The 115,343-nt window shown below is 63.5% G+C and carries 101 protein-coding genes, 3 tRNA genes and 3 pseudogenes (2 of these 107 cut by a window edge); 55 read left to right on the top strand and 52 right to left on the bottom strand.

Annotated elements, in window-relative coordinates; translation table 11 throughout:
- Together THIVI_RS11815 and THIVI_RS11810 are read right to left on the bottom strand one after the other, a co-directional pair.
- Nucleotides 1-594, bottom strand: partial view of a general secretion pathway protein GspB gene (locus tag THIVI_RS11815; RefSeq protein ID WP_014778825.1) — the 5' portion only. 303 nt of this gene lie to the left of the window's left edge; 594 of the gene's 897 nt are visible here — the first part of the coding sequence; the start codon lies at nucleotides 592-594; its stop codon lies off the left edge, out of view.
- Nucleotides 591-2,414, bottom strand: a complete 1,824-nt coding sequence (locus THIVI_RS11810; protein ID WP_014778824.1) for an ExeA family protein — start codon at nucleotides 2,412-2,414, stop codon at nucleotides 591-593. Before THIVI_RS11810 ends, THIVI_RS11815 begins: the two co-directional genes overlap by 4 nt.
- A 301-nt stretch (nucleotides 2,415-2,715) precedes the next feature.
- Between THIVI_RS11810 and menB the strand changes: the two genes are divergently transcribed.
- From menB to THIVI_RS11785, 5 genes are all read left to right on the top strand, one after another.
- Entirely contained in the window at nucleotides 2,716-3,576 is an 861-nt protein-coding gene (gene menB / locus THIVI_RS11805; protein WP_052315018.1) for a 1,4-dihydroxy-2-naphthoyl-CoA synthase, read from the top strand.
- Between the two features lie 130 nt (nucleotides 3,577-3,706).
- Complete coding sequence (locus THIVI_RS11800; RefSeq protein WP_014778822.1) at nucleotides 3,707-4,636, top strand: 1,4-dihydroxy-2-naphthoate polyprenyltransferase; 930 nt, start codon at nucleotides 3,707-3,709, stop codon at nucleotides 4,634-4,636.
- Complete coding sequence (gene menC / locus THIVI_RS11795; RefSeq protein ID WP_014778821.1) at nucleotides 4,633-5,691, top strand: o-succinylbenzoate synthase; 1,059 nt, start codon at nucleotides 4,633-4,635, stop codon at nucleotides 5,689-5,691. Before THIVI_RS11800 ends, menC begins: the two co-directional genes overlap by 4 nt.
- Nucleotides 5,688-7,271, top strand: coding sequence for a peptidoglycan D,D-transpeptidase FtsI family protein (locus tag THIVI_RS11790; RefSeq protein WP_014778820.1), 1,584 nt, complete (start codon nucleotides 5,688-5,690; stop codon nucleotides 7,269-7,271). Before menC ends, THIVI_RS11790 begins: the two co-directional genes overlap by 4 nt.
- A gap of 234 nt (nucleotides 7,272-7,505) precedes the next feature.
- Nucleotides 7,506-7,579: transfer RNA gene (locus THIVI_RS11785), tRNA-Cys, on the top strand.
- Nucleotides 7,580-7,795: 216 nt separating this feature from the next.
- Here THIVI_RS11785 and THIVI_RS11780 read toward each other — a convergent pair.
- Nucleotides 7,796-9,658, bottom strand: a complete 1,863-nt coding sequence (locus tag THIVI_RS11780) for a hypothetical protein (RefSeq protein ID WP_014778819.1) — start codon at nucleotides 9,656-9,658, stop codon at nucleotides 7,796-7,798.
- Nucleotides 9,659-9,777: 119 nt separating this feature from the next.
- The gene (locus THIVI_RS11775; RefSeq protein ID WP_014778818.1) at nucleotides 9,778-10,092 is read right to left on the bottom strand and encodes a DUF1840 domain-containing protein; all 315 of its coding nucleotides are present in this window, start codon (nucleotides 10,090-10,092) and stop codon (nucleotides 9,778-9,780) included.
- Nucleotides 10,093-10,379: 287 nt separating this feature from the next.
- On the opposite strand from THIVI_RS11775, the gene THIVI_RS11770 reads away from it, so the two are divergent.
- The 4 genes from THIVI_RS11770 to THIVI_RS11755 are packed head-to-tail and all read left to right on the top strand — an operon-like array spanning nucleotide 10,380 to nucleotide 14,773.
- Entirely contained in the window at nucleotides 10,380-12,053 is a 1,674-nt protein-coding gene (locus THIVI_RS11770) for a glutamine--tRNA ligase/YqeY domain fusion protein (protein ID WP_014778817.1), read from the top strand.
- Nucleotides 12,050-12,631 (top strand): DinB family protein, encoded by a 582-nt coding sequence (locus THIVI_RS11765; protein ID WP_014778816.1) that lies wholly within the window; start codon nucleotides 12,050-12,052, stop codon nucleotides 12,629-12,631. The genes THIVI_RS11770 and THIVI_RS11765 overlap by 4 nt, the downstream gene beginning before the upstream one ends.
- 4 nt (nucleotides 12,632-12,635) lie before the next feature.
- Entirely contained in the window at nucleotides 12,636-13,325 is a 690-nt protein-coding gene (locus tag THIVI_RS11760; protein ID WP_014778815.1) for a uracil-DNA glycosylase family protein, read from the top strand.
- Between the two features lie 26 nt (nucleotides 13,326-13,351).
- Nucleotides 13,352-14,773 carry an NAD(P)H-binding protein gene (locus tag THIVI_RS11755; RefSeq protein WP_014778814.1) on the top strand — a complete coding sequence of 474 codons (1,422 nt, stop codon included), beginning with the start codon at nucleotides 13,352-13,354 and terminating at the stop codon, nucleotides 14,771-14,773.
- A gap of 35 nt (nucleotides 14,774-14,808) precedes the next feature.
- On the opposite strand, the gene THIVI_RS11750 is transcribed toward THIVI_RS11755, so the two are convergent.
- Entirely contained in the window at nucleotides 14,809-15,687 is an 879-nt protein-coding gene (locus tag THIVI_RS11750; RefSeq protein WP_245537259.1) for a BREX system Lon protease-like protein BrxL, read from the bottom strand.
- A 142-nt stretch (nucleotides 15,688-15,829) separates the two neighbouring features.
- Nucleotides 15,830-16,333: pseudogene (locus THIVI_RS11745) on the bottom strand (transposase); the annotation flags it as partial.
- 124 nt (nucleotides 16,334-16,457) lie between these two features.
- On the opposite strand from THIVI_RS11745, the gene istA reads away from it, so the two are divergent.
- A complete protein-coding gene (gene istA, locus THIVI_RS11740; RefSeq protein WP_157174431.1) occupies nucleotides 16,458-17,156 on the top strand; it encodes an IS21 family transposase in 699 nt (232 codons plus the stop codon).
- Between the two features lie 279 nt (nucleotides 17,157-17,435).
- Here the strand turns inward: istA and THIVI_RS11735 are convergent, their stop codons facing one another.
- The gene (locus THIVI_RS11735) at nucleotides 17,436-17,654 is read right to left on the bottom strand and encodes a hypothetical protein (RefSeq protein WP_157174430.1); all 219 of its coding nucleotides are present in this window, start codon (nucleotides 17,652-17,654) and stop codon (nucleotides 17,436-17,438) included.
- A gap of 73 nt (nucleotides 17,655-17,727) precedes the next feature.
- On the opposite strand from THIVI_RS11735, the pseudogene THIVI_RS11730 reads away from it, so the two are divergent.
- Nucleotides 17,728-18,183: pseudogene (locus THIVI_RS11730) on the top strand (ATP-binding protein); the annotation flags it as partial.
- Between the two features lie 101 nt (nucleotides 18,184-18,284).
- Here THIVI_RS11730 and THIVI_RS11725 read toward each other — a convergent pair.
- The 7 genes and pseudogenes from THIVI_RS11725 to THIVI_RS11695 form a co-directional block, all read right to left on the bottom strand.
- Nucleotides 18,285-18,967 (bottom strand): annotated as a pseudogene (locus tag THIVI_RS11725) (transposase); the annotation flags it as partial.
- A 117-nt stretch (nucleotides 18,968-19,084) separates the two neighbouring features.
- Nucleotides 19,085-19,579: a BrxE family protein gene (locus tag THIVI_RS11720; protein WP_041446965.1), complete on the bottom strand. Its 495-nt coding sequence runs from the start codon at nucleotides 19,577-19,579 to the stop codon at nucleotides 19,085-19,087.
- A 243-nt stretch (nucleotides 19,580-19,822) separates the two neighbouring features.
- A tRNA-Val gene (locus THIVI_RS11715) sits at nucleotides 19,823-19,897 on the bottom strand.
- Between the two features lie 251 nt (nucleotides 19,898-20,148).
- Nucleotides 20,149-21,597: a pyruvate kinase gene (pyk, locus tag THIVI_RS11710; protein ID WP_014778809.1), complete on the bottom strand. Its 1,449-nt coding sequence runs from the start codon at nucleotides 21,595-21,597 to the stop codon at nucleotides 20,149-20,151.
- Between the two features lie 255 nt (nucleotides 21,598-21,852).
- Entirely contained in the window at nucleotides 21,853-22,455 is a 603-nt protein-coding gene (locus THIVI_RS11705) for a flavin reductase family protein (RefSeq protein WP_014778808.1), read from the bottom strand.
- A 166-nt stretch (nucleotides 22,456-22,621) separates the two neighbouring features.
- Nucleotides 22,622-23,023 carry a cupin domain-containing protein gene (locus THIVI_RS11700; protein ID WP_014778807.1) on the bottom strand — a complete coding sequence of 134 codons (402 nt, stop codon included), beginning with the start codon at nucleotides 23,021-23,023 and terminating at the stop codon, nucleotides 22,622-22,624.
- Between the two features lie 11 nt (nucleotides 23,024-23,034).
- On the bottom strand, nucleotides 23,035-23,751 hold the full coding sequence (locus THIVI_RS11695; protein ID WP_014778806.1) for a transposase: 717 nt from the start codon (nucleotides 23,749-23,751) through the stop codon (nucleotides 23,035-23,037).
- An 87-nt stretch (nucleotides 23,752-23,838) separates the two neighbouring features.
- Between THIVI_RS11695 and hrpB the strand changes: the two genes are divergently transcribed.
- Nucleotides 23,839-26,379 (top strand): ATP-dependent helicase HrpB, encoded by a 2,541-nt coding sequence (hrpB, locus tag THIVI_RS11690; RefSeq protein WP_014778805.1) that lies wholly within the window; start codon nucleotides 23,839-23,841, stop codon nucleotides 26,377-26,379.
- 111 nt (nucleotides 26,380-26,490) lie between these two features.
- Here hrpB and THIVI_RS11685 read toward each other — a convergent pair whose 3' ends face one another.
- The 3 genes from THIVI_RS11685 to ppsR (THIVI_RS11675) all read right to left on the bottom strand — a co-directional run bounded on the left by THIVI_RS11685 (nucleotide 26,491) and on the right by ppsR (THIVI_RS11675) (nucleotide 30,336).
- Entirely contained in the window at nucleotides 26,491-27,732 is a 1,242-nt protein-coding gene (locus THIVI_RS11685; RefSeq protein ID WP_014778804.1) for a geranylgeranyl diphosphate reductase, read from the bottom strand.
- A gap of 53 nt (nucleotides 27,733-27,785) precedes the next feature.
- Nucleotides 27,786-28,697 (bottom strand): chlorophyll synthase ChlG, encoded by a 912-nt coding sequence (chlG, locus tag THIVI_RS11680; RefSeq protein ID WP_014778803.1) that lies wholly within the window; start codon nucleotides 28,695-28,697, stop codon nucleotides 27,786-27,788.
- A 181-nt stretch (nucleotides 28,698-28,878) separates the two neighbouring features.
- On the bottom strand, nucleotides 28,879-30,336 hold the full coding sequence (gene ppsR, locus THIVI_RS11675) for a transcriptional regulator PpsR (RefSeq protein ID WP_014778802.1): 1,458 nt from the start codon (nucleotides 30,334-30,336) through the stop codon (nucleotides 28,879-28,881).
- Between the two features lie 376 nt (nucleotides 30,337-30,712).
- Between ppsR (THIVI_RS11675) and bchF the strand changes: the two genes are divergently transcribed.
- From bchF to THIVI_RS11605, 14 genes are all read left to right on the top strand, one after another.
- The gene (gene bchF, locus THIVI_RS11670) at nucleotides 30,713-31,234 is read left to right on the top strand and encodes a 2-vinyl bacteriochlorophyllide hydratase (RefSeq protein WP_014778801.1); all 522 of its coding nucleotides are present in this window, start codon (nucleotides 30,713-30,715) and stop codon (nucleotides 31,232-31,234) included.
- Nucleotides 31,231-32,520, top strand: coding sequence for a ferredoxin:protochlorophyllide reductase (ATP-dependent) subunit N (locus tag THIVI_RS11665; RefSeq protein ID WP_014778800.1), 1,290 nt, complete (start codon nucleotides 31,231-31,233; stop codon nucleotides 32,518-32,520). Before bchF ends, THIVI_RS11665 begins: the two co-directional genes overlap by 4 nt.
- A gap of 4 nt (nucleotides 32,521-32,524) precedes the next feature.
- Nucleotides 32,525-34,114, top strand: a complete 1,590-nt coding sequence (bchB, locus tag THIVI_RS11660) for a ferredoxin:protochlorophyllide reductase (ATP-dependent) subunit B (protein ID WP_014778799.1) — start codon at nucleotides 32,525-32,527, stop codon at nucleotides 34,112-34,114.
- Nucleotides 34,089-37,820, top strand: coding sequence for a magnesium chelatase subunit H (locus THIVI_RS11655; RefSeq protein WP_014778798.1), 3,732 nt, complete (start codon nucleotides 34,089-34,091; stop codon nucleotides 37,818-37,820). The genes bchB and THIVI_RS11655 overlap by 26 nt, the downstream gene beginning before the upstream one ends.
- A 2-nt stretch (nucleotides 37,821-37,822) precedes the next feature.
- A complete protein-coding gene (gene bchL, locus THIVI_RS11650; RefSeq protein WP_052315016.1) occupies nucleotides 37,823-38,725 on the top strand; it encodes a ferredoxin:protochlorophyllide reductase (ATP-dependent) iron-sulfur ATP-binding protein in 903 nt (300 codons plus the stop codon).
- Nucleotides 38,725-39,426 carry a magnesium protoporphyrin IX methyltransferase gene (gene bchM / locus THIVI_RS11645; RefSeq protein WP_014778796.1) on the top strand — a complete coding sequence of 234 codons (702 nt, stop codon included), beginning with the start codon at nucleotides 38,725-38,727 and terminating at the stop codon, nucleotides 39,424-39,426. Before bchL ends, bchM begins: the two co-directional genes overlap by 1 nt.
- A gap of 134 nt (nucleotides 39,427-39,560) precedes the next feature.
- Entirely contained in the window at nucleotides 39,561-40,343 is a 783-nt protein-coding gene (gene puhA / locus THIVI_RS11640) for a photosynthetic reaction center subunit H (RefSeq protein ID WP_014778795.1), read from the top strand.
- Complete coding sequence (gene puhB / locus THIVI_RS11635; RefSeq protein WP_014778794.1) at nucleotides 40,340-41,005, top strand: photosynthetic complex putative assembly protein PuhB; 666 nt, start codon at nucleotides 40,340-40,342, stop codon at nucleotides 41,003-41,005. The genes puhA and puhB overlap by 4 nt, the downstream gene beginning before the upstream one ends.
- A gap of 24 nt (nucleotides 41,006-41,029) precedes the next feature.
- Nucleotides 41,030-41,479, top strand: coding sequence for a photosynthetic complex assembly protein PuhC (puhC, locus tag THIVI_RS11630; RefSeq protein WP_245537257.1), 450 nt, complete (start codon nucleotides 41,030-41,032; stop codon nucleotides 41,477-41,479).
- Nucleotides 41,480-41,616: 137 nt separating this feature from the next.
- Complete coding sequence (puhE, locus tag THIVI_RS11625) at nucleotides 41,617-42,537, top strand: putative photosynthetic complex assembly protein PuhE (RefSeq protein WP_014778792.1); 921 nt, start codon at nucleotides 41,617-41,619, stop codon at nucleotides 42,535-42,537.
- A gap of 377 nt (nucleotides 42,538-42,914) precedes the next feature.
- Nucleotides 42,915-44,588, top strand: a complete 1,674-nt coding sequence (bchE, locus tag THIVI_RS11620; protein WP_014778791.1) for a magnesium-protoporphyrin IX monomethyl ester anaerobic oxidative cyclase — start codon at nucleotides 42,915-42,917, stop codon at nucleotides 44,586-44,588.
- A 13-nt stretch (nucleotides 44,589-44,601) separates the two neighbouring features.
- A complete protein-coding gene (gene hemN, locus THIVI_RS11615) occupies nucleotides 44,602-45,963 on the top strand; it encodes an oxygen-independent coproporphyrinogen III oxidase (RefSeq protein ID WP_014778790.1) in 1,362 nt (453 codons plus the stop codon).
- Nucleotides 45,960-46,556 carry a bacteriochlorophyll 4-vinyl reductase gene (bchJ, locus tag THIVI_RS11610; RefSeq protein ID WP_041447541.1) on the top strand — a complete coding sequence of 199 codons (597 nt, stop codon included), beginning with the start codon at nucleotides 45,960-45,962 and terminating at the stop codon, nucleotides 46,554-46,556. Before hemN ends, bchJ begins: the two co-directional genes overlap by 4 nt.
- An 89-nt stretch (nucleotides 46,557-46,645) precedes the next feature.
- Nucleotides 46,646-48,031, top strand: coding sequence for an AMP-binding protein (locus THIVI_RS11605; protein WP_014778788.1), 1,386 nt, complete (start codon nucleotides 46,646-46,648; stop codon nucleotides 48,029-48,031).
- 178 nt (nucleotides 48,032-48,209) lie between these two features.
- On the opposite strand, the gene THIVI_RS11600 is transcribed toward THIVI_RS11605, so the two are convergent.
- The 14 genes from THIVI_RS11600 to THIVI_RS11540 form a co-directional block, all read right to left on the bottom strand.
- Nucleotides 48,210-49,022: a DUF4412 domain-containing protein gene (locus tag THIVI_RS11600; RefSeq protein WP_014778787.1), complete on the bottom strand. Its 813-nt coding sequence runs from the start codon at nucleotides 49,020-49,022 to the stop codon at nucleotides 48,210-48,212.
- A gap of 35 nt (nucleotides 49,023-49,057) precedes the next feature.
- The gene (locus THIVI_RS11595) at nucleotides 49,058-50,410 is read right to left on the bottom strand and encodes a phenylacetate--CoA ligase family protein (protein ID WP_041447540.1); all 1,353 of its coding nucleotides are present in this window, start codon (nucleotides 50,408-50,410) and stop codon (nucleotides 49,058-49,060) included.
- Nucleotides 50,411-50,516: 106 nt separating this feature from the next.
- Nucleotides 50,517-50,957, bottom strand: coding sequence for an ACT domain-containing protein (locus THIVI_RS11590; RefSeq protein ID WP_014778785.1), 441 nt, complete (start codon nucleotides 50,955-50,957; stop codon nucleotides 50,517-50,519).
- Between the two features lie 96 nt (nucleotides 50,958-51,053).
- Nucleotides 51,054-52,394, bottom strand: a complete 1,341-nt coding sequence (locus THIVI_RS11585; RefSeq protein WP_014778784.1) for a phenylacetate--CoA ligase family protein — start codon at nucleotides 52,392-52,394, stop codon at nucleotides 51,054-51,056.
- Between the two features lie 78 nt (nucleotides 52,395-52,472).
- Nucleotides 52,473-53,387: a hypothetical protein gene (locus THIVI_RS11580; RefSeq protein ID WP_014778783.1), complete on the bottom strand. Its 915-nt coding sequence runs from the start codon at nucleotides 53,385-53,387 to the stop codon at nucleotides 52,473-52,475.
- A gap of 10 nt (nucleotides 53,388-53,397) precedes the next feature.
- Entirely contained in the window at nucleotides 53,398-53,889 is a 492-nt protein-coding gene (locus tag THIVI_RS11575; RefSeq protein WP_014778782.1) for a 2-oxoacid:acceptor oxidoreductase family protein, read from the bottom strand.
- Nucleotides 53,886-55,517: a thiamine pyrophosphate-dependent enzyme gene (locus THIVI_RS11570; protein WP_014778781.1), complete on the bottom strand. Its 1,632-nt coding sequence runs from the start codon at nucleotides 55,515-55,517 to the stop codon at nucleotides 53,886-53,888. The genes THIVI_RS11575 and THIVI_RS11570 overlap by 4 nt, the downstream gene beginning before the upstream one ends.
- A gap of 110 nt (nucleotides 55,518-55,627) precedes the next feature.
- Entirely contained in the window at nucleotides 55,628-56,533 is a 906-nt protein-coding gene (gene xerC / locus THIVI_RS11565; protein ID WP_014778780.1) for a tyrosine recombinase XerC, read from the bottom strand.
- A 42-nt stretch (nucleotides 56,534-56,575) separates the two neighbouring features.
- The gene (locus THIVI_RS11560; RefSeq protein WP_014778779.1) at nucleotides 56,576-57,274 is read right to left on the bottom strand and encodes a DUF484 family protein; all 699 of its coding nucleotides are present in this window, start codon (nucleotides 57,272-57,274) and stop codon (nucleotides 56,576-56,578) included.
- 10 nt (nucleotides 57,275-57,284) lie between these two features.
- Entirely contained in the window at nucleotides 57,285-58,115 is an 831-nt protein-coding gene (gene dapF / locus THIVI_RS11555) for a diaminopimelate epimerase (RefSeq protein WP_014778778.1), read from the bottom strand.
- Nucleotides 58,112-58,831, bottom strand: coding sequence for a class I SAM-dependent methyltransferase (locus THIVI_RS11550; protein ID WP_014778777.1), 720 nt, complete (start codon nucleotides 58,829-58,831; stop codon nucleotides 58,112-58,114). Before THIVI_RS11550 ends, dapF begins: the two co-directional genes overlap by 4 nt.
- On the bottom strand, nucleotides 58,828-60,075 hold the full coding sequence (lysA, locus tag THIVI_RS11545; RefSeq protein ID WP_014778776.1) for a diaminopimelate decarboxylase: 1,248 nt from the start codon (nucleotides 60,073-60,075) through the stop codon (nucleotides 58,828-58,830). The genes THIVI_RS11550 and lysA overlap by 4 nt, the downstream gene beginning before the upstream one ends.
- Nucleotides 60,076-60,097: 22 nt before the next feature.
- Nucleotides 60,098-60,343 (bottom strand): LPS translocon maturation chaperone LptM, encoded by a 246-nt coding sequence (gene lptM / locus THIVI_RS23695; protein ID WP_014778775.1) that lies wholly within the window; start codon nucleotides 60,341-60,343, stop codon nucleotides 60,098-60,100.
- Between the two features lie 102 nt (nucleotides 60,344-60,445).
- Entirely contained in the window at nucleotides 60,446-61,279 is an 834-nt protein-coding gene (locus THIVI_RS11540; RefSeq protein ID WP_014778774.1) for an META domain-containing protein, read from the bottom strand.
- A gap of 301 nt (nucleotides 61,280-61,580) precedes the next feature.
- On the opposite strand from THIVI_RS11540, the gene THIVI_RS11535 reads away from it, so the two are divergent.
- From THIVI_RS11535 to THIVI_RS23690, 10 genes are all read left to right on the top strand, one after another.
- On the top strand, nucleotides 61,581-62,690 hold the full coding sequence (locus THIVI_RS11535; protein ID WP_041447215.1) for an IS5 family transposase: 1,110 nt from the start codon (nucleotides 61,581-61,583) through the stop codon (nucleotides 62,688-62,690).
- 82 nt (nucleotides 62,691-62,772) lie between these two features.
- On the top strand, nucleotides 62,773-62,952 hold the full coding sequence (locus THIVI_RS11530) for a type II toxin-antitoxin system HicA family toxin (RefSeq protein ID WP_014778773.1): 180 nt from the start codon (nucleotides 62,773-62,775) through the stop codon (nucleotides 62,950-62,952).
- Nucleotides 62,953-62,961: 9 nt separating this feature from the next.
- Nucleotides 62,962-63,417 (top strand): type II toxin-antitoxin system HicB family antitoxin, encoded by a 456-nt coding sequence (locus THIVI_RS11525; RefSeq protein ID WP_014778772.1) that lies wholly within the window; start codon nucleotides 62,962-62,964, stop codon nucleotides 63,415-63,417.
- Between the two features lie 137 nt (nucleotides 63,418-63,554).
- The gene (locus THIVI_RS11520; protein ID WP_014778771.1) at nucleotides 63,555-65,063 is read left to right on the top strand and encodes a GAF domain-containing protein; all 1,509 of its coding nucleotides are present in this window, start codon (nucleotides 63,555-63,557) and stop codon (nucleotides 65,061-65,063) included.
- 59 nt (nucleotides 65,064-65,122) lie between these two features.
- On the top strand, nucleotides 65,123-68,548 hold the full coding sequence (locus THIVI_RS22800) for an ATP-binding protein (protein ID WP_169315570.1): 3,426 nt from the start codon (nucleotides 65,123-65,125) through the stop codon (nucleotides 68,546-68,548).
- Between the two features lie 22 nt (nucleotides 68,549-68,570).
- Nucleotides 68,571-69,608: a response regulator gene (locus THIVI_RS11510; RefSeq protein WP_014778769.1), complete on the top strand. Its 1,038-nt coding sequence runs from the start codon at nucleotides 68,571-68,573 to the stop codon at nucleotides 69,606-69,608.
- A gap of 192 nt (nucleotides 69,609-69,800) precedes the next feature.
- On the top strand, nucleotides 69,801-70,787 hold the full coding sequence (locus THIVI_RS11505) for a TolC family protein (RefSeq protein ID WP_014778768.1): 987 nt from the start codon (nucleotides 69,801-69,803) through the stop codon (nucleotides 70,785-70,787).
- Complete coding sequence (locus THIVI_RS11500; RefSeq protein WP_014778767.1) at nucleotides 70,784-71,554, top strand: efflux RND transporter periplasmic adaptor subunit; 771 nt, start codon at nucleotides 70,784-70,786, stop codon at nucleotides 71,552-71,554. Before THIVI_RS11505 ends, THIVI_RS11500 begins: the two co-directional genes overlap by 4 nt.
- Before the next feature lie 138 nt (nucleotides 71,555-71,692).
- A complete protein-coding gene (locus tag THIVI_RS11495; protein WP_014778766.1) occupies nucleotides 71,693-72,826 on the top strand; it encodes a DegT/DnrJ/EryC1/StrS family aminotransferase in 1,134 nt (377 codons plus the stop codon).
- Between the two features lie 629 nt (nucleotides 72,827-73,455).
- Nucleotides 73,456-73,743 (top strand): hypothetical protein, encoded by a 288-nt coding sequence (locus THIVI_RS23690; protein ID WP_245537256.1) that lies wholly within the window; start codon nucleotides 73,456-73,458, stop codon nucleotides 73,741-73,743.
- 71 nt (nucleotides 73,744-73,814) lie between these two features.
- Here THIVI_RS23690 and THIVI_RS11485 read toward each other — a convergent pair whose 3' ends face one another.
- The gene (locus tag THIVI_RS11485; RefSeq protein WP_014778764.1) at nucleotides 73,815-74,333 is read right to left on the bottom strand and encodes a Mor transcription activator family protein; all 519 of its coding nucleotides are present in this window, start codon (nucleotides 74,331-74,333) and stop codon (nucleotides 73,815-73,817) included.
- Between the two features lie 262 nt (nucleotides 74,334-74,595).
- Here THIVI_RS11485 and THIVI_RS22795 point away from each other — a divergent pair, with 262 nt between their 5' ends.
- Nucleotides 74,596-75,114 carry a hypothetical protein gene (locus THIVI_RS22795; RefSeq protein ID WP_245537255.1) on the top strand — a complete coding sequence of 173 codons (519 nt, stop codon included), beginning with the start codon at nucleotides 74,596-74,598 and terminating at the stop codon, nucleotides 75,112-75,114.
- A 4-nt stretch (nucleotides 75,115-75,118) separates the two neighbouring features.
- Here THIVI_RS22795 and THIVI_RS11475 read toward each other — a convergent pair whose 3' ends face one another.
- The 11 genes from THIVI_RS11475 to THIVI_RS11425 form a co-directional block, all read right to left on the bottom strand.
- Entirely contained in the window at nucleotides 75,119-75,382 is a 264-nt protein-coding gene (locus tag THIVI_RS11475; RefSeq protein WP_014778762.1) for a hypothetical protein, read from the bottom strand.
- Entirely contained in the window at nucleotides 75,379-76,428 is a 1,050-nt protein-coding gene (locus THIVI_RS11470) for a coiled-coil domain-containing protein (RefSeq protein WP_083845745.1), read from the bottom strand. The genes THIVI_RS11475 and THIVI_RS11470 overlap by 4 nt, the downstream gene beginning before the upstream one ends.
- 84 nt (nucleotides 76,429-76,512) lie before the next feature.
- Nucleotides 76,513-76,872 carry a LuxR C-terminal-related transcriptional regulator gene (locus THIVI_RS11465; RefSeq protein ID WP_014778760.1) on the bottom strand — a complete coding sequence of 120 codons (360 nt, stop codon included), beginning with the start codon at nucleotides 76,870-76,872 and terminating at the stop codon, nucleotides 76,513-76,515.
- A gap of 422 nt (nucleotides 76,873-77,294) precedes the next feature.
- A complete protein-coding gene (locus THIVI_RS22790; RefSeq protein ID WP_014778759.1) occupies nucleotides 77,295-80,276 on the bottom strand; it encodes a PriCT-2 domain-containing protein in 2,982 nt (993 codons plus the stop codon).
- On the bottom strand, nucleotides 80,273-80,539 hold the full coding sequence (locus THIVI_RS11450; RefSeq protein ID WP_014778758.1) for a hypothetical protein: 267 nt from the start codon (nucleotides 80,537-80,539) through the stop codon (nucleotides 80,273-80,275). The genes THIVI_RS22790 and THIVI_RS11450 overlap by 4 nt, the downstream gene beginning before the upstream one ends.
- Complete coding sequence (locus tag THIVI_RS11445; RefSeq protein WP_014778757.1) at nucleotides 80,536-80,853, bottom strand: hypothetical protein; 318 nt, start codon at nucleotides 80,851-80,853, stop codon at nucleotides 80,536-80,538. The genes THIVI_RS11450 and THIVI_RS11445 overlap by 4 nt, the downstream gene beginning before the upstream one ends.
- A gap of 117 nt (nucleotides 80,854-80,970) precedes the next feature.
- Nucleotides 80,971-81,348, bottom strand: a complete 378-nt coding sequence (locus THIVI_RS11440) for a hypothetical protein (protein ID WP_014778756.1) — start codon at nucleotides 81,346-81,348, stop codon at nucleotides 80,971-80,973.
- A 15-nt stretch (nucleotides 81,349-81,363) separates the two neighbouring features.
- Nucleotides 81,364-81,570, bottom strand: a complete 207-nt coding sequence (locus THIVI_RS23685) for a helix-turn-helix transcriptional regulator (RefSeq protein WP_014778755.1) — start codon at nucleotides 81,568-81,570, stop codon at nucleotides 81,364-81,366.
- Nucleotides 81,571-81,685: 115 nt separating this feature from the next.
- Nucleotides 81,686-82,360 (bottom strand): hypothetical protein, encoded by a 675-nt coding sequence (locus THIVI_RS11435; RefSeq protein ID WP_014778754.1) that lies wholly within the window; start codon nucleotides 82,358-82,360, stop codon nucleotides 81,686-81,688.
- An 80-nt stretch (nucleotides 82,361-82,440) separates the two neighbouring features.
- Nucleotides 82,441-83,682 carry a tyrosine-type recombinase/integrase gene (locus tag THIVI_RS11430; RefSeq protein WP_014778753.1) on the bottom strand — a complete coding sequence of 414 codons (1,242 nt, stop codon included), beginning with the start codon at nucleotides 83,680-83,682 and terminating at the stop codon, nucleotides 82,441-82,443.
- Nucleotides 83,683-83,816: 134 nt separating this feature from the next.
- Nucleotides 83,817-83,893, bottom strand: a tRNA-Arg gene (locus THIVI_RS11425).
- Nucleotides 83,894-84,097: 204 nt separating this feature from the next.
- Here THIVI_RS11425 and ppsR (THIVI_RS11420) point away from each other — a divergent pair.
- From ppsR (THIVI_RS11420) to THIVI_RS11405, 4 genes are all read left to right on the top strand, one after another.
- Nucleotides 84,098-85,480: a transcriptional regulator PpsR gene (ppsR, locus tag THIVI_RS11420; RefSeq protein ID WP_014778752.1), complete on the top strand. Its 1,383-nt coding sequence runs from the start codon at nucleotides 84,098-84,100 to the stop codon at nucleotides 85,478-85,480.
- 16 nt (nucleotides 85,481-85,496) lie between these two features.
- Nucleotides 85,497-87,659 (top strand): GAF domain-containing protein, encoded by a 2,163-nt coding sequence (locus THIVI_RS11415; protein WP_014778751.1) that lies wholly within the window; start codon nucleotides 85,497-85,499, stop codon nucleotides 87,657-87,659.
- 180 nt (nucleotides 87,660-87,839) lie between these two features.
- On the top strand, nucleotides 87,840-88,175 hold the full coding sequence (locus THIVI_RS11410) for an SET domain-containing protein (protein ID WP_014778750.1): 336 nt from the start codon (nucleotides 87,840-87,842) through the stop codon (nucleotides 88,173-88,175).
- A 71-nt stretch (nucleotides 88,176-88,246) separates the two neighbouring features.
- Nucleotides 88,247-88,603: a hypothetical protein gene (locus THIVI_RS11405; protein WP_014778749.1), complete on the top strand. Its 357-nt coding sequence runs from the start codon at nucleotides 88,247-88,249 to the stop codon at nucleotides 88,601-88,603.
- Nucleotides 88,604-88,623: 20 nt separating this feature from the next.
- Here the strand turns inward: THIVI_RS11405 and THIVI_RS11400 are convergent, their stop codons facing one another.
- From THIVI_RS11400 to metK, 7 genes are all read right to left on the bottom strand, one after another.
- Nucleotides 88,624-89,088, bottom strand: a complete 465-nt coding sequence (locus tag THIVI_RS11400; RefSeq protein ID WP_014778748.1) for an EVE domain-containing protein — start codon at nucleotides 89,086-89,088, stop codon at nucleotides 88,624-88,626.
- 61 nt (nucleotides 89,089-89,149) lie between these two features.
- Nucleotides 89,150-91,300, bottom strand: a complete 2,151-nt coding sequence (locus tag THIVI_RS11395) for a methyl-accepting chemotaxis protein (RefSeq protein WP_041446959.1) — start codon at nucleotides 91,298-91,300, stop codon at nucleotides 89,150-89,152.
- 735 nt (nucleotides 91,301-92,035) lie between these two features.
- On the bottom strand, nucleotides 92,036-92,683 hold the full coding sequence (locus THIVI_RS11390; RefSeq protein ID WP_014778746.1) for a DUF6928 family protein: 648 nt from the start codon (nucleotides 92,681-92,683) through the stop codon (nucleotides 92,036-92,038).
- Between the two features lie 76 nt (nucleotides 92,684-92,759).
- Nucleotides 92,760-93,506 carry a YfbM family protein gene (locus tag THIVI_RS11385; RefSeq protein WP_217160883.1) on the bottom strand — a complete coding sequence of 249 codons (747 nt, stop codon included), beginning with the start codon at nucleotides 93,504-93,506 and terminating at the stop codon, nucleotides 92,760-92,762.
- A gap of 7 nt (nucleotides 93,507-93,513) precedes the next feature.
- Complete coding sequence (locus THIVI_RS11380; RefSeq protein ID WP_041446958.1) at nucleotides 93,514-93,870, bottom strand: hypothetical protein; 357 nt, start codon at nucleotides 93,868-93,870, stop codon at nucleotides 93,514-93,516.
- A 131-nt stretch (nucleotides 93,871-94,001) separates the two neighbouring features.
- Nucleotides 94,002-94,406, bottom strand: a complete 405-nt coding sequence (locus THIVI_RS11375) for a DUF4259 domain-containing protein (RefSeq protein WP_014778743.1) — start codon at nucleotides 94,404-94,406, stop codon at nucleotides 94,002-94,004.
- 202 nt (nucleotides 94,407-94,608) lie between these two features.
- The gene (gene metK / locus THIVI_RS11370; protein WP_014778742.1) at nucleotides 94,609-95,799 is read right to left on the bottom strand and encodes a methionine adenosyltransferase; all 1,191 of its coding nucleotides are present in this window, start codon (nucleotides 95,797-95,799) and stop codon (nucleotides 94,609-94,611) included.
- A 428-nt stretch (nucleotides 95,800-96,227) separates the two neighbouring features.
- On the opposite strand from metK, the gene THIVI_RS11365 reads away from it, so the two are divergent.
- The 13 genes from THIVI_RS11365 to THIVI_RS11300 all read left to right on the top strand — a co-directional run bounded on the left by THIVI_RS11365 (nucleotide 96,228) and on the right by THIVI_RS11300 (nucleotide 112,399).
- Complete coding sequence (locus tag THIVI_RS11365) at nucleotides 96,228-96,785, top strand: thioredoxin family protein (protein WP_041446957.1); 558 nt, start codon at nucleotides 96,228-96,230, stop codon at nucleotides 96,783-96,785.
- 355 nt (nucleotides 96,786-97,140) lie between these two features.
- Nucleotides 97,141-99,147 carry a transketolase gene (gene tkt / locus THIVI_RS11360; RefSeq protein ID WP_014778740.1) on the top strand — a complete coding sequence of 669 codons (2,007 nt, stop codon included), beginning with the start codon at nucleotides 97,141-97,143 and terminating at the stop codon, nucleotides 99,145-99,147.
- A 146-nt stretch (nucleotides 99,148-99,293) separates the two neighbouring features.
- Complete coding sequence (gene gap / locus THIVI_RS11355; RefSeq protein ID WP_014778739.1) at nucleotides 99,294-100,295, top strand: type I glyceraldehyde-3-phosphate dehydrogenase; 1,002 nt, start codon at nucleotides 99,294-99,296, stop codon at nucleotides 100,293-100,295.
- Between the two features lie 100 nt (nucleotides 100,296-100,395).
- Nucleotides 100,396-100,875, top strand: coding sequence for a hypothetical protein (locus tag THIVI_RS11350; protein ID WP_041446956.1), 480 nt, complete (start codon nucleotides 100,396-100,398; stop codon nucleotides 100,873-100,875).
- Between the two features lie 139 nt (nucleotides 100,876-101,014).
- Nucleotides 101,015-101,608 (top strand): Uma2 family endonuclease, encoded by a 594-nt coding sequence (locus THIVI_RS11345; RefSeq protein WP_245537254.1) that lies wholly within the window; start codon nucleotides 101,015-101,017, stop codon nucleotides 101,606-101,608.
- Between the two features lie 11 nt (nucleotides 101,609-101,619).
- Nucleotides 101,620-101,808, top strand: coding sequence for a type II toxin-antitoxin system HicB family antitoxin (locus THIVI_RS11340; RefSeq protein ID WP_052315013.1), 189 nt, complete (start codon nucleotides 101,620-101,622; stop codon nucleotides 101,806-101,808).
- A 242-nt stretch (nucleotides 101,809-102,050) separates the two neighbouring features.
- Nucleotides 102,051-103,232, top strand: coding sequence for a phosphoglycerate kinase (locus THIVI_RS11335; RefSeq protein WP_014778736.1), 1,182 nt, complete (start codon nucleotides 102,051-102,053; stop codon nucleotides 103,230-103,232).
- 207 nt (nucleotides 103,233-103,439) lie between these two features.
- Nucleotides 103,440-104,882, top strand: a complete 1,443-nt coding sequence (gene pyk, locus THIVI_RS11330; protein WP_014778735.1) for a pyruvate kinase — start codon at nucleotides 103,440-103,442, stop codon at nucleotides 104,880-104,882.
- Between the two features lie 126 nt (nucleotides 104,883-105,008).
- On the top strand, nucleotides 105,009-105,425 hold the full coding sequence (locus THIVI_RS11325; RefSeq protein WP_052315012.1) for a hypothetical protein: 417 nt from the start codon (nucleotides 105,009-105,011) through the stop codon (nucleotides 105,423-105,425).
- A gap of 65 nt (nucleotides 105,426-105,490) precedes the next feature.
- Nucleotides 105,491-106,555, top strand: coding sequence for a class II fructose-bisphosphate aldolase (fba, locus tag THIVI_RS11320; protein WP_014778733.1), 1,065 nt, complete (start codon nucleotides 105,491-105,493; stop codon nucleotides 106,553-106,555).
- 246 nt (nucleotides 106,556-106,801) lie between these two features.
- Nucleotides 106,802-108,739 carry an ATP-binding protein gene (locus THIVI_RS22785; RefSeq protein ID WP_014778732.1) on the top strand — a complete coding sequence of 646 codons (1,938 nt, stop codon included), beginning with the start codon at nucleotides 106,802-106,804 and terminating at the stop codon, nucleotides 108,737-108,739.
- On the top strand, nucleotides 108,736-109,167 hold the full coding sequence (locus THIVI_RS11305) for a response regulator (RefSeq protein ID WP_014778731.1): 432 nt from the start codon (nucleotides 108,736-108,738) through the stop codon (nucleotides 109,165-109,167). Before THIVI_RS22785 ends, THIVI_RS11305 begins: the two co-directional genes overlap by 4 nt.
- 4 nt (nucleotides 109,168-109,171) lie before the next feature.
- The gene (locus THIVI_RS11300; RefSeq protein WP_014778730.1) at nucleotides 109,172-112,399 is read left to right on the top strand and encodes an EAL domain-containing protein; all 3,228 of its coding nucleotides are present in this window, start codon (nucleotides 109,172-109,174) and stop codon (nucleotides 112,397-112,399) included.
- Here THIVI_RS11300 and THIVI_RS22780 read toward each other — a convergent pair.
- Together THIVI_RS22780 and THIVI_RS11290 are read right to left on the bottom strand one after the other, a co-directional pair.
- Nucleotides 112,396-113,202 carry a DUF2726 domain-containing protein gene (locus THIVI_RS22780; RefSeq protein ID WP_014778729.1) on the bottom strand — a complete coding sequence of 269 codons (807 nt, stop codon included), beginning with the start codon at nucleotides 113,200-113,202 and terminating at the stop codon, nucleotides 112,396-112,398. The genes THIVI_RS11300 and THIVI_RS22780 overlap by 4 nt on opposite strands.
- A gap of 113 nt (nucleotides 113,203-113,315) precedes the next feature.
- Nucleotides 113,316-113,747, bottom strand: a complete 432-nt coding sequence (locus tag THIVI_RS11290) for a hypothetical protein (protein WP_041446955.1) — start codon at nucleotides 113,745-113,747, stop codon at nucleotides 113,316-113,318.
- Between the two features lie 221 nt (nucleotides 113,748-113,968).
- On the opposite strand from THIVI_RS11290, the gene THIVI_RS11285 reads away from it, so the two are divergent.
- Nucleotides 113,969-115,343: the 5' portion of a hypothetical protein gene (locus tag THIVI_RS11285; RefSeq protein ID WP_014778727.1), read on the top strand. The gene runs 995 nt beyond the window's last position; only the first 1,375 of its 2,370 coding nucleotides appear in the window; it begins with the start codon at nucleotides 113,969-113,971; its stop codon lies off the right edge, out of view.

Here is a 115,343-nt window from a genome sequence, read left to right as displayed (position 1 = left end):
GAACGACTCGATATCGTCGATCAGGTCGACCGGGATCGGCGCGCGCTGTGGCGGCTCCATGACCAGCGGCTCGGTGTCGTCGAACTGGAACTGTTCCGCGTCCAACTGACGCTGCAACTCGCGCTCCAGCGCCGGGTCCAGATTCGGGTTGGGGTAATCCATGATCTCGTCCAGTGAGACCGGCTCGGCGGGATCGGCCGCGCGCGTGCCCGGAGACGACTGGATGGCGTGGGCCGGGCGCTTCGGCGGCGGCGCCTCCGCGAGCGGAGCGGCGGGCGCGAAAGGCAACGGATCGGGCGATTCCGATGCCGTCTGGCGATCCCGCGCGAACGGGTCTTCGGGAGTCGCCACGGCGACATCGCGCTGGCTTTCCGGTGCCTCCAGCGCGGTCGGTGGCTTCGTGGGTTCGCGCAACGCGGCGAAGAGCGCGATGACCACCGCCAGAGCCGCCAAACCGACTGCAAGCAGTCCCCAATGATTCGTGGGGATGGGCTCCTTGTCCTCGCGAAAGATCCCGGCGGTCTCCAGCGTGGGCACCTGACCGAGTTCGCGTTCCTGCTGCGACTTCTTCAATGCCTCCAGAATGTAGCTCATGGCGTTTCCACCACGGGTTCGGGAACCGCCGTCGTCCCGTCGAGCCGGGGGATGCCGGGCCTCTCGACCGCCTGATTCAGTAGGATGAGGGTGCGCGGACCGGCGACACCGTCGGCCGACAACCCCCTGGATGTCTGGAAGGTCCGCAGCGCGTCACTCAACGAGGCATCGAAGCGGGGAGCATCGCCGGTCGCGAGATCCAGGCCGGGCACCTGGGATAACGTTCGGCGCAACCAACGCACATCTTCGCCCCATGAGCCTGACGCCATGAGGGTCGAGCCACCCGGCGGCGGTTGCCAGACCAGGGTGTAATGGCCGGTCCAGATGCGTTCCAGACCCGCCACCGGGACGCGCTCGCTCCCCGTGGCCAGGTCCAGCGTCGCCTCGGTGTCGTCGAGCGCGGCCAAGACGACAAAGCGTCTGGAGTCGCCGGGGCCGACGACCCTCAGCACCGCGGGCAGATCGAAATAGCGGAGATTGCCGAGGGTGCCCGTCTCCTGCTCGCAGCGCAGGCCGACGGATGCAAGCCGCGCGCAGGGATCGCCCGCGCCGAGCGCCTCCGGTTCCAGGGTCCAGCGTCTTAGCAGGAGCCGCAGCGCAGCGTCTTCGGACATGGCCAGCCGGTCGAGCGTGGCCTCCACCGCGTCAGCCTCGAAACGCATCAGCGCGATTCGCGGCAACGCCTCTCCGGATGCCTGGGGCTCTCCGGTCGCGACGGCCAGCGGGGCCGGTTCCGATGGCGAGACCGACGTGGTGACGGGAGTTGGTTCGGCGGTTGCCACCTCCGTGGCGGTCTCGGTTGGCGGCTCCTGACGCGCGGCGGATTCGGACGCCGGCGCCAGAGACCGGTCGCCGACTTGCGGTGGGAAAAGCGCGGACACCCATCCGAACGGCGCCCCGTTCTCATCGCCCAGCCACGCAGCCCCCCACCAGCCCGCGCCCAACGCCAGGGCAAAGGCCGCCGCCGCCAGAAATGCGGGCCGCGCGGCGGGCGGACGAGTGGCATCGAGCGTCCCTCCCCGCACCTCGCGCGCCGCCTTGTCGACGATGACCGGCGTCACTTGCGAACCTCGGGTCACGCAGGCGCCCAGCAGCGCCCGATCGCAGAGGATATTGACCAACCGCGGGATACCGCCGGAATAGCGATAGATCCGACGGATCGCGCGCGCCGTGAACAGCGGTCGATCGACGCCAGCGACCGCGATGCGGTGACGGATATAGTCTCCGGTCTCCCTGAGATTGAACGGGGCCAGATGGAAGCGCGCCGTAATGCGCTGATTGAGCTGGCGCAGTTGTTCGCTGTCGAGCAGGCGCCGCAGTTCGGGCTGCCCGATCAGGAAAATCTGCAGCAGTTTGTGTTTGGTGGTCTCCAGGTTGGTCAGCAACCGGATCTGTTCCAACACCTGAGGCTGAAGGTTCTGGGCCTCGTCGACGATCAACACCGGGCGGCGGCCCTGACCATGCGCCTCCAGCAGATACTGATTCAACCGATCCACCAATACCTTGATCGACTGCGTGCCTTCCGGGACTGGAATCCGAAATTCGTCGCAGAGATTCAGCAGCAGTTCGTTGGCGGTCTGGGTCGGATTCAGGATCAGGGCGACGTCGACGCCCTCGGGCAATTGCTCCAGAAAGGCGCGGCACACCGTCGTCTTTCCGGTTCCCACCTCGCCGGTCAGCAGCACGAATCCGCCACTCTCGCCCGCGCCATAGAGCAGATGGGCCAGCGCCTCCCGATGCTGCTCGCTGAGGAACAGATAATGGGGGTCGGGCGCAATGGAGAAACTGGGCTCCTTGAGCCCAAAATACTTTGGATACACGCTGGCTGCTCGGTACGATGTTCGCCCAGTTCCGCCCCGCGTGAAGGTCTGCGCGAAACGGGGTTGCGACAGATTGAATGGCGCTGGCGAAACCGCTGAATCGATCAGCATGCCCCGCCGTTGGCAGATTAGTCAGGGTACTGGAGGGCGTCAAGCGGGCAGGGCATGCGTGGCTTGTGCCGCGACGCCGCCAGACCGCCGAGCGCAATGTCCGAAACCAATCGTCAGTCCGCGCTCATTTGCGGATAAAATCCCAGCCCTGGTTTTTATCCAAAGAGGTTTACCGGTGGCGTCAGACAACATGCAGCAACCCGAGGGCCGGTCAAACGCCGGGCGCGCGCCGATCGTCTGGGAGACGCCCGCGGATGACCGCTACCGGGACATCCTCTATCAACAGGCCGAGCGGATCGCGAAGATCACCATCAACCGTCCGGAGGTGCGCAACGCCTTTCGCCCCCAGACGGTGCGCGAGCTGATCGACGCCTTCCATCGCGCGCACATGGACCCCGAGATCGGGGTCATTGTCCTGACCGGCGCTGGCGATCTGGCCTTCTGCTCGGGCGGCGATCAGCGGATTCGCGGCGACGCGGGCTATCAGGACGAGTCTGGCGTGGAGCATCTGAACGTGCTGGAACTGCAACGCCAGATCCGCACGCTGCCCAAGCCGGTGGTCGCCATGGTCGCGGGCTATGCGATCGGCGGCGGTCATGTGCTGCATCTGATCTGCGACCTGACCATTGCCGCCGACAACGCGCGCTTCGGTCAGACCGGACCTCGGGTCGGCAGTTTCGATGGCGGTTTCGGGGCCGGTCTCATGGCCCGGACCGTGGGGCTCAAAAAGGCCAAGGAAATCTGGTTTCTGTGCCGTCAGTACGACGCCCAGGCGGCGCTCGACATGGGCCTGGTCAACACTGTCGTGCCCCTGCGCGAACTGGAGTCCGAGACGGTCGACTGGTGCCGCCAGATGAACCGGCTTTCGCCGACCGCGCTGCGGGTGCTCAAGTCGTCCTTCAACGCCGACACCGACGGACTGGCCGGGATTCAGGAACTTGCGGGCAACGCCACCGCGCTCTTCTATACCACCGAGGAGGGACAGGAAGGACGTAACGCCTTCCTGGAAAAACGCGAGCCCGATTTTCACCGGTTTCCGCGGCGTCCTTGAGGCTCGCGGCCCGCTGGCGTGCGGATCCTGAATCCCTGGGCGGATGCCTGAAGCCCGGGGCGGTGCCGATCCTGTCCAGACTCGCCGCGCCTCGCTCGCCTACTCATCAACACCGACCATCGACCGCATCATGACCCACACCTCGCAAGTTCGCCTACCTGGAAAGGCGTCGGAAACGCCCTCGCGCTGGACGCGCTGGATCGCCGCCGCGCGCCCCAAGACCTTGCCGCTCACGCTGTCCCCCGTGATCGCTGGCATCGCGCTCGCGCTCGCCGAAACGGGACAACTGGCCCCGCTGGCGGCGCTCTGCACCCTGCTCGCGGCCATGCTGATCCAGATCGGAACCAATCTGCATAACGACGCGGCGGACTTCGAGCGCGGCACGGACACCGCCGCGCGTCTCGGTCCCCCGCGCGCGACGGCCCAGGGCTGGTTCAGCGCGCGGCAGGTCAAGACCGCCGCGCACCTGACGTTCGCGCTCGCCTTTGTGCTAGGGCTGGCCCTGATCGCGCGCGGCGGCTGGCCGATCCTGCTCGTCGGGTTGACCTCGCTCGCCGCCGGCTATGCCTATACCAGCGGCCCGCGACCCATCGCCTATGGCCCTTTCGGCGAGGTTTTTGTCCTGCTCTTTTTCGGGATGGCGGCGGTCGGCGGCAGCTATTATCTCCAGACCCTGACCTTCGGCTGGCGGCCGCTGTGGCTGGGCTTCGCGCTCGGACTGCCCGCCGCCGCCGTGCTGCTGGTGAACAACTACCGCGATCTGGAGACCGATCGCGCGGCCGGGCGCCGGACTCTCTGTCATTACCTCGACCGTCCGCACGCCCGCGTCCTCTATGCCCTGCTGCTGCTGGCGCCGGTCCTCGTTCTGCTGACGGCGGATCTCCCCGGCGCCGCCTGGCCGCTGCTCGCCGCCCTGCCGCTGGCCGCGCTCCTGAGTGTCCGGCTCTTTCGCGGTGCCCGTGGCGAGGCGCTCAACACGCAGCTCGCCCGCACGGCGCTCTTTCAGTCCCTGCTCGTCGTGCTGTTGATCGTTGGCTTTCTGCTCCCTGGATTGCGGTGATCGAGCGACTTCAAGTCAGACCTTATGAATTGCCGCTACGCCGTGCCTGGGCAAGCGCCCGCGGCGGTTTCGCGCGGCGCCGGGGCTGGCTGATCCAGGTGAGCGCCGAGGGGCTGCATGGCTATGGCGATTGCGCGCCGTTGCCGGCTGCCGGCACCGAAACGCCCGAGGTGGCCTGGGAGGCGCTGTGTCAGGCGCGGGCTGTCGCTGTCTTCCAACCCCTGGATCTCCTGCTGGAGTCGCTGGCGCCGGTGTTGGCGACGGCCCCCGCCGCCCGTTTCGCCCTCGAATGCGCCCTGCTCGATCTGGCCAGCCGTCGCCGGGGGGGGGCGTTGCGGCACTGGCTCTCCGAAAGCGCGCGCGACGAGGTTCCGGTGAACGCCATGCTCGGCCCTCTCGGGACGCTCGCCCCAGCCGATCTCCAGACGGCCTGCGACGCGGGATTCCGGGTGTTGAAGATCAAGGTCGGCATCCGTAACCCGACCGTCGAACTCAAACATCTGGTCGCGCTTGCCCGCCATCTGCCGCCTGGCATCGGGTTGCGGCTCGACGCCAATGGCGCCTGGGAGCCGGACGCGGCCAGACGCCTGATCGACGGGCTGAACCCGCTCCCCATCGAATCGCTCGAAGAACCCCTGCGAGAGCCCGACGCCGACAGGCTGGCGACGCTTCAGGCTGGCGCGGCCTTTCCGCTGGCGCGCGACGAATCGCTGCATGGCCCGCTGCATGGACGGCTCGCGGACCTCGATCTCGCCATGCTTGGCGTGCGGCGCATCGTCCTCAAACCGGCCGTGGTCGGCGGTCTGGCGCGCGCGCTCGCGCTGTCGGCACGCGCCAGGGCGGCGGGGGTCGAGGTCGTCGTCACCAGCCTGGTGGAAAGCGCGGCGGGTCTGTGGCCGACCGCGCAACTGGCCGCCGCCATCGGCAGTCCCATCCCTCACGGACTCGCGACGGCGGACTGGCTGGCCGCCGATCTTGGCGCCGCCCCGCGCCCGCGGCGCGGCCAGATCGATCTGCCTCGGACGGCGGGCTCGGGATTCGATCCATCCCCATGAACGCGAGCCTGGATCCCGAAGTCTGGTCGGTACTGCGACTGATCCTGCAGGTCGCCTTTTTCGTGGCCGTGTTCGCGCTGCTCAAATCCATGTATGAGGTCCGCGAATTCACCCGGTTGCGGCATCTGGCCAAGCCGACGGGCGCCTTTCGCGTCCCGACGATCCTGCTGGTCCTGTTGTTTCTCGGGCTGCTTGTCTATCAGGCGACCTGGCAACTGACCGGCGTCTTCCGTCCCGAGTTCATCGCCTTCATGCAGTTGCACGACCGGCGCGCGTTCAATCCGGCCCACTGGATTCAGCGTGGACGGATTCTCGACCGCCGGGGCGAGGTGCTCGCCTACAGCGAGGAGATTCTCGGCAAGGTCTACCGGATCTATCCCGACGGGCCGGCGTTCTCGCCGGTGGTCGGCTACACGCAGCCGATGTTCGGGGCGACCGGGATGGAGGCCGTGGCGACGGTCCATCTGAATGGCGGCACGGCCGCGAGTCTGGAAAACTGGAGCGAATTGGGCCGGCAACTGGTGATCCAGGAGAAACGCCCGCGCGGACAGGATCTGACCCTGACGCTGGACGCCGACCTGCAGCGTCTCGCGGTCGAGCGGCTCGGCGAGCGCCGGGGCGCGGTGGTGCTGCTGAATCCGAACGATGGCGCGATTCGCGTGCTGGCGAGCGTTCCCTCCTACGATCCCAACCAGATCACCCCGGCGCTCTTTCAGGGCGGCGATCCCGGCTCGCCGTTGCTCAATCGCGCGACCCAGGGACTCTATCCGCCGGGCTCCACCTTCAAGATCGCCCTGGCCAGTCTGGCGCTCGAGCAGGGCTTCACGGGAACGCTCGACTGCCCGGCGGATGGTTTCACGACCTCGGCACGCTACCGTAAAATTCGCGATCACGAATATTACAGCGCACGTAACAACGGGACGCTCTGGAAGGGGTCTGGACGGCTGAATCTGACGCAGGCACTGGCGAAATCGTCCAACGTCTTTTTCGCCCAACTCGGGGTGCGGTACGGACATGATGCCTTCGACGCCATGACCGACCGGTTTCAACTCAATCGCCAGATCCGGCTCCACGAGAGTCCCTATGGCGTTTGGGCGATGCGCACCGGCCAGGCGCCGCGTCTCGATCGCTCGGATCGCTATGGTCTGGCGCAGATGTCCATCGGACAGGGGCAATTGCTGGTGACGCCGGCCTACATGGCGGTCATGGCGGGCGCGGTCGCCAACCAGGGGCTGGCGATGACGCCCCGGCTGATCGAAGGCGAACCGCCCAGACCGCTTGCCCGCTTCATGAGCGAAGCGGTCGCCGGGAAGCTCGCGCCCATGCTGCGCAAGGTCGTCACGGAGGGGACGGGGCGCGGCATCGACCAGCCGACCCTCGCCATCGCCGGCAAGACCGGCACCGCGCAGAATCCGCAAGGCGATTCGCACAGTTGGTTCGTCGGTTTCGCCCCCGCCGAGCGCCCGGAACTGGCGGTCGCCGTGCTGGTCGAGCAGGGCGGTTACGGCTCCGCGGTCGCGGCCCCGATCGCGCGCGATCTGCTGCTGCGCGCGCGGGCGTTGGGGTTGATTCGCGAGTAGACGCGCGGCATCGGCTTGATCAGGCGTCGGGACGAATCGCTCATCCCTACAGAGGAGTCTTGGCCGCGCGGCGATGGCGGCGACCGGGACGAACATGATTCGTCTGGGTTTTTCGCTTCATTTGCCCACACTGAATCGCCCGCAAGCGGGCTCCTACGCGAAAACGAGAATGGCTGGCCTGAAAAGCCATGGCGTGACAAAAGCACAAGGTGCCATTATAATGCTCGTCCGTTCGGCTGAGTGGCAGAGTGGTCATGCAGTGGCCTGCAAAGCCGCCTACGGGGGTTCGATTCCCTCCTCAGCCTCCAAGCATTCAAGGTTACTGCGTTGAAAAGGCTCTACCTTTTCAGAACGCATCCCGCCTCTTCAAGCCCATCCTCATCTCATCTCTGCCCCGATGTCGAATCGGTGTGCGCAATGGATTTAAAATTTGGCGTTTCATCCGTTCATGGGTCAATCCTGCGTTGGGATCAGGACTCACCACGAACGGATGTCGGTAGCGACGACGCTTTCCGCGCAGCGCCTCAGTCCCAGGAACCCGCCGAGTCGACGAGCTGCCCGGCGGCGGCGGGGTCGCCGGCCTGGAAGATGGCGCGGGCCAGATAGACGAGCGACTCGGTGCGCGCGACGGGATCGGTCAGGCTTCTGGCCTGCACGATGGCGGCGGAAAAATCGGTCTGCGCCTGCGTGATATCGCCTTGCCGGGCACGGCTGCTCGCCAGGGCGGCGAGCGCCTCCGGGTGGCGCGCGCTGGCGGGAGCGGCGACTTCGTCCGCCGATGGGGGCAGCGAACTGCCCAGCATGGCCGCTGCGGTTTCGGTCTCGCCAGCTTCGGCGAGGCGCTGCGCCAGGATCGCCTGGGCAACCGGTTGGATCGCGCGATCCTGGATCCGGCTCAGCGCGGTCGTCGCTTTCTCGAAGAAGGCCGTGGCGCGCTCGTGCTGACCGATCAGCGCGAAATCGCGGGCAAGCGTACCGAGAAGGTCAATCCGCTCAAGCGATCCCCCGGCGGACTGCGCGGCGGTCTCGACGGCCAGGCCAAGATATTCTTTTTGGGCGGGCAATTCGCGATTCTCATGGCTCGCGCGGCCGAGACTTCCGTAGGCCATCGCCCGAAAATCGGCGGCTGGAATGGAGTCGGCGAGCAGGTTGGCCCGTCGCCACTGAGACTGCGCGCTGGTGAGATCGGCCTGTTTGGCATATTGGTCCGCGAGACCGGCGCGCAGAGCCACGGCGTCGCGCAGCAATCGATCCTTCGGGAGCGCGCGCGCGGCGTCCGGTGCTCCGTTCATGGCCAGGGTCGCCCGGTCGAGCGTCCTGGTCGCGGCGCCGAGATCGCCTGTGTCGAGTTGGTAGAAGGCCAGGCTGGCGAGGACGCGAGGATCGCTGGCGGTCGTCGGGAACGCTGGGTCGTTCGTTGCGAACGACTTGGCGCTGGCGGGCAGATCGGGAATGTCGACCTTCAGCGCGGGTTTGCCGGTCATCCCCGATGCGTCAATCTCCGAGGCGGCCACACCCGAGGCGACGGCCGACTCGGACAGCCTGTCCGGGGATGTCCCGCCGGCGCCTGCCAGGGCGCTTTCGACCCCATCCGGGGACAGATCAGCGGTCCCGCCCAGCGCGGGATCCGCGCCAACCGTGACCGACAGGCCCGGCGGGGGCGTAATCACGACCTGCATGCCGCCCGGTTGACCGCTCGGCAGGGCGGCATCGGCGGTGTCGACGGCCCCGACATCTCCGAGACGCTGATCCCACAGCACCAAACCGACGCTGCCGCCAAGCAGCGCCAGGCCGGCCACGGCGGGCAGAAGGACGCGCGGCGCCAGATAGGGACGCAGTTTGCTGAAGAAGGTCACGCCCAGTTCCTGTTCGACCTTGCGACGAGCGATTTTGCGGAGCTTCGCGTTGCGTTTGCGCTCGGCTTCGCGCGTTTGTTTTTCGTCCGCGACCGTCGACTGCGCGGCGAGCGCGCGGCGTTCGAGTTCGATGGCGTCGTGCAATTCCCGATTGCGGCGATTGGGCTGATTGCCCTTGTAGCGATCGCCGATGATGTGGCATTTCTCGCAGGTGTCGGGCGTGCCATCGGTCGCATGCGGCTGTTCGTGTCCGCAGGCAGGGCAGCGATAGGTCTTCGTTTCCAGGGTCAGCGCCATGGGATCGATGCGGCAGAGAAAGCCGATCTCGGTCAGCTTGTCGTAAAGATTGCGGGCCGCGACTTCCGGGAGATTCTTGACGAGCACGACCTGCTGATTGAGCAGGATGCGCTGAAATTTCGGCTCGAAGGTGGCGGGATCTCCTTTCAGCAGATCCTTCAGCCCATCCCGCACGGTGTTCTCAAAATGGCCCGGCGCGATTCCCAACGCTGATACTTTGTAGGAGGCTTCCATAAAACGATCCTCTTAAAACCGCGCCCAGCGCGGTATGCAATGTTTTTGGATTGGAACAACCTCGGCAGCCTTTGTGACGGTCGAAGCGGTCGCGTCCAATCGCGTCCAGGATGGTCCGCTTAATTTTCCCACATCACATTCTCGCCCGCCGCCGCCGCGGCCGTCAGCAGTTCGATCAAGGGCAATGCCCGATGGGCGAGGCTGACGTGCTGACCTTCGTTCGATCCCCGCGAGGTACTGGCGGCGGGGTCCAGCGGATCGTTCGGGTGTTCCGCGACCGCTGCCTTCAACCGTGCCAACGCGTTCGGCACATCTTCCGCCAGAAGCGCGCCCGGTACGTTTCCGCTATGCCCCATCAGCTTGATGAGTGTCACGGCCACGTCGCCGAACATGGTGATGGTGGCATAAGCCTTGGTTTGAAATTTGATCAGCATGGGAACCTCGGTCTCGTGTGGAAAGAAGCGTGATTCCGCTACCATCGCGGATGGATTTTCGCCGCATTGTACACTCCGCGCGCGCCATGGCCGCGTTACGCATCCCGGTCCGCGGCAGACGGCAGGGCAGGCGTCGATGGCGCCCGTTGCGAGTGCCACGGTCCGGCCTTACCTGAAAAAATGGCCCGTCGCGACACCAGCAAACCGAGTTCTTTCAATCGCCGTGACACGCGCTAGAATGCGGATCTTATCGCTTCCCATCCGTCGCCCGAGACGCCCGAGAGACCATGACCGACGCCGCCGAGACGCCACGCACCAATTTCATCCGCCAGATCGTCGAAGCGGATCTGGCTTCCGGCAAGCATGACCGGATCGTCACCCGCTTTCCGCCCGAGCCGAATGGCTATCTGCATATCGGCCACGCCAAGTCGATCGTGCTCAATTTCGGTCTCGCCGAAGCCTTCGGCGGACGCTGCAATCTGCGCTTCGACGATACCAATCCGAACAAGGAAAACGTCGAGTTCGTCGATTCCATCCAGGCCGATGTCCGCTGGCTCGGATTTGACTGGGGCGACCGGCTGTTTTTCGCCTCGGACTATTTCGAGCAGCTTTATGCCTTCGCCATCGAGTTGATCGAACAGGGTCTGGCCTATGTCTGCGATCTCAGTGCCGAGGAGACTCGTGTCTATCGCGGCACCCTGACCGAGCCGGGCCGCGACAGTCCCAACCGCGACCGTTCGATGGCGGATAATCTGGACTTGTTCAAGCGCATGCGCGCGGGCGAGTTCCCGGACGGCGCGCGCACCCTGCGCGCGCGTATCGACATGGCCTCGCCGAACATCAATCTGCGTGATCCGGTGCTTTACCGCATCAAACATGGCGTGGTCCACCACCAGACCGGCAGCGCCTGGTGTCTCTATCCGACCTACGACTACACCCACCCGCTCTCCGATGCGCTGGAAGGGATCACCCATTCGCTCTGCACCCTGGAATTCGAGGACCATCGCCCGCTCTACGACTGGTGCATCGAGCATGTCTCGGTGCCGAGCAAGCCGCGCCAGATCGAATTCAGCCGGCTGAATCTGGAATACACCGTGATGAGTAAGCGCCGACTGACCGAACTGGTGAGCGAGCGTCTGGTGCAGGGTTGGGACGATCCGCGCATGCCGACGCTGGCGGGACTGCGCCGGCGCGGTTACACGCCCGCCGCCATCCGCGAGTTCTGCGAGCGCGTCGGCGTCACCAAGTCCGATAATCTGGTCGAGATGGCCCTGCTGGAAAGCGCGATTCGCGACGATCTGGACGCCACCGTGCCGCGTCGGATGGCGGTTCTGCGTCCGCTCAAGGTGGTTCTGACCAACTATCCGCAAGATCGCCAGGAGACCATGGAGGCCGGGAACCATCCCAAGGACGAGCGCATGGGTTCCCGGCCGGTTCCCTTCGGGCGGGCAATCTATATCGACCGCGCCGATTTCGCCGAACTTCCGCCCAAGGGTTTCAAGCGGCTGATCCCCGGCGGCGAGGTGCGTCTGCGCAACGCCTACGTGATTCGCTGCGACGAGATCGTCAAGGATGCGGCGGGCGAGGTCGTCGAACTGCGGGCGACCGTCGATCTCGACACCCTGGGCAAGAATCCCGAGGGCCGCAAGGTCAAGGGCGTGATTCATTGGGTCTCGGTTGCTCACGGCATCCCGGCCAAGGTTCGGCTCTACGACCGGTTGTTTCGGGTGCCCACGCCCGGCGCCGGCGGATCGGACTACCGCGCCGACATCAATCCGGATTCATTACGGGTACTCGCCGATTGCGTCGTGGAACCCGCGTTACAAGGCGTGCAGCCTGGCGAGCGGTTCCAGTTCGAGCGCGAGGGCTATTTCGTCGCCGATCCGGAGACGACCCCGGAGCGTCCGGTGTTCAATCTGACCGTCGGTTTGCGCGATGCCTGGGGGAAAAGTCAGCCATGATCCCGCGCGCCCCGGACGATCTGAAACGATCTGTCGTCGGGATCCCCGTTCATGAACGCTGGGTCGCCGATCTCGGTATTCGGGGTTATGCGTCCTTCGCCTCGCCGGCGTCGATTCTGCGGCTGTTTCGCGCCGAGGCCGGGCGCGCCATCGTCCTGAGCCGCCGGCTTCCGCGCGAACAGGCGTCCCGGATCGTCACGATCCGGCGCTTTCCGGGGATCGAGGACAGCAGCCGGCACTGGTCCGTCTATATGACGCTGGACCATCTGGCGATGGTCAACACCGCGATCACGGCCCTGCTCCATGCCATGTGCTCCGGCTGCGATCATGAGATCGAGATTCAGAACGAGGATGTCTGGCCCCACGCGGATGTCGGCTCGGATCGGATCCAGGCTCTGGGCGCCACGGTCGAACGCTATTCGCGCCTGATCGAGCGCCTTGGCCCCCTGAACGCCCGCGCGCGACACCCGCATCCCTGGTTCGGCCCGCTGACGGCACGCCAGTGGCATGCGTTGGCGGCGATTCACAACCGCACCCATCGCATTCAGATCGAAAAGATCGTGCGACGGCTGAACTGACCCTATGCCCGAATCGAATCTCCAGAACGCCGACCCGCGCGCTCGGCACGCCACGCTCGTCCGCCTGCATGCCGACCTGGAAGCCTGCCGCCGCTGTCCCGGCATGCAGGGACCGCCGGTGCACAGCGCCGCCGTCCTCTCGCCGGTGATGGTGATCGGACAGGCTCCCGGCACCCGCGAAATCGAACAACTACGCCCCTTTTGCTGGACCGCCGGCAAGACCCTCTTTGGCTGGTTCGCGTCGATTGGCCTGAACGAAGCCGCCTGTCGCGAGCGCCTCCTGATCAGCGCGGTCTGTCGCTGTTTTCCCGGCAAGAACCCCAAGGGCGGCGACCGCGTGCCGGATCGCGGCGAGGTCGAGCGTTGCGGCGGCTGGTGGCGAGCCGAAATGAACCTGCTGCGCCCGCGTCTCATCATCCCGGTCGGCAAGCTCGCCATCGCTCAAGTGATGGAATTCAGGCTGTTGAACGAGGTGATTGGCCAGCAATGGCCCTATCGGTCAAAAATGGGCTGGACCGCCGACATCATCCCGCTGCCGCACCCCTCGGGCGCCTCCACCTGGTTCAAGATGGAGCCGGGCCGGACCCTGCTTGCACAGGCGCTGGAGCGGATTGCCGCGCATCCCGACTGGCGCGGGCTGGCGGACCTGGATACGCCCGAGCCAATCGATGGCCGGATGCCGGTCGCCGATTGACCGGCCGCGCTCGGGATTTCATGCCAATGTCGCAACCGCCGCGCCCGCGGGTCGTCGTCGCTGGTGCCAGCGGCTTTATCGGGACCGCGGTTTGCCGCGCGCTGGCCGCGCGCCATGAGGTCGTCGCGCTAACCCGTTCGCCGGCCCGGGCACGCACGCCCGACTCCGAGGGCCATGTCGCCTGGCGCCAGTGCGATCTGTTTTCCGCGCGCGCGGTCACGGCGAGCCTGGAGGGCGCCGAGTATGCGATCTATCTGGTGCACTCGCTGGCGCCCTCCTCGCGCCTGACCCAGGCCCAGCCGCGCGACATGGATCTGATCCTGGCGGACAATTTCGCCCTCGCGGCGGCGGCCAACGGGGTGCGACAGATCCTGTTCGTCGGCGGGGTGATCCCCGATGGATTCCGGATCTCGCCGCTGCTCTGGAATCGTCGCGAAGTCGAACTCATCCTGGCCTCGCGCGGCACCCCGGTGACGACGCTGCGCGCCGGGCTGGTGGTCGGGCCGGGCGGGTCGGCGCCGCGGCTGCTGGTCGACCTCGTTCGCCGCCTGCCCTTGCTGGCGCTTCCCTCGCAGGCGGGATCCGTCACCCGGCCGATCGCGCTCGACGATCTGGTGCGCGCCTTGCTGCACTGCCTGGGGCAGCCCGAGACCTGTCGCGGAGCCTTCGACATCGGCGGCCCCGAGTCGCTCAGCTACGAGACGATGCTGCGCCAGACCGCCGAGGTGCTCGGCGTGCGTCGGCGTTTTCTGCGACTGCCCTATCTGCCGCTGTGGCTCGTCTCACTGACGGCACGTCTGATCGGCGGTGCGCCGTCCGCCCTGGTCGGTCCGGTGGTCGAGAGCCTGCCGCACGATATCCGCATGCGCGACAACCCGGTCCAGCGGGCCATCGATCCCGACTCGCAGCCCTTTCGCGCGGCGCTTGCCGCCGCGCTCGATCCGCGTAGCGGTCGTTTGCGGCCCAATCCGCGTCAACCCCTGCGCGACGAGGACCGGCACTGCATCCGCGAGGCCAGTCGGGTACGCTCCATCCAGCGCATTCTGTTGCCGCCCGGTCAGGATGCGCACTGGGTTGCGGGCAACTATTTCCGCTGGCTGGGCGGCTGCTGCTGGCCCTTCATCGAAACCGAGCTGGACGCGGACGGGCGCTGCGAGGTCCGGATGCGCTTTCCGCGCGTCACCCTGCTATCGCTCCAGCGACTGGACGCGGAGAGCACGCCGGATCGTCAGATCCATTTGATCGTTGGCGGCCTGCTCAGTCGCGCGCGCGGCCCGAGCCAGGCCCGCTTCGAGTTCCACACCCTGCTCGGGGGACGCTACACCATGGCCGCCATCCACGACTATCAACCGTCGCTGCCCTGGTTTCTGTACCGCGTGACTCAGGCGGTTTTCCATCTCCTGGTGATGCGGCGCTATCAGGATCGACTGGCGCGGCTGGCCCGCTGAATGGGCGGGCGCGTGTCGCCGGCTCACACAGCGACTCAGGCCCGCGCCCACGGCACGGCTCGTTCGCCTGGACCGCGCCAGGGTTGAAGGGGTCGCTCGTCGTCGGTCTTGCGTTTGTTCATCTGCTCCTTCACCCGACGTCGCATTTCCACGGCGTAGGCCACGTACTCGTCGAACTCGGCGTCCGTGGGCTGACCATCCGGGTGCAGGATCTTGAGCAAGGCGCACACCGTCTTTTTGATCCCCTTTTCGTCGCGCCCTTCGACGGCTTTGCCCAGTTTGATCCGCTGGCTGACCTCCTCATAGCGATTGCTCTGCTTGAACTGATGATGGAAAGCCTCGGCCAGGTAGTCGGTGATGAAACCGTAGTGGCTGGTCAGAAACTCGCTACTGTTCTTGGGCATTTCCCAACCGGGCAGATAGGTGGCGAAGCGATCCTGCACCGTGAGGTCGAATTCCTTGGGCAGCGGCTGGAAGAGATCATAGACTTCCGAGTTCACGATCTGCTCGACAGACAGATCGAGATTGCCGACGAAGGCCATGGAGGCGTCCGCGATGACTTCCACGCCGCGCGAAAAACACCCGTTAGCCATGAAATCCTTCATGATCTGGATGATGTCCTGGTCCTTCACCTTGATGCCACCAACCTCATCGAAGGCGACAGTGTCCCAGAACCCCACCAGACCGATCTTGCGGCGCTGATTGTTGTAGAACAGCGTGGCCTTGGTGGCCTGGCCGCCGCTGATCAGGGTCGAGTAGGGCGAGAAATCGCTGAAGAAATAGGACTTGCCAGTCCCGCGCGGTCCCAGCTCGATGAAGTTGTAGTTGGTCTCGATCAGTGGAGCCAGACACGCGATGAAATGCAGCTTGACCCGATGACTGAGAGGTTGTGAAGAATTCGACTTCCCGTGCATCAGGGCGATTCAGGCATGCCGGCGAACGTCGCGCGCGACGCTGCGGCGGCGCGAGGGACGCGTGGCCGATCAGTTGGCGGGGAACAGGGCCTACTCGCCCGGATCGCGGGCTGCGGTAGATGATTGCTTTTTTTTCGGCGCTTTACGTTGCAACCGCCGGTTCGCCGGACGCACCTCTCCCGTAACCGAGCCACTGCGGGGCCAGAGCGAAGGTGCGCATCAGGTTGCGGGCGAAGGCATGCAGCAGCAGGACGCAGCGCACTTTGGCGGTTCCGCGCACCCGCAGGCGCGTGAGGCCGCGCTCGCGGGCCAGGGCGTTGACGCATTCGGCGGTGGTTGCGCGCTCGGTGTCGATCGCTTTGGCCGCGTCGGTGCCCATGTGCTCGCGCCATTCGGCGACCGCCGCGCTGTCGTCGTCTTTCGGGGCGTGCGGATCGGTGTCGGCGCCTGTCTTGGGTTTGGGGGCGGGAGCGTAGACGATGGTGTGCTCGGCGGCGCGCTCGAACTGCTCGTGGGCGGGGTAGCCGCCGTCGACCAGCCATTCCTCGGGGCCGTGCCCGCAACGCGTTTCGACTTGATCGATCATGGGAGTCATCTGCGCCATGTCAGTGACGGCCTCGACGCCGACGATCATCTGGCTAGGGGTTTTAATCACCCAGGAAAACTTCCCAGGGATCCGGGGCAATCGACATTGAAGTTTTTCCACCCCGGAGCGGTGCAACCTGCCGGCCTTTTGGCCGGAGCAGCCTGGGGTGATCAGGATGGAATTCATGGCCGACATTCGACGGCGTCATTTTGTCGACGGGGAGAGCGTCGGCGCGATTGCCCGTGAGCTTCGGCGCTCGCGTCCCACGGTTCGCAAAGCGCTGACTACGCTGACCGAGCCGGTCGACCGCCGCCAGCATCCGCCTTTGCCGAAACTGGGGGCGTTCCAAGCCCAGTTGGAACAGTGGCTGGAGCGCGAATCCCGCTTCCCGAGGCGTCAGCGGCGCACGGCGAAACGCTTGTTCGAGGGCTTGCAGGTCGAGGGTTACCAAGGCTCCGATGGCCCGGTACAGCGGTCTGTGACGCGCTGGCAGGTGCGGCGTGGCAGTCATCCGGCCATCACGCAAGCCTTCGTGCCGTTGGCGTTTCCGCCGGGGGAGACCTGTCAATGCGAGTGGAGCCATGAAGAGGTCGAGTTGGGCCGCGTCGTACAGACGAACAAGGTGGCGCACGTTCGCCTGACCGACAGTCGGCCAATCTTCGTGGTGGCCGATCCGCGCGAGACCCAGGAGATGGTCTTCGATGCCCATGTCCGCGCCTTTGCCTGCTTCGGCGGCGCCCCCCAGCGGGTGGTCTACGACAATCTCAAAACGGTGGTGGACGCGATCTTTACCGGGAAGGATCGCCAGTTCAACCGCCGCTTCCTGACGTTGGCCAATCACGATCTGTTCGAGCCGGTCGCCTGCACGCCGGAATCGGGTTGAGAGAAGGGCCAGGCGGAGAATCAGGTCGGCAACGTGCGTGAATGGCGGTTCACCCCGCGGGTGACGTGCAGCGATTGCGCGGCGCCGAATACCTGGTTGGCGACGCGTTGCCAGGAACTCGCGGGGCGTCGACACCCCACCGAGCTGACCCTGACCATGGCCGCGTGTTTTGCCGACGAGCCGCCCTGGCTGCGGGCCGTCACCGCGCCGTTCGATAGCGATGTCGAGCAGACGTTGCGAGTTCTCCAGCACTTGCCTGATCAGCGTCGATCGCAATCGCTAGAGTGTCCCCGTCGTCTGGGCTGGCAAAGTGGTGTCGGTGCGCCTCACCGCCGCGACCCTGCGCATCGTCATCAGCGCCCCGGTCGCGAGCAACGCCAGGCGCCGACTGGCCGCGCCCACACGTCCCGCCGTGCTTGAGAGTCCTTCCAGCCCCACGCTGCGCCGGAACCGCTGGCCGATTGCGCGCGCGACGCCAGCTTGCGGGAGGTCCGTCATGGCCATTGATCGCCTCAGCAAACTCAACGCGCTCCACCTCGACGGCATGGCGATGGCCTGGCGCGCATGGCAAGCGCATCACCTCATCCTGCTCGGGGGCATCGGAACGGGGAAAACCCATCTGGCGACCGCCTTGGGCGTCGCCGCGATCCATCGGGGAAAGCGGGTTCGCTTCGATCACGCGGTCGACCTGGTCAACCAGCTGGAACCGGAAAAACGCCTCGGCGAAGCCGGCGCTCTCGCCAAACAACGCATCCCCATCGATGCCGTCATCATCGACGCGCTCGGGTATCTGCCGTTCCCCGAATCGGGCGGTGCGTTGCTGTTCCATTTGATCCGCCATCGGTACGACAAGACCTCCTTGGTCCTTACCGCCAACCTCAGTTTCGGCGAGTGGGTACAGGTCTTCGGCGACGCCAGGATGACCGCGGCCCTCCTGGATCGCCTCGCCCATCACGGCGACATCCTCGAAACCGGCAACGACTCCTACCGCTTCAAGCAACGCAAAAAGGCGACTCAGACCACCTGAAATGCCCCAGCAACGGGAAAACATTCGATGTTGATCCCTGGTCATTTTTGGATGGTGATTGACACTGCGTGGCCTTGATCGCGGCCATCTCGGGCAGACGCTCGAGCGCGCGCGGCGCGCTCACGGGCGGCCTGACGACGGCGCGACTCGCCACCCGGGTCGTCGTCGACGTGGCGCTTGAGCCGCGCGATGTGGGTGCGCGCCTCATGAAGGCATTCCTCCAGCGTGGTGCCCCGGCGGAATGAGGCGGCCCCGGCACTGGCGCGCACGCGCGCACCGTCCTGGCAACGCGCTTGAGGGTCACCACGCCTTCGGCCAGCAGCAGCGCGACATGCTCGCCAAGCAGGGCGTCGAGCGCCGCGCCATGGGCGCTGCGGAAATCCGACAGCGTGTGGTCGTTGACCGCCACGCCGCCGCAGATCCAGCGGTAGGCGTCGTGCTCTCGCGTCAGGCGGGCGATCACCCGTGCGCTGCCTACCCCGTCGAGGGTGACGTACAGCCACAGAGCGAACAGGATCTCCGGGGCAATGGCGGTGCGCCCGCTGCCGCCTTCCACCGCGCGGATGCCAGCGTACATGGCGCTCAAGTCGCACCGCTCCCCCCAGGCCCACACCAGCCGTGCCTCGGACAGCAGGGACTCCTGGTCGCAGGGGCGCAGCTCCAGCGGCGTGCGGTTGGGCCACCGCACCCGTGCGACGCTCCCCTGTGGTGCCCCGCTTGGGGTCGGCACTTCCGGGATCAGCCGCTCGTCTGCGAACAGTTCGGCTTGCGGCTCGTCGCTCATCACTGGATTGTCGCTGGGTAACCCTTCGATGGGGACATTTTGCCGCGCCGTGTGGGTTACAGGCGCGGCGGAGATTTCTTTACAGCCTCTGGGTGGTATAGAAATGCGGCTGGGCCACTAAACCTCCCTCAGATAGGGAAAGGTCTTGAGCCCCTTGGAGAAAGCATCAAAGTACAGCCCGGCCATGGCCTTGATCTGCGGCGTCAAATCGTCAGCCAAGGCTCCCAGCGCCATGGGGCCTTCGGACGCATTCTGCTGCTCGCTGAGCATCGCGAGCCGTTCAAGCGCTTGCTCGCGGCTGCTGAGATGAGGGCGAGTCTCCGACTCGAAGCCCCCATCGGTCAGCGTGGCGGCGACGGCCTGCTCAACACTCTCCGGCAAACGGAACACATGGTAGATCCGTCCGACGCCGATATGCTCGTCGTGCAGCCGAGCCGCTGCGGCGGTTACGCCCTGACATTGAGCATGGAACAGTGTGCGAGCGAAGATGGGCGACAGAAAGGCGGCGGCGTTCGGACTGAAAAACTGGCTCGACCACCAAGCGGGCGCCAGTTCCCCAAGGTAGCCGATGAGAATGCGTAGTTCAGTGACAGTGCGGGCGTCTCGATTCATGCGACTTGGCATCCGGAGACCTTCCGCTTGAGTTTGGGTATGCGGACATCCATACCTGCGCTGCTTGGCTGGTGCAGGCCGGGGCATCGATCGGAGAAGTTGCGGAATTGGTGCGTCACTCAAACATTCAGATGACGTGATCGCCTGACAATGTTCGGGCGCCCGCTGAAAGGCTGTGTGTCACGTTTCAGTCGCGCTGCTGGACGTTTTTCGTGACTAAGGTGACCTAACTGATTGATTTGATGGTGGGCGCACGTGGGATCGAACCACGGACCCCTGCCGTGTGAAGGCAGTGCTCTCCCGCTGAGCTATGCGCCCGATAAGACGCGTGATCATACGGGGAGAGCGCTGAGAGGTCAAGATGCCCCGATCATCGACAGCAGTTCTCATTTTGGCGTCATCCACCATCGTAGGAGTCCGCTTGCGGGCGACATGACCTGCCAAAAGCCTTTGAGTCTGCCAACCCCCGTCGCCCGCAAGCAACCCGCTGGCCCGCAAGCGCTCGTAAGTCGCCCGCAAGCGGGCTCCTACGTCAAAATGAGAATCGCTGGATCGTCGATGGACTCCCGTCAGTCGCAGATTTTGCCCGCGTCAAGACCCAATTCCAGGATCTCCATGCGATAGTTTCCGCAAGGGTTTTCGGCGGTCGGCCCCTGGGTCAGCAGAACCAGGCCGCTGTCGATGCCGCGCTCGCCAAGCCAGTGGCGGGCGAACCGGGACCAGTCCGGGCGGTCCGCCTCCACTTGAATCGCATGGATGCCATAGGAAAATTGCAGCGATTGGCAGGTGGCCGGATTCGGGCTGAAGGCGAGAATCCAGACCGGCGGACGGAATCGCGCGACATTGCGCGGGGTGCTGCCCGATTGGGTGGGGACGATCACGGCGCGGGGCGCGCTGTTGTTGATGGTGTGATAGACGCTAGCGGCAATCAGGTCGACCGCGCGCATGCGCTCGCCGCCGTTGAAGCCGTCCATGGCGCGCACGAAGGGCTGCTTGCTGCGCTCGGGTTCGACATGGGTGGCGATGCTGGCGAGCATGGCGACGGCGTCCACCGGGTAGCGGCCCATCGCCGATTCGGCGGAGAGCATGACGCAGTCGGTGCCGCCGAGGATGGCGTTGGCGACGTCGGTGGCCTCGGCGCGGGTCGGCCTCCGGTAAATCACCATGGATTCCAGCATCTGGGTGGCGGTGATCACGGGCTTGCCGAAGTGATTGGCCAATTCGGTGATCTGCTTCTGGACCACGGCGATGCGCTCGATCGGGATCTCGACGCCTAGATCGCCGCGCGCGACCATGATGCCGTCGGCGGCGGTCAGGATGGCCTTCAGGTTGTCTAGCGCGTCGGCGCGTTCGATCTTGGCGATGATGAAGGGCGCATAGTTCATGGCCTCGGCGGCCCGGCGCACGGCCAGGATGTCGTCGGCGGTGGCGACAAAGGACTGACTGACCGCGTCCAACCGGTGCTCGGCGGCGAAGCGCAGCCAGTCGTGATCGTTCTCGGTGAAGGCGGTGATGCCAAGATTGATGCCGGGCAGGTTCAACCCCTTGCGGGAGCGGAGTTCGCCGCCGACACGGACATTGCAATGGATGTCCGTCCCCTTGACCTCCACGACCTTGAGCAGGATGAAGCCGTCGTTGAGATAGAGCCGGTCGCCCGGTTGCACGGCGTCGAGCAGGTTCGGAAAGCTGATTCCGATGCGGTGTTTGTCCCCGAGGATCTCGTCGGTGGTCAGGATCAGCGGATCGTCGCGTTGCAGTTCGATGGGTTCCTCGGCCAGATCGCCGATGCGCATCTTGGGGCCTGGGAGGTCGCCCATGATGGCGACGCGGCGGTTCGTGACCGCCGCGGCCTCGCGAATCCGGGCGATCACCGCGCCATGATAGGCCGGGTCGCCATGCGAAAAGTTTAATCGAGCCACATTCATTCCGGCTTCGATCAGCTGTGTCAGCACCTCCAGGGTGTCCGACGCGGGGCCGATGGTCGCGACGATTTTGGTTTTGTGGTCAGGCAGTTGCATAGTTGTTTCTCTGAGGTAAAGGGAAGGGGAAAATTCGGCAGCGTCGTCCGCCAGGATTGCGCGTGCACTGGCGAGCAACGGATGGTTCACTCTAAATCCAGCACTTGGAACCGCAAAGGCGCAAAGGTCACGAAGGAAAACAGAGATTTGTCTCATCCACGCCCTACACCCTACAGGTGACTGCCGCTGTCTGGACAACGCTTTGAAAGACTTTGCGTTCTTTGCGGTTCAATGGCTCTTTTTAGGTTCACAGGATCACAGGCCTGGGCGCGCGCGCCGCCAGGCCAGGATGGCAGCACGATCGATCGCCTGATCCTGGGTATAGAGCCGGTCGAGCGCGGCTTTGCGCTCGGGTGGCGCATCGCGCAGCAGGGTTGCGACGGTCAGAACGGGAGCCTGCCGCAACAGTGCGCCACCCGTGATCCCAGCCAGATAGACACTGCGGTCGCCGCTGCCCATCTGCTGTTCGACCCGACAATCCAGCCATGACAGGGCACCCGGATAGAGCGGATTGCCGCCAGGCGTTTCAGGCAGCGCTAGATCCGCGAATTTGTCGACGCGGTGACCGCTGGCGAGTCCGAAGCGCCAGACCGTCTCCAGATCGTCTTGGCGGAGCAGATGGAGCGCGAAGCGTCCGGTCGCCTCAATCAGATTCCAGGTGTCATGCTGTTTGGCGATGGCGATCAGCATCCGCGGCCACTCGGCGACGATGGAGGCGCGGGTGACGGAGGTGGCGATCATGCCGCTCCGACGGTGGCCATCGCCAACCGTCACCAACCACAAGGGTGGGTCGTAGAGATGGAAAATCCGGGAAACGGTGTCGCGGGTCTCGGGCGGTAGGTCGAACTCGTCCTGCATGGGGAACGACTCGCGGTCAGTTTATCACGATGGATGGCCTCGATTGGGTCAGCATGCCATGGAAAAGTGACGAAACGATTTTCTTAACCGCGCCCATCGCGAGAAACGTCGTTTCGTGGCTCTTCAACTCGCTTCGCGGCACCACGGACGTTCGCCGAAGGGTGGTTTAGGTCGGTGAATCGGGAAAAGGTTCAGGGTCGATATCTTGGTAGGCATGGGGCGTGAAACGCGGCGTGCAGATCGCGAGAAACACCAGGTCGGTTTTGCCGCGGTTGCCGATCCGCTGTCCCAGCCCGGCGGGGATGTGGACCAGATCGCCCGCGCGCACCCGCCTGGATTCCATGCCTTCGACCTCGACCAGACCCTCCCCGCTCAGGATCAGATAACGCTCGACGATGCCCGCGAGCCGATGGAGCCGGGTCGTGACCTTGGGCGCGACCCGGGCACGGGCAATAGAGACCGCTGGATCTGCCTCCCGGTTCCAGGTCTCCAGGATAAAACAGCCCTCGGCAGTGTGGAACTCATCCGCCTCGCGGGCCGTATAGACCTCGCCCCGCGTCATGTTCATCGGCGTCCGACTCATTCCATTCCGGCATGACGCCGATACGCGGCGGAGCGGCGGTCGCCGCCGCGCGGTCGCGGCAGGGCACGTCGATTCAGCAGGCTCTCGACGGCCTGGCAAAAGTCGTGATCGCCGAGCAGCCATGCCTTATTGGTCGCGTCGCGAATCGCTTTCAAAAGGGTATCGTCGAGCGGGAATTCGGCTGTCTGAGCATAACTAGCCTGGCGCGCCTTGGCGCTTCGCCCCAAACGCTCATACTCGGGATGCGGCGTGATCAGTGGATCCTCGCTTCCTGTCGCATTAGACCCATAGCTCGACCACGCATACTCTGAGACCTGCTCTACCAGGCCCGCGCGCACTGGATTGGCTTCCACATAGTGACAGACCGGGAGCAGATAGGTCTTGGGATCCAGCAGCGTGGCACGATAACGCCCCTCCCACAGCGTACCGGTGCGCTCGTAACGGCTGTTGAAATACTGCACATAATAGCGACCGACATACTGCATCAGCTTGCCGATGCTATTCTCCAGGCGGGGCGTGAGCAGAAGATGAAAGTGGTTCGGCATCAGGACATAGGCATGGATGTCGCACTGAAACTTTTCCGCGGCGACCCCGATTTTCTCCCAGAGAAACCAATAGTCTTCCTCCTCGAACAGGATTTGCTGTCGGTTATTGCCACGTTGAATGACATGCTGGGGATAGCCGGGCAGAACGAAGCGAGGTAGACGTGCCATGAGTAGGGTCGGATCCGGTTGATTGACCTGGAACCTAGTATAGACTGAGCCCACCGGATTTTTTCGCGATTGGAGAGGAGCGCGCCCATGCCGCCGACAACGCCCGCGGTTCGTGATCGACCGCTCCCCATCGAAACCGCGATGGACGCACTGCGGGCCGCGTTGCGCCAAGGGCACGCGCTCCTCCAGGCGCCCACCGGGTCCGGCAAGTCCACCCAAGTTCCGTTGGCCCTGCTCGATGCCGACTGGCTGGACGGTCAGCGCATCCTCATGCTCGAACCGCGCCGTCCCGCCGCGCGCATGACTGCGGCGCGCATGGCCGCTCTCCTCGGCGAGAGTCTGGGCGAACGGGTTGGCTATCAGGTTCGCTTCGAGCGTCGGATCGGCCAAGGCACCCGCATCGAGGTGATCACCGAGGGGATTCTGACCCGACGCATCCAGTCCGACCCCGGACTCGATGGGGTCGGATTGATCGTTTTCGACGAATTCCATGAGCGCAACCTGCAATCCGACCTCGGGCTGGCGCTCGCGCTGGATGTCGTCGCGAATCTGCGCCCGGAACTGCGTTTGCTCGTCATGTCCGCGACCCTCGACGCCGAACCGGTCGCCAGACTGCTCGGCGGCGCGCCGATCGTGCGCGGCGCGGGTCGGAGCTTTCCGGTCGCGGTCCAGTACGCCGAACGGACGCCGGGTTCCGATCCGGTTCAGACGACGGTCGCCGGCATCCGCGCGGCGCTCGCCGAACACGATGGCGATATCCTGGCCTTTCTGCCCGGCGCCGGCGAGATCGATCGTTGCGTGGAGCAGGTCGCCCGTCACGCGGGTGACGGCGTCATCGTCCTGCCGCTCCACGGCAGTCTGCCGACGGCCGCGCAGGATCGAGCGCTGCTGCCAGGCGAATCCGGCGGCCAGCGGCGCGTGATCGTCGCGACCGATCTCGCGGAGACCAGCGTCACTATCCAGGGCATTCGGGTGGTCGTCGACAGCGGTCTGACCCGCAAGCCGCGCTTCGATCCGGGCGCCGGACTCAGCCGCCTGGTCACGGAGGCCATCCCGCGCGCCTCCGCCGAGCAGCGCGCCGGGCGCGCGGGACGCTTGGGGCCGGGCGTCTGTTATCGCCTTTGGACGCGGGCCCAGGAGCATGGCCGCCCGGAGCATCGCACGCCCGAGATCCTCCAGTCCGATCTAGCCCCGTTGGTTCTGGAACTCGCGCTCTGGGGCGTCAAGGATCCCGCGCGACTGCGCTGGCTGGATCCGCCGCCCGCCCCGGCCTGGGAGCAAGCGGTGGAGCTTTTGCGCGCGCTGGACGCGCTGGATGCCGGGCACGCGCTTACCCGCCTGGGCCGCGCGATGGCGGAGCTGCCCATCCATCCGCGGCTTGCCGCGATGCTGCTGGGTGCCGCGCCCGCGGCTCGCCAAACCGCCGCCGATCTCTGCGCGCTGATCTCCGAGCGCGACCCCATGCTCTCCGCACCCGATCTTGCCCGGTCGGCCGATCTGGGTCCGCGACTTCAGGCGCTCCAGGCCCTGCGCGAGAAGCGCCATCCGTCCGGCATGGATCGGCAGCGTCTCGCGGCCATCGAGCGCGTCTCGCGGCAATTGCTGCGGCTGCTCGGGACGTCTCCGGCGGATGGCGTCGCCTCTCCCGGCGCGCTTCTCGCTCTCGCCTATCCGGAGCGTATCGCCCAGCGGCGCGACGGCGCGGACGATCGCTATCTACTGGCCTCCGGCGCCGGCGTCCTGCTCCCGCGCGACGATGCGCTCGCCGTCCATCCCTATCTGGTGGTCGCGGCGCTGGATGCGCGTGGGCGGGACGGGCGTATCCAGTTGGCGCTGCCGCTTGCCGAGACGGAATTGCGCGCGCGGTTCGCCGACCGGATCGAGACCCGCCGGCAGATCGCCTGGGACCACGAACGCGACTCCGTGACCGCTCGCGAGATTACCCGTTATGGCGCCATCGTCCTCGACTCCCGACCGATACCGCTGGGAGATCAAGCGGACGTGGCTGGGCTGCTGCTCGATCGCATCCGCGATCAGCTTGATCGGGCATTGAACTGGACCGACGCGGCACGTCAGATCCAGGCACGCGTCGGGTTGTTACGCGCGCACGATGCAAACGGCGGTTGGCCGGACCTCTCCTCGGGCGCCTTGCGCGAAAGCCTGGCGGACTGGCTCGCGCCCTGGCTCGCCGGCAAGTCGCGCCTGGCCGAGATCCAGCGGCTCGATCTGTCGGCCATCCTGACCGCGCGCCTTTCCTGGGAACAACAACAGCGTCTGGAGCGCGACGCGCCCAAGGTGCTCGTGACGCCTGCCGGGAACCGCCGACCCATCGACTATGTCACCGGCGATCGTCCAATCCTCGCGGTGCCGCTCCAGGAGTTGTTTGGGCTGACCGAAACGCCATGCGTCTGCGGCGGTCGAGTCTCCGTGTTGCTACACCTGCTTTCTCCGGCACGGCGTCCCATCCAGGTCACGCAGGATCTCGCCGGATTCTGGGCACGCGGCTACGCGGACGTTCGCAAGGAGTTACGGGGACGCTATCCCAAGCACCATTGGCCCGAGGATCCCACCCAAGCGCCGGCGGTCGTCGGTGGAATCCGGCGACGCGCGAATCGGTCCGCGCATTAAGAAACGGTCCATTTTCGACTTCCCGATGGCGGCCGGACAGTGCCGCTCAAGTCGGGAAACAGTTGATGGACACGTTCTTCGGAGGAGGTCGATCAGCCGCCGGCGAAGAACTCAGCCATTGCGTGCCGCGTTCTTGGACGGCTGGCTGGACACCGGCGAGACGATGCCAAGCAGGTGCGCCATATCCTTGAAAAAGATGCGTAGATGCGCGCCGGGCCGGGCTTTGACCAGGCGCTTGTTCATATAGGCTTCCCAGGTCAGATACTGGATGTCCGGGTCCGCGCAGAGGCTTACGAAGCGTTCGCGCCGCTTGTCGCTGGCGTACCAGAACCGCTGCAGGATGCCCAACACCCAGAATACCTTGCCGTGCGCCTTCATGAAGCGCTTGCGGGCGTTCTTGAGCGCGCTGGCCTTGCCGGTGGTCAGGAATTCGGCGACCGCCTCGGCGGCCAGGCGTCCGCCGACCAGGGCGTAATAAATGCCTTCGCCGGAGGCGGGGGCGACCACGCCGGAGGCGTCGCCGGCCAACACGATGTCGCGTCCGTTGTCCCAGCAGGGCAGCGGTTCGAGCGGAATCGGCGCGCCCTCGCGACGCAAGGTCTCGGCCTCGGCGAGCCCGGCGCGACGGCGCAATTCGGTACAGGCCGAACGTAGCGAGAAGCCCTCGACCGCAGTGCCGACGCCCACGCTCGTAGTGTCGCCGTGCGGGAAAACCCAGCCGTAGAAGTCAGGAGAAATGTCGCCCTGATAGTAGACATCGCAGCGCGTACCGTCGAAGTCGGCCACGCCGCCGTTGGGTGGGGTGCGGACGATTTCGTGGTAGGCGGAGACGAATTTCATGCCCTCCGAGCCGGGGATGCATTGCTTGGCGACCGACGAATGCGCCCCGTCCGCGCCAATCACGGCACGGGCACGTACCTGTTCGGAAGGGTTGTCGCTGCGCCCCTGTCCGGGGCGATAACAGACCAGCGCGGTGCCGTCGCTGTCGCGTTCGATCCGCTCGAAGGTGCCGACCCGGCGCACGGCACCGGCCGTGGCGGCGCGCTCCCGCAGCCATTCGTCGAAGTGTTCGCGATCGACCATCCCGACATAGCCGCCGTTGATGGGCATGTCGACGGTGCGGTCGGTGGGCGAGACCATGCGGGCCGAATTCACCTGATTCGCCAGCATGGATTCGGGAATGTCGAAATCACGCATCGCCTGGGGCGGGATGGCCCCGCCGCAAGGTTTGATGCGTCCGGCGCGATCGAGCAGGAGCACGGTACGGCCGAGTTTGGCCAGGTCGGTCGCCGCGGTCGCGCCGGACGGGCCGCCGCCAATCACAACGGCGTCAAAGGTTTCGAGGTTTGCCATGGGAAAGTCCGTTGGTGGAAAGTGGTCCGCGCAGGTACGCGAATCATTGATTCTCAGGCGGCCTGAATCAGCGCGCGTACGGCAAAGGCGCTGATCATCATGCCGGTGACATAGACGCTGACACCTAGTCCGCTGAACCAGGTCGCCCGCTCGCGGGGATTGCCGAGGAAGCGAATCATGAGTCCGACCTGGATCAACAGCACAACGCCGACGGCCATGGCGTGGGCCGGTTTGTCCCAGGAGTAGAGCAGGGCGATGACCACCGCCTGCGGCAGGCCCATGACCAGACAGGCCACGCGGGCGGCGCCGTCGACGCCGAGCTGGACCGGCAGCGAGCGGACATTCATCTGGGTGTCGCCCTCGATCGCCTTGAAGTCGTTGAGCGTCATGATGCCGTGGGCGCCGAGGCTGTAGAGCAGGGCGAGTGCGAGGATCTCCCAGTCGGGTAGGGCGCCACCGATCATGACCGCCGCTCCGGTGATCCAGGCCAGCCCCTCGTAGGAGACGCCGGCGGCCAGGTTGCCCCACCAGCCGTTGTTTTTGAAGCGGAAGGGCGGGGCGCTGTAACCCCAGGCGATGGCCATGCCGACCAGGGCGATGCCGAACACCCAGGGGCCGAGCGCGTAGGCGAGCGCGAGCGAGACCGTGGTCCAGATCAGCGAGAGGTACAGCCCCCAGCGTCCGGGGATGCGCCCCGAGGGAATCGGGCGATGCGGTTCGTTGATGGCATCGACATCGCGGTCATACCAGTCGTTGACGACCTGACTGGTGGCGCACATCAAGGGGCCCGCGAGGATGATGCCGGCGATGACCACCAGCCACTGCGCCAGGATGGGCTGACCGGAGGAAATCACGCCACAACTGAAGGCCCACATGGGCGGAAACCAGGTGATGGGATGGAGCACCTCGAAGATCGCCGATGGAGCCGGGTAGGTGGCGGTTACTGCGGGAGTCGGTCGATTCATGCGGGGGCCTGTTAAACCGCGCCCGGCGCGGTATGCGTTGTTTATCCATCGGATCGGTTGCAATCGATCCAACCAGGGTCTAAGGCAGCACGGCTTCAATCGGTTATTTTGAACCGTTAAATCGCGTCTCGCCGATCACCGTGAGTCGCCGCGAGGCTAGGGACATGCGGAATAGCGCCTGTCACTCTGGACGCGGTTTATGCACGATTTTTTTGTCGGGCGCGTGGAGTTCGGACGCGTGGTCGGCCGCAATGCCATAGCGGTCGATTTTGACGTAGAGGCTTTGCCGACTCAAGCCCAGCAGTTCGGCGGCCGAGGCGCGATTGTCGCCGGTCAACTTGAGCGCAGCCTCGATACAGAGTCGCTCGATGGTATCGGTGGATTCGCGGACCAGTTCCTTCAGCGGCACCCGTCCGACCCGATCGGTCAATTGGTCCAGCCAGCGGGTCTGCTCGGGGCTGGGGGGCTGCTCGGTGCTCAGACGCCGTCCCACGTCGCGGATGAAGAAGCCGAAATAGGGGCGTTCGCCATTGCGAACCGCGGCGGCTGAGATTTCGACCTCGGTGGTGGAGCCGTATTCGCCGCGAAGCATGGTCGCGAAGAGTCGAACGGTCGAATGCTGGCGCAGATTGGCCATCAGCACGTTGAGGTCGACCCCCGGTCGGCCCAGCCAGCGGTCGAGCGATTCGCCCCTGGCCTGTTGCTCGGTCGCGATTTCGGCCAGACTGAGAAAGGTGCCGTTGGCGGTCAGGATGCGGCCGTCCGAGTCGGTGATCACCACGCAGTCCGGCGCGTTTTCGAGCACCCGCAGATAGCGGGCCTTGGCTTCGGGCATGGCGGCGACGGCGGTGTCGGCCAGCAGCGGCGACAGTCGGACCAGCAGAAAGGTCACGTTTTCCTGGCGCAGCAGGGACGCCGAGACGAGGAATTCCTGCAGACTGTCGATGAGTCGCGCCCGCACATCGTCGGCGCGACCGGCGGCGCGCACGCCGGCCAGCAGGCTGTTGATGGCTTGCGTGCTTTCGGGATCGAAGCCTTCGGGAAATGGCCGGCCGATCACGCGGGTCGGCGTTTCGCCGAGGAGTTGGCCCGCGGCTGGATTGGCTTCGACCACGCGCTGCGTGGGCGCGTCGATGATGAGTATGGCCTCCGAGACCATCCGGAACAGAAGTCGGTAGCGGGTTTCGACCTGACGGAAGCGCCAATAGTCGCGCTCCAGCGCCTGCTGGGCGTCGACCAACTGTTGTTGGAGTGCCGCCATGCCCTGCAGGTTCCTTCCCACCGCGACGACGGAACCCTTCTCCCGGATGCGCAGCGCGCGGTACTGAATGGGGATATCGGCTCCGCGCGAGGACGGATGGCTGACTTGCCGCCAGCGGGTGACGCTGCGATGATTGGATTCGTCGAGAAGCGCTTCGAGATTCGGCCGACTTTCCGGCAGGACCGTCGAGAGCCAGGGCTGCCCGACCCAGTCGGCGTTGAAGTCCGACAACAGGTCGTCGCTGCCAAAGGCAATATCGCTGACAATACCTTTATGATCGATCACCACGGCAATGTCCGCCGTGCCTTCGATCAAGGCGGCCGCCGTTTCGGCGTCAAGATTGCCAATGGATTCCAGCGGGGCTCTGAACGGACTCACGGCGACCAGACCCTCCAGTGCCTTCTAGGCGTGCCCCCCGTGGACCCAACGCGGGGACAGCAGCGGCGGACTCGCCGGATTGATCCTGAAAAAACCCAAAAACGGCGAAGCGTGCTGTTTCGGGAGTAAAGCGTGTCTCGGCATGGGGTGTGTGATCCTGGGATCGCCAGACCGAACGAACCGGAGACAGGCGACTATCGCACTGCGATGCGACATTGCTGTCATGCGGACTCGTAAAGCCTATTGTGGTGGCTTGCGCGGAGTTGTCAAGTCAGGTTTACGTAAACCCTGGTTGACGCCTGCCTGAAAGCAGACTAGATTTCTGCCTATGGTTTCAGTAATGATCGATAGGATGTCCAGAGACTCCGGCCCAGAGATGACCCATCGCCAATCCAATTCAGCCCCGCGCCCGCCGCTCTATACCCCAGAGGAACGTCTGCGACGGGACGCCTCGCCATGGACGTTGGTCCAGGGGATTCTTGCGCCGATCCAGTTCGTGGTTTTTCTGGTCAGCCTCTATCTGGTGCTTCGCTATCTGGCGACCGGCGAGGGCGAGGGGATTGCCACGGTTTCGGTCGTGGTCAAGACGCTCGTGCTCTACACCATCATGATCACGGGCGCGATCTGGGAGAAAGTGGTCTTCGGCCGCTATCTATTCGCGCCGGCATTTTTCTGGGAAGACGTTTTCAGCATGCTGGTGCTGGCGCTGCATACGGCCTATCTGGTCGCGCTGGCCACTCAGATGGTCGACGTGCAGGGACAAATGCTGCTGGCGCTGGCGGCCTATGCCACCTATGTCATCAACGCGGGTCAGTTCCTGATCAAGCTGCGCGCCGCGCGGCTGGATGCGGCGCGCCGCGACCGCCCGGACGGCGCGCTTGCCGAGGCTGCGGAATGACTGGCTCCAACAACCCCTCAAGAAGCGCTCAGGCCACGGACTGCGATGCCTCGATGGTGACCCGCGAGCGCGGTCAGCGTCAGGTTTTCTGCGGACTGGCCGGGATCGTCTGGCTGCATCGCAAGATCCAGGACGCCTTCTTTCTGGTCGTCGGTTCGCGGACCTGCGCCCATCTGTTGCAGTCGGCGGCGGGGGTCATGATCTTCGCCGAGCCGCGGTTCGCCACCGCCATCCTTCAGGAACGCGATCTGGCCGGTCTGGCCGATTGCAATCAGGAACTGGATCGCGTGGCCGCCGAGATCCTGGAGCGGCGCCCGGACATCAAGACCCTGTTTCTCGTCGGCTCCTGTCCGTCCGAGGTCATCAAACTGGATCTCGCCAAGGCCGCCGAGCGTCTGTCCGCCGCCTATCGGGGCCGGGTGCGGGTGCTCGATTATTCCGCGAGCGGTCTGGAGACGACCTTCACGCAGGGCGAGGATGCCTGTCTGATGTCGCTGGTTCCCGAACTCCCGGCGCTCGCGGACACCGAGCGCTCGCTGTTGGTGCTCGGCACCCTGCCCGACGTGGTCGAGGACCAGTTCCAGCGCCTGTTCGCCGACCTCGGCATCGGTCCGGTGCATTTCCTGCCGCCGCGCCGGGCGAGCGAATTCCCGCCAGTCGGTCGCGGAACCCGTCTCCTGCTGGCCCAGCCGTTTCTGGGCGAGACGGCGCGCGCGCTCCAGGGGCGGGGCGCGACCCTGCTGACCGCGCCCTATCCCTTCGGCATCGAGGGGACGCTCGGCTGGTTGCGGGCGGCGGCGGATGTCTGGGGGATTGCGTCCGAGCGGCTGGAAGCCGTCACCGCCCCGGCGGTCGCCCGCGCCAAGCTCAGTCTGGGGCGTCAGCGCGAGGCGCTGGCCGGCAAGCGGATCACCTTCCTGCCGGACTCGCAGTTGGAGATTCCGATCGCGCGTTTCCTGAGCCGCGAATGCGGTATGGAACTGGTGGAGGTGGCGACGCCCTTCCTGGACCGTCAGCTCATGGAGCCGGAGCTTGCGCTGTTGCCGACCGGAGTGCGTCTGACCGAAGGTCAGGATGTCGACCTCCAACTCGACCGCGTCCGTGCCGATCGGCCCGACCTCACCGTCTGCGGACTCGGTCTGGCCAATCCGCTGGAATCCGAAGGATTGCGGACCAAGTGGTCGATCGAGCTGGTTTTCACGCCGGTGCATGGCTTCGACCAGGCGGCGGATCTGGCTGAACTTTTCGCGCGTCCGCTGGCGCGCGGCGCCTTGTTGCGGGTTTGATCTCATGCAGTTGACGCTCTGGAGCTACGAAGGACCACCCCATATCGGCGCGATGCGCATCGCCGCCTCGATGGACGGGGTCCATCTCGTCCTGCACGCGCCTCAGGGGGATACCTACGCCGATCTGCTCTTTACCATGATCGAGCGGCGCGGGCAGCGCCCGCCGGTGAGCTATACCAGCTTTCAGGCGCGCGAACTGGGCAGCGATACCGCCGAACTGGTAAAGAGCACGATCCAGGCGGCCTGCGACCGCTTCGCGCCCCGCGTGCTCCTGATCGGCGAGTCTTGCACCGCCGAACTGATCCAGGATCAGCCGGGCGCGCTGGCGCAGGGGATGGGCCTGCCGATCCCGGTTCTGTCGCTCGAACTGCCGGCCTATACGCGCAAGGAAAACTGGGGTGCCAACGAGACCTTCTATCAATTGGTTCGCGGACTGCTCAAGAGTCGGGTGCCCGCGCCCGGCGCCGAGCGCGAGCTGCGGAAGGCGGGTGCGCGTCCGCTGGCGAATCTGCTCGGGCCGTCCGCGCTGGGATTCCGCTGTCGCGACGATGTCGTGGAAGTCAGCCGGCTGCTGGATTCGCTCGGGGTCGATGTGAATGTGGTGGCTCCGCTTGGCGCGAGCCCCGAGGATCTGCTGCGTCTTCCCGAGGCCGACTTCAATGTCTGTCTCTATCCCGAACTGGCCGATCAGACCTGTCTCTGGCTGGAGCGCATGTTCGGCCAGCGGACTGTCAAGACGGTACCGATCGGGATCGGCGCGACCCGTGATTTCATCGCCGAGGTCGGGCGTGTCGCCTGCATCGATGTCAGTGCCACGAAGGAACCGATCTGGTCTAGAATGCCGTGGTACTCGCGCTCGGTCGATTCGACCTATCTGACCGGCAAGCGCGTGTTTATCTTTGGCGACGCCACGCATGTGGTCGCCGCCGCGCGGATCGCGACGGAAGAACTTGGGTTCACGGTCGTGGGGCTGGGAACCTATGCCCGCGAATTCGCCCGCGAGGTGCGTGAGGCGGCGAAACGCTATGGCGTGGAACCGCTGATTACCGACGATTATCTGGACGTCGAGGCGCGTGTTGCCGAGGCGCATCCCGAACTGGTGCTTGGCACCCAGATGGAGCGCCACATCGCCAAGCGGCTCGGCATTCCCTGCGCGGTCATTTCGGCGCCGGTGCACATTCAGGACTTCCCTGCCCGCTATGCGCCGCAGATGGGGTTCGAGGGTGCGAATGTCATCTTCGATACCTGGGTCCACCCCTTGATGATGGGGCTCGAAGAGCACCTGATTACCATGTTCCGGGAGGATTTCGAGTTTCACGATGGCGCGACGCCCTCGCATCTGGGGCCGGGCGCCCGAACCGCTCATCCCAGCCAGGAACGCTCGCGGGGCGCTGGATCCACGGTGGAGACGGTTGCCGCGACCGACGAAAACAGCATGGCTTGGACATCGGAAGCCGAGCAGGAACTGAAAAAGATCCCCTTTTTCGTGCGTGGAAAGGCGCGTCGCAACACTGAGCGGTTCGCGCAAGAACGAGGGATCCTAACCATTACTGTGGAGACGCTCTACGATGCCAAAGCGCACTTCGGTCGCTGAGATGCGTGCCAAAACTTCCGATGCGACGCCGGTGCGTGTCGTCATCGTCAATCTCGATGGGCATCTCTCGGGGACGACGCAACGCGCGCTTCCGTCGCTGCAGCGCGAGTTGCCGGGTCTGCGCCTGAATCTGCACGCCGCCACCGAATGGGCCGATTCGCCCGAGGCGCTGGAACGCTGTCTGGCCGATATCGCCGAGGGCGACATCGTGATGACCACCATGCTGGTCATGGAGGATCACTTCAAACCGATCCTGTCCGCCATGGCCGCCCGTCGCGACCACTGCGACGCCATGATCGTTTGCATGTCGGCCAGCGAGCTGATGAAGATGACCCGCATGGGCGGCTTCGCGATGGATGGCACGCCGGGCGGCCCCATGGCCCTGCTCAAACGGCTGCGCGGCAACAAGGAACGCAAGCAGAGCACCGGCGCCCAGCAGATGTCGATGCTCCGGCGCATCCCTAAGCTGCTGCGGTTTATCCCTGGTACCGCCCAGGACGTGCGCGCCTATTTCCTGACCCTGCAATACTGGCTCGCCGGTTCCGACGAGAACCTCGGTAACATGGTCCGTTTCCTGGTGGATCGCTATGCCGACGGTCCGCGCCGTCATCTGCGCGGCACCCTGAAGGTCGCCGCCCCGGTCGAATATCCCGAAGTCGGGATCTATCACCCGCGTATGAAGGGCCACATCTCCGACAAGCTCTCCCAGCTTCCGGTTGTCAACGCCAAGCCCAAAGGCCGGGTCGGTCTGCTGCTGATGCGCTCCTATGTGCTCGCCGGCAACGCCAGTCATTACAACGGTGTGATCGAGTCGCTCGAAGCGCGCGGGCTGCAAGTCGTGCCGGCCTTCGCCAGCGGTCTGGATGCGCGCCCGGCGATCGAAAAATTCTTCATGAAGGACGGACAGGCGACGGTGGATACGGTCGTCTCGCTGACCGGTTTTTCGCTGGTGGGCGGTCCCGCCTATAATGACTCCAAGGCCGCCGAGGAAATGCTCTCCCGGCTCGACGTGCCCTATCTTTCGACCCTGGCCGTGGAGTTCCAGACCCTCGACCAATGGGAAGACTCCAATCAGGGTCTGCTCCCGGTCGAGGCGACCATGATGGTCGCGATTCCGGAACTCGACGGCGCGACCGGCTCCATGGTCTATGGCGGTCGCAATGGCGGCGGGAACAACGATGCGCGCGACATGCAGTCGCATGGCGAACGCGCCGAGGCGCTGGGCGCGCGTGTGGAGCATCTGGTGCGGCTACGTCGCAGCCAGCGCGCCGAGCGCAAGGTCGCGATCGTGCTCTTCAATTTTCCGCCCAATGCCGGCAACACCGGCACGGCCGCTTATCTGTCGGTCTTCGCGTCGCTCCATCGCACTCTGCTCGCCATGGACGCGGCGGGTTATCGCGTCGACCTGCCCGAGGATCTGGACGACCTGCGCGAGCGCATCGTCAACGGTAACGCGGCCCGCTTCGGCGCCCATGCCAATGTCCATATCCGCGTCCCGGCCGACGACCATGTGCGCCGCGAGCCCTGGCTCGCCGAGATCGAAAAGCAGTGGGGTCCGGCGCCCGGCAAGCATCAGACCGACGGCGGCTCGCTGTTCGTGCTTGGCGCCCAGTTCGGCAATATCTTCGTCGGCATCCAGCCGTCCTTCGGCTACGAAGGCGACCCCATGAGGTTGCTGTTCGAAAAGGGGTTTACCCCGACCCACGCCTTCACCACCTTCTATCGCTATATCCGCGAGGATTTCGGCGCTCACGCCGTGCTGCACTTCGGCACCCATGGTGCGCTGGAGTTCATGCCCGGCAAACAGGCCGGTCTGTCCGGCGCCTGCTGGCCGGATCGTCTGATCGGGGATCTGCCGAACATCTATCTCTATGCCTCGAACAATCCGTCCGAGGGCACCATCGCCAAGCGGCGCGCCGCGGCGACCCTGATCAGCTACATGACGCCGCCGATCGCGCATGCTGGCCTTTATAAGGGGCTGGTCGATCTGAAGGGTTCCATGGAGCGCTGGCGCGGGCTGCCGCCAGACGATGTTGACGAGCGCACTCAACTTGCCGAATTGATCCAGGCTCAGGCCGCCGAGCTGGAACTGGCCAAACTGGAGCCCGCCTGGTGCGAGTCCGCTGAATCCGAGGTCGTCACGCTCAACGAAAAGGTACTGGAACTCGAATACACCCTGATTCCGCACGGGCTCCATGTCGTCGGCGAGGCGCCAACCGAGGACGAGCGGCTGGATATGCTGGAGGCGGTGGCCGAGTCACTGAAGGACATCCGCCCAGATCGTCATTCGATCAGGGCGTTAATGGCCGGCAAGTCGCCAGAGAAGGCGTTGAAGGCCGGCGGGATGGCGACCAGCGAGGAAAACGTGGCGCTGTTCCGCGAACTCGCCGAAATCGACCGCTTGCTCATACAGGACAGCGAGATCCCGGCGATGCTGCGGGCGCTCGACGGGCGCTTTATCCGTCCGGCCCCTGGCGGCGACCTGCTGCGTACCCCGGCGATCCTGCCGACCGGTCGCAACCTGCATGGCTTCGACCCCTTCCGCCTGCCCAGCATCTATGCCGTGAAAGATGGTTTCCTGCAGGCCACCCGCGTAATCGAGCGCCACATGGCGGAGGGCAATCCCTTCCCCGAGACCATCGCCATCGTGCTCTGGGGCACCGATAACCTCAAGACCGAGGGTGGCCCCATCGGTCAGGCGCTGGCCCTGATCGGCGCGCGTCCGCGTTTCGATAACTATGGCCGACTGGCGGGCGCGACCCTGATTCCGTTGGAGGAGCTGGGTCGCCCGCGCATCGACGTGGTCATGACACTGTCGGGCATCTTCCGCGATCTGCTCCCCTTGCAGACCAAGTTGCTGGCCGAAGCCTCCTTCCAGGCCGCGTCGGCCGACGAGCCGCTGGAGCAAAACTTCATCCGCAAGCACGCGCTCGCCTATCAGGAGGCGCAGGGTTGCGATCTGGAAACGGCCGCGTTGCGCGTCTTCAGTAACGCCGACGGCGCCTATGGCGCGAACGTCAACTATCTGGTCGACAGCAGCAGTTGGGACGAAGGCGACGAACTCGCCGAGACCTACACCCGCCGCAAGAGCTTTGCCTACGGCCGCTCGGGTCAGCCGGTGCAGCAGGCGGCGCTCTTGAAGAGCGTGCTGAGCACGGTGCAGTTGGCCTATCAGAACCTGGATTCGGTCGAGTTGGGCGTGACCACCGTCGACCATTATTTCGACACCCTCGGCGGCATCACCCGCGCGGTCGGTCAGTACAAGGGCGACGAGGTGCCGGTCTATATCGGCGATCAGACGCGCGGCGACGGCGTGGTTCGCACCTTGGCCGAGCAAGTGGCGCTGGAGACCCGCACCCGCATGCTCAATCCGAAATGGTACGAAGGCATGCTCAAGCACGGCTACGAAGGCGTGCGTCAGATCGAGGTCCATGTCACCAACACCATGGGCTGGTCGGCCACGACCGGACAGGTCGCGCCCTGGGTCTATCAGCAGCTCACCGAGACCTTCGTGCTCGACGAGGAGATGCGTAATCGGCTGGCCCAACTCAACCCGACCGCCTCGGCGAAGGTCGCCAATCGACTGATCGAGGCCCATGAACGCAACTACTGGTCGCCGGACGAGGCGACGCTTGAGGCATTACGCCGGGCGGGAGAAGAATTGGAAGATCGGCTTGAGGGTGTGATCGAGGAGGCGGCGGCGTGACGATGCAGGAATTTCCCAGCGGCATGTTTGGCCTGCCAAAGAACCCCGATGGCGAGGGCAGCGTACAGGTGCAACTCGATCCCGATCTGCGCATCGATACCGCCAAGGTTTTTGCCGTCTATGGCAAGGGCGGCATCGGCAAGAGCACGACCTCGTCGAATCTGTCCGTGGCTTTCTCGAAGCTTGGCAAGCGCGTGCTTCAGATCGGCTGCGATCCCAAGCATGACTCGACCTTCACCCTGACCAAGTGTCTGGTGCCGACCGTCATCGACATTCTGGAGTCGGTGGATTTTCATGCCGAGGAGCTGCGACCCAGCGATTATGTCTACGAAGGCTACAACGGCGTTATGTGCGTCGAGGCTGGCGGCCCGCCCGCGGGCACCGGCTGCGGCGGCTATGTCGTGGGTCAGACCGTCAAGCTGCTCAAGCAGCATCATCTGCTCGAAGATACCGATGTCGTGGTCTTTGACGTGCTTGGCGACGTGGTGTGCGGCGGTTTCGCGGCTCCGTTACAACATGCCGAGCGCGCGCTGATCGTCACCGCCAACGACTTCGACTCGATCTTCGCCATGAACCGCATCGCGGCGGCCATCGTGGCCAAGTCGAAACATTATGGGGTGCGGATCGGGGGCGTCATCGCCAATCGTAGCGTCAATACCGACGAAATCGATCGCTTCAACGACGCTGTAGGGCTCAAGCGGCTGGCGCATCTGCCGGATCTGGACATCATCCGACGCTCGCGCCTGAAGAAATCCACCCTGTTCGAGATGGAGCCGGGTCCGGGGCTGGAGGAGGCCAAACAGCAATATCTTCAGCTTGCGGAAAAATTATGGGAAGGCGTCGAGCCCTTGACGGCGCAACCGATGCGCGATCGCGAGATCTTTGATTTTCTGGGGTTTGATTGATGGTCAAGGCTTCCTATCAAGAACGGCAGGCCAAGATCAAAACCTATTTTGATCGCACGGCCGCCGATGCCTGGTCGAAACTGACCTCGGACGCCAAGGTCAGCCGCATCCGCGCCACGGTGCGTGCCGGTCGCGACGACATGCGCAACACGCTGCTCGACTGGTTGCCCGCCGATTTGACCGGCAAACGCCTGCTCGATGCCGGCTGCGGTACTGGCATGCTGGCGGTCGAGGCGGCGCGCCGTGGCGCGGAGGTGGTCGCGATCGACGTGGCGCCGACCCTGATCGAGATTGCCCGCGAGCGCACGCCGACCGATCTAGGCGCGGGATCCGTGACCTTTCAGGCGGGCGACATGCTCGATCCGGCACACGGTCGCTTCGATCATGTGGTCGCCATGGACTCACTGATCCATTATCGCCCCGCCGACGCGGTGAAGGTTCTGGCGGGACTTGCCGAGCGTACCAGTGGCTCGATGATCTTCACGTTCGCCCCGCGGACGCTGCCGCTGACGATCATGCTCGCGGTCGGGCGGCTGTTTCCGCGCAGTGATCGGTCGCCGGCGATCGAGCCGGTCAGCGAGGGCGCCCTGCGCAAACTCCTGGCTGCGGAGCCGCTGCTGAGTTGCTGGAAGCCCCAGCGCACGCGGCGTATTGTGCTCGGGTTTTATATGTCTCAGGCATTGGAGTTGGTCCGTGTATGAGACTCTTTTTTTTCGTCATGTTGGTCGTTTTTGGTTCTTTCCGGGTTTGCTGAAACCCGGAGCCAAGGGCGCTCAACGCGCTTCGGCCTAGCCTTCTTCAAAGGCTAGTCATTCGTCCTACGGAGGTTTACATCATGTCTGCTGCCATCACTGAATATATCGACGTTGCTCAACTCGCGATCTGGGCGTTCTGGTTTTTCTTTGCCGGGCTCGTCTATTATCTTCACGCCGAGGACAAGCGTGAGGGTTATCCGCTGGAGTCCAGCCGGACCGAGCGTTCGGGCGGACGGGTCAAGATCGTCGGTTTTCCCGGCATGCCGAGCCCCAAGAAGTTCGTGCTCCCGCATAATGCCGGCACCGTCTATGCGCCGCGCCAGGAGGCTCCGGCCGCGAAGCTCAATGCCACTCCATCCGCTCCCTTCCAGGGCGCGCCGCTGGATCCCATCGGCGACCCGATGCTGGCTGGCGTGGGACCAGGCGCCTCGCCAGACCGTCAAAAACACTTGGATCTGACCCACGAAGGTCAACCCAAGATCGTGCCGCTGCGTGTCGCGAAGGATTTCTCGATCGCCGAACGCGATCCGGATCCGCGCGGCATGACGGTCGTTGGCCTGGACGGAGAGGTTGCCGGCACCGTGACCGATGTCTGGGTGGATCGTTCCGAGCCGCAGATTCGCTACCTCGAAATGAAGGTCGCGCAGGGCGGCAAGCAGGCGATGCTGCCAATCAACTTCTGCAAATTCGACAAGAAGGCCCGTAAGATCAAGGTGCTGGCGCTACGTGCGGTGCATTTTGCAAATGTTCCGGCGCTGTCCAAGCCAGATCAGATCACACTCTACGAAGAAGACAAAGTGTGTGCCTATTATGGCGGCGGCAAGCTCTACGCAACACCGGAACGTGCTGAGCCCTTGCTGTGAAGGAATACGACTTCGAGCCCATTCGCGGCTTGCCCGAGCGTCTGCCTCCCGGTGAGGAGATGCTTTGGCAGGGCGCTCCGCGCTGGACGGCTCTGGCGCGGAGTGCCTTTCATGTCCGAACGGTCGCGATCTATTTCGCGGTGCTCGCGGTCTGGCGTATCGCTGTGGACTGGTCCGCGGACTCGTCCGCGGCGAGCGCGCTGATGGGCGTGTCGTGGATTCTAGTGTTGGGATTGATTGCCGTGGGCGCGCTGGCGTTGCTCGGCTGGGCCATGAGCCGCGCGACCGTCTATACCATTACGAACCAGCGTGTCGTGATGCGGATTGGGGTCGCCATCCAGATGATCATGAATCTTCCCTTCAAGCAGATTCGGACTGCCGATCTGAAACGCTATCGGGATGGGACAGGGGATATTCCGCTGCTTCTTGCCGAGACCGCGCATCCTTCCTATATCATTTTCTGGCCCCATGTTCGTCCATGGCACTTCTCTCCGCCTCAACCCATGCTCCGGTCTGTTCCGGACGCGGACAAGGTGGCGGCAATTCTGGCGGATGCGCTAAGGGCCTACTCGGAGCAGTCCGCCGAACTGGCCGGACGCGAGACGGAAGACACGGATCTGTCGGTCGATCATCTGGCGTCTCCAGGCGAAACCCTATCCTGACGAGGTCTGACATTGAGTGACGCATTGAATAACCGCCCTTTTCCGAAGGGTGTGCTGATCGCCATGGCTGCTTTGTTGGGTTTTATCATCCTGATGATTAGCGTCGCGCGTCTGACGGGTACGAAAATGGATCTGGCGCCGGTGACACCAGAGGTGCTCGCGCGCGAGATCAAATTTCTGGATCTTGCCGACGGAGCGGTCGCGGTCTACGACGTCGAGACCGGCGCCCTGATCCAAACCCTGCCGCCTGGAGAGGGCGGTTTCATTCGTGGCGTCTTGAGAAGTATGGAGCGTCAACGCAAAGGCTATCAGGCCGATCTCTCGGAGCCCTTTCATCTAGCGAGGCGAGAAAGCGGCGATCTAACCCTGAAGGATCCGATTACCGGGATCCAACTCGAACTCAAAGCCTATGGCGCCACCAATGAGGCCGCGTTCGAGCAACTCCTGCCGGCGCCTCCTGCCGCGCCCCAATGAATTCCCATTGACTCGACGCAGGCGGAACCACGCTCACGCGCGCAAACCCGAGACGGCGACATTTGACGCTGACGATTTATTCAACATCGGCTCGCGCGTGTTCGGGTCCGAAGCGGTACCAGAATTGGGTCTAATCCATGTCTGACTTCGGTTTTCCGATCCTCTATGCGCTTGGGTTGTGGTGGTTCAGCACCGGTGTCGTGCTGTATCTCGACAATCTGCCTGGACGGACCTTTCGCTGGACCATGCTGGGCGGGGCGGCGGTTCTGGCGATCGCGATCTTCGGTCTGTTCGCGAGCAGCATCTCCACCAGTACCGCGATGAATTACCTCGCCTTCACCTGTGGACTGGTGATCTGGGGCGTACTCGAAATGAGTTATTTCACCGGCTACGCGACCGGGCCGCGCAAGACCCCCTGCCCGGAAGGCTGCACGCAGTGGAAACGCTTCAGACTGGCCATCATGACCAGTCTGTATCATGAATTGGCCATCATGACGACGGGCTTGCTGCTGATCGCGATTTCCTGGGGCGAGCCGAATCAGGTTGGTACCTGGACCTTTGTCGTGCTCTGGTTGATGCGTTGGAGCGCGAAATTGAATCTGTTCCTGGGCGTTCCAAACCTCAATGAGAGCTGGCTCCCCGAGCACCTTCGCTATCTGAAGACCTATATGGCGAAGCGCGGGATGAACCTGCTCTTTCCGGTCTCCGTGACGTTGCCGACGATTCTGGTCGTTTTGATCGTGCTCAGGGTGTCCGCCCCCGATGCGGACGGTTCCGCCGCTGTCGGATTGACTCTGGTGGCGACCCTGCTGGCGCTGGCGATTCTGGAGCACTGGCTACTCGTGTTGCCGCTGCCCGACGAGGCGCTCTGGGCCTGGGCGTTGCCGCCGCGCGAGACACCCGACGCGAGGGATTCGGAACGTCCGCCCAGCGATCCCGGCGAGAACGAGGTGTGCGCTACCCTCTCGCACTGCTCCACGACAAGGACCAAGACGCCGTCGCCGCAAACGCGCCAGTGGAGCAAACGCAGCCGTATTGGGATAGCGACCGGAGCGTGAAGGGTATTCGGCGGCGCCTTTCCAGTCTCGACGCTCGTAAACCGAACCTTGGCACTATCCTTCAGGCCCATTTCCGGGTCATGATAAGCGCTGTTAACTGCCGAATTCTCGGCCACCTTGACCTTAATCATATAAGCTCGCTCGGGAATCGGCTACCGTCTTGCCTGGATTTGCGGCAGCCGTCTCTCGGCCAACTCATGAGTGACCCGTGGAGCATGATCGCCCTCGAAGCATCGCCGGGCGTGTCCCGGCCTGTACCCCAGCGGCCCCGGACCTGACAAGACGAGTCCGTGCCGGCCCTTGGATCGGCCTGCAGTTCATGGCCGACAATGCCGAATCGCGCCGCATCCCGTTTGACCCGTTCCTGAGGTATAGCCATGCGTATATTGATGATCCAGCCCAACTATCACTGCGGTGGCGCGGAGATTGCCGGTAACTGGCCCCCTGGCTGGGTAGCCTACATCGGCGGTGCATTGAAGCATGCGGGTATGACCAATGTTCGCTTCGTCGACGCCATGACCGACGATATCCCCGACGACAAGCTGCGCGAGATCATCCGTGCCAATAAACCCGATGTCGTCCTGGCCACCGCCATCACGCCCCAGATCTACAAGGCTCAAACCACGCTTCAGCTTGCCAAGGAGGTGAATCCGGACACCATCACCGTGCTCGGCGGCATCCATGCGACCTTCATGTATACGCAGGTGCTTGGCGAGGCGCCCTGGATCGACTATATCGTCCGCGGCGAGGGCGAGGAGATCGCGGTTGCGCTGCTGAAGGCGATCGAAGACGGCACGCACCGCGAGGCGCGTCACAAGATCTGGGGGATCTCCTTCATCGATGACGAAGGACAGGTGGTCGCCACGCCCGCGCATCCGGTGATCGAGGATCTCGACACCCTGACGCCGGACTGGTCCCTGCTGAACTGGGACCGCTATATCTATACCCCGTTGAATTGCCGCGTGGCCGTCCCGAACTTCGCGCGCGGCTGTCCTTTTACCTGCCGCTTCTGTTCGCAGTGGAAATTCTGGCGCAAATACCGTCATCGCGATCCCAGGAAATTCGTCGACGAAATCGAAACCCTGGTGCGTGACTACAATGTCGGCTTCATGATCCTCGCCGACGAGGAGCCCACCATTTTCCAGAAAAAGTTCATCGCCCTGTGCGACGAACTGATCAAGCGCGACCTGCCGCTCTATTGGGGGATCAATACCCGCGTGACCGACATCATGCGCGATCGCGAACTGCTCCCCTTCTATCGCAAGGCCGGACTCGTCCACGTCTCGCTGGGGACCGAGGCCGTCTCCCAGTTGAATCTGGACACCTTCCGCAAGCAGACGACGGTCGCCCAGAATAAACTCGCCGTGAAGCTGCTCAAGGACGCGGGCATCGTCGCGGAGGTGCAGTTCATCATGGGGCTCGAAAACGAGACCCCGGAGACCATCGAAGAGACCTACAAACTGGCCCAGGACTGGAAAGCGGACATGGCCAACTGGAACATGTTCACGCCTTGGCCCTTCGCGGAACTGTTCGAGGAACTTGGCGACAAGGTAGAGGTTCGCGATTTCTCGAAGTATAATTTCGTGACGCCGATCATGAAGCCCGAGTTCATGACGCGCGAGCAGGTGCTGAAGGGCGTGCTGAAAAATTACGCCCGTTTTTACATGCTCAAGAGCTTCCTCAGCTACCCTTGGATCAAGGATAAATTTAAGCGGCGCTACATGCTGGGCTGTCTCAAGGCGTTCGCGAAGACAACGGCGTCGAAGAAATTCTATGATCTTGGGCGACTCAAGATGAACGGGATGTCCGCCGAGGTCGATCTCGGATTCGATGCCTCCAAGGTCTTGACAATGGATGAAATCGCGCAATTGAAGCGGGATCGCCCGGATCTGGCGGCGGACATGAACTCTAGGGGCACTCCGGTCAGGCTTGCCGTCTGCGCCGCGCCCGACGATCTGCGGGTCGACGAGTCTGAACTGAGCGGTGTCGATTCGGTCCCTGTCCGCGGGACCGTGACCATGCCGAAGATGACAGCGGCACAACCTGACTAAGCGGGTTTCGACCATGGCGCCTCCCCTACCTTCCAGTCTTCCGCTTGAACTCCTTGAGCGGTATGGCCATTCGCCACTTGGGTGCACATTGTCGGCGTCGGATCTCGTCGGAGACAACGCCTTCAGCGATGCGCAGTATCGGGAAGTGCTGACCGACCTCCGGCAACGGCCGGAGGAACAGCTTGCCGTCTATGCGCATGTCCCCTTCTGTCATGTGCGATGTCTCTATTGCGCCTGCGATACCACGGTCACGCATAGCCTGGAGAAGGTTGATCGCTATCTCGACGCGCTCGAGTGCGAGATGGCCATGGCGACCGATCTTATCGGTCGCGGTCGAAAAATCAGTCAATTGCATGTGGGCGGGGGCACGCCAAATCATCTCAATGAGCCTCAATTGGCCCGTTTGATGGAGATCGTTGAGCGTCACTTCACGATTGCCCCCAATGCCTGCACCTCCATCGAGTGCAATCCTCGGCGATCCTCGGCCGGTCAATTGGAACTGCTCTACGGGCTGGGGTTTCGCCGGATCAGCTTCGGCGTGCAAGACCTCAACGCCGACGTGCAGCGCGCGATCGGTCGGGTGCAGTCGCTCAGCATGGTGCGGGATGTCTTCCAGACCGCGCGCGAAACCGGATTTCAGAGTATCAACCTCGATCTGGTCTACGGCCTGCCCTTTCAAACCCCGGCGGGTTTTCGGTCGACCCTGGATCAGATTCTCGATCTGAGCCCGGATCGAGTCGCCTGCTTCAGCTATTCGCATAACCCCTCCGCGCGGCCGCATCAGCACGCGATCAACGCCGACCATCTTCCCAGTTCCGCAGAAAAACTGGCCCTTTTTCATGAAGCCGTCCACGCCTTCACCGATGCGGGCTATCGCTGGGTCGGTCTGGATGTCTTTGTGCGCGAAACCGACGAACTGGCCGACGCCCAAACCGAGGGCCGTCTGCACCGCAATGCGATCGGCTACACCACGATGCCGGCGAAACAGGTTCTGGCCTTCGGGCCAAGCGCCATTGGCGAGATTGGCGGCGCGCTGGTGCAAAACGAGTCGGATCTCAAGAGCTGGCACAACCATCTTGATCTTCGGCAGTTTCCGGTGGCCTGGGGGCACCGCTTGAACGACGCCGAACGGCGGCGGCGGGAGGCGGTGCTTTATCTCATGTGCAATCTGCAACTGCCCGCCAGTACGGCGGTGGATCTGAAGCAGGACTATGATCGTCTCTGCGACAAAGCCGGATATGGTCTCGTCGAGGTGTCCTCGGACGGGATTCGAGTCACTCCGGAGGGCCGCTATCTGCTGCGCGGTCTGTGCGCCGAGCAGGATGCCTTTCTGGATTGGGGGAGTTGTCAGTGGCGTTTCAGGTTGCCGACGTGAACGAAACAGTGCATCGGGGACGCATCGGTCCCAACGCCATCATTCGCATTGCCGAGTCATTGGAAGCCTCTCAGGGTCGGCAGGCCGTGACGGATCTCTTTCATCTGGCCGGACTCGACCGCTATCTTCAGGCCATGCCGACCGAGATGGTCGACGAACAGGAAGTGGTCGCCCTGCAGGGCGCGCTGCGCGTCCAACTTGGGATTCCCGCCGCGCGTTCGGTCTCCCGGGATGCCGGGCTGCGTACCGGCGATTATCTGCTGGCCAACCGCATTCCCCGGCCCGCCCAGCGGCTGCTCTCCATCCTGCCGCCCAGCCTGGCCTGCCGAACCCTCATCAAGGCGATTCGCGGTAATTCCTGGACCTTTGTCGGAACCGGTGTCTTCGATGCCGACCCGTCCTATCCGCCCAAGCTCCTGATCGCCAATTCGCCGATGTGCCGTGGCGCCACGGCCGCCGAGCCACTCTGCGACTTTTATGCCGGAACCTTCGAGCGGCTGTTTCGCCGTTTAGTCCAGCGCGAATCCGTCGTCACTGAAATCGCCTGTGAAGCCAATGGCGCGCCGCGTTGCGTCTTCGAGGTCCGCTGGTAGCCGAGTGTCCTCGGACTGGCTGGGCTGGTGGCGGGCAATCCAAACCGTGTCCACCTTCATCTGAATATCAGCACGGATTGTCGCCTCGCATGATCGCCGTTCCTGACTTCACGGATGCGCCCTGGCGTTCCAGGCCTGGGATCGCGTTCCTCCGGGGTGCCGACGTCTGGGACAATCACGAACGCTCCCTGCGTCTGGCGCGTCGCGTCGACACGCTGCGGGCCCAAGGCTTGGGCGCGAATCAAGCGGTGCTGGCGCCCGACTCGCCGGGTCTGGATCTGCTCCTGATGCAACTCGCGCTTGCCCGCATCGGGGCCGCGCTCTTTCCCTATCGGACCGGAACCGCCGAGACCGAATGGCGGACACTCGCCGGCATGACTGGGGCCGAGTGGCGCTGGCATCCGGACTCGGAGCGACTGTTTCCGACCGGTTGCGGCACGGCTAGAACGGGCGATGCGGCTGATGCCATCGCGCTCCTGATCAAGACTAGCGGGAGCAGCGGATCGCCCAAGGTCGCGATGCTGACCGCCGACAATCTTCTCGCCTCGGCGCTGGCGGTCAACGCGCGACTGGGTCTGGCGCCGGGCGATCTCTGGCTGACCTGTTTGCGCCTGAGTCATGTCGGCGGCATCTCCATCGGCTATCGCTGCGCGCTGGCTGGCGCGACCCTGTTGCTGCATGAGGGATTCGCGGCACCAGCGGTGATGGCCGATCTACGCGCGCGCCCCGTCACCCATCTCTCGCTGGTCCCGCCGATGCTGGCGCGTCTGCTGGATCTCGACCCGACCCCGCCGCCCCATCTGCGCGTACTTCTGGTGGGAGGCCAGGCGACCAGTCGTTCCCTGGTCCAGCGCGCGCTGGACGCGGGCTGGCCGATCCATCTCACCTATGGCATGACCGAGACCGCGACCCAGATCGCCACGACCGAGCGTTTGACCGGTACGGCGCCGGAGTCCGGGCTGGTGGGCAGGTTGCTGCCTGGGATTCAGGTCGCGGCGCCCGGTTGCGCGTCGCGACCCGCGCGTCTACGGATTTACGGGGCCATGGTGATGGCCGGCTATGCGAACCCGAGCCGCGATCCGGGGCAGGGTCTGGAGGATGGGTGGTTCGAGACCGCCGATCTCGCCTGCCTGGCCGACGATGGTCAATTGAAGGTGCTGGGCCGCGCGGACGATCTTCGGGTGATCGGCGGCAACAATGTCTCGCTGGCCCGCGTCGAAGCGGTGCTGCACGAGGCGGCGGGGATCAGGGAAGTCGTCGTCGTGGGTCTGGATGACGATATCTGGGGGCATCGGTTGGTCGCGCTCTATCGCGGCGAGATCGACGAATCCAGTCTTGAAAACTGGTGCGTTCGACGGTTATCCGGTCCCGAACGCCCTCGGGAGTTTCGTCGGCTGGCGCGGCTGCCGCTGCTTCCCTCGGGCAAATACGATCGGCTGCAACTTGAATCTATCGCGTGCCAGGGACTTATCTAACAAAGAGCTGTCAGCTTCCAGCCTCCAGCGGTCAGCTTTTTTGAGTCAGACATTTGGCCATCGCGCCTCGCTTGTCAGGTCTCACCCATCAGGGGAAGGCATCTATCAGCGAAAACTTCGATAAAACAACGGCTGGCGGCTGGCGGCTGGCGGCTGGCGGCTAACTGCTTTTTCAGGATTAAGGATGCGCGGCGGGTCCGGGCATTGCCGCGCCCATTCCCTTGCCCATCTCCCGCTCGGTATAGCCTTCGGGAATGTCGAACAGAGAGGCCGGCATGGCCTCCTTGCGGATGACCTTGACCTCACTTTCGGATTCCATCGACGAACCCATCATCTGCATCTTGGTCTTGGTCAGGATGGGATAGCCCTTGATCTTCGCCATCTCGGCCTGTTGGGCGGCGCCCTCGGGCGAGTTCGCCAGCAGTCCGTCCGGGCCCGACAGGCTCATCATCTCGGTGAAACGGTTCACGTCGAAATCGACCTCCTCGGTCGCCCAGACCTCTTGCTCGATTCCCATCATGCCGGTCTTGGAAACCAGATATTTCCGACAGTTCCAATCGCCAATTTTCTGGCTTTCTCCGGTGTCCTGAACCGTGATTTTGGTTTCCGCGACCATGGCGCGCATCTGCTCCATGCCCGGCTGGGACATGCCTTCCTTCACGCTGGCGATATTGATTGTGTAATACTGCTTGGCGGCATGATTGATGAAGGTCATGGTGCCGGTCGCCGGATCCAGAATCATGTCGGTCCCTTCGGCCTCTGAACTGGCCACTTTCATCTTGTCGTGGGCCAGGTAGGTCTTGCTTAATTCCTCCTGGGGCGCCTCGCCCATCAGTCCGGTGCTGCGATTGAGCGTCTCAAGATAGATACCCTCGTCGCTGGCAAGGACAGCGGACAGGTTCAGGAGTGAGGCGAGCAGGACCGCTAGGGTCAACCGCATGCCTCGAATGAGCGAATGCGCGTTCGCAGCGCCAGAAAAGCGGGTGGTCATGGTGATTCCTCGTGAGTGTGGTGAAGAGTGACGAGTCAGGATTCCCGCTCGTTCAGGCCGCGCGTATCGAGAACCCGCCGGGCCTTGCCGACGAAGCGTTCGATACTGCGCGGTTCGACCAGATCGACATGGGCGCGGATGCCGGCGACGGTTTGAATCTCGCGGCTGATGCGCTCGCACACGGCTTGCATGCGATCCATGCGGTCGGAGAAGATTTCCGGATGGATTTCGACCTTGACGCGAACCTCGTCCAGCGTACCCGGACGGCTGACCTCGATCAAATAATGGGGCGTCGTTCCCTCCACCCGCAGTAGGGCTTCCTCGATCTGCGATGGGAAAACGTTGACGCCGCGGATGATCAGCATGTCGTCGGTGCGTCCGGCGACCCGGCTCATGCGGGTGGTGGTGCGTCCACAGGGACAGGGTTCGCGGTACAGTCGTGCGATGTCGCGCGTTCGGTAGCGGATCATCGGCATTGCCTCGCGGGTCAGGGTGGTGATGACCAACTCGCCGGGTTCGCCCTCGGGGACCGGTTCCAGGGTCTCCGGATCCAGGCATTCGACGAGAAAGTGATCTTCCTGGAGATGCATCCCGGTGCGCGCCACGCATTCGCCGCTCACCCCAGGCCCGATGACCTCCGACAGTCCGTAATTGTTGAAGGCGGCGATGTCGAGCTGATCCTCGATCTCGCGACGCATGTCCTCGGTCCAGGGCTCGCCGCCGAAGTGTCCGAAACGGATCGGCAGGGCGCGCGGGTCCATGCCGAGTTCGCGCGCCGCGTCGGCGATGGTCAGGGCGTAACTCGGGGTGCAGATCAGCACCTCCGGGTCCAGGTCGCGCATGATCTCGATTTGACGCCGGGTGTTGCCGGCCGCCGCCGGGATCACGGTCGCGCCGACCCGTTCGATCCCATAGTGCAACCCGAAGCCGCCGGTGAAGAGCCCGTAGCCGAAGGCGACCTGAGTCGTGTGTTCGGGCCGCAGTCCGCCGGCCACCAGAAACCGCGCGCACAGTTCGGACCAGATGCGCAGATCCCCGGCGGTGTAGGCGACGAAGGTCGGCTTGCCGGTGGTGCCGGACGAACCGTGAATACGCGCCAGATCCCGACGCGGCACGGCGAGAAAGCCGAGCGGATGCTGACGGCGCATGTCGTCCTTGGTCGTGAAGGGCAACCGCCGAAGGTCGGCCAGCGAACGGATGCTGTGCGGTCCGATCTCGCGGTGGGCGAACAGATCGCGGTAGAAGGGCACGCGGGCGACCCGACCCACCAACGCGCGCAGGCGTTCGAGTTGCAGCGCCTCGCGTTCGGCGCGCGGCAGGGTTTCCGCCGTCGGGTTCCAGATGGGGTATTCGTTCGACCAGTCGGGGCTAGGGTTGGGTACGGGCATGATCCAGGGTCGTGATTCGTGTTTCATGGAAACCGCGTCCGCTCCGACGGCGGCAGACAGCCGCCCGTCGGGCGCTTGCAATGACGCGCTTCATTCGGTGCGCGGTTTAGGCGGCGGCGAAGCTCATCAACTCATCGCCATCGACGACATGCAGCCCCTGGTCGAGCAGCACCTGAATGGCCCGGTCCGGATCCTCGAAACGGAAGATGAGGATGGCCTTATCGCCACGTCGCAGCGAGTAGGCGTACATATACTCGATATTGAGTCCAGCCCCATCGAGGATTTTGAGCACCGCCGCCAGTCCGCCGGGCCGGTCCAGGACATCGACCGCTACCACCTCGGTCAGATTCACCACCCAGCCCGCCTGTTCCAGAACGCGCTTGGCCTTATCCCATTCGCGCACGATCAGACGCAGGATGCCGAACTGCGCGGTATCGGCCAGCGAGAGCGTCAGGATGTTGATTCCCTCGGCGGCGATGGCCTCCAGCGGTGCATCGAGCCGACCGGGACGATTTTCGAGGAAGAGCGAGAGTTGCTGGAGTTTCATGGTCTTGAGTTCCCGTTAAAGCACGTTGATCGCCGATTCGGCGAGGACGACAAGATGGTCTCGCTCGACTTTGCTTGGATTCATGACGCCCCGCGATCAGACGGTATCGTTCCGCCGATCGATCACCCGCTTCGCCTTCCCCTCGCTGCGGGCGATACTGCGCGGCTCCACCAATCGCAATTCGACGCGGATGCCAAGGATATGCTCAATGGCCTGGGCCAGACGGGTGCGCACGTTTTCCAGCGCGCCGATCCGGTCGCTGAAGACCTCGGGCGTGACCTCGACCTCGACCGCCATGCGGTCTAGCCCCTGATCGCGGGTGAGGATGATCTGATAGTGCGGCAGCGTCCCCTCGACCGCGAGCAGGGCCGCTTCCACCTGCGACGGAAAGACGTTGACCCCGCGGATGATGAACATATCGTCCGAACGCCGACCGATGCGGCGCATGCGTCTCAGCGTGCGTCCGCAAGTACAAGGCTCAGTGATCAGCGAGGTGATGTCGCGGGTGCGATAGCGGATCATCGGCATTGCCTTCTTGCTCAGGGTGGTGAGCACCAGCTCGCCTTCCTGGCCGTCGGGCAGCGCCTCGCCGGTTTCGGGATCGATGATCTCGGGATAAAAATGATCCTCGAAGACATGCAGCCCCTCCTGCGCTGAACACTCGCTGGCGACGCCGGGACCGATGATCTCGGAGAGACCATAGATGTCATACGCCTTGATCCCGGCCTCGGTCTCGATGTGCCGGCGCATGCCGTCGGTCCAAGGCTCGGCGCCGAAGATGCCGACCCGCAGCGGCAGGTCATGCAGATCGACGCCCAGTTCGCGAGCGCGCTCGATCATGTGGGTGAAATAGCTTGGCGTGCAGCAGAGCGCCGAGACGCCAAAGTCGCGAATCAGCATGATCTGACGGTCGGTGTTGCCCCCGGAGATCGGGATCACGGTCGCGCCCAGCGCCTCGCCGCCATAGTGCGCGCCGAGTCCGCCGGTGAAGAGTCCGTAGCCGAAGGCGTTCTGCAGGATGTCCCCGCGATGCAGCCCGCAGGCGGCGAAGGTGCGCGCCATGACTTCGGCCCAGACGTCGATATCCTCACGCGTGTAGGCGACCACGATCGGTTTGCCGGTGGTGCCGGAGGAGGCATGCAGGCGGACCACGTCGCTCATGGGGCTGGCGAACAGCCCGAAAGGATAGGTGTCACGCAGATCGGTCTTGATCGTGAAGGGTAAATGTTGGATGTCCGCGAGGCTGTGAATCGCGTCCGGCGTCAGGCTGCGTTCCTCCATGCGCGTGCGGAACAGCGCGACATTCTTGTAGGCACGCGCCACGACCGCGCGCAGCCGGCGCAGTTGGACCTGTTTAAGCGCCGTCGCGGGCAGGAAATCCGGGGCGCTGGCGGGGTGGAAACCGCCTTCGGCGTCGTTCCAAAGCTCAGTCAGCATGCTGTCCTCATGATCGAGTTGTCAGTTTTCAGGCCGCCGATGGGCAGGGCGCTTGTGAATCATGGCCCAGTGTTGCGCTCAATGCAGGACGTCTTCCAGGGTGCGGGCGGTCAAAACCCGATCCGACCATTGCAGCAGCGTGTCGGGATCGGCAACCTCAATCGCCCTGAGGGTTTCTTCCGGGAGTTTCCCAAAGCGGCTGGCTAATAACCTGCGCAACAGGCGCGCTTCTCCTTGTTGGACGCCTTGTTGGATACCCTGTTGAACGCCCTGTTGAACGCCCTGTTGAACGCCTTGCTGGATGAATCTCTCCGCGAATCCGCTCATGGTGTCGGCCTCGTGCGCGTAGCGTTGTTGATAAATGACCTGTTCATTTTCATCGAGATGCGCATAGATGTCGATGAAATCGAGATATTTGATCTGACGCTCCAGGTCGGGTTCAAGCGTCAGCAGACCGCGCACGGCATGGGCGTAGACGTCAACCTTGTCGGCTGGCGCATAGGCCATATTCGGTAGATTCAACCGCGCGACCAGATTCGGACTCTCGTAATACTCGGACGCCGGAGTCTGGAACAGCGGGCAAGCCAGATACTGAAAGTTCAGATAGGTCTGGGCTTCGCCACCGAGCCGTAACTCCGTCGCGAAGGTGCCCGCATGCAGGAAAATGACGACCGGAACGATGCGGTCGGTGTTCAAGAGTTCGGCTAGATCCAGACAATAATGCGCCAGTCGGTGGATGGAGAAACGGCGCGGTTCAGTCTCTTCCTCCAGCACGAACAGGAGCGCCGCGCGCCGCCCGTCCGGCCACTCCGCCAGCAGGGGCACGTCAAGTTCGCGAAACCGCTCGCCGAGTCGTTCCTTCAACTGTTCCTGACGGATGGGCAGGATGCGCACCGATTGATCCAACACGGCGGCTTCGCTGGCGGCAAAGAAGGCGATCGCCTCGCGCGGGTAGTCGAGGATCAGATTCTTGAAGTTCTGATCGTGGCTCATGCGGCCTGGGTCACTGTGCCGATGTCCGCGCCAGCGCCGCCGCGCGTCCGTGCGCGAATGACTGCTCGTTGAGCGTATGGAGCTTTTCGGCCAGATTGGCGTGCATGGCGGCCAGCCAGTGCTCTTGCGGAATCTCCAGCACCGTCGAGGCCGCGCCGAGCAGCGCGACATTGAGACTTTTCTTGTTCTTGAGCGCGGCGGGATCGAGCAGATCCGGACCGATCAGGACGCCGCCTGTGCGTAGCGTCGGGCGGTTGATCTCGATCTGCGTCTCTTCCAGCACGACCAGCACATCGGCCTCGCCCGGCGGCACCATGGGGCTGAGGACGGCATCGCCGTAGCGTACGTCGCTGCTCACCGACCCACCGCGCTGGCTCATGCCGTGCAGCTCGCTTTTCTTGACATCGAACCCGGCGCGAAAGGCCGCGTCGGCGAGGATATCCGACGCCTTGAGCACGCCCTGACCGCCGAGTCCGGCGATGACGATATTCTTCACGTTCATTGATCCACCACATCGGCCGGACAGGACGAGGCCGCCAACCGCTCGGTCGCGGCCTTCTCGTAGAAACGAATCTTGGGCGCGGCCAGCACGCAGGGCTGACGGGCGACGACCAGCGAGGTTTCGGATTTGGCCAACAGGTTGACGACCAGATCCCGCAGCGACGACTCCTTGTCCTGCGAATTGACGACATGGACATTCTGGACGCCCATCGCCTGGGCCAGTGCCTCGAAGCTGATCTTGCCGGTCGGCGAATGATCGAGCAGACGCCCGGTGCCCGGATGTTCCTGCTGGCCGGTCATGGCGGTGGTGCCATTGTCCAGGATCAACACCACGTGACCGGTGGCGGGCGGGTTATAGACCATCTCGGCGATGCCGGTGATGCCGGAATGGACAAAGGTCGAATCGCCGATCACGCTGACCACGCGCCGTGCCTGGGCCTCCGGCAGCACATGCCGCAACCCGAGCCCGACCCCGATGCTCGCGCCCATGCAGACACAGGTATCCATGGCCGAGAAGGGCGGTAGCACGCCCAGCGTATAGCAGCCGATGTCGCCGGCGACGATGCAGTCGAGATCCCGCAGCACCTGGAAGACGTCGCGATGCGCGCAGCCCTGACAGAGTTCCGGCGGCTTGCCCTTGGGCGGAACCGGCTCGGGGCTGGTATCGCCGGCCAGAATGCGGCGCACCCGCGCCACATTGAGTTCGCCGAAGCGGTACATCTCCGGCTTGCACTCGACCGGGATACCGGCCGCCCGCAGCGAGTCGGCCAGGATCGGATCGCCTTCCTCGATCGCCACCAAACGCTCCACGCCCATGGCGAAGGTACGGATGCGTCCGAGCGGGAGCGGGTAGGTCAGTCCAATGGTCAGTTGACTCGCCTTGGGCGCGGCCTCGCGCGCATGCACCGCCGCGATGCCGGTGGCGACGATACCGAGGTCGGCACGCCCCGTGTCGAGCCGGATCGGCCCCTCTGCGTCGTTCCAGGCGGCGATCTCGGCCAGCTTCTGGCGCAACCGCTGGTGCGCGGGCTTGGCATAGGCCGGGATCATGACCCGCGCCGGGATGTTGCGCACGAAGCTCGGTTCGGGGGTGTCGGATACGGCCGCGCGCGGATGCACCACGGTCTTGGCGTGACAGACGCGCGTGGTCAGGCGCAGGATCACCGGGATCTTCCAGCGTTCAGAGATGTCGAACGCCAGCCACGTGAAATCATAGGCTTGCTGCGAATCGACGGGTTCGAGCATGGGCAGCGCGGCGGCGCGCGCATAATGGCGGTTGTCCTGCTCGTTCTGGCTGGAGGCCAGGCCCGGATCGTCGGCGGAGATCACGATCAGACCGCCCTCGATATCCGTGTAGGCGGCGGTGAACAAGGGGTCGGCGGCCACGTTTAGCCCGACATGCTTCATGGTAACCAGGGTCCGCGCCCCGCCGAAGGCCGCGCCAAGCCCGACCTCCAGGGCGACCTTCTCGTTGGGCGACCATTGCGCGTGGCCGCCCAACAGATCGAAGGTTTCGAGAATCTCGGTGGACGGGGTGCCGGGATACCCCGTCCCCAATCGCACCCCCGCGTGCAGTGCCGCCAGCGCGACCGCCTCGTCGCCGCTCAATAATTGCCGTTCGCCAGTCATCGTCTTGGATTGCTCTCGCTTTCAGGATTTCGCGGGGCATTATCCGCCTCAGCGCTTCCTGGCGGCAACCGAAGTCGTTGCAACCGCGGCGGCGGCAATGCAAACCGCTTCTAAGGTTTTTTCTTCGCCCGCGGATGCGCCTGATCGTACACCTGGGCCAGATGCTGGAAGTCCAGATGCGTGTAGATCTGGGTGGTGCCGATATCGGCATGCCCGAGCAGTTCCTGCACGGCGCGCAGGTCGCCGGAGGATTCGAGCAGATGGGTGGCGAAGCTGTGGCGCAGCAAGTGTGGATGCAGACCGCGGTTGGCACCCTGCGTTTGTGCCCATTGGGCGAGACGAACCTGTACGGTGCGCGGATGGATGCGGGTACCGCGGCTACTGACGAAGAGTGCGGACTCGTCGGCGTTGGCGAGATTGGCGCGCACCCGCAGCCAGGATTGCACGGCTTCGCGCGCCTTGGCGCCGACCGGAACGCGGCGCGTCCTGGCGCCCTTGCCGAGGACCGAGAGTTCGCTCTCGCTCATATCGATGTCGCCCAGATTCACCCCGACCAGCTCCGCCAGACGCAGGCCCGAGGAATAGAAAAGCTCGATCATCGCGGTGTCGCGGATCGTCAATACATCGTCGTCGGCATGATCCAGGAGGCTGCACAACTGGTCCGCGTCGAGCGTGACCGGCAGCTTGCGCGGAGTTTTGGGTGCGCGCACGCCGACGGCGGGGTTGGCGTCCGCGCGGCCCTCGCGCAGCAGCCAGCGGTAGAGACTGCGCAAGCTGGAAAGTTCGCGCTGCAGGGTCTTGCCGGAGGCGCCGTTGCGGTGGCGCCAGGCAATGTATTGACGCACCCTCTGTGCGTCGAGCCGGTCGATCGCTCCGGTCTCGGTGTCGGTCAGCCAGGCGGCGAGACGTTCCAGGTCGTGGCGATAATTGGTCAGGGTATGGTCGGCCAAGCGACGCTCATGGGCGAGATGGGCGATAAAAGGTCCGATCGGATCTGGAGATGTCTCGGCGTTCATCGATGGCGATTCGTACGTCAATGGACTCGATACGAACGGACGTTAAAAATGGCTGCACGGCGCGAGCGGAACCGCTTTCAGCTTATGGCTGACGATTTCGCCAAGCTGGTCGAGCAGGTCGGTGCCCATCTCGGGGCGAAAGCGTTCCGGATCCGCGCTGCCGATGGCGAGGACACCGGATTGGCCATCGGCGAGGATCGGTATCAGGGCCGCGGTCCGCATGGCGACGCCCATTTCGCCGAACAGGATGACGCCTTTCTCTTCGTTCAAGGGGCCGCAGAGTGCGTGTTCGCGCTCCACGAAATCACGGAAAGCCGCGGTCAGCGGATCCAGTTGGTCGTTTTCCGCCGGCGCTAGAGGGAAGAGCTTGAGGCTGACCGCCTCGGCGTGGAACTCCCGGCGCAGACCGTCCTTGAGGAGGTGACACAGGTGCTCTGGATCGTTGACCGACAGCAGTTGCAGCACCAGACCATGCAGACGGGCGGACAGCGTTTCATATTCCCGCGCGCGGGAGATTAGGTGGCTGAGACGGTTGCGCTCGGTCTCAAGCTGTTTGCGCAGGATCCGCACCTGCTGCTCGATCAACGAGATGGTGCCGCCGGTGTGGTGCGGAACCCGCAGGGCAAGCAGTAAATCCGGGTTGTGCTCGAAGAAGGTTGGATGATTGAGCAGATAGTTCGTCACTCGCGTGTTGAGTTCGGGATCCTCGGGTGTGGCCGGTTCGGCTTGCTGACTGTTCACGACTGTGCCCTCATGGATCGATTTCCCCCTGGAACACGGTTTCGGCCGGACCCGTCATCCAGACCGTCTGGGATAAACCGCGCCACTCTATCATAAGATCCCCGCCCGGCAGACTGACCCGCGCGCGGGTGTCGAGCAGGCCGCGCAAGCGTCCGCTGACGACCGCCGCGCAGGCCCCGGTGCCGCAGGCGAGGGTCTCGCCGGCGCCGCGTTCATGGACGCGCAGGCGGATGTGCGCCGGGGTCAGGATCTGCATGAAACCGACATTGACCCGGCGGGGAAAGCGCGGGTGCGACTCGATGAGTGGACCCAGACGGGCGACCGGTGCGGTCTCGACATCCTCGACCAGCAGCACGGCATGCGGATTGCCCATGGAGGCCGCGCCGATGGTCAGCGTCTCGCCAGCGACCTCCAGGTCGTAGGTTGGGCTTGAGGTGTCGGCCTGAAAGGGGATGCGCTCGGGCGTCAATTCGGGCGGTCCCATGTCGACCCGGACCTGTCCGTCCGGTGCCAGATAGAGCCGGATCGCGCCGGCGGCGGTCCCGACCGGGATCTCGTCGCGGTCGCTCAAACCCTGATCGCGGACGAAACGCGCGAAACAGCGGGCGCCGTTGCCGCACTGTTCGACCTCGGAGCCGTCGGCGTTGAAGATGCGGTAGTGGAAGTCGGTGCCGGCCAGACGCGGCGGCTCCACCAGCAGGATCTGATCGCAGCCGATGCCGAAGCGCCGGTCGGCGAGGCGGCGAATGGTCGCGGGGTCGAGATCGACGCGTTGACGAATGGCGTCGAAGACGACGAAGTCGTTGCCGAGTCCATGCATCTTGGTGAAGCGCAAACTCATGCTTCGACTCCGCTCAGCACAGGTGCTTCGGCTCCGCTCGACGCCGGGCCGGGCAAACGTCCCGAAACGGCCAGATGGCGGTTGCTGACGACCGCAACCTCCAGCGCGGTCAGTCCGGCCTCGGCAAGCTGGGCGACGACCTCCTGGGGCTCGAAGGCGGCGAACAGCGAATTGCGGAAGTCGGTGCGCAGAATCTCCGGGGCGCCATCGGCATAGGTCGCTACCAACGCCTCGGCCCAACCGGCGGAGGCCGGGCGCATCAGGTCCATGACGAGCACCAGCGCGCCCGGCCGAGCGGCCTCCCGAATGCCGCGCCAGAGTACCTGCGGATCGTGCAGATGATGCAGCAGGCTGTTGGACAGGATCAGGTCGTAGTGGACGCTCGGAATCTGCGTGGAGGGGATGATGTCGCGGATCAACCGGCAACGCGGCGCGACGCCGGGGAGCCCGTCCAGCGCGGTTTGCGCAAGGTCGAGCATGGACTGGGCGCCGTCGAGCGCGTCGCAGGTCGCTTTCGGGTAGGCGCGCAAAAAGCGGATGCTGATGTCCGCCGGACCACAGCCGAGATCGAGCGCGCGCGCGCCATGCAGATCGCCGGGCCGCATCTGTTTCAGCAGTTCGATAAACAGCGTGTTGGATTCGGAGAAATCCGCCTCGGCATAGGCGAGCGCCTGCTCGACGCCATCCATTAACTCGGGTTCGAGACGGCGTTTCACGGCAGCACGGACTCCCCCGCGAAGAGGCTGGCGACGGTCTCGCGTTCCCGCACCAGCGTCGCCCGGTCGCCATCGACCATCACCTCGGCCACGCGCGGTCGGCTGTTGTAGTTGGAACTCATGGTGAAACCATAGGCGCCGCTGCCGCGCACGGCGAGCAGGTCGTCCTCGCGCAGGGCCAGGGTGCGTTCCTTGCCGAGAAAGTCCGCCGTCTCGCAGACCGGCCCGACCAGATCGTAACGGGCGGGGTCGGCGTCGGTCGCGCGCACGACCGGGACGATGTCCTGGTTGGCCTGATAGAGGGCGGGGCGCAGCAGGTCGTTCATGGCCGCGTCGAGAATCGCGAAATGGCGGTGCTCGCCGTGTTTGAGATATTCCACGCGGGTCAGGAGGATGCCGGCATTGCCGGCGATGGCGCGACCGGGCTCCAGGATGACCTCATAGGGGCGGCTGGCGAGCTGATAACTCAGGGCGGCGGCATAGGCTGCGGGTTCCGGCGGATGTTCCTCGCGATAGCGGATGCCCAATCCGCCGCCCAGATCCAGATGTTCGAGGATGATGCCGGACTGCGCCAGACGGTCGGCCAGGGCGATGACCCGGCCCAGCGCGTCGATGAAGGGCGCCAGATCGGTCAGTTGCGAGCCGATGTGACAGTCGATGCCAACGATCCGCAGGTTGGGCAGGGCGGCGGCGCGGAGATAGACAGCCTCGGCGGACTGGATGTCGATGCCGAATTTGTTGTCCTTGAGCCCGGTGGCGATGTAGGGATGGGTCCGGGCGTCCACGTCCGGATTGACCCGCAGCGAGACCGGTGCCTTGCAACCGAGTTCGCCCGCGAGGCGATCGAGCCGGAGCAACTCGGATTCCGATTCGACATTGAAGCAGCGGATACCGACCTCGAGCGCGCGGCGGATCTCGTCCGCGCGTTTGCCGACACCGGAGAAAATCACCTTGCCGGGATCGCCGCCCGCCGCCAGCACCCGTTCGAGTTCGCCGACCGAGACGATATCGAACCCCGAGCCCAAGCGGGCCAGGACATTGAGTACCGCCAGATTGGAATTGGCCTTGACCGCGAAGCAGATCAGATGCGGATGCTCGCGAAAGGCGCGGTCGAAGGCGCGCCAATGGCGTTCGAGCGTGGCCCGCGAATAGACGTAACAGGGCGTGCCGAAACGCTCGGCGATGGTGGTGAGCGGTATGTCCTCGGCATGAAGGACACCGTCGCGTTCGTTGAAATGATCCATTCGGAGTCGCTGCGGTTCTCGGCTAGGGCGGGTTGGGCCGGGTCGCGGATGTCGCTGTCGTCCCTTCGGCTTCGCTTCCTGTGCTGAGCGGAGCCGAAGCAGGGGCAAGCGGTGGGGCGACTGGAACGTCCGCGCCTGGGGCAGGGGTGTTGGCTGGCGTCTCCTCGGGCAGATAAAGCGGTCCTTTTTGACCGCAGGCGCCCAACATACTGAGGATCCCAAGCGCCACGACCACGACGATGAAGAGAGATCGAGCCCAGCAGTGCATGCAGCGCCTCGCGCGAAAGTGGAGTTGGCCAGGGTTGTCAAGTATACATGGCAGGGTTCAGGTTGGGCGCCTGCCCGCAAGACTCGCAGGCGCCTGACCGAATCACTCGACCGGATCGCCCGGATCGACCGGAGCGGGCGCCTGAAACCGCGCGGCGGTCTTACCGTCCGCATCGAGGAGCGTCAGTTGGCGGCCTTCGATCCGATAGCCGGCGACGGTGCCAAGCGCCCTGGCATAGGCGGCGGCCTGCGCGGCGACAGCGTCCGGACCCTGGCAGGCCATGCGGGTGGTCGCGATCGGGCCGACGGTCAGACGGTCGCCTTCGAGCCGGAAGCCGCTCATGTAGCGATTGCAGCCATCGGAGCCGCCCAACGTGCCCTGTTCGCTGAATTCAAGACTGATGTCGGCGCCGGCGAGTGACGAGACGAGCGCCTGTTTGCCGTTGTTGAACACCTCCAGTCTCCAGAGCGTGCCGACTAATGGCGCTGCCTGGATTGCCTGAAAACCGAGCAGCGTCTGGTTTGCCGCGTCGAGCAATTCGAGTCGCTCGCCGACCTGTCGATAGGCGGCGACGCGGGCGAGCGCGGCGGTGACCGCCTGTTCCTGCCGCATCAGCGGTTCGGGGCAGGCCATCATGGTGGACGCCAGATTCTGATCGATCGTCAGACCGGTTCCGTCGAGACGATAGGCGCCGGTAATCTGATTGCAGCCGGCGTTGCCCGCGATCCGTCCGGCTGTAAACCGGAAGAGCGCCGGTTTGGTCTTGGCGATCGCCCCGACGAGACCATCCGCGGACGGGTAGCTGGTTAGTTGCCAGGTTTGCCCCTCCAGCGGGTTGGAGGGTTGCGCGATGACGGATTCGGCCGCGCCGACCGGGCTGGAGAAGAGCGCGGCGATCAGGAGTGGCGCGATCAGTGGGTGACGGATTTGTTGCATGAGAAAATTCTCCGGAAGGATTGCGAGTTCAACCAGTATACCGACCGTACCTGGGGTTTCGGTTTGCCGGGTGCATCCGCCAGCAATTCTCCTTTTGAGTAGGAGCCCGCTTGCGGGCGACGTGGGTTGGCAGCCCCAAAAGTTTTGGCAGGTCATGTCGCCCGCAAGCGGGCTCCTACGATGGCGGATGACGCCAACCGAATTCATCGCGAAATGGAAGAACAACTCGCTCAGAGGGTGTAGACAAAAATAATTGAGCTGCTATTTGTATACCAGTCTACAACTGAGCTGGTGTGCGCTGATGTCGAAAGCTGGTCGTCCCCCCAAGATTCACGAGGCGGAGCAAGCGGTATTGCGTCAAATTGTCACGGATCGCCCGACCTCCACGCTGTCAGAGATTGCCCGGGAACTCGCGGCACGGACGGGAATCGAGGCTCATGAAGCAACGATTCGCAAGTCCTTGCGGGAGGCGGGCGTCACGCGCCTCCGGGGCGAGAGTGGTCTCGAGGCGCAAGCGCGCGCAACGCCGCGTCGGTATGGGTATACGGATGCGCATCGTCGCCACGACCCCGACCAAAGCTACCCAAGTTGTCTGACCGATGCGGAGTGGGACTTGGTCGCCGCTCTCTTTGAGATGCCGGGCGGGCGGGGTCAACCGCCCCGCGTGTCGCGCCGGAGCATCCTGGAGGCGTGTTGCTACGTGGTGCGCACGGGGTGCGCGTGGCGGATGCTGCCGCACGATTTCGCGCCTTGGCAGAATGTCTACAAGACGTTTCGCCGTTGGAGTGCGGCTGGGAAGTTTGAGCAGATGCATGATCGACTGCGGGGGCAATGGCGCGAACGCGAGGGGCGTGAGATCGCGCCGACGGCGGCGGTGCTGGATGCGCAATCGACCCGCGGCTCGCCGCAGGGTGGACCGAGCGGCTTTGATGCGGGCAAGCAGGTCAAGGGGCGCAAGCGCAGCCTGGTGGTCGATACCTTGGGGTTCGTGTTGGCGGTGAGCGTGGTCGCGGCCAATCTTCAGGACCGCGATGCCGCCTCGGGCGCCGTCGCTGACGCGGCCGCCAAGTACCCCCAGATCAACACGCTGTTTGTCGATAGCGCCTACGCCGGTCAATTTGCCCAAACCACCGAGCAGACCCACGCGATCCGCGTGGAAGTCGTGCGCCATCCAGCCAACAAAAGCGTTGGCTCCTGGCACGTGGACGGGGCGCCTGACCGAGTGGTGATCGCCAACGCCGACGGCTTCGTTCCGCTGCCGAAGCGCTGGGTTGTCGAGCGCACCCATGCGTGGAATGAGCGTGCCCGTCGATTGATCATGCATCATGACCGTCTGCCAGCGGTCTCCGAAACCTGGGTTTGGCTGGCGGAGGCGCGCATCCTGCTGCGGCGGTTGACCACAACGGTTTGATTTTGTCTACACCCTCTTAACCGCCATTGAAAAACACAACAGAAATGTTACGCTTGCGGCATTCAAAGCACGGACAGCCCCGATGAAATACAGCGAGTTCAAACGCTGGCTCGACAAGCAGGGCGCGGTCTTTCGGCCCGGCAAAGGCAGTCATCTGCATGTCGAACTGAATGGTCGGCACTCGATCTTCCCGTTTCACGGAGCGAAAGAGATGCCCGCGCCGCTCGCGAACGCCATCAAAAAAGACCTTGGATTGCTGTGAGGCTCCGCCATGTTCGATTACCCTGTGACGCTTGAGACTGACGCCGACACCAACACGGTCGTGGCGGGGTTCCCGGATTTCCCCTTCTGCCATTCGGTCGGGGACGACGAAGACGAGGCGTTGCTGTCTGCCGTCGATGCCCTGGAAACGGCCCTGTCATTCTATGTCGAGGAGCGGCGTCCGCTGCCGGTCCCATCCCCCGCGGCTGGCCGCCCGACGGTGCGCCCGTCAGCGCTGGAATGCGCTAAGCTCGGCGTCTACCAAGCGATGACCGAGCAGGGCGTCCGCAAGGCGGAGCTTGCCCGACGTTTAGGTTGGCACCTGCCGCAAGTGGATCGCTTGCTGGATCTCAATCACGCTTCGCGTTTCGATCAAATCGAGGCCGCTGCGCGCGCACTCGGATGCACAATCGAGGTGCGCGTGGCGTCATTCGCTCACGGCCCCGGCTCGCGCCAAATCGCTTGAGCCTTTCCCCCACCCCCTTTGCTCTTCCGGCGACGATCAGGTTCGCCTTTCTGGCTTGACTTTCGGTTTTTTGAACTGAATCATCGCATCGAAATGACCGCCAAGCATTGCAGGATGCAATAAAAAAGAGCGCCAGCATGACCGAGTCGACCCTTGAGCCGCTGTTAAACGAATGCGAACAGGAACCGCTGGACCATTCCGGGTTGATCCAGGACGGAGGCGTCCTGCTGCATATCGAGCGCGATAGCGGTCTGATCGCCTTTGTCAGCAACAACGCCGCCGCCTTTCTGGGCGATGCCGCCTCGGATCTGATCGGCACCGACGGACGCGCCTGGATCCAGGATTTCCTGCCCGATGTCAGCGATCTGCCGACCGGCGCTGGCCGGCGTCTCCTGCTGGAACGTGCCCTGGATCTGGGTTTCGGCGAACTCGATGTCCTCGTCTCGGCGACCGCAACGGGCTGGCTGATCGAGCTTGAACCAGCCCTCGATCCCTTGGTGGACCTGTCGCGCATCGCGCTTCGCGCCATGCCGGAGCCCATCGATGACGCCGCCCTGACGGCGGCGCAACAGGATCTGGTCGACCGTATCGCCGAAGCAACCGGCTTTGAGCGGGTGATGCTGTACGAATTCAAGGCCGATTGGTCGGGTGAAGTGCTCGCCGAACGGGCGCTCCGTTCCACGACGGCCTATCTGGGGTTGCGTTTTCCCGCCTCGGATATTCCCGCGATCGCGCGCGCGCTCTACGCTCGGACGCCGTATCGTCATATCCCGGATGTCAATCGCGAACCCATTGCGATCCTGAGCGCGACCGGACCGAGCGGGGCGCTCGACCTGACTTGGTCGGACCTGCGCTCGGTCTCTCCGGTGCATCGGGAGTACCTGCGCAACATGCAGGTCGCGGCCTCGTTCTCGGTTTCCGTGATCGTCGAGGGCCGCTTATGGGGCCTGGTTGCTTGCCACCATCCCGAAGCACTGCGTGTGCCGATCGCGACCCGGATGCGCTGTCAGGAATTGGTCGCGCAGCATGTCGCGCTCCTGACGGCGCATCGCCGTCAGCTTCAAGGCGCGCAATTGGCGCGTCTGGAGCGCGAGTTGGCCTCGGTTGCCCGCATCTCGGAGACGGATACCGCAGTTCTGGAGCGCCTCCAGGATCGGCTTGCGCCGATTGCCCGCTTGCTTGAGGCCGAGGGGGTGGCGCTGGTGGTCGATGACGAGATCGTCCAATCCAGCGTCACGGACTCCGTCGAGCTGATCCGCGCACTGCATGACTGGTGCGTGACGCATCAGTCGGAGAAGGTCGCCGCCGTCGAGCGTCTGCCCGACGCCCTCCGGTTCGTTTCCCAAGCCTCGAACGGTCGTCTCTGCGGGATGCTCGCGGTGAGCGTGCGTGCCAAGCGGCACGGAAACCGTCTGGTGGGCGTCTACTTCTTCCGTCCCGCGGAGTCGATGGAGATTGCCTGGGCGGGTAATCCGGAGAAGCCCGTCGAGGTCGCCGGGGGAGCCTCCGGGAGCACCTTAAAGCTGTCGCCGCGTCACTCGTTCGAGAAGTGGGTGGAAGTGCGCACGGGCTTCGCGCGCCCCTGGGACAGGTTGGCGATGTTTACCGCCACGCAGTTGCAGCGTCGCCTGGAAGCCATGCTTTGAGCGCGGAGGTTCCGTCGCGGTCGGGCGAACGTCCGTCAGGCGAACACCGGGGCGAATGTTTGACCCCATCGACGCTCTCCGCGGATCTGTTGCGCCGTCAGCTCGGTGCCTTCCTCAGCTACCGGTGCGCCCACCCAAGCGGCGACGACTTCGCGCTCGGCGCGGGTACCCTGTCGGACTTGATCGGTCCTTGCTCCGAGCCGCCGCCGCGCCGCTGGGATGGCTATCTCGACTATGTGCACCGGGCCGACCGCGCGAAAACGCGCCGCGAGATCGCGCGCCAACTGGAGGCCGACGCTCAGTATGCGGTGGAATACCGGTTGGTTGGCGGGGACGGCCGCAGTGTCTGGGTGCGCGAACTCGGCACCCTGAGCGAACCTGGACCGGGCGAGCGCCAACGCGATGCCCTGGTGGTGGACATCGGCCAGACACGGGACCGTCAGCAGCAACGCGCGCGATTGGAACGACAGCTTGTCGAGCAGGGCAAACTCTTCGATGCGCTGAGCGACGCCAGCGCCACCCATACCCTGATGCTAGACGGCGTCGGCACCGTCTTGAAGGTCAATCGCGCCTGGCTGGATTTCGAGCGTGCGCGCGGGACCGCCTTTGGCCGCCTGCTGGATTGGGAAGGGATCAATTTCCTGGAGCGTCTGGCGCAAACCGATGAGCCGGCCTGGGGTGGGCGGGAATTTCATGACCTGATCCGAGACGTGCAGAGCGGGCAGCGCAGCCGGGGCGAAGTCGAGTGCCACCTGGAGCACCTCGCGGATGCCTGTTGGCTGCAATTGATCGCCACCCGCCTGCCGGGCGACGTACAGGGCGTCCTCGTCACCCGTTTCGAGATCACGGAACTGAAACGCGCGGAGCGCTCGCTGCTGGAACAGCGCGTCTTTCTCAACGGTATCCTCGAATCCTCGCGCTACCTGGGCATCGCGGCGATCGATGCCGACCATCGGATCACGATCCTCAACCCCACCGCCGAGGCCATCTTCGGCATTCGCAAGGCGGATACGCTCGGGCGTCCGATCGAAGCCTTTCACCAGGCCGCAGGCATCCCGCGGAGCCGCATCGAGGCGGGCCTGCAACGGGTCATGGAGGACGGCGAGTACAGCTTCGAGACCTCGGCGCTGGGCGGGATGCCGGGGCATCTGTTCGAGGTGCGTTTTACCCAGGTCAGAGGCCCGGCCGGGCAGGCGCTGGGTTTTGTCATGGCGATTCGCGATATCACCGACGAACGCGCCTATACCGAGCGCATGGAGCGACTCAACGAGGAGTTGGAGCAGCGCGTGGCCGCTCGTACCCGCGAACTCGCTTCCAGTCAGGCCAATCTGGAGCGCGCCCAGAAAATCGCCTCGCTGGGCAGTTGGGAGTGGGAGATCGATCGCGACGCCATGACCTGGTCGCCGCAGATGTACCGGCTGCTCGGCCTGGAGCGCACGCACCCGCCCGCGCGCGAACAGATGCTGGCGGTGGTCCATGCCGATGACCGCCCCCGCGTGGCGGAACTCTTTTGCAATCCGGGCCGCGACCTGGACCGGACACGCGAGCTGGAGTACCGCATCGTGCGGGCCGACGGCGAACCGCGCACCATCGCCTCGTCCGTCCAGGCCGTTCGGGGCGACAACGCGCCGGGGCGCTTGATCGGAACGGTGCAGGACATCACCGAGCGCGCGCGTCTGCTCGAAGAATTGCGGGCGGCCAAGGCCGTGGCCGAACAGGCAAGCCAGGCCAAGTCGATCTTTCTGGCCAACATGAGTCATGAAATCCGGACCCCGATGAACTCGATCATCGGCATGACGGATCTGCTGCTCGAACAGCCGCTCGACGACTCCCAACACAAGCTGCTGCGCTCGGTCTCCAGTGCCGCGCAATCGCTCATGGGTATCCTCAATGACATCCTTGATGTCTCCAAGCTCGAATCGGGTCGGATGGAACTCGAAACGATCGACTTCGACCCGCGCCAACTCCTCGCGCAGGTCGTCGACATGATGGCCATCACCGCCGAGCGGAAAGGGCTCGCAATCCAATTGGAGATCGACCCCGCCATTCCGCGCGCAGTGCATGGCGATCCGACCAAATTGCGGCAGATCCTCGTCAACCTGATGGGCAACGCCATCAAGTTCACCGAGCGCGGGAGCGTGCGCCTCGCGCTCGCGCCGAGCGAGCAGGCCGGCGAATGGCTGTTCTCGGTGAAGGACACCGGAATCGGCATCCCGGCCGCCAGTCTGCCCAGGATCTTCGAGCGTTTCTCGCAGGCCGATCAGAGCACGACCCGGCGCTATGGCGGCACGGGTCTGGGGACGGCGATCTGCAAGGGGATCGTCGATACCATGGGAGGCGCGATCTGGGTCGAGAGCGAGGAAGCGGCGGGGAGCGACTTCCGCTTCCGGCTGAGGTTTCCGGAGGCGGTCGGTTTCGTTCCGCCGCCGGAACAGCGTCAGTCAGCTGGAGCCTGGACGGCGCCCTTGCGGGTTCTGGTCGTCGACGACATCGAACTCAACCGTGAACTGGTCACCCTGCGGATGCGGCAGCGCCACCACGAGATCCAGATCGCGGTCGATGGCGCCGAGGCCATCGAACGCTACCTTCAGGGCGGATTCGACCTGATCCTGATGGACGCCCACATGCCCACCATGAACGGCTTCGACGCCATCCGCGCGATCCGCGCCCATGAACAGGACAGGGGAACGCATATTCCCATCATCATGCTGACGGCGAGCGTCCTCGACAGCGATCGCAAGATGTGTCTCGACGCTGGCGCGGACGGCTTCGTGCCCAAACCGATCGACTTCCCGCTGCTATTCGACCAGATCGCCGATTTCTTCCCGACCGTCGCGGCTCCCGGCCCCGTGGAGTCAGTTCGGGAAGCGGTTTCGGTACAACCAACCCAGGCGCTGAGCCTCATCGACGAGGCCGATGGCCTGCAAAGCTGGAACGATCCCGACCTCTACTTTGCCTGGCTTTTCCGCCTGACCCAAGACTATCCGCACATCCACGAGACGCTCGTCGAGCTGATGCGCGCGGGCAATCTCCCGGAAGCGACCGAGTATCTTCACGAACTCAAAGGGCTGTTAGGCAATCTGCGTGTCCGCCGCCTGCCGGATGTCTGCGCGGCCCTGGAGCGTGCGCTCAAGACCACGGGAACGCTGCCCGACCAGCGGATGGACGAGCTGAAAACGCTTGAAATCGGACTGCGCGCCGATATCGACCGACTCCGACCGGCGGCCGCCGCCGTGCGCCGTCGGACCGCGAACGCCGAGCGCGGCCAGGATGCCCCCGTCGATCGCGCGGCGGCGCGATCGCTGCTCGCGTCGCTCATTGCGCAGTTCGAGGCCGGCGAGGTGGACGACGCGACGCTGGCCGCCTTGCGCGCGGTTCTTGGGGCGGCGATGATCCAGGATCTGCTGAACGCGGTGGCGGATTTCGACTTCGCGGCCGCCTTGGCATCCGCCCAGGCCCTTGCGCAAGCGCTTCGCCAGGACTGACACAACGGAACGAAGAGACAAGATGATGACTCGCCAGCGTATTCTCGTCGTCGATGACGAGCCGGCCAACCTGAATCTGATGCGCCAGATCCTGAAGGACGACTATGACCTCGCGTTCGCGAAGTCTGGCCAGGAAGCCTTGCGTTCGCTGCGGGTCAAGGCGTCCGATTTGGTCTTGCTGGACGTGATGATGCCGGACATGGATGGCTACGAGGTGTGCGCCACCCTGCAAGCCGATCCGCGCACGCGCGCGATCCCGATCATCTTCTGCACGGCGCTGAGCGACAGTGTCGACGAGGTCAGGGGATTCGATCTCGGTGCCGTGGACTACATCGCCAAGCCCGTGAGACCAGCCGTGGTCAAGGCGCGGGTCGGCACCCAGCTTGCCCTCTATGATCAGAACCGGGCCTGCGAGGCGCAGATACGCCTGGCCAGTCAAGACATCATCAGCTCCCGACTGCATGCGTTGCAGATGCTCGGCCGTGCCGCCGAATACAAGGACAACGAGACTGGACTGCATGTCGTGCGCATGTCGCACTATGCGGAACTGCTGGCGCGGGCGATCGGCTGGCCCGAGGAGGAGTGCGAACTGATCAAGCATGCGGCGCCCATGCATGACATCGGCAAGATCGGCATCGCCGACCATATCCTGAGCAAGCCCGGACGACTCACCGAAGACGAGTTCGCGGAGATCAAACGGCATCCCGAGATCGGCGCCCGCATCATTGGCGAGCATGGCCCGACATCCCCGTTGTTTGAACTCGCCAGTACCATCGCGCTCACGCATCACGAAAAGTGGGACGGTACAGGCTATCCGCGCGGTCTGAAGGGCGAAGACATCCCCATCCACGGACGCATCGTGGCGCTCGCCGATGTCTTCGACGCACTGACGTCGCGCCGCCCCTATAAAGAACCCTGGCCGCTGGACAAGACCCTTGACTTCCTTCGCGAGCAGTCCGCGCGACATTTCGAGCCCGTGCTGGTCGAGCAATTCCTAACGCACCTCCCGGAGGCGACCGAGATCATGGGGCGGTGGGGCGATCCTGGCGTCGCTGAATGACGAGTTGAGGGGGCGTGTGTTTGAGATTCGCTCCCGCAAGCACCTAAGCGTCGATGATCGGGGCTCCATGATCTTTCCGCATGAGTGAGAGAGAATGACTTGAGATTGTACCCCCGCAACCTTTACTCTTCCGGCGACGATCAGGGTGCCAAGGCTCCCATCCATTATCCAATGACTCCTGCGTGAAGCTCCATGCGCCTGTCGATATCCGTTTCATCCCTGACGATCGCGATGCTGGTCTTGGCGCTGACCGAGCCCGTGACGCGCGTGGCCTGGGCCGTCTCCGACCCGCTGAGCTTGGCGCAGTCGCTGACGACGCTCGCCGCGCATCCGCGCATGACGGCATCCGCGGATCTTGAGGCGCGCTTGCCGCGACGTCAGCCGCTGTATCTGGATTGTGATGGGCTGGCCTTCAATCACAGCCTGTTCGACGATCCCAACCGGAATCAGCCCCTGGCGGCCCTGCTGTCGCCGCTGGCCGCGCAACAGCTAGAGGTCATGGCGCGGTTCTTCGACGTGCTGCTGGCGGATTTGCGCTTTGCCAGCGAGAGCGAGGCCATGGCGGTCGCCTACATCCAGTTCGACCGGGCGTCGGTGCGTCGTCAACTCGGTCAGGTGTCCGAATTGCGGGTGCTGGAACTCGAAACGGTCTATCAGGATCTTCTCCATCGCCGGGCCGCGAGCGAGATTGGCCAGCAATGGAGCCGCTCGTTGCTGGCTCAGGCGCTTGGACAGCCCGAGGACGTGCCCAGAAATCTGACCGAGCCAATCTTGCCGACCCTGCCGCATGAGTTGCCAACGCTGGATGCGCTGCTGGCCGGAGCCGCCGATGCTCCGACCGCGCGCGCGCTGGGCCAGGATCGCCCGGAGTCCGAGCGGGCGCTGATTCGGATGGAGTTGCGTCAGCAGATTCTGGAACTGCTGCTGCGTCTGAAGGCGCTGGCGGCGGCGGAGCAGAGCGTGCGCACCGAGTCGACCTGGCGCGACCTGAAGTTGGATGAGAGTCGCACGCTCTACGATCAGGAGGTCACGGCGGATCTCGGTTATTCCATGAGTCAGCAGACCCAGACCCGTTTATTGGAAAAGCGCTTGGCTTATTGTCAGGCGTTGACCTGGGCCGAACTGAACGCGCTTGCCGATCAGCCCCTGTGGGCGCTAACACCTCGGGACGAACCATGATGCAGCGTGGGTTGATCGCTCTTTTTCTTCTGCTGTCGGTTGCCGAGGCTCGGGCTTTGGTGGAACTCAAGGGATGGCTCGAATGGGTCCAGGAAGTCGAGATGCGGGTGCTGGAGAACGGCGTCGTCGACGAGGTCGCGGTCAGTGCCGGTCAGCATGTGAAGAAAGGCGATCTGCTGTTGCGCATGGATCAGCGCGAGGCCAGGGCCAATGTCCTGGAAGCGCGCGCGCGCCTTGCGCGCGCGCGCGTGGAAGGCGAACAGGCACAACGCGAACTGATCCGTAGCCAGGAACTCTTCGACCGTGGATTGATCGCGATCGAGGAACTGAAAGACGCCGAACTCAAGCAAATCGCCGCAGTGGCCGAGGAGGAAGCTGCGAAGGCCGTCGAGGCATCCAGGGCGGTGGCCCTGGAGCATACCGAACTGTTGGCGCCCTTCGATGGGATCGTCGTGGCGCGTCATGTCTGGAATGGCGCGGTCATTTACAAAACGCTCCAGCAGAAACCGCTCATCGTCATTGCGCCCGACGATCGGATGCTCGCCCGCGCCCTGGTCACCGCTAATGTGCTGCGCGGCGTGAAACCGGGGCAGCCCGCGAAGGTGACGATCAATGGAACGGCCCGCGAGGGTCAGGTCTACAGCCTGGGGGTACAGTCGGTGCGCGTCGAGTTGGAGGGCGCCGTTTACTATCTGGATATCGTCTTCGAGCGGCGGAACGGCGAGTTGCTCCGCCCGTCCGAGACGGTACAGATCCTACTGCCCTGAGCGGCCGCGCCGTACCTCATGGCCATTCAGTTAAGCCGTTCGTGGTGAGTCCTGAGTCCGTCGAAGGGTCGAACCATGAACGGCTTAACTGAATGGCAGCGGCGCCGTACCTGGCATCACCACGAATAGGCAAGACGAATGCAATTTATCGATTTAAAAACCCAATACAGCCTGATCGAAGAAAACGTCAAGGCCCGGATCGAAACCGTGCTGCGCCACGGTCAATTCGTCATGGGGCCGGAGATTCAGGAGTTGGAGGAACGGCTGGCCGAGTTCGTCGGGGTGCGTCACTGCATCGGGATGTCGAGCGGCACGGATGCGCTGCTGGCGGCCATGATGGCGCTGGAGATCGGTCGCGGCGACGAAGTGATCACGACGCCCTTCACCTTCATCGCCACCGGCGAGATGATCGCCCTGCTTGGCGCGCGTCCGATTTTTGTCGACATCGATCCGGTCACCTACAACCTCGATCCCGACTTGTTGGAGGATGCCATCACCGGACGGACCCGCGCCATCATGCCGGTATCGCTGTATGGACAGTGCGCGGAAATGGACGCCATCAACGCGGTCGCCGAGCGCCATCGTCTGCCCGTGATCGAGGATGCGGCGCAGAGTTTCGGTGCCAGCGATCGGGGGCGGCGCTCCTGCGGATTGTCGACGATCGGATGTACCTCGTTTTTCCCGGCCAAGCCGCTGGGCGCCTATGGCGACGGCGGCGCCTGTTTTACCGGCGACGATGCGCTGGCCAAAAAGCTCCGGGAGATTCGGAATCACGGTCAGGACCGGCGCTATCATCACCCGAGCCTGGGTCTGAATGGGCGTCTCGATACGATTCAGGCCGCTGTCCTGCTCGCGAAAATGGACGTTTTTCCTGACGAGATCGCGGCACGGTCGAGGTTGGGGGATCGCTATACGGCGTTACTGAGCGAACGTGGAGCCGCTTCGACCGCCACTGGAGGCGCTGCGGTGCTGACGCCAGCGATCCGGCCAGACAATCTGTCCGTCTACGCGCAATATACGATTCAGGTGCCTGATCGAGACGAGGTCGCAACGCGGCTTCAGGATCGGGGCATTCCGACCGCCGTTCATTACCCTGTCCCTCTGAACGAGCAGCCCGTGTTTCATGTTGGTTTGGAGACAGGCGCGACTCCCGTCAGCGCTGACGTTGCGAAGCGTGTCATCAGTTTGCCCATGCATCCTTACCTTTCAGAGAACGAGCAGATCCAGGTGGCGGATGCTGTCGCCAAGGCGGCTGGCTTGACGTTGTCATAACAACTTCGTGTATTTGCCGGCAATTCTTAATTGTGGAAAGATTTTCGGGAAAGACCGTACCGATTTCTCTTTCGTCCTGAATCCGGGGCCTCGGCGCATGAAGCCGTTCATGGTTCGAGTGCCTCACTCATTGTGTGGGATTCGCATGGAGATCAAGGGCTTCCCCATTCCTTGAGCAGGATGCGGGCCTGTAGGGGCGAATTCATTCGCCCCTACAATGATGCCGCGTGATGCCGTGCAGTATCCGCGTCGAGCGCATCGATCCGAGCCCTGGAACCGTGGCTGGGCGGCGATCATCCGCGCGAACACAATTCATGACACGCCTTAGGCAGGTTGCGAAAACGTCTTCGGGCCACTGCCATCAAGAAACCGTCCAGCAATGATTTGCCGAATCGCTGAAACCGACGGTCAAGTCGCCCGCAAGCAGGCTCTACGGGGCGCGTAGGAGCCCGCTTGCGGGCGACGCCGATACTTTGAATGGATATTTGGTGCCTCGACAGCAACCGAAAAGCCTTCCTATGCCATTGATCGATAAGCGGTCTGACATCGCTTGTTTGAAGTTATGCCCCCAAAGATGCCCCCTGCTAGGGATCGCTGCACGATTTTTCGGGGTCGATCAGCCGGGCTTCTTGGATCTCGACGGCCTGAATTGCTCCCAGCGCCAAGCGGTGAAGGTGGCGATGGATGCCAGCGCCAGACGGCGGGGCACCTCGGAGCAGGTGGTGGTGAGCGTCAGCGCCAAGACAGCAATCCGCCGGCGGATGTCCCTGGATCTCTGCCAGCGCCAAGCGGTGAAGGTGGCGATGGATGCCAGCGCCAGACGGCGGGGCACCTCGGAGCAGGTGGTGGTGAGCGTCAGCGCCAAGACAGCAATCCAATGGCGGATGCCCTGGATCTCTGCCAGCGCCAAGCGGTGAAGGCGGCTCCCGTTTCGGCTTAATCGCTCAAGTCATCTCGCGATCTAGTGCCAATCCGCACTGATCGACGATCAGCGTGCCCCATCGAATCCCGCTCTGGCGTTCCCCGCGCGGGCGCTGGTTGCCCTGCCAGCCGCGCGGGGCGTGGTCTCTCGTGCGGTGGCGCTCTCTGGAATGGGTACAACCCCACACGGGGCTTCGTGGGCGCGGTGAACCGCGAGAATTTCCCAAACCCTCCGCTCGCTCAGATCGTAGCGAAACGACAGCCAGCGAACAGTTGCGCCTCGACCGCGATCCTGAAGCAATGCCTGATCGCGGGCCAGGCGTTCGATGGTGCGAGCCATCGGTAGCACGACATCGTTCTGCCCGAAGTAGCGCCCCAACGTTTGCGCCGCCTCCCAGCCAATGCAGGCGGTAATGTCGCTGTCTGGGCCGGGGCTTGCGGGGATGTACAGGGAGCGACCGCCGAACCGCTTGGAAAGGCAAAGCGCGGCGGCCACGCCGATCAGATCGGCGACCTCTCGCAGCGTCTCGGGCATGTGGTCGCGAACGCGCGCTTCCGGTAACGCGACCCCGTTAATCGTGACCATTTCCAATCCGCCTCTAACGCGCGAAACAGGGGTTCCAATCATTCCGACACCTTTGGTTTATCCGCTGGTCAGTCGCTTTATTTTACAACTCCATTCAGGCTGTTGAAGCGTTTTCGGCGGTAGACTGTCAAGACGTTTTTCGTTGTCCAAAAGGGTTCCAGAGATGACCGCTTGTGCGTGCGAAATCGAGATTTTCAGACCGGGATGCCACGTCGATATGAGCGGGCGTTCGGTGTGTTTTTCGGCCACGGATGTACAGGCCATGGCGAGCGCCTACCGTCCGTCTATCAGTCGTGCCCCGTTGGTCATCGGGCATCCAGAGACGAATCGTCCGGCCTATGGGTCAGTGGCCTCGCTGTTCGTTCGAGAGGGGCGTTTGTACGCGCAACCGGGAGGCGTCGATTCAGCCTTTGCTCAGGCGGTGAATGCGGGGCGCTACAAGAAGGTTTCGGCGTCGTTCTACCCGCCAGGGGCAGACGCCAACCCGGTGCCAGGGGCGTTCTATCTGCGTCACCTGGGGTTCCTCGGGGCCGTGCCTCCCGCTGTCAAGGGGATGGCCGATGCGGTCTTGGCGGATTGCGTTCCGCGTTTGCCGGGGTTCGCGTTTGCGGCTCCGCTGGATTTCGCGGGCTGGGGGATCACGAACGAGCTTCCCGCGTTCGCGATGCCGGACGGCTACCAGACCGACGCGGCGCGGTTGGCGCTGCATCGCCGGGCGCTGGCATATCAGGAAGACCACGCGGGGACGGATTACCTCACGGCGGTGGTTCGGGTGGGGTAGCGGTTCACTCCCATTCGCACCGCTCGCCGTCTCCCATCGCCCCCAGTTCGCGCGCCAGATCGGCGAGGGTGCCGGGATAGACTTCATGACTAGCGCCTCCCGGTTGCCCGACACTCCCCGCGGTTCGCCGACGCAGAATGACGAAATCGCCGGGGCGATCATGCCAGCGCCGGGACGGCTCGCGCTTGCGCAAGACCGCGCCTTGCCGTTCCAGGGCGGCGATCACCCTGGAAATCAGCACGAACTCGGGAACGCGGACCACATTCATTCGGGCAACCGCAATCCGGCCTGACGATAGCGGGAGCGCTCGCGCTCGGTCGCACGTTCGCGATAAGCGGGATCGTCGATCAGATCCAGGCCGGGGCCGGTGATCCTGAGCGATTGCCGGGCGGCGGGGTCGGTCAACGCCTTCACTTGGCGGGCTAGATCCGGCTCGGTGCCCTCGGTGAGCTTGGCCAGGCCCAACAGGGAACCGCGCACCTCAAACAGCCGTTCGGCGGTCGCGCGGAAGTCCTGGATGGTCCGGTCCAGTTCGGCGCGGACCTGCCAGGCGAACGCAATCCGGCCTTGGCTTTCCAGGTCGGCCACGCGCGCACGTTCAACCGCTCGCCGGTCTTCCAGTCCACGCACCAACAGCCCCGCGCGCCGGGCTTGCTCGGTGGCGCTGGCATGGTTCGTTTGCGCGGCGGCTCGCCGTTTTTCCAGCGCGCTCAGTTCGCCTTGAACCGCTTCGCCGAGCGCGGATTTGGCGAGAAGCGCGGCAAGCTGTTCGTCCAGCGCGTCAACCGGGGCGCGATCCGGGGCTGGGTGGGCGCGGTGTTCGTCGATCAGGCGATCCAGACGGGAAACCTCGACGCGCGCGGCCTCGATCTGGTCTTGGAGCGTCAGCAGGTCGGACAGCGAACCGCCACACAGCGCCAGGCGATCCTGTTCCAGGGCGCGGCGTTGGATGGAGAGGGCTTCGTCGCGTTGTTGGCAGGCGTTCAGCCGCGTCTGCGCCTCCGCTTCCAGGCGGCGGGCCGCGTTTACCGCGCGGTCGCGGTCGGCTTCCTGGGCGATGTACTCGGGGTTGGTGCCGGGGGTCTTGGGTGCCTCGCGTTCGATCTGGGCGATAGCTTGGCGTTCCTGTTCGCGGGCTTGAGCGCGGTCGGCTTCGGCGGTGTCCCTCGCGTCGCTATTGACGCGGATCTGTTCGTCCAGGGCGGCAAGTTGCGCGGTCAGTTGAGCATGGCGCGACAGCAGCGCCGGGAGTGCGGGGGTTTTCATGGCGGATGTGTCCGGTTGAGGGCGAATGGGGTTGGCGGTCGGTTTCATGCGTTGGGTCTCGGTGTGGCGGCTTGGACGGTGGCGGTTCGTGCTTTCTTGTCCATGTACGAATGATCCGGGCTGAAACTGAGGTTAAAGCGCGCGCCGTTTCAGTACCGCGCGAACAGTGGACTCCGCGATGCCAAGCTGGCGGGCGATGGCGCGCTTGGTTTCGCCTGACTGAAACCGCCGCAGGATGCTGGCGTCACGATCGTCCGCGATCATTGGCGGGCGATCTGGCACGATTGGCAAACGCTCCCGCTCCAAGGCGAGCAAGCGGGCTTCCAGGGCATCCAGACGCGCCGCCAAGCGATCCAGACTGACCGGGGGCGGCGATCCTTCCAGGGCGATCAACGCCCGCTGAAAGACGGCTGCCATGCTTTCCCCCGGTTGGGTCAGGGTGCGTAGGCGCTCCAGGGCGTCGGCAGGTAAACGAAAGGACGTGGGTTTCATGGTCGGTATCGCGTTGACGGTGTAGCCCCAAGGTAGCGCGACCCGTCAACGCGGGGCAGGGAGACGTAGTGCAGGGGTAGTGCGGCGATTGGCGAGGTTAGCTTGAATTGGTCTCATGGTATGCGGCCGTTTCTCTATCTTGCAGCCGCGCCAGCATCGTTATCTCATGTGCCAGCATCATCATTGCAGTACGGATAGCGTTTGGATGTCTGCCTTTTTCTCGGTTACGCCTCCAGTGCTCAGAAAGGTCCGCTATTTCGTCAAGCTTCTCAATTATCGCGTCATGATGTGCTTGCATTTCGCTCATTGTCATTTTGGACCTCTGCCAGCGCCAGCAACCGCGCGGATGTCTGTCTGCGCGGTTGCTGGTCAGCGCTTTCGTACACTTTGCTCCGGTTTTTTTTTGGAACAAAGTTTTGCCTTTAACTCCTCCGATCCTTCCGGTACGCGGGCTCAATCCCTCCGGAGACTCCTCCGGACTCCTCCGATTCCTCCGGCTCACTCCTCCGGAAGGTGATCCAGCTATACGGCTCTTCCCAGTTTTGGCGCAGCCGAAGCCCGATCAGGTGCGTCGCGCGCGTCGTGGCGTCTCGGCTTTTTTTGACCGAATAGCCAAGGTGTTCGGCGATGTCGGACGCCACATCCGAGAATTTACGGATCGCGACAGGGTGGCTCCTCCCGGTTTCGTCGCACCACTGAAGGTAATGCGGATACAGGCGAACCTCTGAATACTCGTAGCCTCCGCCGTAAGCGGGCTTCTTGGATCCGATCTGCACCCCGATCTTGTCGTCTACCACTGGCGTACAGTTTTCCAGCATCCATTCCGCAACCGAGTTTCCCGCGGCCATCCCGAGCAGGTTTTCGGCGGCGACACGTTGCGGCGGCGAGGCGAGACGCGCGCGGATGTCGTCCACGGGCATCTCAAGCAGCCAGCGAATCAAGCCAGGGATCTCGGCATGCAAGACGGCTTCCTCGCCTCCCTTGCTCATCCATGCGGCTTTTTCGTGCGGCGTGGCCGAATAGGGAAACCGAACGGTCAGGCGGCGACGCTCTAACCCGCTGGTCGCGTCGGTCGCGATAATCGGCTCGTTGGTCGCCATCAAGACCAGACCGCGAAACACAAACGATCCGGATTGCTGAACGTGTTTGCGCTCCATCGGGATATGATCCCCGCCGGTAATGGCTTTGAGCACATCAACGGTCCCGCCGTACTTCCCCGCCTCATTCACCATGCACAGCCGCTTCCCGTAGAGCAACGCCGTCTCGAAGGGGCGGTTCTCCAGCCTCGCTAAATCCGTCACCGCGACGTTGCGGATTCCGACCAGCGCGGCGGCGAGACGCTGGAACGTCCCCTTGCCCGATCCTCCGCGACCGATCAGGGTCAGGAAATACTGAAGCGGTAGACCTCGGATCAGCGCCGCCAGCCACGCGCGGAGGAGTTCCACGGTCTCGGGGTCTTGGCCGTCTACCGAGCGCAGCAACCATGCCTTGACCGCCGGGCAATCGGCTTGCTTGTCATAGTTCCAGGGCAAGACCCAATTGAGCGCAAAGCGCGGCGTCGCCGGGGTCAGCGTGCCCGATTCCAGATTCAACAGACCATTGGCGAAGGGCACTACATTGGGCGGCCAGTTGGGCGCTGGCAAAATCCCGCGTCGTTGGATGATGGTGGTGATCCCGGCCAGATAGGCGACGCGATACCCAATCGGGCGCGTTCCCTCCTCGACCGCATCGGCGATCAACTTCTCGGCGGGTGCGGCATTCAGAAGCGGCTCCCAGTGCGTCACCTGCCACGTCATCCACGCGCCCGCGTCCGCGTCCCATGCGAGGCGTCCGACCAGATGCGCGGCAATCGCGGCGGCGGCCTGGGAGTCGATCAGGCGTCTCATGGGGCCGTTGTCCGGCTCATACGTCAGGCATCCCCGAAACGATTCGCCCGATTTCTGAGAGGTTCCGGAGGAGTCCCGGAGGGATTGAACCCGCGTACCGGAAGGATCTTTAGAAGTTCCGGAGGAGTCCCGGAGGGATTGAACCCGCGTACCGGAAGGATCGGAAGGATTTTTACTTTTTTTGGCTGAAGAATTTTCTTGAATGCATGTACTGTTTTTCGCCTCTGAAATCGCCCCCTCGATCTGGCGCCACACGGGTTCCAGACCGCTTGCCTGGTGCAAATCGTTGAAGTCGGTCGCGCCCTCGGGGCGGTCGGGGCCGAAGTCGGGGGCCGCCAGCGCCGCGCCCACAGACTTTGCCGCGCTCGCAACCTTGGGATCCGGTTTGCCGGTTTTCTTGTCCAGATCGGCCAGCAGCAGCAGGGGCGCCTGGGGATAGCGCGCCCGCATCGCCTGCAAGACCTTGGGGACGTTCCCGAGCGATAGCGCCGCAATGAGGGGGCGTCCGGTCGCGGCCTTTGCGGAAAGCGCCGTCGCCACGCCTTCGGCGATCAGCAGGGCGAAGCCGTCGCCGGGATCGTCCTGCAGAAACTGCGCCGCCCAATACCCGCCGGTCTTGGTGCCCCTCCCCGTCAACGCTGTCTTGCGTCCGTCGCCGTCGATCAGTTCGAGACTCGACAGATGCGGGCGTCCGTCGATCTGGATCGGCGCGACCAGCAGCGGGCCTTGCAGCCTCGCGCCGCGGGATTGCGGGTGATACCCCAGCAGGATGGCCGCCTCGTTCGCGTCGATCTGTAGCAGCTTCTCGGTCGGGGCGATGCCCTTCCTGACGAGGTACGGGTGGTTGGGGTCAGCCGGGCTTGATGCGGTCCAGACCGACAGCGCCCGGCGGGCGGTTTCGGCTTGCTCGCGGGCCAGATCCTCGGCCGCTTTTCGGGCTTGCTCGTCGGCTTGGCGCTTGCGTTCGGCGATCTCTTCAGGTGTTGGTGGCGGTAGCGGGTCGCGGTCGCGCCAGCCGTTTTGCTTGGCCTCGTGAAAGAGCGTTCCGAGCTTGACCTTGCCGGTGGCCGTGAAGGATTTCCACACGTCGCGGGCATCGGCGGCGTTGTAGGCGTCCGCCGCCTGGGACCAGTTCTCCCAGAGTTCGCGCCCGGCCTCGCCGATCTCGCTCTTGATCGCCATGCCCATCTTGATCCAGGTGTCGCGGTCATCCGGGGGGACGCAAAATAAGGCGTCGCGGATGCGTTCCAGGTCTTCGCCGATGCGTGGCGCGCGCTGGGCCTTGGCTGGATGAGGCGTGGGTGTGCCCTTGGCGCTGGTCTCAAACGCCAGCGGCTCAGACGGTTCGCCATCGGCGGCGAGTTCTTGGAAGTACGCAGCAAGCGGCGGCGTCTCGTGGGCGGCCTCTGGGGTGCTTGGCATGTGCGCGGCGAGGTTGGCGCGGATCTCGGGGGGGAGATTGGCGCGGGTCTTTGATGAGGGGGCTTTCGCCCCTCCGGTTTGAGGGGCGGCGGTCATGACTGTTCACCCCGATCTTTGTTGATCGCTGGATGCGTGTGCCCGGCCCTGTCTTTGGCGGCTTTTATTTCTGCATCAAGCTCTGAACGAAGGCTGTCCAGTTCTTTACCCGCGGCGTCGATCTTGCGACTCATGACCAAGCCGAATAGCCCTTGAGACATGAGAATGTACTTGACCGTCCAGAGAGGTAAACGATCAATGTGTCTCGGGTCTTCCAACCAAGTTAGTGCGTGAATCTTGAGCTGATTCAGTATGCCGATCATGACAACGCCTCCGGTCCCGCTTGGGCTTCCAGGGCAACCGTCAGGCGGCGGTTTTCGTCGGTCAGTTGCGCGACCAGGGCGGCGATTAAGCGAGCCTGTTGACGGATCGACGCGGCGGCGGCGTCTACATGGACTGCTTCAATGCTGAGTCCGTGAAAGTTTGCCGTGTCGCCATGGACCGCCAGCAGGTCAGATAAGCCGGTCACCATCCGCAAGGCTTCGTCCAGCAGATCGGTCAAGGTGGAATTGGGATAGGCCAGGGCATCGAAGACGCGCCGGGCAAGTTGGTCGTGTGCGGGGTTTCGGTTGTTCATGTGTCGGTCTCCAAGGGAAGGGACCGATCGCAAGGCGGGGCAGAGGCGCGGACGGCGGGCGGGTGCGGACGCACTGACCCATAGGCTATACTTGTCCATGCCGGTGCTCGGATCGTCTTAGCGGTCGGAGCTTGACGCCGAATCCCCGGCAAGGGATTCGGCGACGGCACAGAGTAAACGGGTCGGGGAACCCAAATCAAGCGCCTCGGTGGTCTCGCGGACCAGCGGGGCGTTTTCTTTTGGGGGTCGCCTCCGCTTGTTCCTGAAGTATTTCTTGTCGAATGCGCTCAGGATCTGGCGTCTACGTTGATTCAGCCATTCCAGTTCCAGCGCGGCGGTCGGGTCAGGCGCTCCGTCTGCCTCCGTTAGAATGATGTGTTCGCGCAGGTCGATCCCTCCGAGTCCAAACGTAGTTTCAAGCCAGTTCATGCGGTTTTGCTGTTCCGTTGTGGGGCGCGTGGCGCTGGCTGGTTTCGCGTGGGTTGGGTCTGTCATGGGGCGTCCCTCTCTCTAAGCAGCGGACGGGCGCGAATTGGCCCATTCGTCGATTTCGCTCTCTCGCCAGCCAACAGCGCGAAGGGACAACTTGACCGATTTTGGGAATTGCCCGCGATTCATCAGCAGATAGACGCTGGATCGGCTCATGCCGATGCGCGCGGCAACCTCTGGCAGTCGCAGGATTCGGGCCGTTGCGGGGGGTTGTGTGTTTGCCTTCATTAAGTCGTCTCGCTGTGGTGTTGAACATTGCGGGACGATAGTAGGCGGGCTTGCTTGAGATGCGTCCTCATGAGGATCGATAAGAATCCTCGCGAGCGTCGTGAGGATTGCGGGGTTATTTCTTGCGGTCGTTAATCGCCTCGGGGCACCGCTTCAGGTGCCGGGCGATGGTGCCCGCATCCAAATGCGATCCAAGTTCATCGGTCAGCTTTTCAATGACGCTGCCAGCGGCTTCATGTCGTGTAATGTCGATCTTGGCTTCACTCGCAAGCGCCGCGATGATGATCAGCAGCGTTTGACGCTCTATGTTGCGAAGGGGTCTATCGATTGCATCGGGCGCGGGCGCGAGCGCGGGCAATTTGTCCTTGACAAACCCGTCAATGCTCGGCTCTTCGGGCGGTGTCGCCATGCGTAACCCGTGCGAATTGTATGCCCACATATCCAGATCAGACGCGAAAAACAGGGATTCAAGCTGCATTGGCGTGGCGGAATACATCCGGGTTATCGGATCTCTATGGCGTATCTCGCAATACAAAACGGCATCATCCAACGCACGGATGAACCGCTCATAGCAAATCGGGAGAGTCTTATCGATTATCGCGCCAGATCCGGCGGGCGATAGACAAAAGAAATATGGGACAAGCCAAAGCGGGATCAGGTTTGTTTTTATCGCGGTATTGAATTCGCTACCGAACGTATTGTCTTCCAGTCGTTTCATTGATTCATGCAGACAACGGCGACTAAGGTCGGGTGGTTCATCGTGAGATACGGTAATCTTCTCTTCAGCCATGGCCGAACCTCTCTCTAGGTTGGTGGTGGTCAAAGCCTCGGGGCGGATGGTGCCGTCTCGGGGCTTGTTGCTGTCTGGGGCTATCCCGCCTTCTTGAACGCCACGACGTTACCGCCTGCCTTGACTCCATCCAGGTAATTCGACCATGCCTGCATCATCAGCTTGCGCGACTCAAGGTGGGAAGTGCGGTTGTAACTTCTGCCGTTGGGATCTCGCACGGCATGGGCTAATTGGTGCTCGATGAAGTCGGGACGGAAGCCCAACACCTCATCCAGGATGGTGCGGGCCATCGCTCGGAAGCCGTGCCCGCTCATCTCGTCCTTGGGGATGCCCAATCGACGCAGGGCGGCGAGGAGGGCGTTATCGGACATCGGGCGATCCGCGCCCCGCGCGGACGGAAAGGCATAACGCCCGCGTCCGGTGAGCGGGTGAAGGTCCGTCAGGATGGCGACGGCCTGAGTCGAGAGCGGAACGATGTGATCCTGGTCGGTCTTGGTGACGCGGTAGCGCCATTCGGCACGGTCAAGATCGATGTCGGTCCATTCGGCCTTGCGCAACTCGCCGGGGCGAACGAAGACCAACGGTGCCAGCTTCAGCGCCGCGCAAACAGTAGGCGTTCCGGTGTAGCCGTCGATCATCCGTAGCAGTTCGCCCACGCGCGCCGGGTCCGTGATCGATGCGAAGTGCGTCCCTTTCGCCGGCGGGAGCGCGCCGCGCAGATCGCCGGACGGGTCGCGGGTGGCGTATCCGGCGGCGACGGCATACCGGAAGATTTGCCCGGCGGTGCGGATGACCCGGTGGGCCGTGTGCAGCGCTCCACGGGATTCAACACGGCGAGCAGCCGCCAGCAACTCGGGGGCGGCGATCTCGGCAATCGGACGGCTGCCGATCCAGGGGAATAGATCGCGATCCAGGCTGGAAAGGATCTTGCGCTGATAGGTCGCTGCCCAATCGGGCGAAAACTTGCCGTACCACTCCCGACCAACCAATTCAAAACTGTTCCCTGCCAGGATGCGCTTCTCGATCTTGTCGGCCTTGCGGCGGGCGCCGGGATCGATGCCCTGTTGGAGTAGCGCGCGCAGATCGTCGCGGCCTTGCCGGGCTTCGCGTAATCCGGTGGCGGGATACCTCCCGAGTCCTAAGCGTTTCTCCTTGCCATCGAAGCGGTACTTGAAGCGCCAGAGTTTGCCGCCCGTGGGCGCGACTTCCAGGTAAAGCCCCTGCCCATCGAAGAGGCGAAACGGCTTCTCGGTGGGCTTGGCGTTGCGGATCTTGACATCAGTCAGGGGCATTTTTTCGGCGCCGTCCGGGTTTGGGGGCATGGTTCGCGAATCCTGCCCCTGAATGCCCTTGGCTGTCAATGCGCCTTATTGAACGTTACGGAACGAACAGGCAAAGAAAAACCGGCACTTAGGCCGGTTGCGAAAACGTCTCTGGATGGCTTTGGATGGGTATTTGGCGCCCTCGACAGGAATTGAACCTGTGACCTACCGCTTAGGAGGCGATCGCTCTATCCAACTGAGCTACGAGGGCGTTGTGACGAGGTCTCGGGTCGCGACCAAACTCTGGAATTGGCAGTTTATCGCAGGCGGTCCCCAAGGGCTATGCCCCGACCGGAATTGACGGTCGATAAAATTCGTCGCGAAGTGAACGATTTGGGCTGGGTTCGACTCCAACCGATCAGGGCATTTGGTGCGCCGCACCATCCAATCCATTGACGCCGAGCCTTGAGAGACCATGACGACCCGAAACCTGCCACAACCCGATGTGACGCTTTTCCTTGATCGCGAGGGGGTGATTCGTCGCGCCGCGCTATCGACGAGCCTTCCCGGCGAGGGATTGGATGCCTGGGTGGGGCGTCCCTGGTCCGAGACCGTCGAGCCGGAAGGCGGCGAGAGCCTGCGCCAATTGGTCGAGGATGCCGCGATCAGCGGGGTGTCGGCCTTTCGGCAGGTGACGCAGCGCTTTCCGAGCGGGCGTGCGCTGCCGATCGAATATACGGCGGTGCGTCTCGGCGGACAGGCCGGTCTGGTCGCGATCGGCCGCAGCCTGCAGGCCGTGACGGAGCTTCAGTCGCGACTCGTCGAGGCACAGCAGACGATGGAGCGCGATTACTGGAAGCTGCGCGAGGTCGAGACGCGCTATCGGCTGCTGTTTCGCTCCTCGACCGATGCCGTGCTGCTGCTGCGCGCCAGTACGCTCGGGATCGTCGAGGCGAATCCGGTCGCCGCCACGGCTTTGGGCCTGACGCCGCCAGTGACCGCCGCCGGACAGGAGTTTCTGGCAGCACTGCTGCCCGCCGAGCGGGATGCCTTGCAAGCGATGTTGAACCGAGTGGCGGAGCAGGGGCAGGCTCCAGGGATCCTGCTTCAGCTCGGGACGCCGCGCGTGGCCTGGATGGTGCACGCCTCGCTCCTGTCGTCGGAGTCCGGCGCCGTGTATCTCTTGCAGTTGTCGCCGGCCGAGGCGGTCGCGGGCGTGGCGGAGGCGCGCGCCAAGCTGGCGCGAACGCCGCCCCTGGAGGAGTTGCTGGAGCGCCTGCCGGATGGCTTTGCGATCACCGATCGGCTGGGCTTGATCCAACGGGCCAATCAAGGCTGTCTCGATCTGCTGCAGATGCCGACCGAGAGTTCGGTGATCCATGAGACACTCGGGCGCTGGCTCGGCCATCCGGGCGCCGATCTGGCGGTGCTGCTGGCGAATGTGCAGCGCCTGGGCGCGGTGCGGATGTTCGCGACCGTCCTGCATGGCGAACTGGGCACGGAGACGGATGTCGAAATTTCCGCGGCGGGGAATCGGGAGGCCGACCCGGAGTTCGTCGTCGTCCTGATCCGCGCCGTGGGCCGCCGGCTGACGCCACCGCGCCACGCCGATCGGCTGAACGATCGTCTGGGCGCGTTGACCGGGCAGATCGGCAAGCATTCGCTGCGTACGCTGGTGGAGGAGACCGTGGGCGTGGTGGAGCGTTACTATATCGAGGAGGCGCTGGAAGCGACCCGAGGCAACCGGACCGCCACCGCCGAACTGCTTGGATTGAGCCGTCAAAGTCTCTACGTCAAACTGAACCGTTACGGGTTGGATACCGAGTCCGTGCGCGCCGCGCATGGCAATGTTGAATGATGGGAGCCCAGTCCACTTGATTCCTGATGTAGCGTCTTCTCCCGCATTCGGACAGGCGAGCCTGTCGAATTGCGAGCGCGAACAGATTCAGCATGCCGCCTCCATCCAGCCGCGGGGCGCCTTGCTGGTGGTGCGCGAGCCCGCGCTGGATATCGTCCAGGCGAGCGCCAACGCGGGCGATGTGTTCGGTTGCGAGGAGAGTCCGCTCGGCTGGTCGCTCGACGATCTGGGCGGCGGTCTGGAACAGCGTGTCCGCCCGCACCTCAGGCATCCGCTCAGCGTTATTCCCTTGGTGTTGCGCGGCGATGTCGGGCGCTCGCGGCAGGCGTTCGACATCCTTGTGCATCGCCCGCCGGCCGGCGGACTGGTGATCGAGTTCGAACCCGCCGGGCCGGCTGTGGAGCTTTTCGGACCGGTTCAGAGTGCGTTGCAGACCATCATGGATGCCCCCTCGCTTCCCGCGCTCTGCGACGAGAGCGCACGTATCTTCAAGGAGATCGCCGGTTATGATCGGGTCATGGTCTATCGGTTCGACGATGAGGGTCATGGCGAGGTCTTTGCCGAATGCTGCGAACCCGATCAGGAGCCGTATCTCGGAAACCGCTATCCGGACTCGGATATTCCCCAGATCGCGCGCCGTCTCTATGAGCGTAATCGCATCCGTCTTTTGGTCGACGTGGACGACGTCCCGATTCCGCTCCTGCCGAGGCTCTCGCCCCTGACGGGCGAGGATCTGGATATGTCGCTGTGCACGCTACGCAGCCTGTCCCCGATCCATCTTCAGTACCTCCGCAACATGGGCGTCAAGGCAACCCTGGTCGCCTCGCTGTTGGTCGGGGGGCGGCTGTGGGGGATGGTGGCCTGCCATCACCGCACGTCCCGGCCCATGCAATACGAGATCCGTGCCGCGTGCGAGTTGCTGTCGGAGGCGGTTGCGACACGGATCGCGGCACTGGAGAGTTTTGTCCAGGCGCAGGCCGAGATTTCGGTGCGGCGTCTGGAACAGCGCATGATCGAAGGGATCGCGCGCGAGGGCGATTGGACCTCGGCCCTTTTCGATCATCCGCAGTCATTGCTGCAACCGTTAGATGCCGCCGGCGCCGCGCTCTTCTACGATGGCCGGGTACTCACCACCGGCGAGGTTCCAGGGACGCAGGAACTGCGCGGAATCGCGGCCTGGCTGGATGGACAGCCGAGCGCGCCGGTGATGGCCACGGCCGCGCTGGGACGGGAGTCGCCGCGGCTTGCCGCCGTGAAGTCGGTGGCGAGCGGGGTGTTGGCCACCCCGATCTCGAAATGCGTCGGCGAGTATCTGCTCTGGTTTCGTCCCGAGCGCGTCCGTACCGTGACCTGGGCGGGGAATCCGTTCAAGCCGCTTGCTGTGGGGGACGATCCGACCGAATTGTCCCCCCGGCGTTCCTTCAGCCAATGGCATCAGGTGGTCGAGGGCACCTCCAGCCCCTGGACCTCGGCCAATCGAACCACTGCGCGTCTGATCGGCGAGTCGGTCGCGGATGTCATCCAGCAATTCCGGTCGGTGCGGGTGCTGATCGCCCAGGCGCAGCTTGCCCAGGTCCGTTCGCAGATCCAGGTGGCGGATCAGCCGATTCTGATCGCCGCGCCCGATGGCTCGATTCTGCTGGCAACCGAGTCGCTGGAACGGCTTCTGGGGTCGGAGCGCGCGCCGCCCGAGTGTCTCGACGATCTGTTAAGCCGCCTGACGGAGCCGCTCGACCGGGAGCAGCGGGTCAGCGATCTGATGCGTCATCATCGTCCCTGGCGTGGCGAGGTCTGTCTGGCGACCCGCGATCAGGGCGAGCAGCGGTTTTTGCTACGGGCCGATCCGGTGTTCTCCTCGCCCGGGCGGGTGTTGGGATTCGTGTTTCTGCTCACCGATCTGACCGCCCGCAAGGCGGCGGAAGCGGCCCGGCAGCGGTTTCAGGCAGGCATCCTGGAGCAGCAGAAAATCATGCGCACACCCTTGAACTCGACCGCCGATCCCGTGTATCGCAACCTGCTCTCCGCCCTCGTGAACAACGCCCAGCTTGCGGCGCTGGAAGTCACGGATGGCGTCGATCCGGCCCGTGTGCCGGCGATGGTCGATGGGGTACAGACCTCGGTCTCGCGGGCGACCGAGCTGCTCGAACATCTTGTGTGGTATGCGGGGCAGATGAAATAAGGCGATTTTCGTGAAAGATCTTACCCGTAGGAGCCCGCTTGCGGGCGACGGGTGGGGCACACGGAAGGCATGTTGGCGTGTCACGTCGCCCGCAAGCGGGCTCCTACGGGGTTTAGCGCTTGGTATAGTCATTTCCGGAATTCGCCTTAAACCATCTTCCTCGCATTCGAGCAGTCGATCTTGCGCCGCAGTCACGCCCATTCTCCGCTAGCGCGCACGCTCTACACGATGCCGTCGCCGATTCACGGCCAAGGCTGTTTCGCCAGGGTCCGCTTCGAGGTTGGCGAATATATCGGTACCTTTGAAGGCCCGGAAGTCGGACAGGACGGACCCCATGTGCTTTGGCTCTATGATGCCGAGGCCGATGTCCTGATCGGTCGTCGCGGCGACAATCTGCTGCGCTGGCTGAATCACAGCGACCAGCCGAATGCCGAGTTCGACGGTTTCGATCTCCATGCCCGGCGTGCGATTGTGGCGGACGAGGAAATCACCATCGACTATGGGGCCGCTTCATGAGCGGCGCGGGCGGCTCGCGTTCGCGGCGAGCGGCCCCATCTGGTGAGAAACCCTTCAACGGAGTAAAGCCGATGCAAGACCGTCCAGCGATCAAGACCGCGATCCCGAAACGCCGTTATCAGGTGGGCGACCATGGCGCCTCGCTGCTCGGCGAGATCGAGAGCGGGGATGCGCGCGGTTACCGCTACATTCTCGCCCTCGTGCCCCCAGGTCAGCGCGAACCCGTGCTCTATGTCTGCGCCGAGCAGACTCCGCCCGCCGAGCGCGCCGATGGCGCCTATCGACTGCGGGTGGTGAGCGAACTCATGTCCGAGGTGGTCGATACGGACGACCGCTGGGGCGATCTGGACGCCTTTGCCGACCAGGCGCTCAAACTTGGCGCGCAGATGCTTGGGCTTCAGCAGGCGCCGGTCGTCAGGCAGTTGTAGGCCGGACTTGGTATCACGCGCTACTCCAACCCGAGGATGAACTCCCACTGTTCCGGGCTGACCGGCATGATCGAGAGCCGATTGCCCTTGCGCACCAGCGGCATTCCGTCCAGCGCGCCCTGTGCGAATGCCTTGAGTTCCGCGAGCGGGATGGTCCGTTTCAGGTGGCGCGTATAGCGCACGTCCACCAGATACCAGCGCGGTTGGTCCGGGTCGCTTTTGGGGTCGAAATACCTGGCCTCGGGATCGAAAGCGGTCGGGTCGGGGCGGGGCGCGCTTGCGACCTCGGCGATCCCGACGATGCCTGGAAGCTCGCAGTTGGAGTGATAGAAGAGAATCCGGTCGCCGATCCGCATCTGGTCGCGCAGCAGGTTGCGCGCCTGATAATTGCGCACCCCATCCCAGGGTTCGGTTTGGCCGGGGCGCGCTGCCAGGTCATCGAGCCCGAAGGTTTCGGGCTCGGATTTGAAGAGCCAGTCGCTCATACGACTCCTGACGAGAGTTCAACCAAGGTTGCAGCACCAGACGCCTTGCCGGCGGCGCCCCTCAGGCCTTGAAGCGCCCAACGCGCGCGTTCTGCTCAATGGCAAGCTGCTTGAGCGTCTGCGCGGCGCGACTGCTCTCCGTGGCGTCGGTGGACACCTGCTCGACAAGCTGCACGATGGTACTCAGGTTGCGGTCGATCTCCTCGGCGACGGCGGTCTGTTCCTCGGCGGCGCTGGCGATCTGGATGTTCATGTCCTTGATCGAGACCACCGAACTCGCCATGGTCTCGATCGCGTCCGCCGCCTCGGCCACCGCCTCCAAGCTATCCCGAGCCTTGGTTTGACCGGCATCCATGACCTCCACCGCGCTGCGGGTGCCGCTCTGGAGCCGCTCGATCATGTCCTGGATCTCGCGCGTCGAGTCCTGCGTGCGGCCCGCCAGGGTACGCACCTCGTCGGCGACCACGGCGAAGCCGCGGCCCTGCTCGCCGGCGCGCGCGGCTTCGATGGCGGCGTTGAGCGCGAGGAGGTTGGTCTGGCGGGCGATGCCTCCGATCACGTCGAGGATGGTGGTGATCTCGCTGGCGTCGGTGGAGACCCGCGCGATGGCGTCGGTTGCCGACTGGACCTGCTGCGAGAGCATCTGCATGGCGTCCACCGAGCGCGCGACCGCCGTGCGTCCGGCATCGGCCTGCTGGTTGGCCTGCCGGGTCGCCTCGGCGGCATCCGTTGCGTAGCGGGCCACCTCGGCCACGGTGGCGGTCATCTCGTTCATCGCGGTGGCCACCTGATCGGTTTCGGAGTGCTGACGGTTGACGATGTCGGCGCTCCGGTCGCTCGTCGCCGAGAGCTGGTCGGCGGCGCTGGCGACCTGGCGGCCGCCGTCGGCCAATTGATGGATCAACTCCCGGAGTTTGCCCTGAAAGGCGTTGAAGGCACGCGCCAGCTCGGCGAGTTCGTCCCGACCCGAGGCATCGAGGTCGTGCGTGAGGTCGCCTTCGCCATCGGCGATGTCGTGCAGCGCCAGGTTGAGTCGGCGGATGGGGCGCACGATCATGCCGGCGACCACGAGCATGAGACCCACGCCCAGGGCGACGCAGAGGATGGCGACGCCGATCATGATCTTGATGGCGCGCTGCCCGTCCGCGGCGGCGGCGTCCGCCTGAGCCAGGACGTGCGCCATCGGGAGCGTGAGCTGCACGGCCCAGGGGGGGGTGCGCTCGCCGAAGCGAATGGGCGCGACGGCGAGCAGATTACCCTCGTCCTCCTCGACCAGGGCGCGCGCCGCCTGGATGATTTTGAGTTCGTCCTGCCAGTCTCCATGGAGGGCGGAGAGAGGTTTGCCGATCAGTTGCGGCTGGTCGCTGGCGGCGACGATCGCGCCGTTGCTGGCGAGGATGGCGATCTGGGCCGCACCCTCGTAGAGCGCGTTGGCCGTCTTGTCGATCATCTGTTGCAGACGATCGAGGGCGAGATCCACGCCGGCGATGCCCTGGAATTGGTCGTTGATCCGAATGGGGACGACCAGTGAGGTGAGCAGAACCTCTTTCCCCTGGACGGTATAGGCATAGGGATCGATCACATGCTCGATTCCGGTTGTCTTGGGCAGCAGATAGTAGTCGCCGTCGCCGGGGATCTCATAGTTCACCAAGGGTTCGAGGGCGAGCTTGCCGTCCGCGGCGCGGCTCCAATAGGGGATGAGCCGCCCGCTGGCATCGGTGCCCGGCTGGCCGATGAAGTCTGCGTCGCGTCCGTCGAAGGCGTTGGGCTCCCAGGCGGTGTAGACGCCGAGGAAGTCGGGGTGGCCGCGCAGCACGGACTGAAGGATCCGGTCGATCGCCTCGCGGCCGAACTGGCGGACGGTGGACGCCTCGGGCACGCTCGCCGTGGATGTTCCCAGGGGCTCCGCGTCCGAGGGCTCGCGGGTTGGCCTGGCCGGCGGCTCTTCCTTCTGGCTTGGCAGGGTTCCGAGCATCTGCGACAGGACGCGGGCCGCCTGCAGGGCGGGCGCGATGCTCGCCTCGACCTCCTTGGTCCTGGTGAGCGCTCCATCCAGTAAGAGCTGCTTGGCGTTCGAGAGCGCCGCCTGGCGCTGGTGCTCGACCTGCTGCTTGAGAGCCCCGATCGAGTAGAGGGTGAGCGCCGTGCCCAGTAGGACGAGCGAGAGACCCGACCACATGGCGATTTTGAAGCGAAGCGAGCGGAAATTCATGCGACTGAGTTCCTGAGGCTGAGGGGCGGCAAGATCGTTCGGCCGGGTACGCATCGCGCACCCTTGTTCAGGGGTAGCGGATTCGTTCGATACGCGATTCGTTTCTACCATGGCTTCATGGATGAGGAAGCGGCAAAGAACGTCCATCGATCAGGTTCAATGATACGCTGGGACGGTGTGTGCGGTATGGAATTTAGAGAACGTTGGAGCCCTCGCCGGATCGCCTTGTCGGCAATAGCCTGAACCTCATGTGGCAAGGCTCGATAACACACCCAGAAGTCGGGGTTGACGTAGTGGATCAAAGGGAAGTCGTTTGACTTGCCGCATGATCTTGCAATGCCTTACGCGCCAAAGCGTCTAGCTTCCCGGCCTTGGCGTCTTGCTCTCGCCAGATTTGGTCAATGAAAGCGCCTGCCGCTTTGCCTCCGCAGGCAACTGCTCGTACTGCTTGCGGAGATCCTGGAACCTCGCCCCAACAAATCATCCAGGGAATCCGTCTCTCCAGAGACGATCATTTCCCCTGCGGGTGCGACGGTTCGGAATGAGCGCCGCATCATCCTCGGGGATCGTTTTCAAACCGCTTGGAAGGCAATTGATGGGTTTCGTGGCCAATTAGCTTTTGCGCCAAAGATCAGCGTCATCGCATGGTCACTCTACCCACCCTCGCTAACGTTTGGATTCACCAGCCTGCGCGGTATTTCGCGCAGCTCCGGTGGAGTGATGGGTTGGGTCGCGTCACCAGAACTTCCACCACGGCGAGCGGGTGCGCTTGTAGCGAACCAACGGAATCGACTCAGGTTCAAGCAGCGAGGCATCAATATAGCCCTCAAGCTGATAGCCGAACTGGGCTTTCAAAATGGCCTCGCCGAGTTCCAGAGGGTGGAACGGGAGCGGGTAATCATCCATTTCTTCTTGACTATCAACAGTGGGAGGTTCTCCGGACCAGTATGGTTCTTCAAAAGACAGGCGCTGTCCGATGTCCTCCATGATGCCACTATCCGGAGATAGGCTCAGGGAACGCACTAGCTTTCCGTTTGCCCATGTCGCGTACGCAAACCAATCAACCACGCTGTGCATGGCGTGAAGCGTGACCGTTCCATTGCCACCAGCAGCGATGAACCTCTGGGGTAATTTTGAGGGGTAATCGATGCCGAATTCTTTGGCCGCAACAACCGATACTCCCGGAAAGCAACCGATATGCACTTCGTTGTCCGGCGGACATGTGTAGGAAAGATCGCCATCCCCAATTGGTTCGAGTTTCTCGCCAGGGAAGAGGGTATTGGCTAGCTTCTGGGTTGCCTCGCGGTCCAAAGGAGGGCTGCCGGCGAGTGCCTCGCGCACATTCGAGTTTGCAAATACGAGCATCCAAGTCTTCGCGCCCATCGATCAGTTCCTGTAGGTGCAAGAGGCCAAACGTTCGAGCTAAGCGCTCCGCTTGAGCGAGGGGTTAGGCGTCACCTCAGTAGATGTGCACGAGAATAGAGCTTCCTGCTTGTGCAGTTCGATCGAAGTAGGTTCGCATATCCTGGACCATGCTCCATAGTTCTTCGATCTGGCGTTGCCTTTCATTGGGCTCTGAAGCGACCTGCCAGTAGATCTTGGCTGCCTGAATGTCTTGTGCAACATATGCGGCATTCAGCGCCTGTCGCGACGGAGCGGAGAGGAAGTCGGCGACCTCCTTTGACAGCTCCGTGTTTAGTAGCCGCGCTGGTCCATAACCGAGGTCTGGCCCAATCTTGTGACCGCCGGACATGATGAACGCCGAGGGCCACTCGCCTTCCGCATCGCTGCCTGAGAGGAGGTAGTGAAGGATGTGCCAAGCCTGATTGAGTTCCAAGGTCTCGCTCTCCACGACCGGATCGAGTTTCCGTCTCGGGGATGGCTCATCATTTCGGGACTTCCCGAAGATTCTGGACAGGAAACTAGACTTCGTCGGGGGTGGTGCATAGCCCAGAAGGTCGCTTACTGCTTCAGGGAAGACTAGCAAATTCTTGGACTGCTGTTCGGTCAGCCGATACAGGCTGCACAGTATGCTCATGAATTCGGGTCTCCGGACAGATGGAGTGACGCCTAAACGCCGCAGTTCAGCGGCCGCGCGATTGCGCGTCCAGCGCGCCGCATGTGCACAATGAAATGGATCACTTGCGGCGCGCACGCGCCGACCTACCACGGTCTGCTGCAACTGCTTGTTCGGCGTCTGGCACAAGGCCATGTTACTCGGCGCTAACCTCACGGTACTGATTAAATCGTATGACGTCCCCGTGCACTCCGTAGACCATTGCGACCTCATCCGAGGGATTGAACCAGTAACGCATCCAGCCGTTATCCACGCGCATCTCCCAGTTCTCGGTGGCACCATACCGAGCCAAGTAAGCCAATACCTTTTTGTACTTTGCAGCGTCCGTCTCCCTCGCGGTCAGGTCGTCGTACCACGCCGATCGGACGCGATCCGCTTCCGGATAGATCGCAACTGAGAAAGAGATCGTGTCTGCGCGAAAGCAATGCTCGGGGGCCAATTCCTCGACAACTTCCACTTGCAGCCTTTCGAGAAGAAGAAGTCCCTCGCGCAATTCTATTCCAAGCGGGACATGCGGAGTCCGCAGACTAACGTTAGCGAGTGAGCGGAGCATTGTTCGCCTAACGCCCCGCTTCAGCCGCCAGCCCGCCGTAGCGAAGGCGGGACGGTTGGCTGAAGCGATGGTTATGCACTGATTGCGCTCTGTAGTGAGCGGATGGAGTCCAGCCAGTCCTCTGCTCCGCTCTCTTCCCACAGTTCCCGCAGTTCGCTGTTCTCGCCAAGAACTCGTTCAAGGGTGCGCCTGGCTTTAGCGATGAGGGCCGCATCGGGCCTCGCCGAGACCGACTTGACCCACTCGTCAACTTTCTCCGTATAGGAATCTGTTTGCGTTCCCTTCCCGAGTAGCTTCGCCACGACTTCAACTGCTGCGACTGCTTCCGAAGCCTCTGGAGCTTCCAAGTATTCTTCTGCTTCCAAAGCATTATCGAGAGCAGACTCAATCAGCGAGAGGTCGTTGGCATCTTCCAAGCCATGCGCCCAATCATTTGCATCATCGTTGCCGAACGGCTCGTGTGACCATGCACCCAATTTGTTATCTCCCAAGCAAGTAGCAAGTAGATGGGTAGAACGGCCACGCTATGACGCTGCCGATTGACTCGGATGCTCATTGGCCGTGAAACCCATCAACCAGCGCGCCAAATTCTAATTGAACGCCCTTGCAAAACCGGGGCGTTTTTGTGTGGCAGAGTTCGATGGGTTTCGCTCCGCTCTACCCATCCTACAAATCCAATCAGATTCCGGCAGCCTCGCGCAGCATGTCGGCCTTGTCGGTCCGCTCCCAGGTGAAGCCCGGCTCGGTCCGCCCGAAATGACCATAGGCCGCCGTGTCCTGATACTTGATCAGGTCGCGGTTGGTCAGGTCGAGCATCTGCATGATGCCGTAGGGACGCAGGTCGAAATGGGCGCGGATGAGTTCGATGATCCGATGCTCGCTGATCGCGGCGGTGCCGAAGGTGTCGATCGAGACCGAGGTGGGCTCGGCGACGCCGATGGCGTAGGAGACCTGGATCTCGCACTTGTCGGCCAGTCCGGCGGCGACGATGTTCTTGGCGACGTAGCGGCCGGCATAGGCGGCCGAGCGGTCGACCTTGGACGGATCCTTGCCGGAGAAGGCGCCGCCGCCGTGACGGGCCATGCCGCCGTAGGTGTCGACGATGATCTTGCGTCCGGTCAGGCCGCAGTCGCCGACCGGGCCGCCGATGACGAACTTGCCGGTCGGGTTGATGTGGTATTTGGTGCCGGCGTTCAGCCAGCCGGTTTCGGTGAGCACGGGCTTGATGATCTCTTCCATCACGGCCTCGTGCAGCACGCTTTCGCTGACATCCTCGCTGTGCTGGGTGGAGAGGACGACGGCGTCGATCGCGACCGGTTTGCCGTCGCTGTAGCGGATGGTGATCTGCGACTTGGCGTCCGGGCGCAGCCAGGGCAGGGTGCCGTTCTTGCGGACCGCGGCCTGACGCTTGACCAGCCGGTGGGCGTAGTCGATCGGGGCCGGCATCAGCAGGTCGGTTTCGTTGGTGGCGTAGCCGAACATCAGACCCTGATCGCCGGCGCCCTGGGCTTCCTCGGTCGCGCGGTCGACGCCTTGGTTGATGTCTCTGGACTGCTCGCCCAGCGCGATCAGCACGCCGCAGTTGTTGCCGTCGAAACCGCAGTCGGAGTTGTCGTAGCCGATGTCCTTGACGACCCGGCGCACCACCTTCTCATAGTCGATCTTCAGGTCCGCGTCGGTGACGGTGATCTCGCCGGCCAGCATGACGAAGCCGGTCTTGACCAGGGTTTCGCAGGCGACGCGCGCCTTGGCGTGGTTGGGGTCGCGACGATAGATCTCGTCGAGGACGGCGTCGGAAATCTGGTCCGCCATCTTGTCGGGGTGGCCTTCGGAAACGGATTCGGACGTGAAGATGTAATCCTTGCTCATAGGTATCGGTGGCCTGATTCGCGGCGCCACAAGGCGTTGTTGATGAAGCTCCGCATCATACCGGCTCGGTCGGAAGCCGTAAAATCGGGACGGGGGCGAGATGGTTCGAGGGCCTCACCACGAACGGCTTCAGGGACACCACGAGCGGTTTTATGAGCACCACTGTTCATACAGTGACGTTCAAAATGAGATTTGCCGGGGGCGAGTGATGCCGTCTGCTCAGCGATTCTCATTTTGACGTAGGAGCCCGCTTGCGGGCGACGGGGGTTGGCAGACTCAAAGGTCATGTCGCCCGCAAGCGGGCTCCTAGGATGGCGGATGATGCCAAAATGAGAACTGCTGCCGTCTGCTGGACGGGCTTGGAATTCGCGACCATTCCGGTACCATGCGCCGAAGGCTTTTCCTACCTGCTCACTCGGAGGTTTCCCATGGCGTCACTTGAAACTCCTGTCTGCGATTTCGGCAGCCCCGCGCCGAATTTCTCGCTCCCCGGTGTCGACGGCAAGACCTGGACCCGCGACGACTGCAAGGGCGAGCGCGGACTGCTGGTGATGTTCATCTGCAATCACTGTCCTTATGTGCAGGCGGTGCGTGACCGCATCGTCCGCGATGCCAAGGAACTGGCTGCGCTCGGGATCGGTTGCGTGGCGATCATGTCTAATGACGTCAACGATTATCCCGAGGACTCGTTCGAGAACATGCAACGGGTCGCCGAGGAATTCGCGTTTCCCTTTCCTTATCTTTTGGACGAAAGCCAGGCGGTCGCCCGCGCCTATGGGGCCGTCTGCACGCCGGATTTCTTCGGCTATGACGCCAATCTCGGGCTTCAGTACCGGGGACGACTCGACGCCAGCCGCAAGGAAGCTGCGCCCGCCAATGTGCGCCGCGATCTGTTCGAGGCCATGAAACAGGTCGCCGAAACCGGTGCCGGACCGGCCGATCAGATCCCGAGCATGGGTTGTTCGATCAAGTGGCGGGCCGATTGACATCAGCCACGATGTCACGGCGGCGGAAAAGACTGGTTATTTCCGCCGCCAATTCTTAATATTAGGAACTGATAAAATAACTTTTGACGGCATAAGTTTGTTTTGATTCCGGGGTTGCTGTCTTTTAGTCCAGAATGAACGCCTTTTGAAGGCGTCACGGCCAGACAATCTCGTTCGCGTGGTCACCGCCGCGCCAGATCGAAACCCGAGCTCGACGCAGCCGCCAGCCTGACAGACCGTTTTTTCGACGCCGCGTCACCATCCGTCCCAACGCCCGCTGTCATTTCGATGACACTGCCGACGGTCGCGGCCAGCGTAACTTTTTGGTCATTTTCATCACTACCAGGAGGGGCTCATGTCCTCACGTAAAGAACTCGCCAACGCCATTCGGGCGCTTGCCATGGACGCGGTGCAAAAGGCCAATTCCGGCCATCCGGGCGCGCCCATGGGCATGGCGGATATCGCCGAGGTGCTGTGGAACGACTTCATGAACCACAACCCGACGAATCCGGATTGGGCCGACCGCGATCGCTTCGTGTTGTCCAACGGCCACGGCTCGATGCTGATCTACGCCCTCCTGCATCTGACCGGCTACGACCTGGGCATCGAGGATCTGAAGCAGTTCCGTCAACTGCACTCCAGAACCCCAGGCCATCCGGAATACGGCTATGCCCCCGGTGTCGAGACCACGACCGGTCCTCTGGGTCAGGGCATCACCAACGCGGTCGGCATGGCGATTGCCGAAAAGGCGCTGGCGAACCAGTTCAACAAGCCCGGTCACGAGATCGTCGATCACAATACCTATGTGTTCCTGGGCGACGGCTGTCTGATGGAAGGTATCTCGCACGAAGCCTGCTCGCTGGCTGGCGCGCTGGGGCTCGGCAAGCTGGTTGCCATCTATGACGACAACAACATCTCCATCGATGGCGAGGTACGCGGTCACGGCAACACGCCCGGCTGGTTCCTCGACAACACCCCGAAGCGCTTCGAGGCGTATGGCTGGCATGTCATCCCGAAGGTCGACGGCCATGATGCGGAAGCGGTCAAGGCCGCCATCGAGCAGGCGCGCGCGGTCACCGACAAGCCAAGCCTGATCTGCTGCCAGACCATCATCGGTTTCGGCTCGCCGAACAAGCAGGGCAAGGAAGAGTGTCACGGCGCCGCGCTGGGCGATGACGAAATCGCGCTAACCCGCGAGAACCTGGGCTGGAATCACGCACCCTTCGTGATCCCGGAGAGCGTCTATCAGGGCTGGGATGCCAAGGAACGCGGTGCCGCCGCCGAGGCCGAGTGGAATAACAAATTCGCCGCCTACGCCAAGGCGTATCCGACCGAGGCCGCCGAGTTCCAGCGCCGCATGGCCGGCGAGCTACCCGCCGACTGGTCCGCGCAGGCCGATGCCTTCGTCCAGTCCGTGATCGACAAGGGCGAAACCATCGCCTCGCGCAAGGCGTCGCAGAATGCGCTCAACGGTTTCGGCCCGTTGCTGCCCGAACTGCTTGGCGGCTCCGCCGACCTGGCCGGCTCCAACCTGACACTTTGGAAGGGCTGCAAGGGCGTCGGCAAGGGCAGCGAGCCGGGCAACTATGTTTATTACGGCGTGCGCGAGTTTGGCATGTCGGCCATGATGAACGGCATCTCGCTGCATGGCGGCTTCATCCCTTACGGCGCGACCTTCCTGATGTTCTCGGAATACGCCCGGAACGCGCTGCGCATGGCGGCCCTGATGAAGGTGCCTTCGATCTTCGTCTACACTCACGACTCCATCGGTCTGGGCGAGGATGGACCGACCCATCAACCGGTCGAGCAGATCCCGACCCTGCGCATGATCCCCAACATGAGCGTCTGGCGTCCCTGCGACGCGGTCGAGTCGGCGGTTTCCTGGAAGCTCGCCATCGAACGCAAGACCGGTCCGAGCTGTCTGATCTTCTCGCGTCAGAACCTCGCTCACATGGCGCGCAGCGAGGCGCAGATCGCCGACATCGCGCGCGGCGGCTATATCCTGCGCGACTGCGCCGGTACCCCGGATGCGATCATCATCGCGACCGGCTCCGAGGTCGAACTGGCGGTCAAGGCAGCCGAGGCGATGAGCGATAAGCAGATCCGCGTGGTCTCCATGCCCTGCACCAATGCCTTCGATGCTCAGGATGCGGCGTATAAGGAATCCGTGCTACCCAAGGCGGTCACCGCGCGGGTCGCCGTCGAGGCGGCGGTCACCGACGGCTGGTGGAAATATGTCGGTAGCCAGGGCGCGGTGCTGGGCGTTGATCGTTTCGGCGAGTCCGCTCCGGCCGGTCCGCTATTCAAGGAGTTCGGTTTCACCGTCGACAATCTGGTCGCCATGGTGAAGGGCGTTCTCTAACGCGACATCGCGTTGAATCCGTCGGTCGGGTTGGCGTCAGTGCAACCCGACATACCCGACGGCATCGCGCACTCGTTGGGTTAGGCATCGCTAACCCAACCTACACATCACAAATCATCGTTTCAATTGATCAGGAGCTTTCACGCATGACACTCAAAGTTGGCATCAATGGTTTTGGTCGTATCGGTCGCATGGCATTTCGTGCCATTGCCAAGGACTTCCCCAATATCGAAGTCGTCGGCATCAACGACCTGCTCGACCCCGACTATCTTGCCTACATGCTCAAGTACGACTCGGTCCACGGTAACTTCAACGGCGACATCGCCGTCGACGGCCACACCATGATCGTCAATGGTAAGTCCATCCGTCTGACCGCCGAGCGCGATCCGGCCAACCTCAAGTGGGCCGACATCGGCGCCGAGCTGGTCATCGAGTGCACCGGTTTCTTCCTCGACGATGCCTCCTGCCAGAAGCACATCCAGGCCGGCGCCAAGAAGGTCGTGCAAAGCGCGCCCTCCAAGGACGCCACCCCGATGTTCGTCTACGGCGTCAACCACAACACCTATGCCGGCCAAGCCATCATCTCGGCGGCCTCCTGCACCACCAATTGCCTGGCGCCGGTCGCCAAGGTGTTGCATGACAACTGGGGCATCAAGCGCGGCCTCATGACCACCGTGCATGCCGCCACCGCCACCCAGAAGACGGTCGACGGCCCCTCCATGAAGGACTGGCGCGGCGGTCGCGGCATCCTGGAGAACATCATCCCGTCCTCCACCGGCGCCGCCAAGGCCGCCGGCAAGGTCATGCCCGAGCTGAACGGCAAGCTCACCGGCATGGCCTTCCGCGTCCCGACCTCCGACGTCTCCGTGGTCGACCTGACCGTCGAGCTGAACAAGGATGCCAAGTACGAAGACATCTGCGCCGCCATGAAAGCCGCCTCCGAGTCCGGCGATCTGAAGGGCGTATTGGGCTATACGGATGAAAAGGTCGTCTCCACCGACTTCCGCGGCAAATCCACCCCATCCGTCTTCGACGCCGAGGCCGGCATCGCACTCGACCCGACCTTCGTCAAGGTCGTCGCCTGGTACGACAACGAATACGGCTACACCTGCAACATGCTGCGCATGGTCGAGCACGTCGCCAAGTAAGTCGTAGGATGGGTAGAGCGAAGCGAAACCCATCATCCCCTCGGATTCGGCGTCGGTCTCGACGCCGGATTCTCGCCAGGCCATTAAGCCCGGGCTTCAGATGGATGTTCCAGAGACAGCAGAACACGATCAGCTTGAACAACGAGCCGCGACAGTTCTCGGCTACATGCTATTCGAATATTCGCGGCTGGATATGGAGCTAGGACTTTTCTTGGTTTGGTCTGATGAGGGTCAAAAGCTCGATCAGTTGACTAGTAAACTCGCCGAGCAGAACTTTTATCTACGACTGAAGTTTCTGGAAAAACTTGCGCAAGAGAAACATATGGGCACGCCGGCTGCCGACCTCTACACCGAGTGGCTATTAGATGCTCACGCAATTCGCTCGCTTCGTAACCAGCTTTTTCATGGGCGATGGGGCTTTATACCAAGCAAGCAGTTAGTGGTGAATGTTGTCGGACTTCCCACTTCGCTGGAGCAGAGCGAAACTCGCTACTCTATCGAGCAGTTGCGGACATCTCTAGATTCTATGCGAATGCTGCGTGCTCGATTGAGCGATCTTCGAAAAAGGTGGCCCGTTTAAATTGACCGGAGATGGAATCCTTATCGCTTAGAGCTATCCGCCAAGTCCCAAGGCTTCGCTGATCGCTTTCGAGACAAAATAATTACCTATTCATCCAGCATGTGTAGGACACGGTTAACGCAGCGAACAGCATCCATCGATGGATCCATCTAAAATTGATGCGGCTCGTTCATATATGAATACTAACTTGTTGAAAATAATTGATAAATTCGCATTTTTCAAAAAATCTGAAACTCGCGCCGGAGTCAAGCCGATGCAATGGCAAGAGGTTTGCGAACACTCAAGCCTGCGAGATTTGCCTTTCAAGATCGAAACGAACGAGAAAGGCGAAATCGTCATGAATGCGGTCAAGGTCATTCGTTCGCTGTATCAGGGAGAGATCGAGTATCGGTTACGCTCGCTGTTACAGGGTGGAAAGACCTTGCCTGAATGTGCAATCAAGACGCGCAAAGGCACGCGGGTGGCGGATGTTGCGTGGGCGACCATGGAAAGGGTCAAGACGATCAAGCATGAAAGCGAATGTTCGATTGCGCCCGAGATCTGTATCGAGGTTCTTTCCAACAGCAACACGGATGACGAGATGGAAGAAAAACGGATGCTGTATTTTGAGAGCGGCGCCCAGGAAGTCTGGTTATGCCTGGATGGTGTCATTCATTTTTATGCTGCTCAAGGCAGACTGGAGCGATCCGCGATTGCACCTCGTTTTCCAGAACGCATCAGTCTCGACGAATAACCGATTGCTGATTGCATACCCTTCAGAATGCAACCGGAGGCACGGTGCATTTCCATATTGAGTCTGAACAAGAAGACGATGGCCGCTGGATCGTTGAAGTTCCCGAGATCCCCGGCGTGCTGACCTATGGCGAGAATGCCGAGGATGCCATGGCAAAAGCCGAGGTATTAGCGCTTCGTGTGCTTGCGGAGCGGATTTAGGCCGGCGAAAACCGCCCCATGCCAATCAGCATCGAACTCGTCGCGGCATGAGTCAGTAGCCTTCGATAAAAGCCAAACAACATGACGGCCATCAATCGTCGGAGTTCGCAAGGTGGCCGGAATTGACGACTCTGAATGAGATGACACGCGGCAAACCAGATCAAAGCCATGCGCCAAGCCACAAGGTTTCGCGGATCGCTTTCATCAAAACTAAAGACATCACTCCAAGAGGACACCCCACCATGTCATTCATCAAACTCACCGACCTCGACCTCGCCGGCAAGCGGGTACTGATCCGCTCCGACCTCAACGTTCCGGTCAAGAACGGCAAGGTCACCTCCGACGCGCGCATCACCGCCTCCATGCCGACTTTTGAATACTGCATCAAGGCCGGTGCCAAGGTGATGGTCATGTCCCATCTGGGCCGCCCGGAAGAAGGCGTGTTCTCGGAAGAGGATTCGCTCAAGCCGGTTGCCGACACGCTCGGGGCCAAGATGGGCCGCGAGATTCGCTTGATTCGGGATTATCTCGATACTCCGCCCGAGGTCGCCAACGGCGAACTGGTGCTGCTCGATAACGTCCGCTTCAACAAGGGCGAGGGCAAGGATAACGAGGCGCTGTCCAAGCAATACGCCGCGCTTTGCGATGTCTTCGTGATGGACGCCTTCGGGACCGCGCATCGTGCGCAGGCATCGACCCATGGTGCAGGCAAGTTCGCCCCCACAGCCTGCGCCGGCCTGCTGCTGGCCGAGGAGTTGGATGCGCTGCAAAAGGCGCTGGCGAATCCGGCGCGCCCGATGGTTGCCATTGTCGGCGGCTCCAAGGTGTCGACCAAGCTGACCGTGCTCGAAGCCCTGTCCGAAAAGGTCGATCAGATGGTGGTCGGCGGCGGTATCGCCAATACCTTCCTGGCCGCCGCCGGCTTCCCGGTCGGTAAGTCGCTCTGCGAGCATGATCTGATCCCGACCGCCCAAGCGTTGATGGCGAAGATGACCGCGCGCGGCGCGACCATCCCGATCGCGACCGACGTGGTCTGCGGCAAGAAGTTCGACGAGAACGAGCCGGCCGTGGCCAAGAATGCCGCTGACGTGGCCGAGGACGACATGATCTTCGACATTGGCCCCAACTCCGCGCAGGATCTGGCCGACATCATCGCCAAGGCCGGAACCATCGTCTGGAACGGGCCGGTCGGCGTGTTCGAGTTCGATCAGTTCGGCGCGGGCACCAAGGCGATTTCCATGGCCATCGCGAACGCGGCAGGCTTCAGTCTGGCCGGCGGCGGCGATACCATCGCGGCCATCCAGAAATACGGCATCTATGACAAGGTGTCCTACATCTCGACCGCCGGCGGCGCCTTCCTCGAATATCTGGAAGGCAAGACCCTGCCCGCGGTCGCCATGCTCGAATCACGGGCGAAGGATTGATTCAGTCTTCGGCGTTGAGCCGTCAGCGTCCGGCACTGCGCTGGACTGCTGGCGACTGGGTGCTGAGGTGATGCCGGGATATTTCAGGTTGCCACGATTTTCCGTTCACCCTTCGACCCTTCGGCTCCGCTCAGGGCTTAGGGCGAACGGAAAATCGGTAGATTTTTCCCGGAAATCGCCTGAATACTGGACGCGAGAGGATCGAACATGCCAAGACGTACCAAGATTGTCGCTACACTGGGGCCGGCAACCGACGATCCGTCGGTCATGGATGACATCATCGCCGCGGGCGTCGATGTAGTCCGTCTCAACCTGTCGCACGACAGCCACGCGCGGCACCGCGAACGCGCCGAACGCATCCGCGAGCGCGCGCTGGCGGCCGGTCATGCGATCGCGGTGCTGATGGACCTGCAGGGTCCGAAGATCCGCATCGGTAAATTTACCGAGGGCAAGGTCCAGCTCGCGCGGGGCGATGCCTTCGCGATCGATACCGCCTGCGGCATCGAGTCGGGCGATATCACGCGGGTCGGCACCACCTATGTCGAACTGGCCGATGACGTGCGCCACGGCGATACCCTGCTGCTCGACGATGGGGCCATCGAACTCTGGGTCGAGTCGGTCGCCAATGGACGCATCGATTGCAAGGTGGTCGTGGGCGGGTCGCTCTCCAACAACAAGGGCATCAACAAGAAGGGCGGCGGGCTCTCCGCGCCGGCCCTGACCGACAAGGACAAGGAAGACATCCGGTTCGCCGCCGAGATCGACGCCGATTATCTGGCGGTCTCCTTCGTGCGCAACGGCGACGACGTGCGGCTCGCCCGCGCACTGTTCCAGGAGGCCGGGGGGCGCGGCGGAATCGTCGCCAAGATCGAGCGCGCCGAGTCGTTGAACGGAATCGACGATATCATCCACGCCTCCGACGCCATCATGGTGGCGCGTGGCGATCTCGGCGTGGAGATTGGCGACGCGGAACTGCCGGCGGTTCAGAAGCGTCTGATCAGCCGTGCGCGCGATCTCAACAGCGTGGTCATCACGGCAACCCAGATGATGCAGTCGATGATCGAGAACCCGATCCCGACGCGGGCCGAGGTCTTCGATGTGGCCAATGCCGTGCTGGACGGCACCGACGCGGTGATGCTGTCGGCGGAAAGCTCAATCGGCAAGTATCCCGCCAAGGTGGTCGAGGCGCTTGATCGCATCTGTCTGGAGGCCGAGAAGAGCGTGACCCGCTCGGGACACCGCATCGATTCGGTCTTCGGTCGGGTGGACGAGGGCATCGCCATGGCCGCGATGTACACCGCCAACCATCTGGGCGTGAAGGCGATCGCGGCGCTGACCGAGACCGGCTCGACGGTGAAATGGATGTCGCGTATCAGCTCCGGCATCCCCATCTACGCCATGACCCGATTCGCGCCGACCCGGCGGAAGGTGAGACTCTTTCGCGGCGTCTATCCGGTCAGCTTCGATGTCGCCACGACCGACATCCACGAGGTCAACTGCGAGGTGATCGAGGAACTGCTGCGCCGGGGCACGGTGCGCGACGGCGATCTGGTCATCATCACCAAGGGTGACCGCTCCGGGGTTGAAGGTCAGACGAATATCATGAAAATCATGCGAGTCGGAGAGCATCGGCTGCTGAACGAAGACTGATGCCTCTCGCTGTCGCGCCACTCGCTCGTCAACCCAGACGCATGCACGGCATGCGGGAGTGACCGGCTCATGTTTGGATGGCTCAAATCCTGGTTTCGGGCACCCCAACCCGCGGGGCCGCCCCAAATGCTGAGATCGTTCGATCTCGCCGATCCGACCATCGCCGGGGATTCGATCGCTCTGGATGGCGATGCCTGGCGGATCGTGGGCGGTGCCGCGCCGCGCACCTTCCGCCTCTTCGAGGTGCGGGAGCCCGGCGTGGAGCGCTGCATGCTAACCTACCGCGCGCGGCTGAAAACGGAAGGTGTCGAACGCAGGGCGTACCTGGAGATGTGGTGCCGACTGCCGGGGCGTGGAGAGTTTTTCTCGAAGGGATTTCAGCAGGCCGCGCTGGGCACGAACGCCTGGGCCGACTATGAAATTCCCTTCTATCTTAAACGAGGTCAGAAAGCCGACCTGATTCAACTCGACCTGACCCTGGAAGGCGCCGGCACCGTCTGGATCAAGGATGTACAACTGCTGCATACGCCTTTGCGCTCCTGAATCGTTCTTTAATGTTCAAACCGACAACTGAAACCTGACAACCGACAAACCACGAGGAAAACCGAATGGCCCTGATTTCACTGCGTCAAATGCTGGACCACGCCGCCGAGCACGGGTATGGCGTCCCGGCTTATAACGTCAACAACCTGGAGCAGATGCGCGCCATCATGGAAGCCGCCGACGAGACCGATTCCCCGGTCATCGTCCAGGCGTCCGCCGGCGCGCGCAAGTACGCCGGCGCGCCCTTCCTGCGTCATCTCATTCTGGCCGCCATTGAGGAATGGCCGCACATCCCGGTCTGCATGCACCAGGATCACGGCACCTCCATGCCGGTGTGCCAGCGTTCCATCCAGCTCGGCTTCTCGTCGGTCATGATGGACGGCTCGCTCCAGGAAGACGGCAAGACCCCGGCCTCCTACGAGTACAACGTCGACGTGACCCGCTCGGTGGTCGCCATCTCGCATGCCTGCGGCGTCTCGGTGGAAGGCGAACTCGGCTGTCTGGGCTCGCTGGAGACCGGACAGGCCGGTGAGGAAGATGGCATCGGCGCCGAGGGCACGCTGGATCACAGCCAGCTTCTGACCGATCCCGAGGAAGCCGCCGATTTCGTCAAGAAGACCGGCGTCGACGCCCTGGCCATCGCCATCGGCACCTCGCACGGCGCCTACAAGTTCACCCGTCCGCCGACTGGCGACATCCTGGCTATCGAGCGGATCAAGGAGATCCACAAGCGCATCCCGACCACCCATCTGGTCATGCACGGCTCCTCCTCGGTGCCGCAGGACTGGCTCGCCATCATCAACCAGTATGGCGGCGCGATGGGCGAGACCTACGGCGTGCCGGTCGAGGAAATCGTCGAAGGCATCAAGCACGGCGTGCGCAAGGTTAACATCGACACCGATCTGCGCATGTCCTCCACTGGCGCCATCCGCAAGTTCCTGGCCGAAAACCCCAAGGAATTCGATCCGCGCAAATATTTTATCGCCGCCACCAAGGCCATGAAGGGCATCTGCAAGGCGCGTTACGAAGCCTTCGGCACCGCCGGCAACGCCAGCAAGATCACCGCGCTGTCGCTGGAAGTCATGACCAACCGCTATGCCAAGGGCGAACTGGATCCACAGGTTAACTAAGACCGGATCAGCCTGATCGCAGGGTAAGTCAGGGGGGCGCCTAGGCGCCCCTTTTTGTTATATTCGGCGGAGTATTGAACGACCGGACAAGGAAACGTCCTGGACACATCCGCGTCTCGCCCATCCCGGCCGGCATCCGCGGGGCTGTTCGCAACGACGCAGACCGCTCTGAACGCGCCTTAGAGACAGGACCGACCGATCAAATCCGCATTCTCCAACCGACCCTGGACCTTCGCCCTTCTGGCCATGCTGCCGATCCTGGTGACGGAGCAGGTCATCGAACACTTTGCGCGCAGTCGCGCACTGGAGCAGGAACGCCTCGGCGTCCTGACAACCCTTTCGACCCTGCGCGCACGCATCGAAGGCATGGTCAATGCCAATCTGCTCATGGTGCGTGGATTGGCCGCCGTGATTTCGGCCAATCCGGACATCGACCAGAACGAATTCGCCCGGATTGCACAGGGACTGGTGGACGAGCGCCATGCACTGCGCAACATCGCCGGCGCGCCAGACATGGTCATTTCGCTCATGTACCCGCTGGCCGGAAACGAGAGCGCCATGGGGCTGAATTACCGGACTCATCCCACCCAGGCGCCCGCCGCGCTGCGCGTGGTGGAGACGGGCCAACCCGTGCTGGCTGGCCCCCTCCCGCTGTTGCAGGGCGGCATGGGCATCGTGGCCCGCGAGCCGGTCTTTATTCCGCCCACGCACGTCGGCGGGCAACCGCGCTTCTGGGGCCTGGTGTCGAGCATCTTCGATGTCGACCTGCTGTACCGACAGACCGGGCTCTTGGCGGCTGTTTCAACGCTGCGTCTGGCGTTGCGCGGTACCGATGGGAAGGGTGCTAGGGGCGAGGTGTTCTTCGGCGATCCCGGCGTCTATGTGCAGCGTCCGGTGATGACGGATATCGTCCTCCCCGGCGGCGCCTGGCAGTTGGCGGCCACGCCCAAGCAGGGCTGGGGCCAGCCGACCCGACTGCTCTGGCTGATCCGTCTGCTGGGGCTGCTGTGCGCATTCGGCGCGGGCGTCATCGCCTATCTGCTGGCACGAGGCAGTCAGGCATTGGCCCGTAGCGAAGTCCGCTTGCGGACCCTGCTCGATACCATCCCGGATCTGGTTTGGCTGAAGGACGCGGACGGGTTCTTCCTCGCCTGCAACCCGCGTTTCGAGCAATGCTTCGGCGCCCGGGAGTCCGATATCCTCGGTAAAGGCGACCATGATTTCGTCCCCGCCGAACAAGCCGATTTCTTTCTGGCGAAGGATCGCGCCGCGATCGCCGCTGGCCGCCCTCTCGCGAACGAGGAATGGCTGACCTTTGCCAGCGACGGCTATCGCGGTCTTTTCGAGACCCTCAAGACGCCTGTCCGCGACGCGCGGGGGGTGATCGTCGGGGTGCTTGGAATCGCCCACGATATCAGCGAGCGCAAGCGGGCCGAGGACGAGATCCGCCAACTCAACGCCGACCTGGAAGACCGCGTGCAAGTCCGCACCGCCGAATTGGCAGCCATCAATAAAGAGCTGGAAACCTTCACCTATTCGGTCTCGCACGACCTCAAGGCGCCACTGCGGGGCATCGACGGCTACAGCCGGCTGCTGCTGGAAGATCATGGTCAGCAACTGAACGAGGAAGGACGGCTGTTTCTGGACAATGTCCGTCGCTGCGTCGACCAAATGAGCCAATTGATCGAGGATCTCTTGGCCTATTCGCGCATGGAGCGGCGCGGAGTGCATGACGTCACGCTGGATCTGGCCAGCGTGGCGAAGCGTATCCTGGCGGAACGTCGGGATGATATCCAGGCGCTTGGCGGGAGCGTGACACTGGATCTGGCGGAGTCCCTGACCGCGCGCGCCGATCCGGACGGGTTGTCGATGGTGCTGCGCAACCTGCTGGACAATGCGCTCAAGTTCAGCCGCTCCGGCGTACCGCCGTGCATCGCGATCGAGGGCGCAACCTCGGAGCACGGCATCATTCTCGCCATCCGGGACCAGGGAATCGGCTTCGACTTGCAATTCCACGACCGGATCTTCGAGATCTTCCAGCGTCTGCAGCGCGCGGAGGACTATCCCGGCACGGGCATTGGTCTGGCTATCGTGCGCAAGGCCATGGAACGCATGGGCGGGCGCGTCTGGGCCGAAAGCGCGCCCGGCCAGGGCGCCACCTTTTTTTTGGAGCTGCCGCGATGACCCATGGCCCAAGCAACCGTCCCATCCTGCTGGTGGAGGACAACCCGATGGATCTGGACCTGGCCCGGCGCGCCTTTGCCCGGTGCAACCCAAGCAACCCCATCGAGGTGGCGCGCGACGGCCAGGAGGTGCTGGATTGGATCCCCCGCTGGGAGGCCGGCGAGCCGCTGCCGCTGCTCATCCTGCTGGATCTGAAGCTCCCGCGCGTGGATGGCCTGGAGGTGCTACGCCGTCTGCGCGCGCATCCGATCAGCCAGGCGTTGCCGGTGGTGGTGCTGACCTCGTCCAGCGATGAGGGGGATATCGCGACCGCCTATCGTTTGCACGCCAACTCCTACATCGTCAAGCCGGTCAACTTCGAGGCGTTCATGGAGGTCGCAGCCCGGATCGAGCAGTACTGGCGTCTGATCAATCATCCACCAAGGTAAGCGAATGCGTATTCTGCATGTCGAGGACAACCCGCTCGACGCCGACCTGACCCGACGCCTGCTGGCGCGTCAGGCGCCGGACATCCAGGTTGAACCGGCGTCGACCCTGGCGGCGGCGCTGTACTGTCTGCAAGAGTGCGACCGCTACGACCTGGCGCTGGTGGATCTGAAACTGCCGGACGGCTCCGGTCTGGAACTGCTGGCCCAGATCCGCGAGCGGCAGTTGCCGCTGGCGGTGGTGATGCTCACTGGATCCGGCGACCCAGAGTCGGCGATCGCCGCCCTGCAGGCCGGCGCGGACGATTATCTCGGCAAGGATCGCGCCGCCGACCGCCTACCCGCGATCCTGAGCGATGCCTTGCAGCGTTTTCGCACCGCGAATGCCCGCCGCGCGCATCCTCTGCGGGTGCTCTATGCCGAACACAATGGCGCCGATATCGACCTGACGCGCCGCCATCTGGCGCGACATGCCCCGCACATCCGTCTCACCGTGGTCGCGGACATCGCGCAAGTCCTGGAGCGACTGCCGTTCGCCGCGCGGACCTCGGACGATTACGACGCGGTGCTGCTGGATTATCGCCTGCCCGGTCTGAACGCACTGGAGGCGGTCAAAATCCTGCGCTCCGAGCGCGGTCTGGACATCCCCGTCGTGTTGGTCTCGGGCCAGGGGAGCGAAGAACTGGCGGCGCGGGCGATTCATCTTGGTGTGAACGACTATATTTCCAAACACACGGGCTATCTGCACAAGCTTCCCGCCACCCTGGAGAAGGTGGTGGGACAACAGACCCTGACCCGCGAACGCGCCAACCTGCGCGAAACCGCCCGGCGTTTGGAACTGGCGCTCGCCTCCAGCCCGGTGATTCTGTACACCCGCCGTCTGGACGACCCGGACGCGCCCCTGACCTGGGTGAGCGAAAACATCTTCCGACTGCTGGGCTACACGGCGGAACAGATGCTGCAGCCGGGCTGGTGGGCTGCCCACCTGCATCCTGATGATCGCGAGGATGCGCTGGCCTGCCTGGCGGCGCTCGGCGCTGCCCGGCCGATCCCGCAGGACTACCGTTTTCTCGACGGTCAGGGGCGGATCCGCTGGATCCATGACGAACTCCGTCTGGCGGACAGGGTCGACGCGACGGTACGCGAGGCGACCGGTGCCTGGCACGATGTCACCGACGCCAAGTCCGCCGAGCAGTTGCAGGCAACCCGCCTGACGGTGCTCGATGGACTGGTCGGCAATCAGCCACTGTCCGGCATTCTCGACCATATTTCCAACCGCCTGGAAGCGATTCACCCGCACCTGCGAGTCGCGATCGAGGTTTGGGACGAGCACCCCGATCCGGCCGCTCGCGCGCCCGCCGCTCCTCTGGCATCCCCCGGCAAGGCTCCGGACGCAACGGATCGTCCCGGCGCGGATTGGTCAATTCCGCTCCGGGACGGCGCCGGCCATGCGTTGGGCCGCTTCTCGGTCACCTTTGTCGAGCCGCAATCGCTCAAGCCGACCGAATCCGATCTGATCGACGAATTCGCCCGCATCGCGGGCCTGGCGGTGACACGGGTACGCGCCGATACCCGATTGCGTCAGGCGGCGACCGTGTTCGAGAGCACGCGCGAGGGCGTTATCATCACCGATCTGAATTCCCGCATCCTGAGCGTCAACCGCGCCTATACCGACATCACCGGCTACTCCGAGGACGAGGTGCGGGGACGCAAACCCAGTCTGATGCAGTCCGGCCGGCAGGATCCCTCCTTCTACCAGACCCTGTGGGCCAACATCGCGGCCAATGGACATTGGCAGGGAGAGATCTGGAACCGGCGTAAAAATGGCGAACTCTATCCGCAGCTGCTGAGTATCAGCGCCGTTTACGACAGTCAGGGCCAGCCCAGTCATTACGTGGGCGTCATGACCGACATCAGCCAGCTCAAGGAGTCCGAGGCGCGCCTGGAACATCTGGTCCATTACGACCCGCTGACCAATCTGCCCAATCGACGCCTGGTTCAGTCCCGACTGCAGCATGCGCTGGAACACGCGGAACGGTATCGGCACCGGATCGCCGTGCTCTTCCTGGATCTGGACCGCTTCAAGAATGTCAACGACAGCCTCGGCCACCCGGTTGGCGACGAATTGCTGGAGGCGCTGACCCGTCGTCTGAGCCAGCGGTTGCGCGAAGACGATACCCTGGGACGCCTTGGCGGCGATGAATTTCTGATCCTGCTGGAGAACCTGGAGCGTCCGGAAGACGCCGGGGGAGTCGCCCAGACACTGCTGCAATTGCTGGAAACGCCCTTTCGCCTGCCCAGCGGCCCCGAACTCTACGTGGGCGCCAGCATTGGCATCAGTCTCTATCCGGACGATGGCGATTCCGTGACCGAACTCATCAAGCACGCCGATGTCGCCCTGTATCAGGCGAAGGAACAGGGACGCAACACCTACCGCTTCTACACCCCCAAACTGACTGCGGCGGCCAATGAGCGTCTGGCCCTGGAGGCGCGCTTGCATCGGGCGCTTGCCAACGACGAGTTCGTGCTGCACTACCAGCCCCAGTTTGAGACCGACAGCGGCGCGCTGATCGGCTGCGAGGCGCTGGTGCGCTGGCACTCGCCTGAGGAGGGCATGATATCGCCCGCCCGCTTCATCCCACTGACCGAAGAGACCGGACTGATCGTGCCCCTGGGCGAATGGGTGCTGCGCAGCGCCTGTACGCAGGGTCGACGCTGGATGGATGCCGGTCATCCCGAGGTGACGATCGCGGTCAATCTGTCCGGGCGACAATTTCAGCAGCACGATCTGGCGCGGCGCGTGGCCGCTATTCTGGATGAGACCGGTCTGCCGGCGGATCGGCTCAAACTGGAACTGACCGAAAGCATGATCATGGGTCATGGCGAGCAGGTGGTGGAACTGCTGCACGCGCTCAAGACACTCGGTTCGCGGTTGTCGATCGACGACTTCGGAACCGGCTATTCGTCGCTCGCCTATCTCAAGCGCTTTCCGATCGACGAACTCAAGATCGACCAGGGCTTCGTCCGCGACATTCCGCAGGACGAGAATGACATGGAGATTGCCGCCACCATCATCGCCATGGCCCGCAACCTGAACCTGAAGGTGATCGCCGAGGGCGTGGAAACGCGGGCTCAACTGGATTTCCTGACGCGCCAGGGCTGCCACGCCTGCCAGGGATATCTGTTCGGCCGACCGATGCCCGCGGACGAATTCGCCCGGACCTTTTTTCGTTAAAGCGACCTGGTTCGCGCCGCCCGGTCGTCGTCCAGCGCGTCGCCAATCCGAAACGTTGGACCTTCGTCGATGTCGTCGCGCGCGCGCATGGATGACTCCCGGCGCGGCTCGACCCGTGACGGGAGCGGATCGCCGCGCGCCACGCGCGCTGGCGCCGGCACTGGCCGTGTCGGCTGGCTCGGCGATTTGGTTCGTCGAGCCGTTGCACGACCCGCGCGATCCTCGTCCTGATCGAGCATGACCGCGGACAGACCTTGGAGTACGGCCGCGGCATCCTCCATCGGAATTTCCGCATCCCTGGCCACGCCCCAGCGCGCCTGCATGGCCGCGTAGACCAGCTCTTCGATCTTCGCCACGCAATAGACATCGCTTTCGCGAACGCGCACGAAGGGTAGGCCGGCGGCGGCGCAGATCCGATCGAGGCGATCCCTGGGGAGTTGTTTGCGCAGTCGCGATCGCGGCACCAGATTGACGGCACAGGCAATGGCCGTCGTGTCCGGGGCGCAGACCAGGAAGTCGAAGCAGCGCGCTTCAAGGCGATCCTGCGCGCGCTCCCATTCGCGCCGGGAGAGTCGCGCCCGCAGACCGATCACGTCGGCTGCGCGGACTCTGCCGTACACCCGATACTCCTTGCCGACGGCACGCTCCAGCACGGCCTTGAAGGCCCGTTGCGAGACCGTGAACAAGGTTGTGTCCACGACATAGGGCAGGCGGAAACGGCTTCTCAGACTTCGCCGCACACTGAGGATGAAGGCGAGGAGCAAGAGGGCGCCCAGCCCCAGTAAAATATAAAAATGTTCCATGGTCTTCTACCTTTGCAGCGCCCGTGGCCGGATTGAAACCGTGCCGAGCGTAAACGACGCGGTCGCGGCGGTTCCAGACGGGCCGTGATTCCCGGCGACCGGCGAGACGCGGTTTAGGGTTGCTCCAAGCGGATACCATGCTTGTGATACCAGGCCCGATCAAGGGACCAGATGACGGAGTCGACATCGGGCTGGGAGATCATCAACTCGATCGCGCGCATCTCCTGCCTCCAGAAACGCTCGCCAGCGGCGAGCATGACGGGATCCTCGGATGACTTGTCCGCCAGGTCGGCATCGATGGCCTTCAAGAATGGCTCGACGGGCGCGACCGAGGCATGCGGACTGGTCAGGGTCACGATTCCGTTGAGGAAGAGGACGGCGCGAAAATCGTACGGATAGCTCGCCAGCACGGGATCCTGTTCCAGCAGTTGGTTGAGCTGCCAGATGCGCGGGGTGACCCCGAAGCGGTTCCAGGCCAGCGAAAACACCAGCAGGGCAAGCAAAATGGCGGAGACGATGATGGCATTACGCGTCAGGCGATCCATATCGGGATGAAAACCTCTTAAGATGTCGTCAAATAAGGCGGTGTCGCATGGCCCAGCGGCCGAACGTCGCGACCCACCGGGCACCGCCGGATGCGACATGATGCTTGGCTCCATGGATCGGGCGCAAGCGACAGCCGCGGGCCGAATGCCGTTCGTCGGCGGCTCGCCGAAAGCGTAAACTTCATCTGGCGTCATGCAAGCCCGGTCAGGAGAGCGAACCGATGGGAATGCGTTTGGATCTGTTCACTCATGTCCCGCGCTTGAATTTTCTCAGGCTCAGGCCCTACGGCGAGAACCTGGCGACCCCTGCCGTGACGGTCTGGCTGGGTTTCGCCTGGGTCGTCATCCTCTTGATGGCCAGTCTCGAAGGAATCGTCTGGGGTCTGATCGGCGCCTCCATCGTCCCCCAGGGAGCCGGCTGGCTGAGTCCGGTGGCCGGGCTTTTCCTGTTCGCGTTGATGTTCGCGATCATCTGGATCGTCGACGCCTCGCTGATTCTATCCGAGCGGCCAGTCTTGCGCTTGCGACGCGGGATCCCTGGGACGAATCAAGGCATCGGCCCGCTCGCGCGCTGGATGTTCGGTTTGCTGGTCCGGGTCGCCATCGTCGCGGTCTCGCTGTATGTGACCGCGCCCTTTCTCGCCAAGCTGATCCGGGCCGACGATATCGCCTCCTACCATCAGCGCCAGGTCGAACAGTATTTCGCCCAGCGCGACGCGGCGCTGAGGGAGCAGATCAATGCGCGTGCCGCCCAGATCGATGCCCTGTATCGAGACCGCACCCAACCGCTGGAGGCGCAGATCGAGCGGCTCAATCAGTCGCTGACGCTGGAACGCGAACAACGCGCCCGGATCGAGGCCGAATATGCGCCTGAAATCGCGGTTCTGCGGCAGGATCTGGCGGCGGCGCAAGCCCGCTTCGGCGACGAGTTGATGGGGCGCGATGGCCGCCCCGAGGGCCGGGGGCCGGAGGCGCGCAAATGGGAGGCCAATGCCAATCGGTTGGCCGAGGCGCTGACCGCCAAGCAAGCGGAAATTGCCCCCCGCCTGGCGACGGTCGCGCAACGCATCGGCGAGCTTGAACAGACCCTGAGCACCGAATCGGAGACGCTGCGGCTCCTGCGCCAGGAACGGCAGCAGCGCCTCGATCAGGCGACGGCGGAGGAGACCGCGCGGCAGGTGGAGGCGCAGCCGCCACGTCTGACCTTCGCCGCGCGCTCCCGGATATTGCAAGCGCTGCGCGAGAGTCCCGACGAGCGCGGGGTGCCGCATTTCGAGACGGTGGAAGGCTTTTCTCAGGCCGCCCTCGGCGTTCTGTTCTTCGCGCTGATCGCGCTCAAGCTCTTCGAGCCGCCCGCCGTGAGCGCCTATTTCAGCGAGAGCCTGCAATTGCAGTATCGCAAATATCTCGCTGGCGGCCTGGCCGAAATTCCCGGCTTCGAACTGCCGGAGGATCCCGCGAAACGTCTGAATCCGGTCGAGTTCGCGCGTCTGTGGCAGGCCTATGAGGCGGACCCTGACGCCTTCCATATCCGTCGCCAGGCGTTACTGGAGATTCGCGAACCTTTGCTAAAATATCAGGCCGAACAGTCCTTCG

Source organism: Thiocystis violascens DSM 198 (genome assembly GCF_000227745.2).
Classification (GTDB): domain Bacteria; phylum Pseudomonadota; class Gammaproteobacteria; order Chromatiales; family Chromatiaceae; genus Chromatium; species Chromatium violascens.
Note: the sequence above shows the minus strand (reverse complement) of the source record. Positions and strands in the feature narration are given on the sequence as shown.

Coding starts and splice junctions, on each gene's coding strand:
- THIVI_RS11605 (WP_014778788.1), top strand. CDS start 46,646: ATGATCGCCGTTCCTGACTTCACGGATGCGCCCTGGCGTTCCAGGCCT.
- THIVI_RS11780 (WP_014778819.1), bottom strand. CDS start 9,658: ATGGAAGCCTCCTACAAAGTATCAGCGTTGGGAATCGCGCCGGGCCAT.
- bchE (WP_014778791.1), top strand. CDS start 42,915: ATGCGTATATTGATGATCCAGCCCAACTATCACTGCGGTGGCGCGGAG.
- THIVI_RS11520 (WP_014778771.1), top strand. CDS start 63,555: ATGACCGAGTCGACCCTTGAGCCGCTGTTAAACGAATGCGAACAGGAA.
- THIVI_RS11535 (WP_041447215.1), top strand. CDS start 61,581: ATGTCGAAAGCTGGTCGTCCCCCCAAGATTCACGAGGCGGAGCAAGCG.
- THIVI_RS11485 (WP_014778764.1), bottom strand. CDS start 74,333: ATGGTCACGATTAACGGGGTCGCGTTACCGGAAGCGCGCGTTCGCGAC.
- pyk (WP_014778735.1), top strand. CDS start 103,440: ATGCCAAGACGTACCAAGATTGTCGCTACACTGGGGCCGGCAACCGAC.
- THIVI_RS11750 (WP_245537259.1), bottom strand. CDS start 15,687: ATGCACGGGAAGTCGAATTCTTCACAACCTCTCAGTCATCGGGTCAAG.
- THIVI_RS11445 (WP_014778757.1), bottom strand. CDS start 80,853: ATGAACAACCGAAACCCCGCACACGACCAACTTGCCCGGCGCGTCTTC.
- THIVI_RS11335 (WP_014778736.1), top strand. CDS start 102,051: ATGTCATTCATCAAACTCACCGACCTCGACCTCGCCGGCAAGCGGGTA.
- gap (WP_014778739.1), top strand. CDS start 99,294: ATGACACTCAAAGTTGGCATCAATGGTTTTGGTCGTATCGGTCGCATG.
- puhE (WP_014778792.1), top strand. CDS start 41,617: ATGTCTGACTTCGGTTTTCCGATCCTCTATGCGCTTGGGTTGTGGTGG.
- THIVI_RS11395 (WP_041446959.1), bottom strand. CDS start 91,300: ATGAATTTCCGCTCGCTTCGCTTCAAAATCGCCATGTGGTCGGGTCTC.
- THIVI_RS11525 (WP_014778772.1), top strand. CDS start 62,962: ATGTTCGATTACCCTGTGACGCTTGAGACTGACGCCGACACCAACACG.
- THIVI_RS11300 (WP_014778730.1), top strand. CDS start 109,172: ATGCGTATTCTGCATGTCGAGGACAACCCGCTCGACGCCGACCTGACC.
- hemN (WP_014778790.1), top strand. CDS start 44,602: ATGGCGCCTCCCCTACCTTCCAGTCTTCCGCTTGAACTCCTTGAGCGG.
- THIVI_RS11665 (WP_014778800.1), top strand. CDS start 31,231: ATGACTGGCTCCAACAACCCCTCAAGAAGCGCTCAGGCCACGGACTGC.
- dapF (WP_014778778.1), bottom strand. CDS start 58,115: ATGAGTTTGCGCTTCACCAAGATGCATGGACTCGGCAACGACTTCGTC.
- THIVI_RS11345 (WP_245537254.1), top strand. CDS start 101,015: ATGGATCCATCTAAAATTGATGCGGCTCGTTCATATATGAATACTAAC.
- THIVI_RS11465 (WP_014778760.1), bottom strand. CDS start 76,872: ATGAAACCCACGTCCTTTCGTTTACCTGCCGACGCCCTGGAGCGCCTA.
- THIVI_RS11440 (WP_014778756.1), bottom strand. CDS start 81,348: ATGACAGACCCAACCCACGCGAAACCAGCCAGCGCCACGCGCCCCACA.
- THIVI_RS11290 (WP_041446955.1), bottom strand. CDS start 113,747: ATGGATCGCCTGACGCGTAATGCCATCATCGTCTCCGCCATTTTGCTT.
- THIVI_RS22795 (WP_245537255.1), top strand. CDS start 74,596: ATGGCGAGCGCCTACCGTCCGTCTATCAGTCGTGCCCCGTTGGTCATC.
- bchL (WP_052315016.1), top strand. CDS start 37,823: ATGCAGGAATTTCCCAGCGGCATGTTTGGCCTGCCAAAGAACCCCGAT.
- THIVI_RS11790 (WP_014778820.1), top strand. CDS start 5,688: ATGAACGCGAGCCTGGATCCCGAAGTCTGGTCGGTACTGCGACTGATC.
- THIVI_RS22780 (WP_014778729.1), bottom strand. CDS start 113,202: ATGGAACATTTTTATATTTTACTGGGGCTGGGCGCCCTCTTGCTCCTC.
- THIVI_RS11590 (WP_014778785.1), bottom strand. CDS start 50,957: ATGAAACTCCAGCAACTCTCGCTCTTCCTCGAAAATCGTCCCGGTCGG.
- xerC (WP_014778780.1), bottom strand. CDS start 56,533: ATGAACGCCGAGACATCTCCAGATCCGATCGGACCTTTTATCGCCCAT.
- THIVI_RS11570 (WP_014778781.1), bottom strand. CDS start 55,517: ATGACTGGCGAACGGCAATTATTGAGCGGCGACGAGGCGGTCGCGCTG.
- THIVI_RS11325 (WP_052315012.1), top strand. CDS start 105,009: ATGCTGAGATCGTTCGATCTCGCCGATCCGACCATCGCCGGGGATTCG.
- THIVI_RS11705 (WP_014778808.1), bottom strand. CDS start 22,455: ATGCAGGACGAGTTCGACCTACCGCCCGAGACCCGCGACACCGTTTCC.
- THIVI_RS11580 (WP_014778783.1), bottom strand. CDS start 53,387: ATGAGCCACGATCAGAACTTCAAGAATCTGATCCTCGACTACCCGCGC.
- bchB (WP_014778799.1), top strand. CDS start 32,525: ATGCAGTTGACGCTCTGGAGCTACGAAGGACCACCCCATATCGGCGCG.
- pyk (WP_014778809.1), bottom strand. CDS start 21,597: ATGCAACTGCCTGACCACAAAACCAAAATCGTCGCGACCATCGGCCCC.
- lysA (WP_014778776.1), bottom strand. CDS start 60,075: ATGGATCATTTCAACGAACGCGACGGTGTCCTTCATGCCGAGGACATA.
- THIVI_RS11435 (WP_014778754.1), bottom strand. CDS start 82,360: ATGGCTGAAGAGAAGATTACCGTATCTCACGATGAACCACCCGACCTT.
- THIVI_RS22785 (WP_014778732.1), top strand. CDS start 106,802: ATGCTGCCGATCCTGGTGACGGAGCAGGTCATCGAACACTTTGCGCGC.
- THIVI_RS11595 (WP_041447540.1), bottom strand. CDS start 50,410: ATGCCCGTACCCAACCCTAGCCCCGACTGGTCGAACGAATACCCCATC.
- chlG (WP_014778803.1), bottom strand. CDS start 28,697: ATGAATCGACCGACTCCCGCAGTAACCGCCACCTACCCGGCTCCATCG.
- hrpB (WP_014778805.1), top strand. CDS start 23,839: ATGCCGCCGACAACGCCCGCGGTTCGTGATCGACCGCTCCCCATCGAA.
- THIVI_RS11495 (WP_014778766.1), top strand. CDS start 71,693: ATGCAATTTATCGATTTAAAAACCCAATACAGCCTGATCGAAGAAAAC.
- THIVI_RS11765 (WP_014778816.1), top strand. CDS start 12,050: ATGATCCCGCGCGCCCCGGACGATCTGAAACGATCTGTCGTCGGGATC.
- bchM (WP_014778796.1), top strand. CDS start 38,725: ATGGTCAAGGCTTCCTATCAAGAACGGCAGGCCAAGATCAAAACCTAT.
- THIVI_RS11505 (WP_014778768.1), top strand. CDS start 69,801: ATGCGCCTGTCGATATCCGTTTCATCCCTGACGATCGCGATGCTGGTC.
- THIVI_RS11800 (WP_014778822.1), top strand. CDS start 3,707: ATGACCCACACCTCGCAAGTTCGCCTACCTGGAAAGGCGTCGGAAACG.
- THIVI_RS11735 (WP_157174430.1), bottom strand. CDS start 17,654: ATGACGGACCTCCCGCAAGCTGGCGTCGCGCGCGCAATCGGCCAGCGG.
- THIVI_RS11775 (WP_014778818.1), bottom strand. CDS start 10,092: ATGCTGATCAAATTTCAAACCAAGGCTTATGCCACCATCACCATGTTC.
- THIVI_RS11500 (WP_014778767.1), top strand. CDS start 70,784: ATGATGCAGCGTGGGTTGATCGCTCTTTTTCTTCTGCTGTCGGTTGCC.
- THIVI_RS11430 (WP_014778753.1), bottom strand. CDS start 83,682: ATGCCCCCAAACCCGGACGGCGCCGAAAAAATGCCCCTGACTGATGTC.
- menB (WP_052315018.1), top strand. CDS start 2,716: ATGCAGCAACCCGAGGGCCGGTCAAACGCCGGGCGCGCGCCGATCGTC.
- THIVI_RS11365 (WP_041446957.1), top strand. CDS start 96,228: ATGGCGTCACTTGAAACTCCTGTCTGCGATTTCGGCAGCCCCGCGCCG.
- THIVI_RS11475 (WP_014778762.1), bottom strand. CDS start 75,382: ATGAATGTGGTCCGCGTTCCCGAGTTCGTGCTGATTTCCAGGGTGATC.
- THIVI_RS11685 (WP_014778804.1), bottom strand. CDS start 27,732: ATGGCAAACCTCGAAACCTTTGACGCCGTTGTGATTGGCGGCGGCCCG.
- THIVI_RS11390 (WP_014778746.1), bottom strand. CDS start 92,683: ATGGGCGCGAAGACTTGGATGCTCGTATTTGCAAACTCGAATGTGCGC.
- tkt (WP_014778740.1), top strand. CDS start 97,141: ATGTCCTCACGTAAAGAACTCGCCAACGCCATTCGGGCGCTTGCCATG.
- THIVI_RS11530 (WP_014778773.1), top strand. CDS start 62,773: ATGAAATACAGCGAGTTCAAACGCTGGCTCGACAAGCAGGGCGCGGTC.
- istA (WP_157174431.1), top strand. CDS start 16,458: ATGGCCGACATTCGACGGCGTCATTTTGTCGACGGGGAGAGCGTCGGC.
- bchF (WP_014778801.1), top strand. CDS start 30,713: ATGACCCATCGCCAATCCAATTCAGCCCCGCGCCCGCCGCTCTATACC.
- THIVI_RS11760 (WP_014778815.1), top strand. CDS start 12,636: ATGCCCGAATCGAATCTCCAGAACGCCGACCCGCGCGCTCGGCACGCC.
- THIVI_RS11695 (WP_014778806.1), bottom strand. CDS start 23,751: ATGGCACGTCTACCTCGCTTCGTTCTGCCCGGCTATCCCCAGCATGTC.
- THIVI_RS23685 (WP_014778755.1), bottom strand. CDS start 81,570: ATGAAGGCAAACACACAACCCCCCGCAACGGCCCGAATCCTGCGACTG.
- THIVI_RS11755 (WP_014778814.1), top strand. CDS start 13,352: ATGTCGCAACCGCCGCGCCCGCGGGTCGTCGTCGCTGGTGCCAGCGGC.
- THIVI_RS11655 (WP_014778798.1), top strand. CDS start 34,089: ATGCCAAAGCGCACTTCGGTCGCTGAGATGCGTGCCAAAACTTCCGAT.
- THIVI_RS11350 (WP_041446956.1), top strand. CDS start 100,396: ATGGATGTTCCAGAGACAGCAGAACACGATCAGCTTGAACAACGAGCC.
- fba (WP_014778733.1), top strand. CDS start 105,491: ATGGCCCTGATTTCACTGCGTCAAATGCTGGACCACGCCGCCGAGCAC.
- THIVI_RS11575 (WP_014778782.1), bottom strand. CDS start 53,889: ATGAACGTGAAGAATATCGTCATCGCCGGACTCGGCGGTCAGGGCGTG.
- THIVI_RS11405 (WP_014778749.1), top strand. CDS start 88,247: ATGCAAGACCGTCCAGCGATCAAGACCGCGATCCCGAAACGCCGTTAT.
- THIVI_RS11585 (WP_014778784.1), bottom strand. CDS start 52,394: ATGCTGACTGAGCTTTGGAACGACGCCGAAGGCGGTTTCCACCCCGCC.
- THIVI_RS11540 (WP_014778774.1), bottom strand. CDS start 61,279: ATGCAACAAATCCGTCACCCACTGATCGCGCCACTCCTGATCGCCGCG.
- THIVI_RS11600 (WP_014778787.1), bottom strand. CDS start 49,022: ATGACCACCCGCTTTTCTGGCGCTGCGAACGCGCATTCGCTCATTCGA.
- THIVI_RS11450 (WP_014778758.1), bottom strand. CDS start 80,539: ATGATCGGCATACTGAATCAGCTCAAGATTCACGCACTAACTTGGTTG.
- THIVI_RS11720 (WP_041446965.1), bottom strand. CDS start 19,579: ATGAATCGAGACGCCCGCACTGTCACTGAACTACGCATTCTCATCGGC.
- THIVI_RS11305 (WP_014778731.1), top strand. CDS start 108,736: ATGACCCATGGCCCAAGCAACCGTCCCATCCTGCTGGTGGAGGACAAC.
- lptM (WP_014778775.1), bottom strand. CDS start 60,343: ATGCACTGCTGGGCTCGATCTCTCTTCATCGTCGTGGTCGTGGCGCTT.
- THIVI_RS11510 (WP_014778769.1), top strand. CDS start 68,571: ATGATGACTCGCCAGCGTATTCTCGTCGTCGATGACGAGCCGGCCAAC.
- THIVI_RS11770 (WP_014778817.1), top strand. CDS start 10,380: ATGACCGACGCCGCCGAGACGCCACGCACCAATTTCATCCGCCAGATC.
- ppsR (WP_014778752.1), top strand. CDS start 84,098: ATGACGACCCGAAACCTGCCACAACCCGATGTGACGCTTTTCCTTGAT.
- metK (WP_014778742.1), bottom strand. CDS start 95,799: ATGAGCAAGGATTACATCTTCACGTCCGAATCCGTTTCCGAAGGCCAC.
- THIVI_RS11700 (WP_014778807.1), bottom strand. CDS start 23,023: ATGAACATGACGCGGGGCGAGGTCTATACGGCCCGCGAGGCGGATGAG.
- THIVI_RS11400 (WP_014778748.1), bottom strand. CDS start 89,088: ATGAGCGACTGGCTCTTCAAATCCGAGCCCGAAACCTTCGGGCTCGAT.
- puhA (WP_014778795.1), top strand. CDS start 39,561: ATGTCTGCTGCCATCACTGAATATATCGACGTTGCTCAACTCGCGATC.
- THIVI_RS22790 (WP_014778759.1), bottom strand. CDS start 80,276: ATGACCGCCGCCCCTCAAACCGGAGGGGCGAAAGCCCCCTCATCAAAG.
- THIVI_RS11470 (WP_083845745.1), bottom strand. CDS start 76,428: ATGAAACCGACCGCCAACCCCATTCGCCCTCAACCGGACACATCCGCC.